This is a genomic window from Sphingobium sp. TomTYG75, from assembly GCF_054771635.1.
Map to the genome: position 1 here is coordinate 115343 of NZ_BSRE01000002.1, position 115343 is coordinate 230685.

Annotated in this window: 97 protein-coding genes and 2 pseudogenes (2 of these 99 running past the window's edge); 41 read left to right on the top strand and 58 right to left on the bottom strand. The window is 59.4% G+C overall.

What is annotated here, in order from left to right; all coding sequences use genetic code 11:
- The 6 genes in view from iolB to ACYU81_RS14320 are tightly spaced (at most 60 nt apart) and all read right to left on the bottom strand, a layout consistent with a single transcriptional unit that may run on beyond the window.
- Positions 1–243, bottom strand: partial view of a 5-deoxy-glucuronate isomerase gene (gene iolB, locus ACYU81_RS14295; protein ID WP_460988290.1) — the start only. It extends 582 nt beyond the left edge of the window; only the first 243 of its 825 coding nucleotides appear in the window; it begins with the start codon at positions 241–243; the stop codon falls past the left edge of the window.
- Positions 240–1133, bottom strand: coding sequence for a myo-inosose-2 dehydratase (gene iolE / locus ACYU81_RS14300; RefSeq protein WP_460988291.1), 894 nt, complete (start codon positions 1131–1133; stop codon positions 240–242). The genes iolB and iolE overlap by 4 nt, the downstream gene beginning before the upstream one ends.
- Positions 1130–2965, bottom strand: coding sequence for a 3D-(3,5/4)-trihydroxycyclohexane-1,2-dione acylhydrolase (decyclizing) (gene iolD, locus ACYU81_RS14305; RefSeq protein WP_460988292.1), 1836 nt, complete (start codon positions 2963–2965; stop codon positions 1130–1132). Before iolD ends, iolE begins: the two co-directional genes overlap by 4 nt.
- Complete coding sequence (locus ACYU81_RS14310; RefSeq protein WP_460988294.1) at positions 2962–4893, bottom strand: bifunctional 5-dehydro-2-deoxygluconokinase/5-dehydro-2-deoxyphosphogluconate aldolase; 1932 nt, start codon at positions 4891–4893, stop codon at positions 2962–2964. Before ACYU81_RS14310 ends, iolD begins: the two co-directional genes overlap by 4 nt.
- Complete coding sequence (locus ACYU81_RS14315; protein ID WP_460988295.1) at positions 4890–6230, bottom strand: serine hydrolase domain-containing protein; 1341 nt, start codon at positions 6228–6230, stop codon at positions 4890–4892. The genes ACYU81_RS14310 and ACYU81_RS14315 overlap by 4 nt, the downstream gene beginning before the upstream one ends.
- 60 nt (positions 6231–6290) lie before the next feature.
- Entirely contained in the window at positions 6291–7337 is a 1047-nt protein-coding gene (locus ACYU81_RS14320) for a MurR/RpiR family transcriptional regulator (protein ID WP_460988297.1), read from the bottom strand.
- Between the two features lie 334 nt (positions 7338–7671).
- On the opposite strand from ACYU81_RS14320, the gene ACYU81_RS14325 reads away from it, so the two are divergent.
- From ACYU81_RS14325 to ACYU81_RS14350, 6 genes and pseudogenes are all read left to right on the top strand, one after another.
- Positions 7672–7941, top strand: coding sequence for a hypothetical protein (locus tag ACYU81_RS14325; RefSeq protein WP_460988299.1), 270 nt, complete (start codon positions 7672–7674; stop codon positions 7939–7941).
- Positions 7942–7995: 54 nt separating this feature from the next.
- Positions 7996–8280, top strand: coding sequence for a hypothetical protein (locus ACYU81_RS14330; RefSeq protein ID WP_460988300.1), 285 nt, complete (start codon positions 7996–7998; stop codon positions 8278–8280).
- On the top strand, positions 8277–8438 hold the full coding sequence (tnpB, locus tag ACYU81_RS14335; protein WP_460988301.1) for an IS66 family insertion sequence element accessory protein TnpB: 162 nt from the start codon (positions 8277–8279) through the stop codon (positions 8436–8438). The genes ACYU81_RS14330 and tnpB (ACYU81_RS14335) overlap by 4 nt, the downstream gene beginning before the upstream one ends.
- 26 nt (positions 8439–8464) lie before the next feature.
- Positions 8465–8623, top strand: a complete 159-nt coding sequence (tnpB, locus tag ACYU81_RS14340; protein ID WP_460988302.1) for an IS66 family insertion sequence element accessory protein TnpB — start codon at positions 8465–8467, stop codon at positions 8621–8623.
- 58 nt (positions 8624–8681) lie between these two features.
- Positions 8682–8969, top strand: coding sequence for a transposase domain-containing protein (locus ACYU81_RS14345; protein ID WP_460988303.1), 288 nt, complete (start codon positions 8682–8684; stop codon positions 8967–8969).
- Between the two features lie 70 nt (positions 8970–9039).
- A pseudogene (locus tag ACYU81_RS14350) lies at positions 9040–9627 on the top strand (IS110 family RNA-guided transposase); the annotation flags it as partial.
- Here ACYU81_RS14350 and ACYU81_RS14355 read toward each other — a convergent pair.
- The 3 genes from ACYU81_RS14355 to ACYU81_RS14365 are packed head-to-tail and all read right to left on the bottom strand — an operon-like array spanning position 9559 to position 10305.
- On the bottom strand, positions 9559–9738 hold the full coding sequence (locus ACYU81_RS14355) for a hypothetical protein (protein ID WP_460989129.1): 180 nt from the start codon (positions 9736–9738) through the stop codon (positions 9559–9561). The pseudogene ACYU81_RS14350 and the gene ACYU81_RS14355 overlap by 69 nt on opposite strands.
- Positions 9739–9742: 4 nt before the next feature.
- Positions 9743–10030, bottom strand: coding sequence for a DUF2924 domain-containing protein (locus ACYU81_RS14360; RefSeq protein ID WP_460988304.1), 288 nt, complete (start codon positions 10028–10030; stop codon positions 9743–9745).
- A complete protein-coding gene (locus tag ACYU81_RS14365; protein ID WP_460988306.1) occupies positions 10030–10305 on the bottom strand; it encodes a DUF3489 domain-containing protein in 276 nt (91 codons plus the stop codon). Before ACYU81_RS14365 ends, ACYU81_RS14360 begins: the two co-directional genes overlap by 1 nt.
- A 154-nt stretch (positions 10306–10459) precedes the next feature.
- Here ACYU81_RS14365 and ACYU81_RS14370 point away from each other — a divergent pair, with 154 nt between their 5' ends.
- Positions 10460–11374 carry an SUMF1/EgtB/PvdO family nonheme iron enzyme gene (locus ACYU81_RS14370; protein WP_460989107.1) on the top strand — a complete coding sequence of 305 codons (915 nt, stop codon included), beginning with the start codon at positions 10460–10462 and terminating at the stop codon, positions 11372–11374.
- Positions 11375–11556: 182 nt separating this feature from the next.
- Here the strand turns inward: ACYU81_RS14370 and ACYU81_RS14375 are convergent, their stop codons facing one another.
- Entirely contained in the window at positions 11557–12789 is a 1233-nt protein-coding gene (locus tag ACYU81_RS14375) for a TetR/AcrR family transcriptional regulator (RefSeq protein ID WP_460988307.1), read from the bottom strand.
- A gap of 194 nt (positions 12790–12983) precedes the next feature.
- Between ACYU81_RS14375 and ACYU81_RS14380 the strand changes: the two genes are divergently transcribed.
- The 4 genes from ACYU81_RS14380 to ACYU81_RS14395 all read left to right on the top strand — a co-directional run bounded on the left by ACYU81_RS14380 (position 12984) and on the right by ACYU81_RS14395 (position 21912).
- Positions 12984–15356 (top strand): arylsulfatase, encoded by a 2373-nt coding sequence (locus tag ACYU81_RS14380; protein WP_460988308.1) that lies wholly within the window; start codon positions 12984–12986, stop codon positions 15354–15356.
- Positions 15357–15462: 106 nt separating this feature from the next.
- Complete coding sequence (locus ACYU81_RS14385) at positions 15463–17769, top strand: arylsulfatase (RefSeq protein WP_460988309.1); 2307 nt, start codon at positions 15463–15465, stop codon at positions 17767–17769.
- 42 nt (positions 17770–17811) lie between these two features.
- Entirely contained in the window at positions 17812–18795 is a 984-nt protein-coding gene (locus ACYU81_RS14390) for a LysR family transcriptional regulator (protein WP_460988310.1), read from the top strand.
- A gap of 651 nt (positions 18796–19446) precedes the next feature.
- Entirely contained in the window at positions 19447–21912 is a 2466-nt protein-coding gene (locus tag ACYU81_RS14395) for a TonB-dependent receptor (protein ID WP_460988311.1), read from the top strand.
- A 252-nt stretch (positions 21913–22164) separates the two neighbouring features.
- Here the strand turns inward: ACYU81_RS14395 and ACYU81_RS14400 are convergent, their stop codons facing one another.
- Positions 22165–22557 (bottom strand): hypothetical protein, encoded by a 393-nt coding sequence (locus ACYU81_RS14400; RefSeq protein WP_460989108.1) that lies wholly within the window; start codon positions 22555–22557, stop codon positions 22165–22167.
- 51 nt (positions 22558–22608) lie between these two features.
- Positions 22609–22777: pseudogene (locus tag ACYU81_RS14405) on the bottom strand (thiolase family protein); the annotation flags it as partial.
- Positions 22778–22917: 140 nt separating this feature from the next.
- Here ACYU81_RS14405 and ACYU81_RS14410 point away from each other — a divergent pair.
- On the top strand, positions 22918–23148 hold the full coding sequence (locus tag ACYU81_RS14410; RefSeq protein ID WP_460988312.1) for a hypothetical protein: 231 nt from the start codon (positions 22918–22920) through the stop codon (positions 23146–23148).
- 91 nt (positions 23149–23239) lie between these two features.
- On the opposite strand, the gene ACYU81_RS14415 is transcribed toward ACYU81_RS14410, so the two are convergent.
- From ACYU81_RS14415 to ACYU81_RS14460, 10 genes are all read right to left on the bottom strand, one after another.
- A complete protein-coding gene (locus ACYU81_RS14415) occupies positions 23240–23968 on the bottom strand; it encodes a polyamine aminopropyltransferase (protein ID WP_460988313.1) in 729 nt (242 codons plus the stop codon).
- 85 nt (positions 23969–24053) lie between these two features.
- On the bottom strand, positions 24054–24263 hold the full coding sequence (locus tag ACYU81_RS14420; RefSeq protein ID WP_460988315.1) for a hypothetical protein: 210 nt from the start codon (positions 24261–24263) through the stop codon (positions 24054–24056).
- A 423-nt stretch (positions 24264–24686) separates the two neighbouring features.
- Positions 24687–25022 carry a DUF6481 family protein gene (locus ACYU81_RS14425; protein ID WP_460988316.1) on the bottom strand — a complete coding sequence of 112 codons (336 nt, stop codon included), beginning with the start codon at positions 25020–25022 and terminating at the stop codon, positions 24687–24689.
- Positions 25023–25092: 70 nt separating this feature from the next.
- Positions 25093–25299 (bottom strand): cold-shock protein, encoded by a 207-nt coding sequence (locus ACYU81_RS14430; RefSeq protein WP_460988317.1) that lies wholly within the window; start codon positions 25297–25299, stop codon positions 25093–25095.
- Between the two features lie 267 nt (positions 25300–25566).
- The gene (locus tag ACYU81_RS14435) at positions 25567–25725 is read right to left on the bottom strand and encodes a hypothetical protein (RefSeq protein ID WP_460988318.1); all 159 of its coding nucleotides are present in this window, start codon (positions 25723–25725) and stop codon (positions 25567–25569) included.
- A gap of 40 nt (positions 25726–25765) precedes the next feature.
- Positions 25766–26044 carry a hypothetical protein gene (locus ACYU81_RS14440; protein WP_460988319.1) on the bottom strand — a complete coding sequence of 93 codons (279 nt, stop codon included), beginning with the start codon at positions 26042–26044 and terminating at the stop codon, positions 25766–25768.
- On the bottom strand, positions 26041–26259 hold the full coding sequence (locus ACYU81_RS14445) for a hypothetical protein (protein WP_460988320.1): 219 nt from the start codon (positions 26257–26259) through the stop codon (positions 26041–26043). Before ACYU81_RS14445 ends, ACYU81_RS14440 begins: the two co-directional genes overlap by 4 nt.
- 331 nt (positions 26260–26590) lie before the next feature.
- Positions 26591–27172: an IS5 family transposase gene (locus tag ACYU81_RS14450; protein WP_460989109.1), complete on the bottom strand. Its 582-nt coding sequence runs from the start codon at positions 27170–27172 to the stop codon at positions 26591–26593.
- Between the two features lie 171 nt (positions 27173–27343).
- Entirely contained in the window at positions 27344–28972 is a 1629-nt protein-coding gene (locus ACYU81_RS14455; RefSeq protein ID WP_460988321.1) for a long-chain fatty acid--CoA ligase, read from the bottom strand.
- Between the two features lie 563 nt (positions 28973–29535).
- Positions 29536–30864 carry an aspartate aminotransferase family protein gene (locus ACYU81_RS14460; RefSeq protein ID WP_460988322.1) on the bottom strand — a complete coding sequence of 443 codons (1329 nt, stop codon included), beginning with the start codon at positions 30862–30864 and terminating at the stop codon, positions 29536–29538.
- A gap of 199 nt (positions 30865–31063) precedes the next feature.
- On the opposite strand from ACYU81_RS14460, the gene ACYU81_RS14465 reads away from it, so the two are divergent.
- A complete protein-coding gene (locus ACYU81_RS14465) occupies positions 31064–31759 on the top strand; it encodes a TetR/AcrR family transcriptional regulator (RefSeq protein WP_460988323.1) in 696 nt (231 codons plus the stop codon).
- 207 nt (positions 31760–31966) lie between these two features.
- Here ACYU81_RS14465 and ACYU81_RS14470 read toward each other — a convergent pair whose 3' ends face one another.
- From ACYU81_RS14470 to ACYU81_RS14480, 3 genes are all read right to left on the bottom strand, one after another.
- Positions 31967–32974, bottom strand: a complete 1008-nt coding sequence (locus ACYU81_RS14470) for a beta-keto acid cleavage family enzyme (protein ID WP_196227329.1) — start codon at positions 32972–32974, stop codon at positions 31967–31969.
- Positions 32975–33044: 70 nt separating this feature from the next.
- A complete protein-coding gene (surE, locus tag ACYU81_RS14475) occupies positions 33045–33899 on the bottom strand; it encodes a 5'/3'-nucleotidase SurE (protein ID WP_460988324.1) in 855 nt (284 codons plus the stop codon).
- 135 nt (positions 33900–34034) lie between these two features.
- Positions 34035–34817, bottom strand: a complete 783-nt coding sequence (locus tag ACYU81_RS14480) for an AraC family transcriptional regulator (protein ID WP_460988325.1) — start codon at positions 34815–34817, stop codon at positions 34035–34037.
- 343 nt (positions 34818–35160) lie between these two features.
- Between ACYU81_RS14480 and ACYU81_RS14485 the strand changes: the two genes are divergently transcribed.
- The 3 genes from ACYU81_RS14485 (at position 35161) to ACYU81_RS14495 (ending at position 37560) form a co-directional block, all read left to right on the top strand.
- The gene (locus tag ACYU81_RS14485; RefSeq protein WP_460988326.1) at positions 35161–35865 is read left to right on the top strand and encodes a TetR/AcrR family transcriptional regulator; all 705 of its coding nucleotides are present in this window, start codon (positions 35161–35163) and stop codon (positions 35863–35865) included.
- Between the two features lie 79 nt (positions 35866–35944).
- Positions 35945–37207 (top strand): ethanolamine utilization protein EutH, encoded by a 1263-nt coding sequence (locus ACYU81_RS14490; RefSeq protein WP_460988327.1) that lies wholly within the window; start codon positions 35945–35947, stop codon positions 37205–37207.
- The gene (locus tag ACYU81_RS14495) at positions 37204–37560 is read left to right on the top strand and encodes a hypothetical protein (protein WP_460988328.1); all 357 of its coding nucleotides are present in this window, start codon (positions 37204–37206) and stop codon (positions 37558–37560) included. The genes ACYU81_RS14490 and ACYU81_RS14495 overlap by 4 nt, the downstream gene beginning before the upstream one ends.
- A gap of 48 nt (positions 37561–37608) precedes the next feature.
- Here ACYU81_RS14495 and ACYU81_RS14500 read toward each other — a convergent pair whose 3' ends face one another.
- Genes ACYU81_RS14500 through ACYU81_RS14535 form a run of 8 tightly spaced genes read right to left on the bottom strand, consistent with a single transcriptional unit; the run spans position 37609 to position 46350 of the window.
- On the bottom strand, positions 37609–38427 hold the full coding sequence (locus ACYU81_RS14500; protein WP_460988329.1) for an SDR family NAD(P)-dependent oxidoreductase: 819 nt from the start codon (positions 38425–38427) through the stop codon (positions 37609–37611).
- On the bottom strand, positions 38420–39292 hold the full coding sequence (gene surE, locus ACYU81_RS14505) for a 5'/3'-nucleotidase SurE (RefSeq protein WP_460988330.1): 873 nt from the start codon (positions 39290–39292) through the stop codon (positions 38420–38422). The genes ACYU81_RS14500 and surE (ACYU81_RS14505) overlap by 8 nt, the downstream gene beginning before the upstream one ends.
- Positions 39289–40446, bottom strand: coding sequence for an NAD(P)/FAD-dependent oxidoreductase (locus ACYU81_RS14510; RefSeq protein ID WP_460988331.1), 1158 nt, complete (start codon positions 40444–40446; stop codon positions 39289–39291). Before ACYU81_RS14510 ends, surE (ACYU81_RS14505) begins: the two co-directional genes overlap by 4 nt.
- Entirely contained in the window at positions 40443–41249 is an 807-nt protein-coding gene (locus ACYU81_RS14515; RefSeq protein ID WP_460988332.1) for an SDR family NAD(P)-dependent oxidoreductase, read from the bottom strand. The genes ACYU81_RS14510 and ACYU81_RS14515 overlap by 4 nt, the downstream gene beginning before the upstream one ends.
- On the bottom strand, positions 41246–42418 hold the full coding sequence (locus ACYU81_RS14520; RefSeq protein WP_460988334.1) for a saccharopine dehydrogenase family protein: 1173 nt from the start codon (positions 42416–42418) through the stop codon (positions 41246–41248). The genes ACYU81_RS14515 and ACYU81_RS14520 overlap by 4 nt, the downstream gene beginning before the upstream one ends.
- Positions 42408–43931 (bottom strand): class I adenylate-forming enzyme family protein, encoded by a 1524-nt coding sequence (locus ACYU81_RS14525; RefSeq protein WP_460988335.1) that lies wholly within the window; start codon positions 43929–43931, stop codon positions 42408–42410. The genes ACYU81_RS14520 and ACYU81_RS14525 overlap by 11 nt, the downstream gene beginning before the upstream one ends.
- A complete protein-coding gene (locus tag ACYU81_RS14530) occupies positions 43931–44926 on the bottom strand; it encodes a phosphotransferase (protein WP_460988336.1) in 996 nt (331 codons plus the stop codon). The genes ACYU81_RS14525 and ACYU81_RS14530 overlap by 1 nt, the downstream gene beginning before the upstream one ends.
- Positions 44923–46350 (bottom strand): aldehyde dehydrogenase family protein, encoded by a 1428-nt coding sequence (locus ACYU81_RS14535; RefSeq protein WP_460988337.1) that lies wholly within the window; start codon positions 46348–46350, stop codon positions 44923–44925. The genes ACYU81_RS14530 and ACYU81_RS14535 overlap by 4 nt, the downstream gene beginning before the upstream one ends.
- A 551-nt stretch (positions 46351–46901) precedes the next feature.
- Between ACYU81_RS14535 and ACYU81_RS14540 the strand changes: the two genes are divergently transcribed.
- Entirely contained in the window at positions 46902–49112 is a 2211-nt protein-coding gene (locus ACYU81_RS14540; protein WP_460988338.1) for a TonB-dependent receptor, read from the top strand.
- A gap of 279 nt (positions 49113–49391) precedes the next feature.
- Entirely contained in the window at positions 49392–49682 is a 291-nt protein-coding gene (locus ACYU81_RS14545; protein ID WP_460988339.1) for a PilZ domain-containing protein, read from the top strand.
- Positions 49683–49744: 62 nt separating this feature from the next.
- Here the strand turns inward: ACYU81_RS14545 and ACYU81_RS14550 are convergent, their stop codons facing one another.
- From ACYU81_RS14550 to ACYU81_RS14575, 6 genes are all read right to left on the bottom strand, one after another.
- Complete coding sequence (locus tag ACYU81_RS14550) at positions 49745–50497, bottom strand: SDR family NAD(P)-dependent oxidoreductase (protein ID WP_460988340.1); 753 nt, start codon at positions 50495–50497, stop codon at positions 49745–49747.
- 42 nt (positions 50498–50539) lie between these two features.
- Positions 50540–51808, bottom strand: coding sequence for an MFS transporter (locus tag ACYU81_RS14555; protein ID WP_460988341.1), 1269 nt, complete (start codon positions 51806–51808; stop codon positions 50540–50542).
- A gap of 142 nt (positions 51809–51950) precedes the next feature.
- Complete coding sequence (locus ACYU81_RS14560) at positions 51951–52736, bottom strand: acetoacetate decarboxylase family protein (RefSeq protein ID WP_460988342.1); 786 nt, start codon at positions 52734–52736, stop codon at positions 51951–51953.
- Positions 52737–52786: 50 nt separating this feature from the next.
- The gene (locus ACYU81_RS14565) at positions 52787–54301 is read right to left on the bottom strand and encodes an aldehyde dehydrogenase family protein (protein ID WP_460988343.1); all 1515 of its coding nucleotides are present in this window, start codon (positions 54299–54301) and stop codon (positions 52787–52789) included.
- 60 nt (positions 54302–54361) lie between these two features.
- A complete protein-coding gene (locus ACYU81_RS14570; RefSeq protein WP_460988344.1) occupies positions 54362–55165 on the bottom strand; it encodes an SDR family NAD(P)-dependent oxidoreductase in 804 nt (267 codons plus the stop codon).
- A gap of 254 nt (positions 55166–55419) precedes the next feature.
- Positions 55420–56445 carry a helix-turn-helix domain-containing protein gene (locus ACYU81_RS14575; protein ID WP_460988345.1) on the bottom strand — a complete coding sequence of 342 codons (1026 nt, stop codon included), beginning with the start codon at positions 56443–56445 and terminating at the stop codon, positions 55420–55422.
- A 203-nt stretch (positions 56446–56648) separates the two neighbouring features.
- Here ACYU81_RS14575 and ACYU81_RS14580 point away from each other — a divergent pair, with 203 nt between their 5' ends.
- The 3 genes from ACYU81_RS14580 (at position 56649) to ACYU81_RS14590 (ending at position 61272) form a co-directional block, all read left to right on the top strand.
- Positions 56649–57482 (top strand): acetoacetate decarboxylase family protein, encoded by an 834-nt coding sequence (locus ACYU81_RS14580; RefSeq protein WP_460988346.1) that lies wholly within the window; start codon positions 56649–56651, stop codon positions 57480–57482.
- Positions 57483–57534: 52 nt separating this feature from the next.
- Complete coding sequence (locus tag ACYU81_RS14585) at positions 57535–59787, top strand: TonB-dependent receptor (RefSeq protein ID WP_460988347.1); 2253 nt, start codon at positions 57535–57537, stop codon at positions 59785–59787.
- 171 nt (positions 59788–59958) lie between these two features.
- Positions 59959–61272, top strand: a complete 1314-nt coding sequence (locus ACYU81_RS14590; RefSeq protein WP_460988348.1) for an APC family permease — start codon at positions 59959–59961, stop codon at positions 61270–61272.
- 85 nt (positions 61273–61357) lie between these two features.
- On the opposite strand, the gene ACYU81_RS14595 is transcribed toward ACYU81_RS14590, so the two are convergent.
- On the bottom strand, positions 61358–63616 hold the full coding sequence (locus ACYU81_RS14595) for a TonB-dependent receptor (RefSeq protein ID WP_460988349.1): 2259 nt from the start codon (positions 63614–63616) through the stop codon (positions 61358–61360).
- A gap of 241 nt (positions 63617–63857) precedes the next feature.
- Positions 63858–65138 carry a DUF3422 domain-containing protein gene (locus ACYU81_RS14600; protein WP_460988350.1) on the bottom strand — a complete coding sequence of 427 codons (1281 nt, stop codon included), beginning with the start codon at positions 65136–65138 and terminating at the stop codon, positions 63858–63860.
- Positions 65139–65779: 641 nt separating this feature from the next.
- Between ACYU81_RS14600 and ACYU81_RS14605 the strand changes: the two genes are divergently transcribed.
- The 6 genes from ACYU81_RS14605 (at position 65780) to ACYU81_RS14630 (ending at position 73128) form a co-directional block, all read left to right on the top strand.
- The gene (locus tag ACYU81_RS14605; protein ID WP_460988351.1) at positions 65780–68230 is read left to right on the top strand and encodes a GcvT family protein; all 2451 of its coding nucleotides are present in this window, start codon (positions 65780–65782) and stop codon (positions 68228–68230) included.
- A gap of 73 nt (positions 68231–68303) precedes the next feature.
- Entirely contained in the window at positions 68304–69050 is a 747-nt protein-coding gene (locus ACYU81_RS14610) for an electron transfer flavoprotein subunit beta/FixA family protein (protein ID WP_460988352.1), read from the top strand.
- 1 nt (position 69051) lies between these two features.
- Positions 69052–69981, top strand: coding sequence for an electron transfer flavoprotein subunit alpha/FixB family protein (locus ACYU81_RS14615; protein ID WP_460988353.1), 930 nt, complete (start codon positions 69052–69054; stop codon positions 69979–69981).
- Between the two features lie 42 nt (positions 69982–70023).
- Entirely contained in the window at positions 70024–70908 is an 885-nt protein-coding gene (purU, locus tag ACYU81_RS14620) for a formyltetrahydrofolate deformylase (protein WP_449469167.1), read from the top strand.
- 51 nt (positions 70909–70959) lie between these two features.
- Positions 70960–71868: a bifunctional 5,10-methylenetetrahydrofolate dehydrogenase/5,10-methenyltetrahydrofolate cyclohydrolase gene (locus ACYU81_RS14625; protein WP_460988354.1), complete on the top strand. Its 909-nt coding sequence runs from the start codon at positions 70960–70962 to the stop codon at positions 71866–71868.
- A 360-nt stretch (positions 71869–72228) separates the two neighbouring features.
- The gene (locus tag ACYU81_RS14630) at positions 72229–73128 is read left to right on the top strand and encodes an IS630 family transposase (protein WP_460988355.1); all 900 of its coding nucleotides are present in this window, start codon (positions 72229–72231) and stop codon (positions 73126–73128) included.
- Positions 73129–73418: 290 nt separating this feature from the next.
- Here the strand turns inward: ACYU81_RS14630 and ACYU81_RS14635 are convergent, their stop codons facing one another.
- Positions 73419–75677, bottom strand: coding sequence for a glycoside hydrolase family 3 N-terminal domain-containing protein (locus ACYU81_RS14635; RefSeq protein WP_460988356.1), 2259 nt, complete (start codon positions 75675–75677; stop codon positions 73419–73421).
- A 300-nt stretch (positions 75678–75977) separates the two neighbouring features.
- Here ACYU81_RS14635 and ACYU81_RS14640 point away from each other — a divergent pair, with 300 nt between their 5' ends.
- The gene (locus ACYU81_RS14640) at positions 75978–76265 is read left to right on the top strand and encodes a hypothetical protein (protein ID WP_449469163.1); all 288 of its coding nucleotides are present in this window, start codon (positions 75978–75980) and stop codon (positions 76263–76265) included.
- 162 nt (positions 76266–76427) lie between these two features.
- Here ACYU81_RS14640 and ACYU81_RS14645 read toward each other — a convergent pair whose 3' ends face one another.
- The 7 genes from ACYU81_RS14645 to xylB form a co-directional block, all read right to left on the bottom strand.
- Positions 76428–77117, bottom strand: a complete 690-nt coding sequence (locus tag ACYU81_RS14645; RefSeq protein ID WP_460988357.1) for a TetR/AcrR family transcriptional regulator — start codon at positions 77115–77117, stop codon at positions 76428–76430.
- A gap of 94 nt (positions 77118–77211) precedes the next feature.
- Positions 77212–78672, bottom strand: a complete 1461-nt coding sequence (locus ACYU81_RS14650) for a GH39 family glycosyl hydrolase (RefSeq protein ID WP_460988358.1) — start codon at positions 78670–78672, stop codon at positions 77212–77214.
- Between the two features lie 109 nt (positions 78673–78781).
- The gene (locus tag ACYU81_RS14655) at positions 78782–81121 is read right to left on the bottom strand and encodes a glycoside hydrolase family 3 N-terminal domain-containing protein (RefSeq protein WP_460988359.1); all 2340 of its coding nucleotides are present in this window, start codon (positions 81119–81121) and stop codon (positions 78782–78784) included.
- 218 nt (positions 81122–81339) lie between these two features.
- Positions 81340–83727, bottom strand: a complete 2388-nt coding sequence (locus ACYU81_RS14660) for a TonB-dependent receptor (protein ID WP_460988360.1) — start codon at positions 83725–83727, stop codon at positions 81340–81342.
- Between the two features lie 412 nt (positions 83728–84139).
- Entirely contained in the window at positions 84140–85036 is an 897-nt protein-coding gene (locus ACYU81_RS14665) for an aldose 1-epimerase (protein WP_460988361.1), read from the bottom strand.
- Positions 85006–86319, bottom strand: a complete 1314-nt coding sequence (gene xylA, locus ACYU81_RS14670) for a xylose isomerase (protein WP_460988362.1) — start codon at positions 86317–86319, stop codon at positions 85006–85008. Before xylA ends, ACYU81_RS14665 begins: the two co-directional genes overlap by 31 nt.
- A gap of 10 nt (positions 86320–86329) precedes the next feature.
- Complete coding sequence (gene xylB / locus ACYU81_RS14675; RefSeq protein WP_449469154.1) at positions 86330–87772, bottom strand: xylulokinase; 1443 nt, start codon at positions 87770–87772, stop codon at positions 86330–86332.
- Positions 87773–87885: 113 nt separating this feature from the next.
- On the opposite strand from xylB, the gene ACYU81_RS14680 reads away from it, so the two are divergent.
- Both ACYU81_RS14680 and ACYU81_RS14685 read left to right on the top strand, forming a co-directional pair.
- The gene (locus tag ACYU81_RS14680) at positions 87886–88944 is read left to right on the top strand and encodes a LacI family DNA-binding transcriptional regulator (protein WP_460988363.1); all 1059 of its coding nucleotides are present in this window, start codon (positions 87886–87888) and stop codon (positions 88942–88944) included.
- A 51-nt stretch (positions 88945–88995) separates the two neighbouring features.
- Complete coding sequence (locus ACYU81_RS14685; RefSeq protein WP_460988364.1) at positions 88996–90399, top strand: sugar porter family MFS transporter; 1404 nt, start codon at positions 88996–88998, stop codon at positions 90397–90399.
- 380 nt (positions 90400–90779) lie between these two features.
- Here ACYU81_RS14685 and ACYU81_RS14690 read toward each other — a convergent pair whose 3' ends face one another.
- Positions 90780–92501: an FAD-binding protein gene (locus ACYU81_RS14690; protein ID WP_460988365.1), complete on the bottom strand. Its 1722-nt coding sequence runs from the start codon at positions 92499–92501 to the stop codon at positions 90780–90782.
- A 113-nt stretch (positions 92502–92614) separates the two neighbouring features.
- Between ACYU81_RS14690 and ACYU81_RS14695 the strand changes: the two genes are divergently transcribed.
- From ACYU81_RS14695 to ACYU81_RS14710, 4 genes are all read left to right on the top strand, one after another.
- The gene (locus ACYU81_RS14695) at positions 92615–94084 is read left to right on the top strand and encodes an NAD-dependent epimerase/dehydratase family protein (protein WP_460988366.1); all 1470 of its coding nucleotides are present in this window, start codon (positions 92615–92617) and stop codon (positions 94082–94084) included.
- Between the two features lie 8 nt (positions 94085–94092).
- A complete protein-coding gene (locus tag ACYU81_RS14700; protein WP_460988367.1) occupies positions 94093–94404 on the top strand; it encodes a hypothetical protein in 312 nt (103 codons plus the stop codon).
- Between the two features lie 56 nt (positions 94405–94460).
- Positions 94461–95114 carry a TetR/AcrR family transcriptional regulator gene (locus ACYU81_RS14705; protein ID WP_460988368.1) on the top strand — a complete coding sequence of 218 codons (654 nt, stop codon included), beginning with the start codon at positions 94461–94463 and terminating at the stop codon, positions 95112–95114.
- 368 nt (positions 95115–95482) lie between these two features.
- Positions 95483–96991, top strand: a complete 1509-nt coding sequence (locus ACYU81_RS14710) for a GH39 family glycosyl hydrolase (RefSeq protein ID WP_460988369.1) — start codon at positions 95483–95485, stop codon at positions 96989–96991.
- Here ACYU81_RS14710 and ACYU81_RS14715 read toward each other — a convergent pair.
- Positions 96975–100376, bottom strand: coding sequence for a glycosyl hydrolase (locus tag ACYU81_RS14715; RefSeq protein WP_460988371.1), 3402 nt, complete (start codon positions 100374–100376; stop codon positions 96975–96977). The genes ACYU81_RS14710 and ACYU81_RS14715 overlap by 17 nt on opposite strands.
- A gap of 288 nt (positions 100377–100664) precedes the next feature.
- Here ACYU81_RS14715 and ACYU81_RS14720 point away from each other — a divergent pair, with 288 nt between their 5' ends.
- Complete coding sequence (locus ACYU81_RS14720; protein WP_460988372.1) at positions 100665–102314, top strand: family 43 glycosylhydrolase; 1650 nt, start codon at positions 100665–100667, stop codon at positions 102312–102314.
- Positions 102315–102609: 295 nt separating this feature from the next.
- On the opposite strand, the gene ACYU81_RS14725 is transcribed toward ACYU81_RS14720, so the two are convergent.
- Positions 102610–103206 (bottom strand): TetR/AcrR family transcriptional regulator C-terminal domain-containing protein, encoded by a 597-nt coding sequence (locus ACYU81_RS14725; protein ID WP_460988373.1) that lies wholly within the window; start codon positions 103204–103206, stop codon positions 102610–102612.
- Positions 103207–103455: 249 nt separating this feature from the next.
- Here ACYU81_RS14725 and ACYU81_RS14730 point away from each other — a divergent pair, with 249 nt between their 5' ends.
- On the top strand, positions 103456–105243 hold the full coding sequence (locus ACYU81_RS14730) for an FAD-binding protein (RefSeq protein ID WP_460988375.1): 1788 nt from the start codon (positions 103456–103458) through the stop codon (positions 105241–105243).
- Positions 105244–105330: 87 nt separating this feature from the next.
- On the opposite strand, the gene ACYU81_RS14735 is transcribed toward ACYU81_RS14730, so the two are convergent.
- From ACYU81_RS14735 to ACYU81_RS14745, 3 genes are all read right to left on the bottom strand, one after another.
- A complete protein-coding gene (locus tag ACYU81_RS14735; protein WP_460988376.1) occupies positions 105331–106224 on the bottom strand; it encodes an amidohydrolase family protein in 894 nt (297 codons plus the stop codon).
- On the bottom strand, positions 106221–107390 hold the full coding sequence (locus tag ACYU81_RS14740; RefSeq protein WP_460988377.1) for an alpha-hydroxy acid oxidase: 1170 nt from the start codon (positions 107388–107390) through the stop codon (positions 106221–106223). Before ACYU81_RS14740 ends, ACYU81_RS14735 begins: the two co-directional genes overlap by 4 nt.
- Before the next feature lie 164 nt (positions 107391–107554).
- Positions 107555–108481 (bottom strand): LysR substrate-binding domain-containing protein, encoded by a 927-nt coding sequence (locus tag ACYU81_RS14745; protein WP_460988378.1) that lies wholly within the window; start codon positions 108479–108481, stop codon positions 107555–107557.
- A 111-nt stretch (positions 108482–108592) separates the two neighbouring features.
- Here ACYU81_RS14745 and ACYU81_RS14750 point away from each other — a divergent pair, with 111 nt between their 5' ends.
- From ACYU81_RS14750 to ACYU81_RS14765, 4 genes are all read left to right on the top strand, one after another.
- Positions 108593–109144: a hypothetical protein gene (locus tag ACYU81_RS14750; protein WP_460988379.1), complete on the top strand. Its 552-nt coding sequence runs from the start codon at positions 108593–108595 to the stop codon at positions 109142–109144.
- Positions 109132–109722 carry a thiamine pyrophosphate-dependent enzyme gene (locus tag ACYU81_RS14755; RefSeq protein ID WP_460988380.1) on the top strand — a complete coding sequence of 197 codons (591 nt, stop codon included), beginning with the start codon at positions 109132–109134 and terminating at the stop codon, positions 109720–109722. Before ACYU81_RS14750 ends, ACYU81_RS14755 begins: the two co-directional genes overlap by 13 nt.
- A 35-nt stretch (positions 109723–109757) precedes the next feature.
- Positions 109758–111248, top strand: coding sequence for an aldehyde dehydrogenase (locus ACYU81_RS14760; RefSeq protein ID WP_460988381.1), 1491 nt, complete (start codon positions 109758–109760; stop codon positions 111246–111248).
- A 138-nt stretch (positions 111249–111386) separates the two neighbouring features.
- Positions 111387–111596, top strand: coding sequence for a hypothetical protein (locus ACYU81_RS14765; RefSeq protein WP_449469122.1), 210 nt, complete (start codon positions 111387–111389; stop codon positions 111594–111596).
- A gap of 7 nt (positions 111597–111603) precedes the next feature.
- Here the strand turns inward: ACYU81_RS14765 and ACYU81_RS14770 are convergent, their stop codons facing one another.
- Genes ACYU81_RS14770 through ACYU81_RS14780 form a run of 3 tightly spaced genes read right to left on the bottom strand, consistent with a single transcriptional unit; the run spans position 111604 to position 114676 of the window.
- A complete protein-coding gene (locus ACYU81_RS14770) occupies positions 111604–112392 on the bottom strand; it encodes an HTD2 family dehydratase (protein WP_460988382.1) in 789 nt (262 codons plus the stop codon).
- Positions 112389–113510 carry a CaiB/BaiF CoA transferase family protein gene (locus ACYU81_RS14775; RefSeq protein WP_460988383.1) on the bottom strand — a complete coding sequence of 374 codons (1122 nt, stop codon included), beginning with the start codon at positions 113508–113510 and terminating at the stop codon, positions 112389–112391. The genes ACYU81_RS14770 and ACYU81_RS14775 overlap by 4 nt, the downstream gene beginning before the upstream one ends.
- A complete protein-coding gene (locus ACYU81_RS14780; RefSeq protein WP_460989110.1) occupies positions 113510–114676 on the bottom strand; it encodes an acyl-CoA dehydrogenase family protein in 1167 nt (388 codons plus the stop codon). Before ACYU81_RS14780 ends, ACYU81_RS14775 begins: the two co-directional genes overlap by 1 nt.
- 337 nt (positions 114677–115013) lie before the next feature.
- Here ACYU81_RS14780 and ACYU81_RS14785 point away from each other — a divergent pair, with 337 nt between their 5' ends.
- A protein-coding gene (locus tag ACYU81_RS14785; RefSeq protein ID WP_460988384.1) for a LysR family transcriptional regulator crosses the window boundary here: on the top strand, positions 115014–115343 show its start. It continues 564 nt past the right edge of the window; the window shows 330 of its 894 coding nt (coding positions 1–330); the start codon lies at positions 115014–115016; the stop codon falls past the right edge of the window.

Here is a 115343-nt window from a genome sequence, read left to right on the forward strand (position 1 = left end):
TCCTGCGAATACATCAGCCCGCCCACCAATCCGCTCGAAGCACTCCTCTCCGGCGGTCACATCAACGATGCCGGACAGGATGACCAGGCATGCTTCGCGGCCCTCTTCACCCCCATCATGGACTTGCCCTGCGGCGAGACGGACAATCTTGAAGCCAACATAGCGCCATCCAGCGCTTTCCGGCGTGATGTCGAGCACCACGCCCTGCGCATCGGGTTCGTGGCTGCGAACCTTGAGGCTCATGCCGCCAGCCCTACTTCAGCCGCAATATTCCGCAGCGTGCGAAGGCCAAGCTGCTGATAGGTATAGGGATTGGCGACGGCCGGATCCTGCTCAGCCTCGATGACGATCCAGCCATCATAGCCAACGCTAGCGAGAGCACCGAGGAACGGCTCATAATCATAAATGCCATCACCCGGTGCGGTGAACATGCCGCTGACCACGCCATCAAGGAAGCTCGCGCCGCCAGCCCGGAGGCGATTGTACCGGTTCCGCCGCACATCCTTGCAATGGACGTGGCTCACCCGCTCGGGCCGTTCGCTTATGACCTTCAGCGGATCGATGCCGCCGCAAAGAGAATGACCCGTGTCGAGCGTCAGGCCGACATGATCGCTCGTAACTTCGAAGAAGCGCCGCAATTCATCGCCTGTCTCCACCACCGTGCCCAGATGATGATGATAGGCAAAACGCAGCCCGCGCTCATTCACATAGGCGGCGACCGCGTTCAGCCGCGCTCCAAACTGTTCCCACGCCTGATCGTCGATCCGGGGATGGGCGTCCAGCGGCCGGGAGCGATCGCAGTGGATGGCGTTGGATGTTTCAGCGGCGATGAAAACCTGCGACCCCATCGCCTCCAGCAGGGCGAGGTGATCGGCCATCGCCTCGATCTCGGCTTCGGCGTCCCGGACCAGCAGATTGGTGGAATACCAGCCGCCGATGATGTCCAGCCCGTGGGAGGTCATGATGGGCTTAAGGGTGGCGGCATCCCGCGGGAACTTGCAGCCAAGTTCCACCCCCTCGAAACCGATCTGCCGCGCCTCGTTCAACAGCGTGTCCAGCGTGATGTCGCCCCCAAGTTCGGGCATGTCGTCATTCGCCCAGGCGATCGGGCTTACGCCCCAGCGTATCGTCATGGCATTTGCCTCTTCTTCATATCCTCATAGCGGGCACGCGCCTCAACGACTTCCGCTCGCGAAGACACCTGCGGCACCGCGACATCCCACCAGTGCCCCCCCGATTGCGTCGTGATTGCGGGGTCGGTTTCCAGCACGATGACATAGCTGCTGCTTGACGCGGCGGCGCGACCCAGCGCCTCTTCCAGCGCCGCGATCCCCGACACCTTTTCCGCCTGCGCGCCAAGGCTGCGGGCATGGGCGGCGAAATCGACAGGCGGCAGAACCTCTTGCCTGGAATCCGCGAGCAGGTTGTTGAACGGCCTGCCGCCAGTCGCCTGTTGCAAGCGGTTGATGCAGCCATAACCGCCATTGTCCAGCAGCACGACGGTGATCTTCATCCCCAGCATGACCGAAGTCGCGAGCTCGGAATTGAGCATCAAATAGCTGCCATCGCCAACGAGTACGAAGACCTCCCGGCTGGGATCGGCCATCTTGACGCCCAGGCCACCCGCAATCTCATAGCCCATGCAGGAAAAGCCATATTCGACATGATAGCCGCCCGGCTTGCGGACACGCCACAGCTTGTGCAGTTCACCCGGCAGGCCCCCGGCGGCGCAGACCACCACGGCGTTTTCGGAGGCATTGCGGGTAACCGCGCCGATGACCTGCGCATCGGAAGGCAGCGCGTCCGATGGCGCCATGACAGCATCCGCCGCATGGTTCCATTCGGCCCGCGCGGTTTCGTTAGCCTGCTCCCAAGCCTGTGGCACACGCCACTTGCCCAGCGATAATGCCAGCTCCTCTATCACTTCACGCGCATCACCCACGACGCTCTTGGCCCCATGCTTGTGCGCATCGTGCGCGGCCACATTGACCTGGAACAGTTGGGCCGGGAACAGCGTGCGCGATCCGGTGGTGAAATCCTGCAACCGGGTGCCAAGGCCAATCACGAGATCAGCGTCCCGCGCCGCGCGATTGGCGGCGCCGGTGCCGGTAACGCCGATCGATCCCAGCGCCTGAGCGTGGCTGGCGACCAGACTGCCCTTGCCCGCCTGAGTTTCCGCGACCGGAATGCCGGTGGCTTGCGCCAGCGCCGCCAGCGCCTCTTCAGCCCGGGAATAAAGAACACCGCCCCCCGCGACGATCAGCGGCCGCTGCGCCGCGCGGATTGCCTGCACCAGCGCACTGAACTCGCCCACGTCCGGATGAAGACGCCGCTGCCGCCACACGCGCGGCTCAAGGAAGCTGACCGGGCAGTCGAAAGCCTCCGCCTGAACATCCTGGCACAGCGACAGCGTGACGGGGCCGCACCGTGCCGGGTCCGTCATCACCGCCATGGCACGCGGCGCGGCGTCCAATATCTGTTCGGGCCGGGTGATGCGGTCGAAATAGCGGCTGACCGGGCGAAAGCAGTCGCTTGCGCTCGCCGTTCCGTCACCAAAATCCTCGATCTGCTGAAGCACCGGATCGGGCAGGCGACTGCCATAGACGTCACCGGGCAGGAACAGCACCGGCAGACGGTTCACATGCGCGAGCGCGGCGGCGGTCACCATATTCGTGGCGCCCGGCCCGATCGAAGTAGTGCACGCCATCACGCGCTGGCGGCGGTTGGCCTTGGCAAAGGCGATGGCGGCATGCGCCATCCCCTGCTCATTATGCGCGCGATAGGTGGGAAGGGCGTCGCCGATCTCCGCCAGCGCCTCTCCCACGCCCGCGACATTGCCATGTCCGAAGATCGCCCACACCCCTGCGAAGAAGGGTTGTTCTGTGCCCTCAATGTCGACGCGTTGCGCCGCCATCCACCGGACGAGCGCCTGCGCCATCGTCAGCCTGATGGTTTCTCCGCTCATGATGCTGGGTCCTGCCTTGCGTCGCGCCATGCCCGCGCCAGCACGCTGAAGCTGGCCGCCATCTCAGCAATGACCATGTCATCGTCAATCTCGTCCTTGAACCAACGCATGGCGGGCTCCACCCATATGGTGCGGCCAACGGCAAAGCCCTTGACCATCGGACTGTTGGCCGCTGCGGCAAAGCCGGCCAGCAGCGACTTTTCATCAGATGCCAGCCCCAGCAGCAATATGCCCCGGCAATAGGGGTCGTTCGCCGCTATGACCTTTTCAATCGCCGTCCAGGTGGCAGGATCGACCGCCGGTTCCAGCTTCCACCAATCGGGATAAACGCCCAAGCCGTAGATGTGTTCGATCACCCGCGCCAGGGTATCAGTGCCGACCGGGCCGTGCTTGGACGCAATGACTTCCAGCAACAGCTCATGACGGGTGGCCCGGCATGCTTCGAACAGGCTCAATATCTGCCGATCCTGTTCGGCGCAAAGGTCCGCCGGATCGTCGGGATGATAGAAGACCAGACATTTGACGACATGGTCGAGTGGCCAGTCGGCAAGGATCGTCGCGGCTTCCCGCCCACCTTCGAACCGCAGCGGCCTCGATCCCGGCAGCTCGATCGGACGGCCGATCCAGTAGCGGCCACCAGCGGCCTTCTCCAGCGCGGAGCGACCATAGCGCCCGTCAGCAAGCAGGCCGAAGCCGTCTTCGCCCTCCGCAACCTGAGCCATGGCGCGCAACGCCAGTTCCTTGAACTCGGTCACGCGATCCAGATTGTTGGTACCAAGCTCTTCGACTAGCTCATCGAACTGGGCGCGATGGTCGATCGCCAGCACAGTCAGCTTGTCATAGCCGGTCAGACGATTGGTCGCCCAATGGACATGTTCCAGCGCCGCGCTGTCGCGTAACCGCAGCGGCCAGTCATTGCGGGAGAGAAACACGCGCAGTTCCTCGGCGCTCGGCTGGGCCGGAGCGCAGCCATGGCGTGACACCACGATGGCGCCGCACGCATTGCCATAGGTGCAACACTGCTCAATGCTTTCGTCGCGCAGCCAGCCGCGAAGGAACCCAGCCATGAACGCGTCCCCCGCGCCCAATACGTTGAAAACCTCGATCGCAAAGCCCTTGCCGACAACACCTTGATCCAACTGATCGGGCACCGCCGCCGGGAAAGCGACGCATCCATCGGGACCTCGCTTGCACACCAGAAGAGCGCCGCTGTTCTCGCGGATCTTGCGCAGGGCGGCGACCGTGTCGGTCGTTCCGCCCAGGATATGGATTTCCTCTTCCGTTCCGACGATCAGATCGCACAACGGCAGGACTTTCTGAAGCTCCTGTGTGACCTGCTCGCTGGAAACGAAACGGTCCTCGCCATTGTCCTTCGTCGCCAGCCCCCACAGAACCGGGCGGTAATCAATGTCGAAGACGACGCGCCCGCCCGCATCCTTTATCGCCCGCACGGCCTTTAGCGTCGCGGCCCGGACATTGGGTTGCGACAGGTGGGTGCCGTTAATCAGCAACGCCCGGGCAGACGCCACATAGCCAGGATCGATATCCTCCTCACACAACGCCATGTCGGCGCAATTTTCACGATAGAAAATCAGCGGGAATCTTTCCGGATCGCGGATGCCCAGAATGACGAGCGCCGTCAGCCGTTCCGGATCATCGACGACGCCCGCAACGTCAACGCCCTCCGCCTCCAGCTGATGGCGGATGAAACGCCCCATATGATCCGAACCAACCCGGGTAATGATGCCGGTATTCAACCCCAGCCGCGCCGCGCCAATGGCGCTGTTCGTCGGACTGCCGCCCACATATTTGGCGAAAGAGCCCATATCCTCGAGCAGGCCGCCGACCTGCTCACCATACAGGTCCACCCCCGATCGGCCGAGAGTGATGAGCTCCAGAGCGCGCACGCTGTTCGCGGCGCGGTTCATTGCTCATCCCCGCTGTGGATCGCGTCATCTGGCAAACTATCCCGGGCGTCAATCCCCTCCAAAATATCAGCAACAATCCCGCGGCTGCGGAACTGAAGCGACAGGCGCTCCATATCGGTCAGCGACTGGATCATGGATACGAAAACAACGTCATTCTGCGGATCGATCCAGAACCAGGAACCGGCCGCACCGTCCCAGAAATATGTATCACGCCCGAGGCGCACGCCCGCCTTCTGCGGATCGGTGATCACGACGCCATTATAGGCATATTCATAGCCGGGACGCAGCAAGTGTGGCGCCGTACCGAACGCGCCCGTCAGCAAATGGGCGGGCGTATGACTGCGCATCATCAAAGCAGCGGCTTCGCGGCTTATGATCCGTTGCCCTTCCAGCGCACCCTGCCCCAGCAGCATGCGTCCAAAACGCAGATAGTCGGCCGCGGTGGACACCAAGCCCCCTCCCCCCGAAGCCATCAGGGGAATGCTGTCATAGGGCAGAACCACATCGCGCGGTGATAGACCTGCGATAGTGTCATATTCCAGCCGCTCGGCATTTCTGTCCAGCTCCACCAGCGTATCGCCCGCCAAGGAATAGAGCGTGGCCAGCCTATGCCGCTTTTCTTCCGGAACGATGAAATCGGTGTCGATCATCCCGAGCGGCTCGAAAATGCGCTGCCGCATGAAGTCGCGAAGGCTCATGCCACTCAGGCGTTCGACGATGATGCCCTGTATGTCCATCGACGCGCCGTAGCGCCAGCCAGCGCCGGGCTGAAATGCCAGCGGTACCCGCGCCAGCCGCGCCAGATACTCGTCTGTGCTTACATCATGCGGAATAGTCGGGACCTGCTCCGCGCGGAAAAGAATGTCGATTGGCTCGCTGGTAAACCCATAGGTGAAACCGGCCTGATGGGTCATCAGATGTTCCATCGTCGGCGGTGTAGCGGCGGGAACGAGAACAGGTGCGTCTGCGGTCGCACCATCCTCCAGAACCTGTAGATGGGCCAGTTCCGGAAGATGATCAGCAATCAGGTCGGATGGCGACCATTTGCCTTCGTCCCAAAGGATCATCATCGCAACCGCCGTCACCGGCTTGGTCATCGAGTAGATCCTGAAGATGCCGTCCGCCCGCATAATTTCACGTGCAGCCACATCCCGCCACCCTGTCGCGCTGGCGTGGGCGGCGGCACCGCGATGCCAGGCCGCCGTCACCCCACCACTTAGTAGGCTCCGTCCTACAGCGTTTTCAAAAAGGGTATCCACGGGCCGCCAATCCGCGATTTGGGCAGCTCCAACTTCCTCCGCAAAATCAGCGCCCGCGCCAACCGGCTGCCCCACCATACCTCTCCTATGGAAATTACATTCCACGGTATATCTGGTCAGAACATTTTGTGCAAGCACTCAAATCGATGGCGCAGAGCTTTTTGAAGGCTGTTGCGCGGAGGCGGCCTCATCGCGACGCGCGGCCGTACCGATGGCAAGTGATTGCGCGAGACACATGCATGCTGCCAGGGAACGAAATCCCCGCACCTCCGATTCGCGGACCTGGAGGATCAGGTCAGCGTCCTTGGCTATCGGACCAATGACGCTGTCGGTAATGGCCACCACCGGACATTTTCCCTTCGCTATCTCCACTAGGCTCAATGTCTCATGGCTATAGGGTGAAAAGCTGATAGCCAGCATCAGATCACCAGCACGAAGGCCGCCGACCTGCTGGATCTGCAAACCTGCCAGGCCGTCCACCAGCACTGTCCGTTTTCCCGCCTGTCCCAACATATAGGCAAGATAGGAGGCCACAGGAAAGGAACGGCGGAACCCGGCAATGAATATGGTCTCTGCTTCATGAAGCATTTTTATCGCTTCGGACAATTCGCGCGAACCAACCGCGTGATTGAGATTCTCCAAAGCCAGGATGTTGCCCTGCACGAACTCCGACAACAGCTCACGAGGTCCCTCCGGCTCGCCGGAAGCTGCATATCGATGCTGGCGGATGCGCTCGGCATAGCCAACCGAGCGATCTTCGCGCAGTAAGCCGTCGCGGACCAGGCGCTGCATTGGGCTGGCGCCGGAAAAGCCAAAAGCCTGGGCGAAGCGAACGATAGCAGATGGCTGCACGTTGCTGCGCTCCGCGACTACTGCGAGGGTTTCGAACGCGATGTCATTGGGCTCGTCCAGAATATGCCGGGCTATCCGCTGAAGACGGTCGCTCAGTTCATCATAGCGCGCTCGGATCGTTTCAAGAAACTCCTCCAACTCGCGTGGCTGTGCTATTTTTTCTGGCATAGATGCCCTTCCCCCTTGAGTGTCAGCATTGGACCGGCCTGGGGTGGCATATGGTTCAGTCCCCACTTTGATCCTCGTTTGGAATTTACATTCCTTGGCGTAAAAAACAATTCCAGCTTTTTTAACGGGCAGATACAGAGCAGCTTTAACGCTCCTGTATTTCATTAGGCACGATCCTGCCGCCGTTTCGTTCACGACGTGGGACATCTCGGCTCGGGTCGCCACAGGCGAATCGCATGGCTCACCGGAGATGAAAATCTGCTAATCTTAAAATGTGGAAATTCGTTGCTGGCAATGTGACATTTCAGATCTGATGCTCATTTGCCGGAAGCGCATATACTAAATTGAAATAGCAATATTTTTCCGTCCTCCGGACTGGATGATAAATTCTGGAAGACAGATACGGCGAATGGTATTTCCATAGTCTGGCTTTGCGCTATCATCATTCCAATGCCGAGACGTAGGCCAACAGCGATGGGCATCCAGGAGAGGAATGGGGATGAATAAAATCGGAGGATTTGCAGCGCTGGGTTTCCGGGCGGTGTTGCTGGCCACCTGTGCGGTATTGCCTGTTCAGGGCTTTGCTCAAACGAGTTCGGGAACGGGAACTGCTGGGCCAAACGGCTTGTCTGATATCGTCGTTACGGCGCGCAAGACAGAAGAACGCTTGCAATACGTTCCTGTCGCCATCACCGCTCTTAGCAACGAAGACCTGGAAAGCCGGTCCATGGCGGACCTGCGTGATGTCGGTCGGTTCACGCGATACTAAGGGCGGTGCGATGAGTCAGATCACGGTAATTTCGGGGCCGGAGCGGCGGCGGGTATGGAACGACCAGCAGAAGCACGAACTGGTCGCGGCGGTTTCGGCGCCCGGCGCGAACATGGCGGAGATTGTCCGCGTGCTGATCTTCGGCCGAACCAGATCTACAGGTGGCGGCGACAGATAGAGCAGGCAGCGCAGAGCTTTGCTGAGGTGCAGGTGCAAGCTGATCTGGTGCCAGTGACCGGATCGGCCATCACCGTGGAGTTTGCGCGGGCGATCGTGCGTATTCCCGCTGGCGCATCGCCTGGGCTGGCGTCAGCCGTGCTGCGGTCGGTCAAGCCGTGATCCCAGTTCCCACTGGCGTTCGGATATGGATCGCAACGGGGCATACGGACATGCGGCGCGGGATGCGCAGCTTGGCCCTGCAGGTGCAGCAGAGCTTTGGACGTGATCCGTTCGCGGGCGACCTCTATATTTTCAGAGGTCGTCGTGGCGACCTCTGAAAGATCATATGGCATGACGGCGTGGCATGTCGCTTTATGCCAAGCGCTTGGAGCGCGGGAAGTATATCTGGCCTTCGGTCGTGGACGGGGTGATTGCCATTTCTCCCTCACAGATGGCCTGCATGTTGGAGGCGATCGACTGGCGTAATCCGCAGGCCACATGGCGCCCGACATTGGCCGGATAAAAGGTCGATATTGCCTAAAAAGGTAGGGATTCCGGCGCTTTTCTGCATACGCTCCGGCATGGGGGACGAGGCGCAAGCACAGATCGATAGCCTTCGCGAGCGGCTCGCCGCTGCCGAGGCTGTTGCCGCTGAAGTCGCGCGGATCAAGTCGATCAACGCCGACCTGGAAGCCCGTAACGCCCTTCTGGAACTGCAGAATGAGAAGATGCGCCGCACCCTTTTCGGCCAGCGCTCCGAGCGCACGCGCCATCTGCTCGATCAGATGGAACTGGCTTTCGAGGAGTGCGAGACCGCTGCCAGCGAAGATGAGCTCCTGGCTGCGCTGGCAGCAGCGAAGTGGACTTGATGGGGTGGACGCCCCCCGAGGCATCGATGTGCCATAGTGGAGGTGTTGAACACCACTTGAGGAGGCGTCCATGTCGGAGATTAGCACGATCGGTTTGGATATCGCAAAGAATGTGTTCCATGCGCACGGGGCCGATGCGAACGGGCTTCAGGTTTTCAGTCGACGGGTTACGCGAGGTAAAGTGCTGTCGTTCTTTGCTGCTCAGCCAAAGTGCCTAGTGGCGCTGGAAGCTTGCGGCGGGGCACATCACTGGGCTCGGGAACTGATGCGTATGGGACATGATGTTTTTTGGTTGATTGCGCCAGCCTACGTGAAGCCGTTCGTAAAGCGACAAAAGAACGATGCCGCTGATGCCGAGGCCATTTGCGAAGCTGCGCAGCGCCCGAACATGCGGTTTGTGACGGTGAAGAGCGAGGAGCAGCAAGCCTCGGCACTGGTGTTCCGGACCCGCGATCTACTTGTCCGGCAACGCACGCAAACGATCAATGCGATTAGGGGGCACATGGCTGAGTATGGCTGGGTTGCTCCGAAAGGGCCGAGCGGGGTAGCGCAGCTTGGCGAGCTCATCGATGATGCGGTCACTGCGTCGCTACCCTCGGCTGCGCGAGAAATGTTCCGCGTCATGCTCGGCATACTTGAGGAGTTTGATCACCGGATAAGCCGAGCACGCCTCGCGCTGCACGTCCAGGCTGTTGAACGCCTGGTCGAGTCCTTCCTCCGTGGATTTGCGAGTGTAGATGGCGCAGCGCAGCCGCTTTTTTTTCGTCATTGCTTCACCCCGAAGAAGCGAGGCCCCGCCCCCATTCGCGCACCAGCTGTGTGCCCGGCGCCAAGGCGGGCGCGGAGGCGACGCGCGTCCCCCCTGCCCCGCTTAATCGCCGGCGCATCTTTGCCCTTGCCCCGCCTTGGGCCGCGCACTGCGCGTCAAAGGCGAGCGCACTAACGAGCAGGCTTGAAGCGATGGGCGGCGGCTCCTGCCCATGCACCCTCTCCCACTCGGCCTTGATCGCTGTCGGTTTCATCGCCTCGATTTCGGCGACGCGTGCCACTAGCCCCTGCATCAGGCCTGGCCTTCCAGATGATAGCAGGTCACCTCACCGCGCTTCCGCTTATCGGTCGCGTGACCCTTCTTGCGCGGGCCGGCTAGCGCGGCGCGGGTGGTATGTGGCAGCCTGCTGGTGGCGCTGGTCAGCTCATCGAGCGTGGCCCCGCTAGTCCGGCGGAGCATCTCGAGTACCAGGGCGGTCTTGGTGCGCGCGGCTGGCGCGGCGATGGCGGCCGGTGTGGGATTGGGAGCCGGTGCATCAGCTGCGGGCTGCTCAGTCTGAGGCGTCATGTCGTCGACCGTGGGTGCCAGATCACCCTTAGGCGTCTCACCGCCGCGAGCGGCAGAGTGATTTTGAAGGTGCAGCCACGAGCGCGAGTTCAAATTTGTAATGCCGTGCCCTCCTCGTTAGACAAGACATATGGATAAGGAAGTCTATTCCGAAATGCGTTTCATCCCTGCCGACAGTTTCCAGATGGGAGCCGACAACTGGTATCCTGAGGAGAAACCTGCTCGTCGGGTCCGGGTTGATGGCTTCTGGATCGATGAGACGCCAGTTACCAACGCCGCCTTCGCCGCTTTCATTAATGCTACGGGATATGTCACCCTCGCAGAAATCGCGCCTGATTGCAGGGATTATCCTGGTTTGCTGCCGGAACTGGCACAGCCGGGATCGGCGGTTTTTGAGATGAGCGCCGGGCCAGTCGACTTTGCGGCGCCCGATTGGTGGGAGTTCCGCATCGGCGCCAACTGGCGCGCGCCGCTCGGACCTGGCAGTTCGATTAAGGGGATCGAGGATCATCCCGTCGTTCACATCGCCTATGCGGACGCGGAAGCCTTTGCCGCCTGGGCGGGGAAGGCGCTGCCGACCGAGGCGGAGTGGGAATTCGCCGCCCGTGGCGGACTGGACGGCGCAGACTATGCCTGGGGTGACGAGCTAGCGCCCGGAGGGAAATTCATGGCCAATTATTGGCAAGGCGATTTCCCCGGCCACAACCAGCTTGACGATGGATATCTACGCACTTCGCCAGTGCGGACTTATGCCTGCAACGGCCACGGCCTTTATGACATGATCGGCAATGTGTGGGAATGGACCACCGACTGGTATGCCCAGCCCAAAATCGAACGCAAGCCAAGGGGCGCTTGCTGCATTCCGGCAAATCCGCGCGGCGGAACACGCGGCGGCAGCTTCGACAAGCGTGCGCTCGCGCGCATCCCGCGCAAGGTTATGAAGGGCGGCTCGCACCTCTGCGCGGAAAATTATTGCCAGCGTTACCGACCCGCCGCCCGGTACGCCCAGCCGATCGACACAACCACAAGCCATGTCGGCTTCCGCTGCGTGGTCCGGCCAGCGCGGTAAATAGGGGGGCAGCTGTCGCCGTAAGCGCCGCTTCTGCCATCGTGATCAAATCGCTTGCAATGACGCTGCGAATAGCCGCGCACCAGAGCAGCTGTCCCACCGAAGCGCCTAAATCGAAGAAGCGAGGCTTGGTTCGGATAGTCCTCCTATACCAACGGAATTAGATCACCTTTACGCAGGCTTCATCGCGAACGTTCACGAGTGCCGTTGAGAAAAAGCGTTGTCGCCTCGCGCGAAAGAGCGGCTCGCTGCGAGGAGTCGGGATTTTCGGCCGTCACCACGAACCGCACCCCGAACGTTGCCAAGGTGTAGAAGGTCCGACTTGCAAGGAGGGAAGGTACCGGCATGCCGAACTCAACCAATCGCTGGGTCAGAACTGAGGCTGCAGTGGCTACCTGGCGATCATACGCCCATCGGGCAATGTCAGGATAACGTTCGGCTTCGCATATAATAAGCCTTTGATACAAGAGATTACGCGGGTGAAGATGCCGATCCAGCAACCATCGGGCAAGCCGCTGGAGGGTGGCCCCGACCGTCGATTCTGCTCTGGGCGCGTCTGTAACATCACTTGGCCTGCCGAGGTGGATCAGCACTTGTTGGAAAAGGCCCCGTTTGTCGCCAAACTGGCGATAAATGGTCGCAGCGCCCACCCCCGACTTTTCAACGATATGATCAATCCTCGCGCCGCGAAATCCTTGATTGAGGAACTCATCACTGGCCGCATCCATCAAATCCTCGATGCGCTCGGGCGCTATTCTTCGCTTCTTCTGGATTTCGTCAAACCGGGGCTCCTCACTTAGGGGATCGTCCAGTGTCGCATCACTGAACTGAGCGGCTCTCCGGTAGCCGTTGAGGAGCAGATCAATCGAAGATCCGGCCTGATCATATTGCCGCTGCCGATGGATCGGGAATCCCATAAGGAAGCGGGTGCCTTGGGTCGCAACGCTCCCAAACCGGCGAGCCAATGCTGCGGGATCCCATTCCTGCAATAAGCCATCTTGCATAAGCGACGCCAGGTAATGAGCCAATGCGGGCGCGCCTTTGATCGTGCGGTTATGCAGTTCGGTCGAGAGATGCGGAAAACATCGGGTGGCGACCAGTTGCGCGCGCGTGAGGCCCATATTCTCGGGAGACAGAAAATGTGCGAGATAGCTCTTCATGACATCGCCGATCACCGTCGCCGGGTCGCCGCTCGCAATCGAAAGCTCTGAAGGTATTTCGGCTGAAATCGACGCAATCACGTCTCGCATGACCGCACCGAACAGATCGACCTTCGTCGGATAAAGTTCGTACATGCTCTGTTTGCTAACGCGCGCCTCACGAGCGATCAGATCAATCCCGGTCTCTTCAAAGCCGCTCCGCAGGAAAAGCTGACGGGCGACGGCCTTCAAACGTTCGTCGGCTGTATCAGCCATAAATTGCCCGCTCCAATAATTTGGACCGCTCGGTGCCACCTCTCGCGTCGGATCGCCAGCGCTGAAGACCAGCCATTGATATGTACGATAATTTCCAGTACAGCAAGACAGCATATTGCATAGGCATTTCCACACAGAAAAGCTGGGAAGCTATTTGGAACTGCGCGCGGCAGGATCACGGGGAGCAGACAAGCATGAAGAAATGGCTCAAGGCGGCGCTATCCGGGGCCCCTATTTTTACGTTGCCGTTTGTACCGGCTATTGCCCAGACGAGTGCGAGCAGCCCTGTCGCGCTGCCCGCCCCCCCTGCGCCCTTTGGCGGCGTTATCGGCACCAACTATTCCAATTCTGAACCGGCATTTCCCAAACCCGTCGCCGCGCCCGCAAACGCACCCAATGTGGTGATATTCATGACGGATGACGTGGGCTTTGGCGCCGCCAGCACCTTTGGCGGGCTGGTCCCCACGCCTAATCTCGACCGCCTGGCAAGCCAGGGCCTTCGGTATAACCGCTTTCACACGACGGCGATGTGTTCCCCCACCCGCGCAGCGTTGCTAACCGGGCGCAATCATCATGCGGTTGGTAATGGCATCGTGGCCAATCTGACGACAGGGTTCCCCGGCTACTGGTCGGAAATGCCACGCAGCGCGGCCACCATCGCCGAGACATTGCGGCTCAACGGCTTTAATACGGCCATGTTTGGCAAGCATCATATGGGTCCGGAAAGCGTCGTTTCAGCGGCTGGGCCGTTCGATAACTGGCCGACCCGCTTGGGCTTTGATTATTTTTATGGCTTCGTCGCCGCCGAGACCAACCAGTTCAAGCCTGCCCTCTATCGCGGAATAACGCCGATACCGACTTTGGAGGACGGTGTGCTGGACAAGGCCCTTGCTGATGATGCGATCAACTGGATCCGCAACCAGAATGCGGCCGCGCCGGACAAGCCATTCTTCCTCTATTATGCGACCGGATCGACCCACGCGCCGCTGCAGGCTCCGGCAGAATGGATCGCCAGGTTCCGCGGCAAATTTGACGCCGGTTGGGACGTACTGAGCAAGGAGATTCGGGCGCGGCAGGAAAAGCAGGGGCTGGTTCCCAAGGGTGCCAGATCGCAGCCGCGGCCTGCGGAGATCCCGGCCTGGTCAACTCTCTCGCCGTCACTAAAAAAGGTCAATGCGCGCGCCATGGAGGTGTATGCCGGGATGCTGGCCTATCAGGACGCACAGATAGGCCGCGTCCTGGACGAACTCGACCGCACCGGCGAGGGGAAAAACACGCTGATCTTCTTCATCGAGGGCGATAATGGCGCCGCTGCCGAAGGTGACGTGAATGGCGCCACCAACGCCTTGGCAGGTTTTAACGGGTTTCAGGAAACAAACGAACAGCTTCTGGCTGCCATTGACGACTTTGGTGGACCGAAAGCCAATCTTAGTCTTGGTTTTGGATGGGCCTGGCTGACGAGCACCCCTTTCCCCTTGTTCAAACAATATGCCTCGCATTTGGGCGGAACGCGCAATGGCCTGGTCGTGTCATGGCCAGGGCATATTCAGGGCGGCGGAACGCGATCGCAGTTCACTCACGTCACAGACATCGTGCCTACCATATTGGAAGAGGTCGGCCTCACCGCGCCCGCTACGGTTAATGGCGCTCCGCAGCAGCGAATGGACGGGATAAGTTTCGCCTACACGTTCGACCAGCCCAAAGCGCCGGAACGCAAGACAACGCAATATTTTGAAATGATGGGCAATCAGGCCATTTATCATGATGGGTGGTGGGCAAATACAACGCCTGGCCGACTCCCCTGGACATGGAACAAGAGCAGTGGACTTCCGAGCGATTATAAATGGGAACTGTACGACCTGAAGCGCGATTTTGCGCAGGCTGATAACCTGGCCACGAAACAACCGGACAAGCTACGCGAAATGCAGGCTATATTCGTTTCTGAGGCAAAGAAGAACAATGTGTTTCCGCTCGACGACAGGATGACCGCAGAGCGTTTCCTTGCGGCGCACAGCGCAAAACCACAACGTGATCGCTATACCTACTGGGGTTCGGGCGTATCCATTCCTTCAGGACAGGCCGCGCCCTTGTTCAACCGTTCCTTCACCTTGAGGGCCGATATCATTGTTCCGCAACAGCCTGTTTCCGGTTCCATCCTTGCTCTTGGCGGCGCGTTCGGCGGATGGGGTTTCTATCTCAAGGACAATCGGCCAGTCGCAATGGTGGCGGCATCGCAACATCGCGAAGATCAGTTCCGGGTCGCCGCGACGCAGGCGCTCCCGCCGGGGCGCGCTACGTTGACCTACAATTTTGATTATGATGGCGGCGTCAATGGCGGCGGTGAAATGCGTATTTCGCGCGATGGGCAGGAGATTATGCGCGGTCGTATAGACAAATCGATTTCCCGACTTGTCGAAATGACCGACACCTTGGACGTCGGCATGGACACCTCAACCCAGATGACTTCGGACTATCCCGAAGGTGGCGTATTCAATGGCGTCCAGCGCGTAGACATCTCACTCGGCGCGGTTGGACTTCAAAGTGAAGCGCCGCAATTGATGCGGTAATATTCTGTTTAACCTGAAGGCCCCACCACAATATTGCGGGCAAACTCAAGACCAGAGCAGATCTGGCATTTTTCGATCAAACGGATCGACAAAGGATGGATGCGAAATGAGCACGAAGAGCGGACGAATCCTCAGATTTTTGGCTTTGTCGGTCAGCGGTATCGCGGTGATGGCCCATGCTCAGGTCCCGGCGGCTTCTCCGGCACCTTCAACCACGTCCGCGGCCCCTGAATATGTGCGACAGGCTCCCAAGGGCGCCCCCAATATCGTCCTGGTGCTGCTCGACGATGTCGGCTTTGGAGCCCCCTCGACCTTCGGCGGTCCGGCGCAGACAACCACGCTCGACCGGCTTGCGCGCGATGGGCTGCGCTATAATCGCTTTCACACGACGGCCATCTGCTCGCCGACACGGGCGTCCCTGCTTACCGGGCGGAACCCCCATGCCGCAGGCATCGGCGCTGTCATGAACTCGTCGGATGCGCGGCCGGGTTACAGCGGGTTCCAGGGGAAGGACACCGCCACGATCGCCACGATCCTGCGCGAAAATGGCTATGCCACCGGGGCTTTTGGCAAATGGCATCAGACCCCTGACTGGGAACTGACGCAGGCTGGGCCGTTCGATCGCTGGCCGACGGGCGAAGGTTTCGACACCTTCTACGGCTTCCAGGGTGGGGAAACGGATCAGTTCAACCCCACATTATATCAAGGCACGGCCCCGGTGATGCGGCCCGCAGGCGACAATTATCACCTGACCGAAGATCTCGCCAACCGTGCGGTAAATTGGCTCCACACCGTGCGCACATCAGGCGCCCGGCGACCCTTCTTCCTCTACTTCGCGACCGGCGGCATCCACGCCCCGATCCAGGTTCCCAAGGAATGGATCGATAAATATCGCGGCAAGTTTGACCAGGGCTGGGACAAGTTACGCGAAGAAGTTTTCGCGCGTCAGAAGAAGCTGGGGGTGATCCCGGCCAACACCAAATTGACGCCTCGTCCGGCAGAGCTTCCGGCCTGGGACAGCCTGACGCCCGAACAAAAGCGTTTTTCCTCGCGCTTGATGGAATCCTACGCCGCATATCTTGCGCATACCGATGCCCAGGTCGGCAAATTGGTGGACGACCTCAAGGCGAACGGCGAATTTGACAACACACTCTTCATCTATGTGGTGGGCGACAATGGTGCCAGCGCTGAAGGCGGACTGGAAGGCAGCCTGGATTATATGGGCAGGCTAACCGGCATTTCTCCCGCGCCGGACGCAAAGGCCTTCGCTCGTGAGGACGAGATTGGCGGACCGTCAACTTATGCCCACGTCAACTCGACCTGGGCTTGGGCTTCAGACGCCCCCTTCCAGTGGACCAAGGCGGTCGCGTCCCATCTAGGGGGAACGCGCAATGCCATGGTGCTCAGCTGGCCGACCCGGATAAAGCGAGAGGGAGGCATGCGCAGCCAGTTCGGCCATGTGAACGACATCGTTCCGACAATATTGGAAGTCACCGGCATCCCCACCCCTGCAGAGGTGGACGGCGTGCCGCAAAAGCCAATGAATGGCGTCAGCCTCGCTTACACGTTCAACGACCCGAAAGCTCAGGAACGGCATTCGACGCAGTATTTCGAAGTCTTTGGTCACCGATCCATCTATCATGAAGGCTGGATGGCATCGGCCTTCCACAGCCGCTATCCTTGGACCGCGTTAGCGGACAATGAACGTCCTTTCGAAGAGGACAAATGGGAATTATATGATCTTCGGACTGACTTCTCGCAGTCCAGGGATCTTGCCGCGAAGAACCCGAAGAAGCTCGAGGAGTTGAAGGCGCTCTTCATGGCAGAAGCGTCTGCAAACCAGGTGCTGCCGTTGGGTGGTCAAGCCCCGGGCAAGGGCAATCTGCCGGACCCATCAGGAGGTCGCGAGTCAGTTGATTACCGCCAAGGCGATATCGGCGTGCCAGAGGTAGCTCTTCCCCGCATGTTCAGTCGTTCCTGGACGATGCGCGCGACGATCGATACGGCTGATCGGGCGCGTGGCGTCGTCGCGGCCTTGGGCGGCACGGACTCCGGGATGGCGTTGTATCTGGATGGCGATGGAAGGCCGAAATTCACGTATCGCCTGTTTGACGTCAAAACTGTCGATCTTGTGGGTCCAGGCCCACTGACACCGGGCAAACATTCCATTCAGGTGGACTTCGACTATGCGGGGGGAGGCTATGGGAAGGGCGGCATATTGAGGATGGCGGTGGACGATCAGCAGGTCTCCTCCGACAACATTCCTGCCACCCCTTATATGTTCAGCATACATGAAACTTTTGGTGTAGGCTTGGACACGGGAGCGCCGGTGGGTAGCTATCCCGCCGATGCGAGGCTTGGCTATCCGATCGAAGGCGCAAAAATCGGCCGCGTGACCATCCGCGTTCGCTAGAGCGTTTCCAAAGCGGGTGGTTTCGGGGCGGGAGGAGATATATTGCGCGATCTGTCAGGCTTGAGACTGTTCGTTCTTGCGGCACAGAATAAAAGCTTTGCAGCGGCCGCACGCCAAGCTCAGCTCTCCAACGCGTCTATGTCTCGGCAAATAAGTGCGCTCGAAAAAAGTTTGTCCGTCAGGCTCTTTAATCGGGGAGCGCGTGCTCTGACACTCACGGAGGCTGGCCAAATTCTACTGGCGCGTCTGCTTCCGCTGCTGGGTGAGATGGACGAGATATTCGACAGCGTTTCGCTGTTAGAAGCAGAACCGCGAGGTTTGCTCCGTGTTGCAATTCGCGGTTTAATTGCATCTCAACGGGTTATGCCCGCATTGCCAGCATTTTTGGAAGCGCATCCAGGCGTTCAGATCGACCTACAAATTTCCACCGATGAGAAGATGGACCTCGTTGCCGAGAATATCGATGTCGATATTCGCTTCGATCTTCCCGATAGCGGCGAGTTGGTTGCCCGGCGCCTAGGGCCGATGACTCAGTTGGTGCTTTTGGCTTCGCCAGCCTATCTTGCCAAACGACCCGCTCCGTCGGTGGTCAACGATTTATCCGACCACTCGGCGATCTTGTACGGCTCCAAGTCTGAAAAGACGGTTTGGGAGTTCGCTGGCCCTGACGGCACCACCGCGCGGGTTATGCCTTCGGGACAATTGAGCGTGAATGATGGAGGAATGAACCGCAGCGCGCTGCTTACGGGCGTCGGAATCGGAATCATGCCGCTGGAAGAGATTGAGCGAGAAATAGCAGACGGGAGCCTGATCCGCCTGTTGCCCAACCATAAGATTATCCAGCCCCGTACCGGCAACGAGGGCATATTCGCAGTTTACCAGCGGTCTGCTTACCAGACCGGCAAGCTGCGGAGCTTCCTTATGTTTCTCGATGCTACCTTTAAGATGTCGAGCGACCATCAAACAAAACCGCCTGAAGCCCACGATCTGGGCATTCCGCAGCTGTATTCGTTACGCAGAATGTAACAGTTCATTTCGTATTTGGGGGCTACCGAACGAGCGCGGCGGAAGCTATCAAATGCTGGTGCCGTAATCGGCATGAAAATCAGATGTCCGATGCAAAATTATTGGGTTTTCGCGTTGGCATGGTGTGAAATTTAAGAAGAAAATCTAGGCGGTGATAGGCATCGTCGCTGAAAATTAAAATTGATTTGGTGTTGGGGGGGCATTGTGCCGAGTCAGGTTGAGCAGGGATAAATTCTCCATGTCTTTCGTGGCGATGGCGTATGCGTCACGATTTATGAACAGGGAATTTTGACTATGCCAAAATTGGTCAGAAACACCACAAGAAATCTGTTTATGCGAAACGCTAGCTGTGAGGACACGGTAAAATAATTATACCGATCAATATAATGATCAGAGCCTATGAAATGGCACATACTAAATAATTATTGGGACTTTGCAAAAATTAGTTCGACGTCTTGACCGGATCAAAGGCGCCCAAATCGTTTTGGCAAGTCGACAAATTATATCGCGTCAATGAAAAACGACAGTCATTGATTCTTCATCAAGTAATGAACAACGGGGCATAATAAATGTCGGAATCACTACGCAGATGATTAATCAGAATATAAATCTATTTCATTCTACGAAAAAATTATGAACGGAGGGGATAAGATGCCTAAATTGTTTGCCAGAACTTTAATGGGGGGCGCCGCGATGATGGCCTTCGGTGGCGACGCGCTAGCGCAGGTACAACCACCTACTGCTTCGACGGGTGTGAATGGTACTGCAACTGCTGTCGAAGGCACAGGTCTTTCGGAGATTGTTGTCACGGCACGCCGCCGGGCTGAGCGACTGCAGCAGGTTCCGATTTCTGCCAGTGCATTCGATGCTAATTCGCTCGCGCAACGGAATATTTCGAACACGCAGGACCTGCTCGGACAAGTTCCGTCGCTCGTCGTGGGTGGGTCAGGGCAGCAGCGCAGCACCGAAAATATCACGATCCGCGGGCAAGGTGCGACCTTCAATGCCGCGCCGGGCGTGGTGCTGTATTCGGCCGAAGTTCCGCTTATTGCCGACCAGCGCAACAATGCGCAAAATGGCGGCGGCCTCAACTATTATGATCTTGCCAGCTTGCAGGTTCTGCGTGGGCCGCAAGGCACGCTGTTTGGTCGTAATACGACCGGCGGCGCTGTCCTTTTCGAACCTCAGCGTCCGACTGATCGGTTCGAGGGCTACGGCCAGATCCAGTACGGCAATTATGACTCTATTGAAATGCGCGGCGCGCTCAACGTGCCGATCGTGGAAGACACGCTGCTGCTGCGCGTCGCTGGCATGTATCAGAAGCGCGATGGCTTCACGCACGAGATCACCACGGACACCGATCTCGACAATCGCAACCGCTATTCCTTCCGCGCAGGCCTGACCTGGCGTCCAGCGCCAGGGATCGAGAATTACCTGCTCGCAACCGTCGGTCGCGTACAGGAACATGGCACCGGGACAGTGCTCAACGCGGTTCCAGCGGGGGTCAATCCGCAAAATGGTGTGCCCTACAGCGATTATCTGGAGGAGCAGATCGAGCGTGGTATCCGTTCAGTCGCGCTCAGCCCGCTGCTCTTTAGCGAGCGGACGCGTTATTTCTCCATAACGGACATCCTCTCGGCGGAACTTACGGACAACCTGACGTTCCGCAACATCGCCAATTATCAGCGTCTGAAGAACAGCGCTCCGTTCGACGGCGATGGGATTCCTGATGATCACCGTCCGCCATTGTCCACGGACGGTGGGGGCTCGATCGGCGCCCAAGAGATTGATCCGGGCGGCCTTCCCAATTACAATTACTACACCGATGTCCGTCAGTACTCGTTCGAGCCTCAGCTTCAGGGCAAGGTTGGTGGAGACGCGCTCAACTTCACCGTGGGTGCCTACTATGAAAGTGTTAAGCCGCTAGGACAACAGCTGGTTTCGGCAACCAATCAGACCCGCAGAGGCCAGAGATCAACCAGCCAGGCGCTGTATGCGCAGGGGACGCTGTCATTCGGCAGCTTTTCGAACAGCCTTGATGGGCTGCGGCTGACCGCTGGCTATCGCTATACATGGGACAGCCTGACGGCATTCTCCAACTTCGGATTGCCCGGTGCACCAGTCATCTCGGAGCGCGCCAAGTTCAAGGCGCCGAACTGGACGGTCGGTCTTGACTATGATGCCATGCAAAATGTGCTACTCTACGCCAAGATCAGTCGCGGCTATAAATCGGGAGGGATCGGCACTGCCACCCCAGCACCAGAACTACGATCCTTTCGGCCTGAATTTGTCACCTCCTATGAAGGCGGCATAAAGGCAGATTGGCATCTCGGCGGTGTGCCAATCCGAACCAATCTAAGTTATTACTATACGGACTATAAAGATCTGCAGAGGACCGGCGGAACCGCCTACATATTCAATGGTCAACCGGTCTTCGGCGCGCAAACCAGCAATGCTGGACGAGCGCACATCCAAGGCGTGGAGTTTGAAGGCGAGATACGACCCGCCAACTGGCTCACGCTATCGGGGACCTATTCCCACACTGCTGCCAAATATGATGAATATACTGCGCCCTCCCTGTTCCCCGCAGGCATTCCTGCTTTCGGCCTGCCGCCCGGCTTCGACTGCGGTTCAGGCGTTCCGTTCAACGGCGCAACGGGCCAATGTATCCTGACCGGGATACCGTTCCAAAATACGGCGAAGAACCAGTTCAGCCTTACCGGTCACATCGATTTGCCAGTCGATGAATCGTTCGGGAAGGTCGCCGTCTCCGCTACATATGCCTATATCAGCGCTCAATATCAGTCGGCATCCAAGGCACCTGTCGATGAGCCGTTTGCCTATAACGGCGGTAACTGTCCCCGCCTGCAGTCGGGACCCAATGTCGGTGCCGTTCAGTGCGGCCCGGGCGATGGCTATGGCTTGCTGAGCGCCAAAATACAGTGGCAAAATGTTGCAGGGTCGAATTTCGATCTCAGCGCATTCGCGACCAATCTGACTAACGAAGACTATATCATTAGCAGTAATGGGACCTCATACCAGAGCGGATTCAACTCCTACATTTATGGTGAGCCCAGAATGTACGGGATTTCTGTTCGATATCATTTCGGACACTGAGTGATCATGCGCCATCACGCCTTATCAAAGGGTGATGGCGCAATTTCGGAGCCAGAGATTGACCATATGATTGAATCTGGTCTGCCATCGGCCAATCCTATGATTGGACCTCACCGAAATCGAGCTTTTACAGAGAACTCGTCGTAGGAGAGTTGCTGGCCCAATCACTTCGATCCACCGATCATTATCATGCCTGAGCAGAGCACCGCCCTCGCCTTTGCGAGGCCCTTATTTGGCTGCGATTTATCATAATTATCTGACCACCGCGATCCGGGCAGTCCAATGCACAGGCTGGCGACGCCGCGCATCAGACCCCATGCCGCAGGCACCCATCAATGTCGCAAGAATGCGCGCGCCCGATGCGCCGATTGGATGTCCGAGCGCGGTCGCACCGCCGTTCACATTGAGCTTGTCCGCCGGAATGCCGAGATCATTAGCGGCGATCATCGCTACCACGGCGAAGGCTTCGTTGACTTCGAACAGATCGACGTCATCCACTGCCCAGCCCGCCTTCGCCAGCACCTTGCGCATCGCGGGCCCCGGCGCAGTGGTGAAGGCATCGGGCTTCTGGGCATGGGCGGCCGTTGCGACGACTCGGGCGATAATAGGAAGGCCGAGCCTGTCCGCAACGCTCCTCCCGGTCATGACGAGCGCCGCGGCGCCGTCGGAAATGGAGGATGCCTTAGCGGCGGTGATGGTGCCGTCCTTGTCAAAGGCGGGCTTCAGTGAGGAAATCATATGGGGCCGCCTTACCTGGCTGCTCATCGGTATCGACTATTATCTCGCCGCCCCTGCCGGGCACCGCAACCGGCGTGATTTCGCGGATGACGGCCCCGCTGGCAATGGCTTCATTGGCGCGGGACAAAGAACGAAGCGCATAGGGGAGCGATCATCGCCTATAACGCGCCCTTTGAGCGGCGGCATCCGCGATCTACGAGCTGTTCCCGGATTTAGCTGGCCCTCTCCAAGCGATGGCCGATCACCGCATTTTCAGCGTAGCCCGTGATGAAAAATCTTCAGGTCAGACCCTGGGACGCTGAAGCATTTCGTGCCCTGATGAAAAACAAACTAATTTCGGGCGAAGTCACCCGCTCGCCGTCGCATATCGCGCTGCAGCTCCCCCTTGCAAGCGGCGGAGGTAGGCCATGGATAGGATCAATCGCTCCAATCTCACAGAATTTCCGCGCTGAAACAGGCATCGGCATCATCTTGTTCCCAAAAGAGGAGCCGGTATGAAGAGCATTCCCATGCTCTGGGGAAAATCATCGATGTAATCCGTCGGGAAACGCGGGAGGCAGCCAAGCGACTTCGCCCCTGAAGGGCCGGGTTAAGGCCGCTTTGAAGCAAGCCACACAGTGTGGATAGTGTTTTCTCCGTCGACGACCGCCGCCACATCAACTTCATCAACATCGAAGCCGTTATTTTCGAGGCGCGCAACAAATGCATCGTCATTATAGGCCGACCAGATCGCCAGGATGCCCCCAGGCTTGAGCGCTGCATGAGCCGTGCGCAGGCCCCAATTGCAATAGAGGCGTTCGTTCGCAACATGGATCAACCCGTCAGGGCCATTATCGACGTCCAACATAATGGCGTCGAACCTGGCTTCGGCGTTTGCAATCACATCATGAACGTCGCCCAGTTCAAGAACGACACGGGGGTCCAAGAGATAATCATGGAAGAGATGGGCCAAAGGGCCTTTCGCCCAGTTCACGATCTCAGGGATGAGTTCTGCTACCTTGATCTCGGCCGTCGGTGGCAGTGACTGCAAGGCAGCGCCGAGCGTGAAGCCCATGCCCAAACCGCCAATGAGAACTTGAGCATTCCGTCCGGCCAAGCGCTGACATGTCAGGGTAGCGAGCGCTTCTTCCGAATGACGTACTTGGTTTCCCATTAGTTCGTTATCGCCGAACCTGATGGAGTAGTCCTCACCCCGGCGTAAGAGGCGCAGCCGGCCTCCATCGGGTAGTTCTGCCATGCCGATCAGTTCGATCGAAATCGTCGCGCATTCGTCAGGTGATGCCAACACGGCTTTTTCCTTTAGTGCTACGGCGCGCATATACAGGACGCCGACCGCGATCCTCCATCCTCAAGACGAAGGTAGTGTCAGGTCGAATTTTTGGTGCGCCATGGAGCCACGAGATTCACTTGGTGGCAAACTGCCCGGGCTGAGCCCTGAACACGAGGCGCGCATGGGTTCGGACTGAAGCCGCCGTCTTGAAACTCTCCTCCTGCAAGTGAGATGTCACGAGCGGATAGCCCTGCGAATTATACCGTGTTTCGCGGACCGTGAGCCGGAAATTTCCATCCTCGTCCTTCGTGATGAGGAAGGGGGCGACTTTTTCTCGGCTCATGATGTCTCCTTACGAGGTTGCGAAAGATCGGCAGCATGTCCGGCTGCCGTTATATGCACGTTCAGCCAAGCATCGCCGCAACGATCTGCTTTAGCTCACTAGTGGACAAAACCGCCGCCCGAACCTGGACGGATCGCGGCGCTAGTCCTTGGCTAAAGGGCAGATGGAGGGTGGTGCGTTTACTGGTCGGAAAGATACTATTCATTTATAACCTCGCGGCGTAGGCCGCATTATTCTTAGTTGGAGTTCGCGCGCAAGGGCCGCAGCGATGCTGAGCCTGAAGCGAGTAATGACAGATAGCTTGCAGCTGAACCGGCCAAATTAAGCGGCCCGATATGTTCGGTTACGGCAACGTCCGCATGCAGGAGGGCTCCAGAATTCATCTCCCGATGCCGCTTCACCATAGGTGCAGGCACGGCGTCGTCAGGATGATGCACGCTTCTTCCGCGCGAGATACCGCGCATCGCGTGCAGCCTTTTGTTCAGCTTCCGTGAGGATGGGCTTATGCCGTGGGGCATTCGCAGCGGTCGCTTCAAGCTCTTGCGCACGTTTCGCGGCCTTTTGTTGCTGGGCCATGAGCAGAGCCTTTTGGCGCTTTTCGCGGGCAGCGGCCTCTTTGGTCTGCCGGAGTTCCGCCTTCGCGGCCGCAGCGGTTTGGTCAACCGGCGGTTTGTTGTGCAGTTGCTGGAGACCCTCCGTCCGGGCACGCGCCGCTGAGGCGATACGCTCCTGGAAGGATGGCTCTTTATATCTTTTCATGCAGGGAAATGTCCTGTGCTAAAGCATTCGCCTGAAGCCGCCGGGCAGCGTCAACCGCCCGGCGCCATTTTCAGGCTACCTGGAGGTTGACGGCCGAGGTCTTGCCGCGGCGGTCCTGCTCCAGATCATAAGTGACGCGCTGATCCTTTTCGAGGGTGCGCATGCCTGCCTGTTCAACGGCAGAGATATGTACGAAAGCATCGCTGCTGCCATCTTCAGGGGCGATGAAGCCATAGCCCTTGTCGGCGTTGAAGAATTTGACTGTTCCGGTGATCATGCTCGGTCTCCTTGTCGCATGTCCTGGGAATGCGACCATTCGCTCATCCCGGCTTAAAAGAGGCAATGTGGGGACAAGGAGAGCCGAAGTGGCCCGATATCCGTCAAAACGCGACGTTCAGCAACATGTTGATAGCACAGCTTGAGGAAAATGCAAAATTGAGGCGGGCGGATCAATTGCACCATCTATCGAGATCTGCCACCGCGCTTCACTCTTACAATATTTGCGTCGTGCCAACGCGTTGGAAATGGCTACGGGCACCCCATTCTATTTACTTCGAGCGGTGGCTTCGTCCCGCTTCGCCTGCGCGACCGCATCGTTCAAAGTCGAGTACCGCCAATCCCGATAATGAAAACGATACACAGGCACCTTCGTGATGCAATAGCGAGCCATGAGTTCGGTGTCGTCTACAGGTTCCACAGTCATTTTCTCTCCGATCGTCACGAGCGAGGGTTGACTGACGAGATCACTGGCGGCCGCCGGCCGTGGGCTGGGCAAGGAGCTTAACTGCATTTTCAACCGTTGAGTATCCGGTCGGATCGGCGATCGCCAGATCGAGTGGCCTTGCGCCCAAAGATGCGTTGTGGGTGTTCAGAAAGCGGATTGCCTCCTTCTGACCGAGAAGTACGAATGCAAGGTGAGTGATCAAGCCTTGCCGCCTTGCCTGCTCAGGAGAGAGCTTCATCTCGCGGTTGACGAATACTCGCCTTCGTGGGCGTGCGGGCGCGGTTGCATCCACTGTCATGCGGGAACAGCCAGGCCTACTGCAGGGGCCAATTGACGGTTCCAGAACAGCCAATCCGCCGAGGCGGGAGCGTTCTTTGAAGAGAGTAAGTCGAAGATTTGACCGCCGACAACCCCGGCGGCACACAGATGTTTGCGCCGGGCCGACTCGCTATGTGCGTCAGCGGCACGCATCAGCGAAACCTGATGCTCGGAATAAAGTCGATTGAGATCCATGTGCGAATTCCCTGGTAAGCGGGAGCGCGATGGTCTCTCAGTCAAGAACGCCTACATTGCCTATGCCCTTGATAACATTCATATAGGAAATATATAGCAATTTACAAGAGTTCATGCGATCCAATATTAATAAATTATCGTCAAATATATCATTGCGAGACTGCTCTATGAAATAAGTAATACATCATATATTGCCAATTATATACTTTCTTCATATGTCAATTTGACTGTGTGATATCGGGAAAATTGGTATGGTCTATCTGTGATTTTCTCGTTCGCGTGACACCATTATGCGAGCATTTGATCCAAAGCAGCTAGGATCCAGACTCGTTCAGAGCCAGAAAGCGACGGCCGCGGCGAGGCTTACGGCGGATAGGAAGTTCCGGGCGAGCTTGTCGTAGCGGGTGGCAATCCGGCGAAAGTCCTTCAAACGGCAGAACATGGCCTCCAGCCGCCAGCGGTCTTTGTAGCGGCGTTCATCATACTGGATCGGGCGCTTGCGGTTGCGTCGGCCCGGGATCACGGGGATCGTGCCCTGCTCGCGCAAGGCAGCCCTGATGCGGTTGGCGTCATAGCCACGATCGGCGATCACCCCTTTCATTCCGGCCGTTTCGCCGATGAGCAGGTCGGCGCCCTTCACATCGGATGTGTTGCCGGGCGTCAGGACAAGGCGGAGCGGCCGATGCGTGTCCAGATGCCCCGGCGGCCCCCTGTTCGAGCGGTTGTAGACGGTCGTCGCGGGGCCGTATTCTCCCGGACAATCCGCCCAGCGGCCACCGCACTTGAGCATGTGAATGATGTCCGAGATCACTCGTCGGTCATCAACCCGCCGCGCGCCTGGCTGGTTCTTCGGCAGGTGGGGCTCAATTGCCGTCCATGCTTCATCCGACAGCCAGAACAACGAACGCGAAATCCAAGGACCTCCTGCTTCAGTGGAGGCTCTCTGAATCAATATGGCCGCAGATTTTCAAGACCCTGATTGGGTTTGGACCCTAAGCAATTGCTCGCGAGCTAAGCCTACCCTTGCCCACCGAACTACATCATGTGGAGACTGGTTCGCCTTGGTCTGACAGCACCGTCGGTTTCAGACCGGCCCTGAACCGGCTTCCACAGACGGGCTCTCCGTTCCGGCCTTTGCATAGGCTTCGCGCAGTCGCGCCTTGAAGACCTTGCCCGTCGCCTGCCTTGGGATGTTGTCCACCAATACGGCCTCCTCGGGAATCCACCATTTCGCGCACTTGCCTGCGAAATGGGCGAGAAGATCGGCCGGAGCCGGTCGACAGCCAGCGCGGGGAACTACGACCAACAGCGGCCTTTCGTCCCATCGCGGATGCGGGATGCCGATGACAGCCGCTTCCGCAACATCGGGATGAGACGCCGCGATATTTTCCAGCGCGATGGAACTGATCCATTCCCCGCCTGACTTGATGACGTCCTTTTCGCGATCCACAATCTCGACATAGCCCGCGGGATCAACGACGGCGATGTCGCCGGTCGGAAGCCACCCTTCGCGCGCAGCTTCGATGGGGGGAGCATCACCATTATAATAGCTGGACGTGACGCTGGGGCCACGAATCTGCAGGCTGCCGAACGTCTTCCCGTCCCAGGGAGCCTCCTCCCCGTCTGCATCGACGATGCGAATGCTGAATGGGTAGGGCGTGCGCCCCTGCTTTCCAAGCATGACGCGCCTGTCTTCATTGTCCAGATGATCCCAATCATGTGGAGCGTTGAAAAGGCCGCCAGCACTGGTTTCGGTCATTCCCCATCCATGGCAGGTCTGAACGCCGTATTTCTCTTCCAGCGTCTTGATCATGGAGGGCGTGGGAGCCGTCCCGCCGACAATAACGCGCTCAAGCGAGTCGATGCGTTCGTCCTGTTCCTCCATAAACTGGATCAGGTCGCTCCAGATCGTGGGCACCCCTGCGGCCAGCGTCACCTGTTCCGTGCTGATCAGTTCGAACAGGCTGCGTGAATCGAGAGCGCTGCCCGGAAGGACCAGCTTCGACCCGTTCATCGCTGCGGCAAAAGGCAGCGTCCACGCATTCACATGATACATGGGGACTATGGGAAGCAGGTTGTCCCGACGCCGAACCGCGAACCAGTCGATGCCCGAAATCACCAGCGATTGCAGCACGACCGAGCGATGGGAATAAAGGACGCCCTTGGGGGCACCGGTCGTGCCCGAGGTATAGCAGAGCGCCGACCCGGTTCGTTCGGCGATCACCGGAAAGTCGAAGACGGCGGACGCTGCTTCGACCAGTTCCTTATAAGGCAGAAGCCCCGCAACGTCCTCACCGCCTGACCCCATGACGATAATGTGGCGAACATTTTTCAGGCTTCCCCTGATCTGCTCGACAAGCGGAACGAATTGCGGCTCGACCAGCAGGACCTTGTCCTGCGCGTGATTGATGATGAATTCGACCTGTTCCGGGAACAGGCGAGGATTTACGGTATGGATGATCGCGCCCATGGCGGGGACGGCGAAATACACCTCCAGATGCCGCAAGGAGTTGGTGGCCAGCGTGGCGACCCGGTCTCCCGCGACGACACCCAGGCTGGTCAGCGCATTGCACAGCTGCCGGGAGCGGTTGAGAACCTGCGAATAGGAGCTACGAACGACGCTGCCGTCGGGCTGGCGCGACACGATTTCGCGATTCCCGTGAAACCGGTCCGCATGCAGCAGGATAGAGCCTATCGTCAGCTCAAAATCCATCATCGTCCCGATCATCTAAAGCTCACATTCTTCAATGCTGCGCGCAAACTACACCGCAGCGGTGCGCTCATTCCGATCATCGCCGATCTGATGTTTTATGCCAAGGAAAATGGTCTTGGCATTCCGCGTGAGGTTCCTGTCAAGGTCCTGTTCCGTCGTGTCCAGGAAGCGAGGCGGACAAATACGGCGGGTGCGGCTTCGTTGAGGTCGCCCAGGACAATGTTGGCGCCATATTCCAGTAGTTTTGACGTCGACACACGGCCCAACGCATGATCTCGACCGACTTTTCTAAAATTCAACCATATCTTCCTTGTGCATTGAAGTGCAGAGGCCGTGGGGGGGGCATCAGGGCTTGTAGTGACCACAGATTTTGTCGCTGCCATATCTACAATATGGGCGCACAATGTTTCCGCCGCGCCTTCATTAGGCCCCATCCGGCAGAGCATCGCACCCCGTTCGGCATGCCGCAGCGCGACTTCCCGCCCGATATCGCGCCGGTGACGAGCGGTGCTCTGGCGAAGCATCCGATGTTCCCTTCCGACGTTCATGTTTGAACATATGGGTCATTCCACGCTGCCAGGATGGGGAAGATGACGGAGGCATTCCTCTGTAGCCGCACAGAAATTGTCGATGTCCTCGTCAACCATGGCGGTGGAAAGGAACCCCATGCCCGCCCCCGACACATGGAAGCCCTTGAGCACGAGCAGCCGTTGCAGCACGACCATCGCAGCGCTTTCGGCGGGCGTGTGCTGCTGGCTCCTATAGTCATAGACAGGCCGCTGATGCGTGATGATCTTGAACATCGACCCGACGCCCGTCACCTGCCCTGGAAACCCTGACGAGGCGAAGGCTTGCGTCAACCGGGCGCGGACGCGATCGCCGAGCATGTTGATATGCGCGACCAACGCGGGGGTCAGGAGTTCCAGCGTCACCCTGCCCGCCGTCATGGTTATGGGATTGGCCGAGAAAGTCCCGCTCCAGGGCACCAACGGCCTGCCCGAATGATGATCGAAGACTTTCATCACCTCTTTCGATCCGACCAGTGCACCGACAGGAAAGCCGCCGCCGATGATCTTGCCGAGGACGGTGAGGTCCGGATTTATTCCAAATCGCTTCTGGGCTCCGCCATGGTCCAAGCGGAAGGATATGACTTCGTCGAGGATGAACACAGCGCCGATCTCGGTCGCCAGCTCCCGTAACGTCGCCGTGAACTCCGGCGTTACATGGGTGAAGCCGAGATAGCTGGGCGCGGCGTCAAGCAGGATCGCCCCGATGCGATCCTTATGCGCACGGATGATCTGGGCGGCAGTTTCAGGATCATTGAACGGGATGACATAGACATCTTCCAGAAGTTGGTCAGGTACGCCCGCAGCGTAGCCAACCGACTTTGGCGGCGTGGCGAACTCCTCTTTGGGCGTGTCCAGGCTGACTTCGGCATAGTCATAGGAGCCATGATAGCTGCCTTCGACTTTTACTATCGCGGGTCGGCCGGTGTACGCGCGTGCAGCCTTGATCGCGGACATCACCGCTTCCGAACCGCTATTGCTGAACCGGACATTTTCGGCCGTCTCTATACGGTCGCACAGCAGCTCAGCGAGTTCGATCTCAACCTCGGTCGGGTTGGTGTAGGCCGTTCCCAGCACCAACTGCCTGGAAACAGCATCTATGATGGCCGGATTGGCATGACCGTGAATGAGCGACGCGAAATTGTTGAGCAGATCGAGCCGCGAGGTGCCATCGACATCGGTGACATAGGCGCCCTTGCCGAACTTCGCATAGACCGGGAAAGGCTCAAGCCATGGAACTAGACGTGTAATTCCGCCCGGATAGACCTTGAGCCCGCGTTTGTAGAGCCGCTTCGATTGAGAGTCGCAATCAGGCCAGATCGCCATTTTAAACCCCGTCAGTATCTGGTCATTCCCGTCCAATTACGGAATACTATCGCATTTTCGCCTGTATCATAATAGCGAACATTTGTTAATGCAAGAGCGAGGTTGGAGTTGTGGGGAGGGATCAGGAGCCAAGCAACATCGCAGGAGGTTGCATCGATGGTTGCCATCGGGCTTCGGAGAGTATTAAGGAACCAGCAGAATGACTTCACCGACAAATCAGACGAAGGTCCTGCGAAAGCGCGCTGGATACGAGGCCAGGCTGGCCGAATCCGAAGAGCTGGCGATCGAGCGGGAGAACCGCGCCACGCGATCGGATACCCGGGCACGGCTGCTGGTCGCGGCGCTCGACCTGTTTTCGAAGAACGGCTTCGAAGCTTCGACGATGCGTGACCTGGCGCAGTTCGCAGGTATCAAGGCGCCCGCCATCTACAATCACTTCAAGTCGAAGGAAGCCTTGCTGGGCGAAGCCCTGCTATGGGCAATGGAGGACTTCAACGAGCGGGTCCTGGGTCCTCGCGACCCCCGCGAATCGAATGTAGAAGCGTTGGAAGGGATTTTGGAGCGGCACATCCGCTACCAATTGGACAACCCGGTCATCGCCAGGGCCTTCGACATTTTGATGGCACACAATCTGCTTCAGCGCGTCGGCGAAATAACATTCCAGCAGGCCATCCAGGACCGGCTGCGGCTATATTTGCGCGAGGTGACAAAGCTGGTGTCTCTGCTTGTCGAAGAGTCGTCGGTGAAGGCAGACTACAGGATCGTGTCGAGCGCCATATCGACCATGTATGATCAGGTCGGACGCTGGTACGTTTCCACCTCAAAGGCAGCTGACGACAATCTCGTCGCGACTTATTGGGACTTGGCAAAACGGATGCTTGGCATCGACAGGTAACACCGGGTTGCCTGATTCCTTGACGTCGATGCTCGTCAAGCACTGGCAAAAATGAGGCGGTGTCTCTCCGTGCCCATCAGAGCGGGTTGTCAATAGGTCGCCTCGAAGCCGACCACTACCGCCACTGAAGCGAACCCTATCATCGGCATAGGAACGGCCATGCTCCCGTCCACTGGAGCATGGCCGTCTCTTTAACTCCGCAGCCGGTTATCCCTGGGCGCAGGATCTCAGCATGTCGGTATATTCCTGACGCGTCGCGACCCGGCGGCCCAGAACCTCACCCAGCTTCGCGCCAAGTTCGAAGGTCTGCAGGTTCGACTGGATGCGATCATCGCGATGCGGCCAGAGCCAATAGGTATCTTCCATGCCCACGCGGATGTGCAGGCCCATCGCGGCTGCGAGCGTCGCGACATACATGGACGCGCGGCCAGCAGCACACACCATGATCACGCCGTCAGGATCGACGTCGCGGATCGTGGTGACGGTACGCATCAGGCCTTCGACCATCTGGCGTGGATTTTCCATGGGGCTGCAACCCGGCAAGGCGGGAAGGATCAGCCAGAAGGCCGGTCCCTTGATAAGGCCGCTCTTGATCAGGAAACGATCGGCATTGGCAACGTCGGCGTCGGTGTAGACGGCGATTTCAGGAATGCCGCCATTTTCCAAAATGAGGCGCACCTTTTCGATCATGACCGGCGCGGGCTTGCTGAACAGAGAATCGCCGATATAGGTCGTCGTGGTGTTGATCGGCGCACCGTCCAGCAGACCGGTCGCCAGCACCCGCTTCATTTCAGCCCACTCGCCTTCGAGCGCCGGGACAAGGCAGCCGTCGACCGACAAGTCGGGATAGTCCTTCTTCAGCGGCGCAACGACCTGTTCGAAGCGATCGAGCGAGAGAACATTATAGCCTTCATCGTCGCGAACATGGATGTGAACCGTGCTCGCCCCTGCCTCAAGGCATTCGCGGGCAGAATTGCGGATTTCTTCCGGCGTGTAAGGCTGGTTCGGGTTCTGCGATCGGCGGAAGAACGCGCCGGTAATGGCCACAGATACCGCCAGGGTTTCAGGGATATTCCACGGAACGGAGATCGGCGCATCGTGGAACGCGGAATGTTCCAGATCCAGAACGATAGGCGCGCCGTAGGGCCGCCAGATCATCCGCTCATTTTCGCGAGCGACACCTTTCCCAACTCTATCCCAATCAATCTTAACCATTTTTCACTCCTACGCTAAGTAATCCGTCCATCCGCAACGGCATGTGCCGCCGCAAATCTCACTCATTCATCTATCCGCAGCAGCCCGCAGAACTTGTGCCGTCCGTAGCGCCCAGCCGGGGATCGACCTGCTGGATGATGGACCGCGTCCATGCGCGCAGCTTCACCGCCGATCGGCCAATCCCACGATCGAAGCTGAGTGGCGTCACCGAGACATGGCCTTTGTCCAGCGCCCATGCGTCCGACCCCGGCTCTTTCGCGAAACGGGGGAGCCCATTGGCGTAGGGCTGCACCAGCCAGCTACCGTCAGATTCAGCGTCCGCCCGTTGGCAATCCAGCGGTTCCCAGATGCATTCACTGAAGGAGGTCAGCTTGATATGCCTGTCTGCCAGATGAGCCGGTACATTTATGTTCAGAACGCTGCGATCGGGCGGCGGCGAGGCGGCCAACCAGGCGGCAAGCTCCGCACCGACCGCGCTCGCCCATGCGAAGTCGGGGGTACTCCTGCTCCCGCAGCATGAGTGAGTCCCATGCGCCTGTTGCGAGATGGCCATGGCCGGATATCCCAGCATCCCGCCTTCCAGGGCGGCCCCCAATGTCGAGCTATTGCTTGCATCCTCTCCGACATTGGCTTCCTCGCCTATTCCAACCACGACGGCGGACACCTTGCTTGCAAGGCCCGACAGGATCGCGATGCGCACGCAATCGGGCGCAGTGCCGTGCACGCGATACAGCGGGTGACGATCATCACCGCCCGACCTCTCCACCAACACTGGCTCGCGCTCCGAAATCGCTTTTGAAAGCCAGACCTGCGGGGCTGCGGGCGCCACGGTCAGCACGTTGAAGCCGGACAGTATCAACGCGCTGCGCAGGGCAGCGATGCCCGGTGCGTCGTAACCTTCCGCGTTGGTCAACAGGATGTTCATCGACGTATCGCTTCCGCTTTTGCAAAGCCGAGGAGCGCTCGGACAGATATAATAATTAACGTTTGTTTCTGTTGGCAGCAACTGTTCGTTTATGATGGGTGGCCACTCGCCAACCCCCGTTTCAATCCAACGGCGTCATCTCTCCGGCCTCACTGCGAAACCGCTCCGTTCGGTGACAAAGGCGGTCGGCGTTGTTCCTATCAAGCGTTTGAACATCGCGGTGAAAGCGCTGGGCGTTTCGTATCCCAGCGACAAGGCCGTGCTCAGGATGGGCTCTCCGGCGATGAGTTTGGGCAGTGCCGCGACGATCCGCGCTTGCTGCCGCCAGACGGAAAGAGGACAACCCAATTCATCGCGGGCCAGACGCGACAATGTTCTCGCCGAAGCACCCGATGACCGTGCAAGCTCCTCGATATCAGGGCCACCAGGGCTATCGAGAATCTGCTCGCACGCGCGGACAAGGCGAGGATCGGACGGCATCGCCAGCGTCACGGCGTCCGCCGGTAGATCGTTCAGTTCGTCCAACAACAGCGCGTGCAGGCGAAGAGTGCGCGCCGAATCCCAGCTGGGAACGGCCTGGTCGATCGCTCGCAATATGAGTTCACGCACGAGCGGTGTGACGACGAATCCTCCCGCCCTTTCGCCCAGACGGGGCGGCGTCCGATCCGACGCGATATAGAGCGTACGCAGCAGAACAGGCGTTCGCGCCCGGAATTCATGTACGGTCCCGGGCGGGATCCATACGGCGCGTTGTGGCGGAACAACCCACAGTTTGTGATCCGCCCTGATTTCCATGACACCTGAAACAGCGTGAACGAACTGGCCGTTTGGATGCGAATGCGCCGAGATGACGTCGCCTTCGACGAAGTTGCGGGCAAGCACATGGACGGCGCTGGTATGTCTACTAGTGTCAACCAAGTGAATGCTCCTCCAACCCGTTGGAAGTCTCACCATCCTTAGAGCGTGCGCCCTGAGGGTCCACGCTTCCGAAGGAAAATTTCGGGGCCACGTCTGAAACTGCGAAGTGGCCGTGTTCCGTCCTTATGGCACAATGACGTCTGGCGCGAAGCGGGTTGATGGCCAACTTATACGCCTAATCGGCCAAAAAGCACGCGAGTGCTCGCCAGGCAGATGTCGCGCATCAACGTGGTCCGCGATCCGAGAGAAATAGTTTCCATTTGAACGGCGCCGTCCGACAGGGCATATGCATTAATATGAAAGACCGTTTGCATTTATACATTCGCGACTGGGGCATCGAAGCGTGTCAGTGAAGGATAGTAACGTTAAACCGCTGCAAACGAACTCCGCAAAGGTCGGCGATGCTACGGCGGCTCCGATCGTCTCGGCGCACCGCGTCCGGCCGAAAAGGACCCGTCGCAAATCGGGAATGCGGGAAGAGTTGCTGAAGGCTGCGGTGGAGCTGTTCGGTTCTCGCGGCTATGAAGCGGTGTCGTTGCGGGACATCACGGCGGAGGTTGGGCTGAAGCCGCCCGCCTTCTATAACCACTTTAAATCGAAGGATGAATTGCTCGTTTCGGCGGTTCTTGCTGCCCTCGACATGTTCAACAGCGAAGTGGTGGACAATGACGAAGAGGACATGCTGCCGGTCGAACGGATGAACGCACTCATCCGCCGTCATGTGCTGTATCAGATTTCCAACGCCGCCTTCGCCAAGGCGAACGACCGGCTGATAGATTCGGCGATGCTGGAAAGGATCGGAAGTCCTGGCGCAAAGCAGGAAATACGTTCACATATGCGCCGCTACCTCGACATCCTCACCCAGATTGTACGGGACATTTTGGCCGGACGATCCGATAACGCGCTGGATCCACGCATTTGCGCGCTGGCCATAGGCACGATGTGCGACAATGTTTTAATGTGGTATCGCCCGGGCGGGTCGGACAGCCCGGAAAAGGTGGCTCGACGTATGTCGGAACTTGCCCGTAACATGCTAAAGGTTGACTGACCCGAAGACACTTGACGAGATCGCAGGGCGGGTTAATATGAATGAACATTCGTATTAATGACGGCGGGAAGACTCGAAAATGAGCGGGTTGGGTCAATATGTGATCGGCGTCGTGATGCTGTTCGCGATGTGGGGCGCGATCGCCGCCGTTCGGGACGATAGCACAGGCATGGGCTGGGAATTCATGGAGGGGATCCGCACGACTGGAGTCCTCTTCCTTCCAGTTGGTGCCGTTCTCGCAGCCGCCCCCGTCCTGTCCGCAGCCATCACCCATGCGATTGCCCCCCTCTTTTCCTTTGTTGGGGCAGACAGGGCGATGGCGGCAACGACCCTGATTTCCGTCGATATGGGTGGCTATCAGATGGCCGACGCCATGGCTGCCAGCCGTGAGAACTGGATTATTGCATCGTTCAACGGATTTCTGTTGGGGCCGCATGTCGTCTTCACCATCCCTGTCGCGCTGGCGATGCTGCCCAAGAAAGACCATCGTTATCTGGCCCTGGGCATGATGGCGGGCCTTATCACCATACCGATCGCGCTGTTCGTGGGATTAAGCGTCGTCGCAATGACCCACCCGTTCATCCGGCCCACGGTCGCGACCGGCGGCCCGGCGACATTCCGCCTCGCCATTACATTTGGCCAGATACTGCACGATCTTTTCCCACTGACCATCATCGTTGGCGCTATCGTGGCGGGTCTGCGGTTCATCCCGGACCTAATGGTGCGCGGGTTCATGGGCTTCGGTCGCCTTGCCGATGCCGCGATAAAGCTGATCTTTGGCGCTTGTATCGTCCAGTATTTCACGGGAGTTTTCGGCCATCTGTTCGGCGGATGGCCGTTCGACCCATTGCTGGCCGACCCGGCCAATTCCATAAGAGGGCTGGAGATCGCCGGATATATCGGCATCATGCTGGCTGGCGCCTTTCCGATGGTCTACGCGCTGCGCCGTTATTGCGGCAAAGCCATCGAGAAGCTCGGCAAGCTGACCGGCTTCAGCGCGGTCGGAAGCGGCGGGCTGATAGCGACCACCGCCAACCCGCTGACGCTATTCAGACTGATCCCGGAAATGGATGCGCGCAATAAGGTGATGACGATCGCCTATGCGGTGTGCGGTTCCTGGATATTGGGTGACTCCCTGGCCTTTATCGCGAATTTCCAGCCTTCGCTGATCGTCCCTTTGATGTTCGGCAAGTTGGTGGGGGCTATCTGCGGCATTCTGGTCGCGCGCTGGCTGTCGGTGCCACGCGCCTTGCGCTTCGAGGAGGAGGATAAGGCAGCGGCCGAGGCGGCTGCGGCACCGTCCAATACAAAGCTGCATGCCCTTGAAGGAGCCATGCTGTGACCGCCGACATCCGCCTGTTCCGCCTGCAGGATACACCCATGTCGGATTATGGTGATGGTCAGGGTTCGGCCAGCATCGCTCAATTGATCGGGCCTGATAGCAGCCAGACGATGGGCGCTTATTTCGCGACGTTCGATGGCCGATCGGTGCCATGGACCGTGCGATATGACGAGATGATCCTGTGCCTGTCGGGCACGTTCCGCCTGCGTACTGGGGACGAGGTCCACGAACTGGGACCTGGGGACATGCTGTGGATCGGGAACGGCACTGAATTGCGTTATGAAGGGGAGCAGGCGACCGTCTTTATCGCGATCGCCCCCGTTGATTGGCGCGACCGTCAGCCGCACGCCTGACACCATCCCGGCGATCAATATGCCGGGATGTTCGTCACATTCTTCCTTTCACGCCTCGTCGCCGAGGCCAGCCGTCCACTCCGGCTCAAAGGGTGTCGAGCGATCCTGACGCGTCCATGCCGGTTGTCCGTAGATGGACTGCCCGCCATCGACCGACAAGTTGGCGCCGGTGATGAAGCCCGCCTTGTCGGAACACAGGAATGCGACAGCCTCCGCAATGTCGTCGGTCAGGCCCAGGCGGCCGATCGGCGTTTTCTGCAAAAGGTCGCGGCGGACACCGGGCTTTTCGACCATCCATTTGGTCATGGCCGTTTCTATAACGCCCGGCAGGATGGCATTCGCCCGGATGCGGTGGATGCCCAGCTCCGCCGCCATGGTCTGGACCAGCATCAACAGGGCAGACTTGGTCGCGCAATAGGCGCCGATCTGATCGGCATGCCTAAGCCCCAGCGAGGATGAGATGACCGCGATCGACCCACCCCTGCGGCCCTCCGCGATCAGCCGGGCGGCTGCTTGGCAAATGTGAAAGGTGCCGCTCAGGTTGATCGCGACATGCCGGTCCCAGACGGTCGGCTCCATCTCCAGAAAGCCGGTGAACTTGGCGTATCCGGCATTGGCGACAGCGACGTCGAGGCGGCCAAAATGGTCGCGCACCTCATCCATCGCCTGATCGATCGCACCTCGGTCGGTCTGGTCGGCCGCCAGGACAAGGCAATCGTCCGGCATGTCCTGCCGCAGGGCCGCAGCCGTGGCTTCGTCGCGTTCAAACAAGGCGAGCGCATGGCCAGCATCCGCCAGCCGCTGGCTGATGGCCCGACCCAGTTCGCCCCCTGCCCCGGTTACCAAGGCGACCGGCCGTTCATCCACAGCAGCCGCTCCCGCACTCGCCGTCGCTGGCGCCTAGGCGCGGATCGATAATCTCCACCGACTGCCGGAGCCAACGGCGCAGGCGACCGGCCGCGCGGACATCGCCAAAATCGAAGCTGACCGGCGTGACCGAAACATGACCTGCCGCGACGGCGCTGGCGTCGGACCCCGGCCGCATCGTGAACACGGGATCGCGATCGACATTGGTGAGGAAGGTGTACCAGCCGTGGCCAGTGTCCGTTTCCACCGCCTCATAATGGCCCGGATCCCAGACGCGATGGTCGAGCGCTGTGATCTTGAGGCGGCGGTCCTTCAACATGCCAGGCGCATTGACATTGAGGATGCTGCGCGGCGGGGGCGGGCTGGCGATCATCCACGCCGCCAGTTCAGCGCCGACCTCACTGCACCAGCCATAGTCATAATCGGTGAGATCTACCAAGCGGAAGCGCCCATCACGCGCCTGCTGCGAAATCGACAACGCAGGCAGGCCCAGCAACGCACCTTCCGCCGCAGAACCGAAGGTGGACGAATAGGTGGCGTCGTCGCCCAGATTGGCGCCTTCATTGATGCCGGACACCACCAGGCGCACATCCTTGGCCAAGCCGGACAGAATCGCGGCGCGCACGCAATCGACGGGTGTGCCGTCGGCGCGGTAGATGGGATTGCGATCATCGCCGCCATCGCGGGTCATCACCACCGGCTTGCGGAAAGAGGCCGACCGGGACGTGCCGCTGCGTGGCCCGTCAGGCGCCACAGACAGCACGTTGAGCCCCGCATTGATCATCGCGTCCCGGATGGCAGCCATGCCGCCCGCCTGATACCCGTCATCGTTCGTCAACAGAACGTCCATGATAACCTCGCTCATCGAAAGCTGCTCAAACTGGGGCGGTCGGGCCGAAGCGCCTCTACGCCGGGCACGGTCGCAGGCTTGCCGGATAGCGCCCATTCCGCCGCACACATGCCCAGGACCGAGCCAGACGTAACGCCAACACCGCCAAGCCCGCCGACCACCAGCACGGAAGGATCGGCTTCGAACGGACCGACCTGAAAACGATCGTCCATGCTGATGGGATAGAGGCCGAACCAGCCGTTGGAAAAGCCGAAATCATCCATGCCCATCCGTTCGGTCAGAAGAGTTGCGACAGTGATCAGATGATCGTCGCCAGACGGCGGGCTGAAGCTGTCGGGGTCGACATCGAGTCCGTCGATAGCTTCATAGGTGTGAAGCCCGGCGATCAGGCTGTCGGGACCATCCTGCCTGAAATAAAGACCCTCGCCCTCCTGCCCCGGCATATAGAGATTGACCATCGGAACGGTATAGCCAAGGTCCCGTGGCAATCGGACCAGAAAGACTTCATGTACTTGCGGCTTGATCGGCACCGCATGACCCAGCAGCTTGCCGACATTCCCCGCCCATGCGCCAGCCGCATTTATAACGATGTCGGCTTCGACCACGCCCTTGCTGGTTTCCAACCGATGCACCCCGCCCGCCTTGGAATGAGAAAGCACATCGGTCTGAACACTGACACGCGCGCCCTTCTCCTTGGCCTCTTCAAGCAGTGTCGTGCACAGAAGATAGCCATCGAGATGCCCGTCGGTAGGCCCAAGCAGACCGCCCGCCAGATCATCCACCCGCATGTCGGGCACCAATTGCCTAAGGCCCTCCCGATCGATCAGCCTGGAATCCATGCCGCCCAGTTCGCGCTGCACCTTAACCGCGGCGGCCAGCCGGTCCATCTGTTCGTCCGTATAGGCCACGCGAACATTGCCGATCTTGGCGAGCGGCAGCCCGCGCTCTCGTTCCAACCGCAAGAACAGTTCCTTCGCGCGGATGCGAATCTCGATGTCGAGCGGATTGAGCGTTTGATAATTATAGACGCCAGCGGAACGACCGGACGACCCGCTGGCGGGCGCCTCCCGCTCCAGGACGATGACGTCCGCGCCAAGTTCCGCGGCACGAAGGGCGGCGCCGCAACCGGCGGTGCCAGCGCCGATGATGGCGATTCGGGGACGGGTCACTGCTTATCCTCATCATTGGGAAGCGAACGGTGGACATGGATGTCCGCGAGGGTGCCGCCATCGACCACCAGGTCGGTGCCGGTTATGCCCGATGCGGCATCGCTGGCGAGGAAGGCGACCGCGCCTGCAACCTCATCGACGGTGACCATGCGCTTCATGGGTACGCGTCTGAAATCATGCAGCATGTGTTGCAGCATCGCGGGCCGAAGCGCTTCTTCCACCATCTTGGTGTGCACCCAGCCGGGACTGACGGAATTGACGCGAATGCCATATTCGGCCAGCTCGATCGCCGCGCTCATGGTCATGCCGCGCAGTCCGAACTTCGCGGCAACATAGCTGGCGAAGGGGCCATCCGCCGCATGCGCTTCGATCGACCCAATGTTGATGATGGCGCCGCCACCCCCCTGGCTGCGCATCTCCCGCGCTACCCTTTGGGTCATGAAGAAGACGCCGTTAAGGTTGACGTCGATCACCCGCCGCCATGCCGCCTCTTCGATGTCGAGGAACGCCGCTTCGTCGGCAACTCCCGCATTGTTGACCAGAATGTCCAGCCGCCCATGGGTTTCCAACGCGCCGGAAACGACATTTTCGACGTCGCTGGTCAACGAGACATCGCCCGGTTGCACGCTGGCGCTGCCGCCCATGCTCTCGATCGTCTTCGCGGTAGCCTGAAGATCAACGGGGTTGCGCCCGCTCAAGACGACCGCCGCTCCACGTTTTGCCAAGGTGAGGGCGATACCTTCGCCCAGTCCCCGGCCTCCGCCCGTGACCAGCGCGACCCTGCCTGCCAGATCCTCGCTCATGCAGCCTCCGATGTTCCAGCCATCAGGTCGCGAATACGCAGCCTTTCACCCTGGCATCCGTTTTCAAGACGATAGACGCCCAGCCCGCCGCCGCCCAGACTGACGCGCCGAAGAGTGGAGAAGAACTTTTCGGGCGACAGTGCTTCGGGCGCGAACACGCCGCCGCGCGGCGTATCACCTTCCGCCAGCATCAGCACCCCTGCGGCGGCTGGAACGCCAGTGGCTTCTTCCATGCTGGTGTCCGCGCCCGAAGCGTAGCGAAGCCCGTTGCCGTTGGTATGGACGTCGATCTGCAACCCGCTTCCGATCCGTTCCCCACCTTCGAAGCGGGCGAGGAATTGCTGGAACGCCTTGACCAGCATGTCGGTGCGTTCACCCGAGCTGCCGGGCTGCTGCTCATCCGCGACGGCGGCAAGGGCCGCTGCCACCGCATGCGCGTCGATCGGGGCGATCGCTCCATAGTTGACCGCTCGTTTGACGGGCAGGAAGCGGGGGACGGTAAGCGGTTCGGGATGGGCCAGCTTTACCACCGTCTGTCGGCCGACCGTTCCGGGGAAATCGACGACGCGCGAATGCATCTCGCCGGGAAGCGGAACGGGATGAACCGTCCCGTCGAAGTCGACAAGGTTGAAGCAATGCCAGAAATGCTTGGTCGCCGCCTCGGTCATGTCCTTGGCATCGACCACCCAGGCAATCTCGACATCGTCCGCGCCATTCAGATGATCGACCGCTAGACGGATGAGGATGTTCGACACGCCGGGCGTCGAACCCAGCCCGATGATCGCCGTAACGCCCGCCGCCTTGGCGGCTTCGTCGCGCGACAGGATCGGAACCGTGATGTCAGCGTCATCGCAGATATCGAGATAATCGGTTCCGGCCGCGATCGCTGCGTCCAGTACGGTAAAGCCCGTGCGGTAATAGGGGCCTGCCAGGTTTGCGACGATCGCCGTCGAACGCATCAGCGCGTCCAGCGTACCCGCGTCGGCCAGCGGGTCCTGTTCTCTCGTCTGCATGCCGAGCGCCTGCGTTGCAGCCAGCGTTTCGGACCGCCAGGCGCGATCGAGCGCGAGCCAGCGCGTGACATCGGTGCCCCGCGCGGCCGCCGCAAGCATGGCTTGCGCCTGGCGGCCGCCAGCCCCGATCACCACGACATCGAATTCACGTTTCATCAGTCTCTCCCGAATTTGGGCCTTGATCTTTCAGCATCGCGATGGCGGCATCGCGCACATTCCGGCGGTCCACTTTCCCGGACGCAATGCGCGGGAAGGGATCAAAAACCATGAAGTGGACCGGCATCGCATAGGCGGGCAGCCGCGCGGCTAGGAACGTACGCGCGCTATTTTCGTCGAACGTCCGGCCCGGCCGGATTTCAAGCGCCGCGACGGGTACTTCCTGCAACACCGGATCGGGGATGCCGATCACCACGCAATAGCCAATCTCTGGCAATTCCGCGAGCAGGCACTCCAGATGGGACGGCAATATCTTCTCGCCGCCACGGTTGATGACGTCGTCCCGCCGCCCGTCCAGAAATAGGCGGCCAGCATCATCGAACCGGCCAAGGTCGCCTGTCCGCAACCATTTGCCCGACAATTTTTCAGCATTAGCCTCGGGCCGCCGCCAATATTCCGTCATGCGAGTGGGCCCCGCGACCCAGACTTCGCCAGACTCCCCTTGCGCGACATCCCGCCCGTCTTCGCCTACCACCCGCAATTCTGCGAAGGGGGCGGCATAGCCGACGGATTCGCCAAAGTCGGTGATCATCGCGGGCGGCAGGAAGCTGCACGCGCAACCAAATTCCGTCAGCCCATAGCCATGGACAAGCTCAAGATGGGGCCAGCGTTCCAGCATCTCCCGCGACCAGGCAGAGGGCATTGGCGATCCGCCGAACAAGACGGTTCGGGCCGGGCCGAACACCGAGTCAGCATCGTCCAATATCATCAGCATGCGCAGAACGCTGGGCACGGCGGTGACAAAAGTCGCGGGCGCGGCCTTGAAGGCGGCGATCGCTTCCTTGCGGTGGAATTCCTCCACCAGCATCGTCTCGCCACCCGCTAGCAACATCTGGCCAAACTGGTCGATGAAGCCGGTATTGTGAAACATGGGGGCGATCACGACGGTGCTGTCGGCGCTGGTCGCGCGGAAGAATAGGCGAAAGACTTCCGATGCCATGCACAAGGCTCGGGTGCTGAGCAGCGCGCCCTTGGGCTCACCGGTCGTTCCGGAACTGAAGCTGATCAGCGCGGGCGCGTCCCCTGTCACGAAGTCGGGCAGATTCTCCTGCGCCGACATGGCCGTGGCCATTTCCAGCGGGAGCGTCAATATCGACGCCTGGGAAAGAAGCGATGCGTGGCGCTTGTCCGCAATCGCCACGCGCGCCTCAAGCAAGCTGACCAGGTCGGCCATCTGCAACGCACTGATGCGATTGTTCGCGGGCACGGCGATGGCGCCAAGGCGCATGACGGCGAGATAGGCGACGACCCATTCGATGATGTTGAGGCCGACGATGATCACCCGGTCCCCGCTCTGCACGCCGGTTGAGCGAAGGAAGCGCGCATAATCTTCCGCCTTGGCGGCGAGATCATGATATTCGACCGATCTTTCACCCTGACGCAGGGCGATACGTTCCGGCGTTTCATCCGCCCAGTGGCGAAGCGCATGCCAAATTGTTTCGAAAGGCGGCATCAGAAACGCGCCCCTTCCCGCACATGGGCCGCAGCTTTCAGCATCTCGGCAAAACTCCCCTTCTCCCAAGCCTTGCGCGCTTCGGTCAGGTTGGAACTTGCATAGCCCTGATAGGTCCAGCCATCGAGCGGCGTCGTATGGGCAGACAGGATCGGTTCGGCCATGGCCGCCCAGGCCGCCTCCCGGACCCCCGCGACCGCGCGCATCAGCCCAACACGGGCGCGCTGACTATCATCGAGCTGGGGATCGTACAGGCGCAGAAATATTTCCGTCTCTTCGTCCGTAAGGGTGGCCTGACAGGCGAAGCTCGCCATTTCGAATGCGACCCAGCCCATCCCGGCATAATCCCAGTCGATAAGGCGCAGCCGGTCGCCGACGATGAAATTCTGCGGCACGAGGTCGCTGTGACAAAATGCCCGCGGGGCATCGATACTGGCAAAAAGCTGCGCGATCTGCCTGACACGATCATACATGTCCGGAAACTCGGCGGGTCGCACCGCGCCTTCCGCATCGCCCAGCTTCACGAAATGCGCCGCGTCCTCAAAGGGCGAAAAAGCGCGCCCGGTGGTCGGCTGCGCATGGAGGCTGCGCAGCGTTTCCACGACATCGCCCAGCAGCCCCTCTTCCCGCATGCGCGTTGGCGTCATCACGCCGCCGTCCAGAAACGGGCACAGGAAATGCCCCTCCGGCAATATCGATGCCAGAATATTGGGCGCAAGGTCCGCTCGCGCCGCATCGCTCTGCGCCTGGATGGATGCAGCGCGGTCAACGCCCCAACGCTCCGGTTCGGGTGCGCAGACGCGCAGTGCGAGCGCGTGGCGTGATCCTTCCAGCTTCAGATTGACGTTGCTGCCACCCCCGCTCATCGCGCTGACCTGATAATCGTCGGCAAGATCAGGGAGCGTCCACTGGGACAGGATGCCAGTCACCTGCTCCTGCAGCGCCGGACCAATTCCCGGCGCGAAGCCAAGCTTCATGCCAGACGCGACCGTCACAGCTGATATCCATGGCTGATGGCGACATGCTTGAGCGCCGTATGCTCCTCGATCGCATGGATCGACATGTCGCGGCCGATGCCCGACAGCTTGAAACCGCCGAAGGGCATTTCCGCCGCAGTCGGGCCATGATCGTTGATCCAGACCGTCCCGGCTTCGATCAACGCGGCGCATTTGACGGCACGGTTGATGTCCCGCGTCCAGATCGACGCCGCCAGGCCGTAGGCAACGTCATTGGCCTTTGCGATCGCGTCATCTTCGTCATCGAAGGTGCTGACGACCAGTACGGGGCCAAACAATTCCTCCTGGACGATGGCGGAACGCTGGTCGGCCCCTGTGACGATCGTGGGCGTGTAGAAGGCGCCGCTACCCTCGCCGCCGGTGACGATCCGGGCGCCCTCGCCCACCGCCCTTTCCACCTGCCGCGCGATGCTGTCACGATGGCGCTGGGACACCACCGGCCCCATCTGGACCGCCGGGTCGAGGAAGCCGTTGCCGACGGTCAGTCCTTCCGCCATCTGCACGAGCCGTTCGGTCACTTCGCCGAATAGCGCCTTCGACACATAGACGCGGGTTGCCGCCGTGCAGTCCTGACCGGAGTTGCGAAACGCAGCGCCCCGCATCGTCGCCACGAACTTGTCGAGATCGGCATCGTCGAACAGCAGCACGGGCGCCTTGCCGCCCAGTTCCAGATGGACCTTCTTCACCATGTCGGCGGCGTCGCGCATGATGGTCTTGCCAGTGCTGGTGCCGCCGGTCAGCGAAACCATGGCAACGTCGGGATGCCGCACCAGCGCCTTGCCGACACTGTCGCCACCACCCGTCACGACATTCAGGACGCCAGCCGGGAATATCTCCGCAGCGATGCGGCCGAGCAGAAGGGATGTCAGCGGCGTTTCGTTCGTCGGCTTGAGAACCACGGTATTGCCCGCCATCAGTGCCGGGCCAATCTTCCAACTCGTCAGCCCCATGGGATAATTCCAGGGCGCGATCGCGGCAACGATGCCCAGGGGTTCGCGCCGCACCAGGCTCGTGATGCCCGGCTTATATTCATCGCATACAGGCGCGGTCAGCGCCCTGCCCGCACCCGCGAAGAACCGATACTTATCGGCTGCGGAGAACATTTCCGCCCGCGCGTCGGCCAAAGGCTTGCCCACGTCGCGCGCTTCCAGTTCCGCGAACTGATCGGCATTCGCTTCAAGCGCGTCGGCCAGGCGCAACAGCATCGCCGCGCGATCCTTCGGCGTGGTGGCCGCCCATGATCGACGCGCATCCTTGGCCGCGCCTACAGCCGCATCCACCCCGGCTTCGCCGACATCGACCATTTCGGCGATCTGATCCCCGGTCGCAGGCTCAATAACCGCTTCCACCTTGCCTTCACGCCATTCGCGGTTCGCGATCGTGGGAAAGAAATCCAATGACATCGCTCCAGTCCTCTCGAGTCAGTTACAGGCGATCTTGCCGGGCCATCCCGAACAGCGCCATGGGCCGTCTGCCTTGATGAAATTCCGAGACGCTTCGCTCGCGTCGATCAATCCCAATTCTCGGGGGTTCGCCAGAAACCTCGGCCTGCGCGCGGCTGCGGCATCAAAGCTTCTGCGCATCCTCACCAAACGATCCCCTACCCAGTTCCGATACAAGCTCCACTCCATGGAGCGGCAACCTAAAATTCGCGAGTTAATACGAATATGCATTCATGCTAATCGGATTCGAGGCGAATTGTCAATCGGTGGATTTGGCCCAGAGATCACTTCGGATTTGCCTAATATACGCCTCATTCGCACAGAATCCAATGCGGTAACATCGCATATTGACAGATTGGGTTTTAGATACGAACATACGTTCACAATAAGAGATGCAGGAGTCGAACCTGCGCTTGTTGATATCTGCTCGATCAACAAAGGGAGCGAAGGGTATGTCAAAGTTGAAAAACCGATTGTGCAGGCATGGCAGCTCCAGTCTGGGAGCGCTTGCCATGGTAATGGCCTTCCCAGCCGTGGCGCTGGCACAGCAAACCGAAGAACCGGCGGCAGCACCTGCTCCCGCTCAGGGCATCCAGGAAATCGTAGTCACCGCGCAGCGTCGCGAGGAAAATCTTCAAAAGGTGCCGGTGTCGGTCACCGCATTGTCGGGATCGGATCTGCAAGCCAGGGCGATCGTGGACAGCACGGACATCGTCAAGCTTGTTCCCGCTCTCAAATATAATGCCTATAGTCCTTCCACGACCGTCTATAATCTTCGTGGCGTATCGCAGAACGACTATTCCGATCAGCTGGAACCACCTGTCGCAGTATATCAGGACGACTCCTATCTAAGTTCCATGGCGACAGCGGGCTTCCCCCTGTTCGATATTGAACGCGTAGAAGTCCTGCGCGGCCCTCAAGGGACGCTTTTCGGCCGCAACGCAACCGGTGGCGCCATCCAGTATATCTCGCGCAAGCCCACCAACGATTTTTCCCTCAATGCTTCAGCCACATGGTTCAGCGACGGCGGCTACGCGACGGAGATAGGCGCTGGCGGCGCTGTTTCGGACACGCTTGCGGCCCGTTTCGCCATTGCGCGAGTGCAGAGAGATGGCTTCGTCAAAAGCAACAATCCGGCGATCGGCGACAGCGGCGAAACCGATCAGTTTGCGGGCCGTGTCCAGCTTCTCTGGAAACCCACGCCCAGCCTGAAAATACTGCTGCGCGCCATGCGATCGCGCGATGACAATTCAATCGCGGGCGGCACCTACACCTACACGCCCGCCGTCCCCGCCGATCATGGCCGCGGCGTGACACAGTCGCCTACCGATGATTTCTGGGGCACCGGCCCCGGCGTCGATCCGAACGGCTATGTGAAGCCGGCAAACTACGGCCTGTATGAAAACAACAACAATATCCCGTCCGTCTTTAGCCGAACGATCCAGGCCTATACCGGCCGGATCGACTGGTCCGTTGGAGACGTGACGATTATCTCGATCACCGATTATCAGCGGATGCGAAAATTCTATCAGGAGGATTGCGACGGCACGCCACTCAACGGCTGTGTATTCGCCCCACGGACCAATCTTCACCAGTTTTCGCAGGAAATACGCGCCGAAGGTGACACCGGAAAACTCCGTTGGGTCGCGGGCGTCAACTACATCGACATTGACGGGCATTACCAGTCACATGCCGAATATAATCTGATCGGGCTAGATTATTTTTCGACCGGCAATTCCGACTATTCGATCCGTACCAAATCGCCGTCGATATTCGCGCAAGGTACATATGCGCTGACCGAAAAGCTGAAGTTGACGGCCGGTGCACGCTATACCCGCGACAAGAAGACCGACGACTACCGTCTCGACTTCACATCGACCAGTGGTGGCGTGACCGACAATCAGATCATCGAGTTCAACCCGACGCTCAATCCCGATGAGGCACGCAAGCGCTACAATCTCTATTCGGGCAAGTTGCAGCTGGATTATTCGCCAACGGATGACATCTTGCTGTTCGCAGGTGTTACGCGCGGCACGAAGTCAGGGAATTTTTCGGCACCGGTTTCCGCGCCGGTAGTGGTGTCGCGCCTACCGCATGGGCCGGAAGTGCTGTGGTCCTATGAAACCGGCTTAAAGTCCAAATTCCTGGACAATCGCCTGCGGATCAACGCTTCCGCCTTCTATTATGACTATCATAACTACCAGGCCTTTTCGCTGATCGACCTCGTTCAGACGATCAGCAACCATGACGCCTGGGTTTATGGCGGCGAACTGGAGATAACGGCGGTGCCGGTCGAGGGCCTCAACATTTCGGGCGGCCTTTCCTATCTCAAGAGCAAGGTCAAGGGTATCGGCCTGCCCGACGGCACAACCACCGACAGCCGCTTGCCCCAGGCGCCCCGCTTGTCCGGCAATGCCAGCATCAGCTACACTCTGCCGGTGGGCAGCGGAGACCTGACCGCCCGCCTGGATGGCACATTCACCAGCGGCTTCTGCTTCAGCGTCGTGTGCGCCCCGGTGGAGCGCGAAAAGGCGTATCAGACGCTGGATGCGAGCCTGAGCTACAAGTTCGATCCTTTCACGCTGACCGCGTTTGCGAAGAACGTGACGGCGGAGAAATACCGCACCTACGCGCTTGATGTTTCGAGCCTGGGCTTCCTGGAAAGCATCTATACGCGTCCTCGCTACTATGGCGTGACGTTGTCGGTGAATTACGGGAGGTAAGAGAAAGGGGGATAGCTGTTAAGGCTATCCCCCTTCTTCGTTCGAACGGCACTGCCAGAGCAAATGCACCGCTCGTTATGATAGCGCTGGTAAGCAGGTTCATGCCCTGCCCCCGTAAGCCCGCTAGCCCTTTCCGCTACTTCAACTCTTCGCCTGAAATCATCCGGCCTGTGTGGTGATATGGGCGCTCCGAAGTGCGCGCTTACCATGATTGGAAAGCGCGTGTTCATTCTTGCCGATCAGTGTCGCCTTGAGCCGGGGGGAAACCGGAGAAAAAACATGAGGATCGCACTGAGGCAATGCGAAGAACGCGTTGAACTGCGTCACGAGGCGAACATCCCCGCCACACTGTTCCATGATGGTGTCGGCGTGCCGGCAACAATCAAGAACATATCAAGCTACGGCGCGATGCTGTCGGTTCAGTACGCTCCACCGCTTGGATCGCAGGTCTCGATCATCACAGACCGGCGCGAACTCCTGGCAACCATCATATGGGCGCGCGATGATAAATGCGGTGTGCTACTCAACTACTCTGTCGACCCAGCCGATTGGCTGGTCTCCGATAGGTAAAAACACCTTATCTCGGTGCCACCAATCCGGCAGCAGACCATATCTAGCGATCGACCCAGTGATCACACTGGCGCGAAAGGCCCGGCAGAGCCTCCGCCGTCGATCGGGATGAGAGCCCCATTGATGTATCCGCCAAGTTCTGACGATACGAAATCGACAAGATTGGCGACGTCATTCACCTTCGCGAAACGGGCCAACGGCACCGCCTTTTCTGCATCATCGAACGGCCAACCAATTTCCGCCAGCAACTGATCGAGCATCGGCGTTTCAACATAACCGGGGCAAATGGCGTTGCAGCGAACGCCCTTCGGGCCGTGGTCCAGGGCCATGCTCTTTACAAGTCCTGCGACGGCATGCTTCGACGCGCAATAGGCGGCATAGCCCTGGAAGCCATTCAGGCCAGCGTCCGACGCGATGGCGGTGAAAGTCCCACCCCCATTCTCTAGGAACGGGATGATTGCTTTCGCGAAGAGGAACACGCCTGTAAGATTGACATCGATCATCTTCCGAAACAGCTCGGCCGACGTATCTACAACCGTGCCCGTCGCAGCGATGCCCGCACAGGCGACCGCAGTCGAGGGCCGTCCGAAATCCTTCGCGACGCTTTGGATGAAACCGGCAAGTTGATTTTCGTCAGTCACATCAACAGTCGCGGCTATGCCCTGTCCGCCAGCGCGTTCGATCTGCTCAAGCGTCTCCCTGACTCCATCGGCATTTCGGTCGGCCAGAGCAATAAAGCTCCCGCGTGCGGCGAGCTTCATGGCGACGCCAGCGCCGATGCCTGAGCCTGCCCCGGTGACTACTGAAATTTCCATCGAGGCCCTTCCTTTTACTCGTGGGAGGTCAAGAATCCCGCGCTACACAGCTGACTGGACAGGCGTACCATGATCCGCGCCCTGACTGGATCGAACAACATCGCGCCCGAACAGAACTGCGATAAAATTGAATATCAGAAGAGACGCGGCGGCCGAAACAAAGCCAAGCGTGTAAAGACCCGTTTGATCGCGAACATATCCCAGGACGAGGGGGTAGATAACGCCCCCGAATATCAATCCGGTGCCCATGATACAGCCCGTCGCCATTCCGGCCATTTCCAGCCCGACGGCATCAGCCGCAAGACAATAAGCCAGCGGTAACCCGCCATAGGCGAACAATCCGCCCAGCGGCAGCGTCATCGCCAACAAATCATATCGATGCTGATCGACCGCCATCGCCGCGCCCATGAAGGAGAAGACCATCCCTATACCGGAAATCAGCATCAGCGGTTTCCGATACCCAAGGCGATCTGACAGCAGGCCAAAGGTCACGGCCGAAACGACGCCGGCAAACGGATAGAGCGCACCGGCAAACCCGGCAGCGGCTTCGGACCAATGGCCTTCCTCGATCAGAAGCGTGGGAACCCAATAGACAGCGATCGAATATGTGCCCCACACTCCGGTGAGAAAGAGCGCGGCCACTCGCACATTGGTTTGGCGCAGCACGGAGAGATATTGAGCAAGCTGAGAAGGTTTGTCCACCCGCGCCGAAGGATCGGCCCGCGCGGTGGACTCCGGCTCGCGCAGAAGCAGCCAGACCAGACCAGCGATAATCAGAAGCGCCGCCGCTCCCCACAGCGATCCGATGCGCCAGCCCCAGGTTTCGAGGACGTGCGAATAGGCATATCCGGCAAACACTGTGCCAATACCATCGGTGGAAAGCATGATGCCCATGAAGACGCCAAGCCTCTTGGAATGCTCCGCCCAATGCATGGCGATGGTATAAGGTCCGACAAAAAGCAGCGGAATGGCGGCACCCTGAAGAATGCGCACGGCAAACATCATTTGATAGGTTGAGGCGAATGAGAATAAACACTGCCCGAGAGCGGACAAGACAAGTCCTGCGACGCAGACATTCTTGGCCCCCCAACGGTTGAAAAGCCCTCCGGCCGAATAAACGACGATGCCGCCCGACAGGGCCGTCCCCGATGCCAGGGCGCCGGCCATGGTATAGTCCATGGAAAGATCGCTCATCATTGTCGCGATCTGGGTCGAATAGCCCACATAGGGAAGAAAGATAATGACCGTCGCTACGAAGCAGAGGGCCAGAGCCACCCATGCGCGGAAGTCTGGCTGCTTTTTCTCTGTCACCTGATCACTCCGTTCGACGTCCGTCAGCGCGGGGAGCCTAGAGCGGGCTGCATCAAATCAGACGCAGCCCGCCATGCCAATTTTGTCTCGGCCCGCGCAAAACCGGCGGCCACTTTTGCGCGAGTCCAAGGTGCCTTCATTCTTACCTCGTGAAGCGGCGAGCCTTGTTGAACAACCGGAAATCGTCATATTTCTGGCCGTAGATATACGGACGATAGTCATGACCGTCATCCAGTTCTTCCCAGAAAGGTATGGTCCAGCAGGAGGCGCCTTCTCCATAGGAAACGCCGCCCACTTCGACCACTGGTATGGTGTCGAGCGGATCGACCGCGGTGCCGGCGAGCTTGAGCGTGCCCGTGCCCTGCCGCGTGACACGGAAGTCCTCCGCGGTATCAAGGCAGCTCAACACCACCTTGTTCTGGAAGCCCTTGCCGGTCGTGTGCGGCTGCGCCTTCAGCTCGAAATCCTTGACGTTGTTTTGCGCCGGGCCGAGGTCAGGACCGAGTTCGGCCTGAATTTCTATCAGGCGCACACTGTTGCGTTCAGCATAAGCGTAGACTTCATGACCATCGACATACAGGCGGGCATTACCAGTCTTCTTGCCTTCGCCCCACATCTCACGTCCGATGGTGACGGGCATGTCGCCACTGACGAACAAGGTCAGCATGGTGGTGCCAGCTTCACCCTTATATTTGCACGACAGATAAATGATGCCGCAGTCGAATTCACCGCAAAGCGCCGACTGCCAGTGCGAAACGTTGGCGTAGGCGATCGGCTCGTCGGGAAGGTCGAAGCAGGGCGGGAGGACCTTGCGCAGAAATTCCTGCGTGGTCTTGAACTCAATCGTCAGGGATTCGGTTGTAAACTGCCCTTTCGACAGCAAACCCTCAATTTCTGCGACTTCCTGGTCTGTTTTGACGAAGCTCATTGACTAGCCTTTCTGTAATTTCTTTCATGAATTTAAAATAAAACTGGATTTCACTTCTCGCCGCCAAACGCTTCCGCATCTGCATAGGGGAACCACCAGAAATCATGAGACGAGCAGCTCGGATCGATCATCACCATCTTCGAATGCCGGAACTGGTCCAGGCCCTCCGCGCCTAGCTGACTACCCATGCCGGAGATCTTGCGGCCACCGAAAGGCGCGGCGTTATTGTCCATCAGCGGGGCATTGATCCAGGTCATGCCGCTTTCAAGCTCTTCGATGGCGCGGTGCGTTTCACCAAGGTCCGTGGTGTAGACCGTCGATCCCAGGCCATAGTCCGACCGATTGGCGAGCGTGAGAGCTTCATCGAAATCAGCGACGCGGCAGATGGACATCACCGGGCCAAAGCTTTCGACATTCAGGATTTCCGCGTCCGGTTGGACGTCCGTCAAGACCGTGGGTTCGACGAAGTAGCCAGCGTTGAGGTGAGACGGGCGGGCGCCGCCGGTCGCCACTCGGGCTCCCGCCTCGATCGCGCGTGAGACCAGTCCTTCGTAGCGGCTCCGTTCGCGCTCCGACACCATCGGACCCATATCGACCTTGTCCAGACCGTTGCCGATACGAATCTTCCGCGTCAGTCCGACCACCTTGTCGATGAAGGCATCGTGGATGTCCTGATGGATATAAAAGCGCTCACCCGACGTGCAGACCTGACCCGCATTGAGATTGGCGGCAAAGACGGCGGCGCGCGCGGCAATGTCGAGATTAGCCGACGGCATGACGATGAACGGGTCGTTGCCCGAAGTCTCGATCAGAGCCTTTTTGAAATTTTCCGCACATCCCTTCGCAACGGCCCGGCCCGCGCCCACGCTACCAGTGAAGGCGATGCCATGAATGTCCTTGTGCGCCACCATCGCGGTGCCGACACGAACGCCGCCCGTGATCATACCGATCAGGCCAGCCGGGAGGTGCGGCATCATCGCCTTGAGGAACAGAATTGACGAGACCGACGTGTGATCGGACGGCTTCAGGATCACGGCGTTCCCGGCACCCAGCGCCGCCGCTGCTTCCCAGGAATAGAGGCAGTAGGGGAAATTGAACGCCATGATGATGCCAACGACGCCGAGCGGATGCTTGGTGACCAGGTTCATATGGCCGCCCACGACCGGCCCGACGACCCGGCCATGATCATGGCGGGACACTTCTGCATAATAGCGGAACGCCCATACGGACCATGTGACCTCGTCGAAGGCTTCCTTGTACGGCTTGCCCATTTCGCGGGTCATCGATTCAGCCAGCAACGGCCGGTTGTCCTCAATCGCCTGCGCGACCTTATGAAGCGCTTCGGTACGTTCCAGCGCCGAAAGCTTGAGCCATGCGCGTTGCGCCTGCTTCGCGCTCGCGACCGCCTGATCGAGTTCAGCGTCAGTCGCGTCCGATACGCTCGCAACCACCTGTTCCGTGGCGGGATCAATTACATCAAGCGCGGTCGTCGAAGCACTTCGCCGCAGTTCTCCGTTCACCAGAATATGGTTGCTATAGTCGGCAAATGGCTTGAACCCGGACATCAAAATGCTCCCAGAAAGACTATGGTAAAGTTCAGTTGCGCTTCGCTCCCACGCGCACGATCACGCACCGAGCCAGCCCCCATCGACGGCATAGGTGTAGCCCGTGCAATATGATGAAGCTTCGGACGCCAGGAAAAGAGCTGCGCCCCGCAGTTCCTGCGGCTTGGCGTAGCGCTTCATCGGCGTGCGAGCTAACAGTTCGGCCTGGAGGCGGCGCACTTCTGGATCGGGATGATCCAGCTGCTCGCCTTCGCTCAATCCTGTGGCAACATAACCGGGGGCTATCGAATTTACCCGGATACCCTCGGGAGCCAGCATGGCCCCCAACTGGCGCGTAAGCTGCACGACCCCGCCTTTCGCCGCCGCGTAGCCGATGCAGCCCCATTGCGAGTCCGCAGTCACACCGACGATGGACGCGATGTTGATGATGGACCCTCCGCCACGACCCTTCATGGCCTTGGCCGCCGCCATGTCGGTGAAGAAGACGCCCGACAAATTGACATCGATCAGCCGACGCCAGAGATCAGCCGTGTAATCCTCCCACGATATAGGAAGATTCGGTTCAGCGATGCCTGCGTTGGCGATACACACATCAAGGCGTCCGTGCCGTTTCATGACGACATCAACCATGCTGGCGACCGACGCCTCCTGAGACACGTCCACCTGTATTCCATGGGCGGCGCAATCGCCATCCGCGGCAATCCGTTCAGCCGCCTCTTCAGCGCCCGCGCCATCGATATCGGCACAGTAAACAATCGCGCCGGCGTGCGAAAGGGCCGTAGCCAGCTCAAAGCCGATACCGCGCGCGCCACCCGTTACGAGAGCCACTCTCCCATCGAGCTTGAACAAATCGATCGTGTTCACGCGCCGCCTGATCCTCTAACTTCCAAAGTTATGAAAACTCTGTTCTTTTTTAAGATTGCGCGCCTTCAAGGCCGCGAAATTGCTATAGCTGCTGGAAGGCCGACTTCCATTTGCGACTAGAAGACGACCATAGCTTATTCGTCCGATGGTGCCGGTGGCGGCGTTGATCGGCAATACCTCTGCGAGGGTATCACCGAAGCCCTGCCCTTCGGCAAAGGCAGCGAGTCACGGGACCAAGCACCTCGGTCTTTTTCTTACTTGGACACCCTCCCTCTCTCCGCGTTGCCGAGACGGCCGATCAGGCGGCCTTTGGTAGCGGAAGGAAGCTCGTGGAAATGACGCCGATACTGCTGGGAAAAGCGGCTCGGATGGTGGAACCCCCATTTATACGCAAGATCGAGCACGTCAGCCGCAGCGCCTGTTCCCAGGATATCTGAACGTACACGGTTCAACCTTTGCGTCAGAATATATCGTTTCGGACTTAAAGCCGTGATATCGGCAAAGCTATATTCCAAGGTGCGCTGACTGACGCGCAGCGCTTCACAAAGCTCTGCGACGCTGAAGTCCTCGGTAATCTTGTCCAGGATATATTCACGCGCTTTTCGAAAGAGATAGGTTCGTGTGTCGAGCGAGGGCCTGCTGCTCGCCTGAATGTCCAGGGCAGCCACGACGGCTCCAGCCGCGAGCGCCACATTTTCACCTCGGTCCACCAGTTCAGCATTGCGCGGATCATCCGATAAACATTTCAGAAGATCAAAAACGGCGGCGTCCAGCATGGCTGTGCGCTCCGCTGACACCGAAATCCATTTTCTGACCCTGAAATATGTCCGCCAGTCAAAATCGGCCAGCAAAACGTCGAGCAAATCCTGGTCGATCGCTACATAGAAGCCGGAATAATCGCCGCGCACCAGAAAGTGGAGTAACGCCTCATCCGCGCATATCAGTCCGAATTCTCCATTCAGCGCCTGCCCTTCACAAAATGCCTCGCCATTGGAGCGCGCCCGGAAATAGAAGAATTTGCCGGGGGGTGCGCAAAACATCTCCTCCATCGGCAGGTTATATTCTTCCAACCCTACCGTTACGCCAGCCATTTCCATGTCAAAGAGCGCCCCCTCAAAAAGGCCGGGCAACAGCTGCACATATTGCGTGCGCCAGTTCATCTCCTTGATTTCGGCATGTTCGTCAGGGAAGGATGTAGGACGCCGGGGCAACGGCAAAGGCAGATCGCGTCCCCTTGCAGGACGGATGTGAGGCCAGCCGATGCTATCCAATTCGTCCATTTACGCGCTTCAATTCGCAGACGGTGCGCAGTGGCGCACCCCTATCCCAATTGCATTAGGCTGGCACATTCGCACCCGGCCCGCAACAGCTTGCGGAAAACGGCTAACGGCATCCTCAAAGCTGTGACAGCTTTTCAAGCCAACGCACCTTCTGGAGATTCGAGGTGCGGGAAATCCAGTGATGCTATCGAGGAAATATTTCAATGTCATATGTGTGGTCGGAAGAGCAGGTTCGCAATTTCCTGGATATTTTTCATAGCGAAAACACCCACACCCACAGCTGCTTCGTAAATGTCGAGTTTGAAACAACATCAAAGTTCGCGCGCTCCGTTCTCCCACCATGTCTCGACGTTCCTGAAAATCCCACGATCACCATCAGCGTCGGATTGATGCGCGAATCGTTCAAAGGTCGCCTGCAACAAGGGAATGAGATTCGCGCGGAGGAGGAAATCGGCTGGATCGTGATCAAGGCCGTCCATGAGGGTCGTGAGGGGATATATTCCCTTCAGGAGATCGTCAGCGGCGACTATGAAGTATCATCAGGCCGCGAATTCTGGGGCAATCCCAAGAAGCGCGGATCGGCCCAAATATACAGCGACAGCAAAACGGTTTACGCGTGGGCTGAGCGCCACGGTACGCGAGTTATCGAGATTGAGGCTAGCCTCGGCAAGGACTTGCCCACCACCACAGACGAACGTTCCCGCTACTTCACCATTAAATACGACTTCGCGCCCGACGGCTCGGGATTCGCGAGTGATCCTTCACTGGTCACGCTCAACAATGGATGGGACACGCTCTATGGGAAGGAGTTAAACGACGTGCGCGTCGCGCTGCGGCCCAATGGCTTCGACCCGGTGGATACGCTTGAACTGGGGAAAATGATCAGCGCTACAATGACCTATGGGGGTGGCGGATATCTGGTCGAACGTGTCGACAGGCTTGAGGGCGGAAAGACATATCTTCCTTATGTCCTGGGCCGGATTTTCGATGAGGCGACCCGCGAGCCGACAAACAAGGGTGCACGGATCTTCACCTGATCCACGCTGGGACGCGGGGAGATTAGGGTTTTTGAAAAATGGGGAGGTCCTGATGGGCCAGGTAAAATATTTCCGGCTGTCGAGCAGCCTTTTTGCGCTCGCAGCACTGACCGCCACTGAGGCCGTGAACGCGCAGGAGGCCCCGGCGTCTTCGGCCTCGACGGGAGGGCAGTTGGAAGAGATCATCGTGACCGCCCAAAAACGGCGGGAAAAGATGCAGGATCTACCCGTTTCGGTGACGTCGCTTTCCGGCAGCGCATTGCAGAACCTGAAGCTGACTGACGCCTCTCAACTCGCGGTCCAGGTTCCGAACCTGACCGTTCAAACGCCCTTCGGTGAAGTACAGCCGATATTCGCCATGCGCGGTGTCTCGCTGGTCGATTATTCTCAGCATCAGCAAGGCCCGATCGGGATGTATGTTGATGAGGACTATAAGGGGGCGGGCGTTTTCCGCGCCCAGCAACTCTACGACATTGACCGGGTCGAGGTGTTGCGCGGACCGCAAGGAACGCTCTTTGGCCGCAACACCACCGGCGGCGCGGTCAATATCTATACCGTTCAGCCCGACCTCGATGGCGCGGAAGGCTTCGTCACCGCCGGGGTCGGCAACTACGGGCTGCGGGAATTGACCGCCGCCGTCGAGTTTACGCCGGTGCAAGACGTCTTCGGCATTCGTGCCGCATTCGATGGCCGCAAGTCCGACGGCTATCTCCACGCGGTTCAGCCGGGACTCAAGAATTTCGCCAACGACGACAGCTATGCGTTCCGGGTCAACACCGCTTTCCGTCCCAGCCCCGATCTCCGCTTCAATCTGGGCTACAGCCGCAGCCGTTCCGACACGCGGCCTGCTGGCTACACCGTGACCAACGTCGGCCCCGAAGGGTTGGGATTTGCCGGCATCTTCAATCAGGGCCTTGGCTTCTACGATGTGAATGCGGGCGATCAGGGATATCTCAAGGTCGATAACGACAGCGTCATCCTGCGCGCCGAGTGGGACATGAGTCCCGACGTCGGGATGACGTCAGTGACGACCTACGACAAAGGCCGCTTCCGCGCCTATAGCGATGACGACAGCCGCCCCGAAGGCATCCTCGCGGATGGCAGCGACGCCAAGGCCCGTGTCTGGTCGCAGGAACTTCGTCTGGCTTCGCGCGGCTCAGGACCATTCACCTGGCTCCTGGGAGCCGCCGCGTCTGATGAGAAAATCAGCAGCGCAACCCGCTACGATTCCTACGCTTCCTTTTCCGAGGACGTTGGCGGCACGCCGATCTGCCTGATCGATAATGTGACGGGATGCGTTTATACCAATCAGTTCAGGATGAAGCGCCGCAGTCTTTCCGCATTTGGCCATACGACCTACAAGTTCGACAATGGAATAGAAGTTCAGATTGGCCTCAGATATTCCAACGATCGCACGGACATCAATGAATATAAGGCCTATCTGGGCTATTTCGATCCGGCGACCGGCGCCCCGGTTTATGGCGTCAGCACCTTCATCGAGGGACCGCCGCAAGATCGCTTCACCAACCGCAATCTCAGCGGCAAGGCGGCGCTGCGCTACAGGTTTACGAACAACGCCAGCGTGTATGCCAGCTTCAGCCGAGGCTATCGATCGGGCACATTCAATGGCTACGCCTATTTCGATCCCGCCGAGATCACGATCGTCAAGCCCGAGATCCTTGACGCTTTCGAAATCGGAGCCAAGAGCGAGTTGTTCGGCAGAAAGCTCCGGCTGAATGGCGCAGTCTATTATTATAAATATAGGAACCAGCAATTCCTTGACGTGACAGATCAGGGACTGGAGATTCTGGTGAACGCGCCGCGCAGCCGTATATGGGGCGCGGAACTGGAGGCGGCGGCCGCACCCACCAGGAGCCTGACGCTCAGCGCGGGGATTGGGTACACCAACGGCAAATTCCAGGATTTGACGTTGAGCGGGGTCGTACTCGACGGCAACAGGCTGACTTCGGCGCCGCGATGGACGCTGAACGGCGCTGTGGACTGGAAGTTGTTTCAGGACACCGACGCAGCGTTCGCGATCCATATGGACGCCCGATATTCAAGCCTTCAATATTTCGACGCCTTCAACACAGCCGATATATCACAACCTGGCTACTGGCTGGTCAACGGTCGGCTCACCAAGCCCATCGGAAATACCGGCCTGGAAATTGGGCTATGGGTCAAGAACCTTCTGAAGAAACGCTACTATGCTTATCTCGTCGACTACAAATCGTTCATGAACGCCAACCTGGCCACATCGGGCGCCCCCCGGACATATGGCGCCGATATTTCGTTCCGCTTCTGATATCCGCGTTGATTTCGCAGTCAGGAAAAACAAGACGAGTGGGAGGGTTCGATCCGATGCGATCAGCCTTTGGGATATAAACGGGATCCAGCATTGACAACATCCACGCAAGACACTGCCACCTCCGGCGCTCTATCTCCCTTAAAGGCGGTAGCTCTTGGATTTGCAGCAATGCAGGTCGGGCCATGTCTGGCGAGCGTACCGACGCTGCTGCTTCAGTTCGGAGGCGCTGGCTCGTGGATCAGTGCACTGATGACGCTGGGCGTCGCGCTCCTCATCGGGCGCGCGATCACGACCTTCGCCAGCCGGTATGTCGTCAGCGGATCACTTGTCTCCTACGCCGAAATCGCTTTTGGCGATTGGGGGCAAAGGGTGGTCGGTATATCGCTGATGCTCGGTTATCTCGGCGTGATCGCGATGATCGTAAATGACGAGATATATTATCTGACGAGCCTGCTGTCCGAGACCGGATTTCCCCAGGCGACGAGTTTACCCTGGCAATGCGCCTTAAGTCTCGTCGCTTCCGCCTTCTCGGCATTTTTCGCTTATCGCGGCCCTGATTTGTCCGCTCGCGTCGCAGGATTGCTCGCCCTGATCAGCTTGCCGGTCATCATGGTGGTAATGCTCCTCGCCTTCTCCAACCATCCAGCCGGATTCTTCGATCAGTTCAACACGAGCAAATTCGATGACGGAGGAATACTCGCGGGGGCGGTATGGGGCATGGCGATCTATGTCGGTTTCGACGGCCTGACTTCGGTCGCATCGGATACGGTGAATCCTCGGAAAAATGTTCCGCGCATCCTGACCTACACCCTACTTTTATGCGGGGTGACATGGTCGCTGGGATCCTTGCTTCAATATTCGGTTTTGGCGCCGCATATGAACGACATTCTCGCAGGCAGAACGGCCATATCTGTCCTTGCCGCGCAGGCGGGCCTGCCTGGCTTGACGGCCGAGTTCGACCTTGTGGTCGGCGCTTCGGTCGTGGCATCGACGATCGCGTTCTTCAATTTCGCCGCACGCATCGTGGCGACGGCCGCCCAGGATTCGATGCTGCCAGCATCGCTGGGGATCATCGACCCTGAAAGCCATGCCCCCCGCCACGCAATTTTGCTGGTAGGCATTATCGGCGCGATCGTGCCGATGCTGATACGGCTGAGCGGAGCCGAAAGCCCTATCGAGGCCATCACCACACTGGCAAGCATCGTGATCAATTTCTGGCTGCTGCCCTATTTCCTGATCAGCTTGGGCGCGATCCTGATCCTGCGCCGGGAATCCGTCGCCAGCTTCGCACATTTGGCGCCACCGGCTGCCGGAGCGCTGCTTCTCATTTTCGTGGTCGCTCAAAACTTTATCGCGCGAGAGGGAAAGTGGCACATGCCCGTGATTGCGGCCACTATCCTCGCGATCGCGTTGGGGCTGCTCAAACTTGCTGACCGGACCCGGCAGTCGCAAGACCTGCGAATGCATCCCAGTCCAGAATAACATGTGGCGCCAGATGCGCAGCCAAAGAAAAACGGCCCTTCCGAATGAGTCCGGAAGGGCCGCCAATCAGAGAGGAGATGAAACGTCAGAAATCTTTGCGAAGCTCAATGCCATAACGACGCGGAGGGATGTATGTGACAATTCTGGTTCCGAACAGCGCGATATAATCGAACGCGGATACCTGCTTCGCCGCATTGGTAAAGTTCTTCACAAAGGCGGCGATTTCGAAGCCATTGCGCGAATAACTTATGCGAGCGTTATGCAGCGTAGCGGCGGGAAGCAGGTTCATCGCATTGTTGTCGACCGATGAGTAACGCTTCGACTGATAGCTGAAATCATATACGAAGGCGAGCTGGCCGCTACCAATGTCGAAAGACTTGCGAGCCAGGCCATTGACGGTCCATTTGGGCGCGTTAACAGCACCCTGGTCAATAACGCCGCTGTAGCTGGTGTTCACATCGTAAACCTTCGTATGAAGATTTGCTACACCAAATTGAAGATCAAGGCCTCGCATAGGTGTAATAGACAGTTCCATTTCACCACCATACATGTAGGCATCATTGTTGGTAACGAACGATGTCAGACCTTGGAGCTGAAACGCCTGGAAGTCGGAATAATCATAATAGAATGTACTGAGATTCAGGCGAACGGCACGATCAAATAGCTTCAGTTTCGATCCCGCTTCGTAGGCGATCATTGTTTCAGCGCCAAAGGGCGTCTGCGCGAGAGATGTGGTTCCGCCCGCGTTGCTATTGAAACCGCTGCCCTTCACGCCTCGCGAGACGCTGGCATAGAGCAGCGCGTCATCACTGGCGGTGTAATCGAGTTGAAGGCGACCGCTCCACAGCCATTCTTTCTTCTTCGCGGCGCGACCGACAGTCGCCTCCGAAAAATCATATCCGAGCAGCGGAGGATTGTAGACGGTGTTGGTGACCCCGTCTCCCAACTCATTATAATATACCTGCGAAGAAAAGCTCTTGGTGTCATGAAGCACTCGCCCGCCGACGGTCAGTTTCAGGCGATCGGTAAGCGCATAGTCACCCTGTGCGAATGCCGAATAGGAACGGACATGCTGGTCGAAGACGTTGCTGATATCAAACGCGAACTCCGTGCCAGCATATGCGGGGAATGAATAATTCTGATAATTAGACTGTTTTATATCCAGGAAATATACGCCACCGGTGAAGTTAAATCTGTCGCCCACTTTCGACACGCGAAGCTCTTCGGACCATTGGTTCAAATTTTGGCCGCTGGGAAAATAGCAGGCATTGAGGGGCGTGCCATCGCAATCCTCTGCATAGGCGAATTTGAAATGTGTGTAGTTGGTAAGAGAAATCAGACTAATTTCGTCAGAGGCGTTCCATTCAAGGCGCAAGGTCGGTGAAATACGCTCTTTCTTCAAATAGCCGACGGCGTTGAACGCCGTCTTGCGCGCGTCTGGATAGGGATCGCGATATCCGGTGGCGTCGTTCCCCGGGCCGGTGCCATATGCATCGACATCGGCGGGGAGGAGTTCCGGCGTGCCATTCACCAAATAGGCTGGCTGGGAGTCATAGGTCCCGATCCTTGCACGCGGATTGCGATCATAGGAGATTGCGAAATAAGCTTTGAAATTGTCGCTCAGGTCCCGCTGGATCTGTCCGCGCACGCCAAAGAATTTCTGCGCATTCGTGTCTGGACCGGCCGCGTTCTTCCACCAGCCATCCGAATAGTCGAGCATGCCCGAAATACGAAACTGCGTCTTGTCATCCAGCGGGCCACCAACTGCGGCCTCCAGGCGCTTCTGATCATAGTTGCCGATCGTGGCCGACACGAACCCTTCAAACTGCTCTGTCGGCTTCTTGGTGATGAAGTTGGCGAGGCCGCCAGTGGAATTTCGACCGAACAGCGTCCCCTGCGGGCCACGCAGAATTTCTACACGCTCCAGATCATAGACCGGGAAGTTGGTTTCATAAGGCGAGCTGACATAGATATCGTCGAAATAGATGGCGTTGGGCGATTCCTGATTGGTCGAAAAGTCGGTCGCCGCGACGCCCCGCATCGTCAGATTGCCGTTCAGCCCTGAACCGCCGCTCGATTCAAGCACGACGCCGGGAACTTTGGAAGCCAGTTCAGTGGCCGACTGGACCCCCATCGCCTGCATCTGGTCGGACGAGAAGGCAGAGATCGAAAGGCCGACCTTGTCCAGCCGCTGCTCACGGCGCTGCGCGGTCACCACGATATCGCCGCCCAAGCCATCGGGCTGGGGAGCGCTCGCGTTGGCGCCCTGTCCACCCTGTTGAGCCAGAGCATGAGTAGGAACCATGCCGATACCGATCGCCAGCGCTGCTATCGAAGCCCGCATCGCGCGCGCGCCGCATGTCTGGAAAAGATCTTGCCCTTTATTCAAGGATTGCAAAGCATAGAAGCTGTTGTGATAAGCCATTGGATAAACCCCCGGATCGTTGTTGGGCGCGGTCCCGGTCGCCAAATTTAAGACGGCCTGAAGATCAGGCGGAAGAAACTATCATACAATACCCTGCGAAGGGTAGCTATGCTTGCCTGAACAGTGCTCGCTTGCCGTCGGGAAACGGATAGCTCTTTTATTACCGCGGCTTCCGCTCCAGTTGCTCTGGATTGCTTCCCGCTCCTGACTGCCTCAGCAGCGCTTTGCGGAGGCGGTGCAAGCAAAACCAGGTCCCGGTCAATATGAGCGGTGTCGCGACGGACACGATCGCCGAAGCGTGAAGAGCAGGCGCGAAGGGCTCGATTCCCTCAAGCATATGCCCCAGCAGCGACACGCCATAATAGCTGATGGCGACCACGGACAATCCCTCCACCAACTGCTGAAGTCTCAGGGTCATGCTGGTGTTTTGTTCGAGCGAGGCCAGAAGTCTTGCGTTCTGATTTTCGATCCGCGTTTCGATCCGGGTCCTCAGCAAACTGGAAAGATGGGCCGCCAGATTGGCGATCTGCCGCGACCTTTTGGTGAAACTCGCACATGTGCGCACCGCTGGAAGAAAGCGGCGTTGCGTGAAATCAGTGAGCGACTGGCATCCCCTTATCGGCCGGGGAGCCAGTTCGGCCAGCCGCTCATCAACCAGCTGAGCGTATGCTGCGGTCGCACTCATTCTATAGTTTGTTGCGCCAGCGAGGGCGCCGATCTCCAATGAGAGCTGACACAGCTCGCTCAGTAGATCGTCGTCGCGGACTTCTGGATGACTCAGCAGTTGACCAAGGTCCCCCAGCTTCGCCTCTGCTTCATGCAGCAATCGCGATTGCGCCTGGGCCACCGGCAAACCCATAAGGGCCAGATTGCGGTAATTTCCTAGTTCCTGAAACCGCTGCACGGTACGCGTGAGGTCGCCGTCACTGGCGCCATTTGCGGCTACCAGAAGCCTGCCATAGCCTTCGGGGCCGATACGAAAATCGGACCAGATGCGAATACCGTCGCCCACATGGCAGGATATCAATTCATCGCCGACGAACGCCATATCCTCCAAGCGGGCCTGAGCATTCTCCTCGTCTTCGACGATCTTGATCCTGGTTGCGCGTATCGCGGCGCCCGGCAATTTTTCCATTTTCGAAACAGCGTGGTACGCCGATTCCGACTGGCCGGAGTCTATAAAAAGAGTGACGGTGCTTGCTTCGCTGTGACGCTCCCAAGTGTAGGCTATCCCGCTATGCAGCGTTCCCGAAACATGGCTGGCGCCGGTTAGGCAAGCCGGATTCCCGCTGAATTGGGCGACAAAATCGCGTTCCCGCGCCCGATCGCCTTCATCCAGAATGTTGAGTATCTGCACGATCTCCATCGGCGCTGAAAGCCTTGGCCAGCGCCGCAAATGCATTTCTTCGACGACCCGCTTGCGGAGATCATGTTCTCTCATGCTCCTCGTCCCCTCATTTGCCCATCCTACCAACGCCTTTCTCGCAACGGCGCATCCGCAGATTTGTGCTGTTCATCCAATTAGATGGAAAGGTGCTGGGCTTGATCCGCATCCCAAATCAGTTCTGGGTACAAAAGCCCGCCATCGGTTCACCATGACGAATATATAGCTGGTGAGTGCTGGCCATGCTCCTACCCTCATCGGAGTAGTTGCCGGATTACAGTCGCAGACTTTACCTTCTGCCATTGCTGCCCTTGAGATATGCGGCGTGCGAGAAGTAGGGTTACGAGAGACGGATGCCACACGTCTAACTGACGGTGGCCCAAAGCAGCCGCATTTCCCGTTCGCGCGGCCTTTAAATGGCCCATGCCCCCCTAGCCGGCCTGCACAGATACTACCCCGAGCGGGGTATTGTTACACCAGTCCATCATCAGCATTATGCCATCTATACAATAGATTTCTTCCTGATGGGCGCGTCGTTCCAATGGCGGATAAACAGTTTGCCGGACGATCAAACGCTCCGATTAAAATTTACAAACCTGGTGCCGGGCGATGACTTGTAGAGACCGGCGTACCTCTTCACATGCGCATGTGAATACCTCTGCGCACTCGCCATATCGCAGACATCTGGAGTGTTTTTCGTGACGTCATATCCGAGTTCCGCCGAAGTCGTAATCGTAGGTGGCGGCATCGCAGGATGCTCCATAGCTTACCATTTGACCAAGCTGGGCATTTCCGACGTTGTGCTATGCGAGCGCAAGCAACTGACCTGTGGCACAACCTGGCATGCCGCCGGACTGGTGACCCAGCTCCGCGCAAACCGGCGGATGACAGAGCTTGCCTATTATACGGGGCAGCTGTTCGGACAGCTGGAAGCCGAGACGGGCATGGCAACCGGTTATATGCAGCGGGGTTCGCTGCGCCTCGCCAAGACGCCGGAGCGGCTTGAAGAGCTTGCCCGCGGGGCATCAATGGGACGGAATTTCGGCTTGCCTGTCGAACCTGTTACGCCCGGCCAGATCAAGGAGCGCTGGTCGCCGGTAAACATCGACGGCATCGTCGGCGGTTTCTGGTTCCCCAATGACGGTCAGGTCAATCCCATCGACGTAACGATGGCTTATGCAAAGGGCGCGCGCATGGGCGGCGCCAAGATCCTTGAACAATGCCTCGTCAAGAACATCATCGTCGAAGGCGGCAAGGCCGTCGGCGTCATGACCGAGCAAGGCGAAATCCGGGCGAAGAAGGTCGTCATCACCGGCGGCATGTGGTCGCGCGATCTGGCGGCGCAAATCGGCGTAAGCCTGCCCCTGCATGCCGCAGAGCATTTCTACATCGTCACCGAGGCTATCCCGGAACTTCCGCGCAACCTGCCTGTCATGTTCGTCACTGACGAGCACGCCTATTATAAGGAGGATGCAGGGAAGCTCCTGCTCGGCTGCTTTGAGCCGAACGCCAAGCCTTGGGGCATGAACGGCATCTCGCCCGATTTCTGTTTCGATACGCTGCCCGAAGATTTCGACCATTTCGAGCCGATCCTGGAACTGGCAGTGAACCGTGTGCCGTTGCTGGCCAATGCGGGTATCCAGCTGTTTTTCAACGGGCCTGAAAGCTTTACCCCCGACGACCGCTACCTGCTGGGCGAAACGCCAGAGGTGCGCGGCCTGTTCACCGCTTGCGGCTTCAACTCTGTGGGCATCCTGTCTTCGGGCGGCGTCGGCAAGGTTCTTGCGGACTGGATCAACGACGGCATGCCCCCCGTGGAGTTGGTCGATGTCGATGTCCGTCGCACGGTCTCGTTCCAGACCAACAAGAAATATCTTCACGACCGGACGACGGAAACGCTCGGCGCAATGTACAACATGCATTGGCCCAACCTGCAGATGGAGACCGCCCGCAACGTCCGCCGCAGCCCCTTCCACGATCGCCTGATCGCCAAGGGCGCCTGGATGACCGAAATGAATGGGTATGAGCGACCCGGCTTCTTCAGCATCGCAGGAACGACACCGAAGGTAGAATATTCCTATCATAAGCCGAGCTGGTTCGACGACACTGCTGCCGAATGCCGCAACACGGCGGAGAATGTGTCAGTCTTCGACCTCAGCTGCTATGTGAAATATCTCATGGAGGGCCGCGACGCGCTCAAGGTGCTCAACAAGCTTTCCGCCAATGAAATCGACGTCCCGGTCGGTAAGCTGGTCTATACCCAGTGGCTCAATCCCAAGGGCGGCATCGAGGCCGACGTCACAATCACGCGCCTGTCCGAAACATCCTTCATGATCGTCACGATCGCTGCGTCGCAGCGCCGCGACATGGCCTGGCTGAAGCGGCATATCCCGGATGACGCGCATGCCCATGTGGTCGACATCACGTCTGGAATGCCGATGCTGGCCGTGATGGGACCCAAGTCGCGCGAACTGCTGCAGAAGATTTCGCCCGCCGACTTCTCCAACGAAGCATTTCCTTTCGGCACCAGCCAGGAAATCGACCTTGGCTACGCGAAGGTCCGCGCCAGCCGCGTCACCTTTGTGGGTGAACTGGGTTGGGAACTCTACATGCCGGCTGAGTTCGCCCAGCATGTGTACGATGTCCTTGTCGAAGCGGGAACGGAGTTCGGACTTCGCGACGCTGGCTTTTTCGCCCTCAACTCCCTCCGCATGGAAAAGGGCTATCGCCACTGGGCGCACGACATCGGCGAGGAGGATACGCCGCTGGAGGGCGGCCTGGGTTTCGCGGTCGCGCTGGACAAGCCGGGCGGCTTCATCGGCCGCGATGCACTCCTGCGTCAGAAGGAAGCAGGCAAGCTCACCAAACGCCTCATCCAGTTCAAGCTGAAGGATCCCGACGCCCCGTTCGTCTTCCACAACGAACCGCTGTGGATCGGTGACCGGATAGTCGGCGACATCTCTTCGGGAGCTTATGGCCATCGCATAGGGGCTTCGCTGGGGATGGGTTATGTCCATCACGAGGGTGGCGTCGACAAGGCGTTTCTGGAAGCGAGTAGCTTCGAGGTCGAGATTGCATGGAAGCGGCATGAGGTGGAGGCGCAGTTAGGCCCCTGGTATGATCCAAAGGGCCTGCGCATCAAGGCGTGAGCCGCTCAAGCCAGCATTCTCGCAACAACAGCTACACCCATTGAAGGCGCTTTAGCGTCGCCGGGAGGATATCATGCGCATTCTCGTTCCCGTGAAGCGAGTCATAGATTTCAATGTAAGGCCCAGGGTCAAGGCGGACGGAAGCGGCGTTGACCTTGCCAACGTCAAGATGGCCATGAACCCCTTCGACGAAATCGCCCTTGAGGAAGCGATCCGCCTCAAGGAATCGGGTCAGGCGGCCGAGGTCATCGCCGTTTCCATCGGCCCCGCCAAGGCGCAGGACACGCTGCGCACAGCGCTGGCCATGGGGGCGGACCGCGCGATCCTTGTCGAGACGGACTCGGACGTCGAGCCACTCGCGATCGCTAAGATTCTGAAAGAGATCGTAGCGGAGACCGATCCTGGTCTCGTCATCCTCGGAAAACAGGCGATCGACGACGATGCAAACCAGACCGGACAGATGCTAGCGGGCCTGCTCAACCGGCCGCAGGGCGCCTTTGCGAGCCAGATCAGCGTCGATGGCGACGCAATTGAGGTGACGCGGGAGATCGACGGTGGCCAGGAAACAGTAAGGCTGGCCCTTCCCGCGATCATCACTGCCGACCTAAGGCTGAACGATCCGCGCTACGCCTCGCTGCCCAACATCATGAAGGCGAAAAAGCAGCCGGTCGCGATAAAGAGTCCGGCAGATTACGGGGTGGATTGCACCCCGCGCATCAAGACCCTGAAGCTGGCCGAGCCGCCTGCCCGCTCCGCCGGTATCAAAGTCACCGATACGGACGCTCTGGCCGTCAAAATCAAGGAAATGGGAGTTGCCTGAGATGAGAACTCTCCTTTTGGTCGAGCATGACAATGGCGCGGTTAAGGACGCCACCCTGCCCGCCGTCACGGCCGCAGCCAAACTCGGCCCCGTCGACCTGCTGGTGGCCGGACTTGCATGCCGTGGCGTGGCAGAGGCGGCTGCACGGATCACGGGCGTCGATAAAGTCCTTCTGGCCGATCACGCCTGTTACGAGCACGCGTTGCCGGAGAATGTCGCGCCGCTGGTGGCGGCCCTCATGACCGACCACGACGCATTTCTCGCCCCAGCGACAAGCATGGGGAAGGGTGTGGCGCCACGCGTCGCCGCGCTGCTCGATGTCATGCAGATTTCGGAGATCCTCTCCGTGGAAGGAGAAAGAATCTTCACCCGCGCGATCTACGCCGGAAATGTCATCGCGACCGTCGAATCCACAGATTCCAAGCTGGTGATCACCGTGCGGGGTTCGGCCTTTCCCATGGCACCCACGACAGGCGGTTCCGCCGCCATCGAGGAGGTTTCCATCGGGGCGGACGCCGGTCTGTCCACTTTTGTGGCTGCGGAAATCGCAAAGCTGGAACGCCCTGAACTCACCTCCGCCAAGATAGTGGTTTCCGGCGGTCGCGCGCTCAAGGATGCGGAAACGTTCGAGCAGATCATCATGCCATTGGCCGACAAGCTCGGCGCGGGCGTAGGCGCCAGCCGCGCCGCCGTCGACGCGGGTTATGCGCCCAACGACTACCAGGTGGGGCAAACGGGCAAGATCGTTGCTCCCGAACTTTATATCGCGGTCGGCATATCGGGCGCGATACAGCATCTGGCTGGCATGAAGGACAGCAAGACCATCATCGCCATCAATCAGGATGTGGACGCGCCGATTTTTCAGGTCGCCGATATCGGGCTCGTCGCCGATCTTTTCACCGCCGTCCCTGAACTGACCGCAAAGCTGTGAAGCCCACGCCGCGCAACTGGGCATAGAATTTTGGAGAAGAATGTGACGACCGATATCCTCACCGTATCCTGTCCGTCAAAGCGCGGGATCGTGGCCGCCATTTCCAGCTACCTGGCAAGCCAGGGGTGCAGCATCTCGGATTCCTCGCAATTCGATGATGTGGAAACCGGCACCTTCTTCATGCGGGTCAGCTTCATCTCCGAAGAAGGGAAGGCGCTTTCGGAGATCGCGGAGGGCTTCACGCCGATCGGCGCAGAATGGAATATGAATTTCGAGTTTCATGATTCCACAGTCAGGATGAAGGTCATCCTGATGGTGTCCCGCTTTGGACATTGCCTGAATGACATTCTGTATCGATGGAAGATCGGCATGCTGCCGATCGACATCGTGGGCGTCATCTCCAACCATTTCGATTATCAGCATCTTGTGCTGAGTCACGACCTGCCGTTTCACCATATCAAGGTGACCAAGGATAATAAGGCTGAAGCCGAAGCCGAACTGATGGCAATCGTCGAGCGCACGCAAGCCGATCTCATCGTCCTTGCCCGCTATATGCAGGTGCTTTCCGACGAACTATGCCGCAGGATGCCGGGCCGGGTCATCAACATCCATCACAGCTTCCTGCCCGGATTCAAGGGGGCGAAGCCCTATCACCAGGCCCACAAGCGCGGCGTGAAACTCATCGGCGCCACCGCCCATTACGTTACCGCGGAACTGGATGAAGGCCCGATCATCGAGCAGGAAACGATAGCCGTTACACATGCCCAGAGCGCCGACGATTATGTATCCATTGGACGGGATGTGGAGAGCCGCACATTGGCCCGCGCGATCCACGCGCACATACATCATCGCGTATTTGTAAATGGCGACCGGACGATCGTTTTTCCCGCCAGTCCAGGCAGCTACGCCGCCGATCGCGTGGGCTGAAATCACCGACGGCACCCGGCCGTCCACAACACCCGAATGACAAGGCTGACCATGGCGAAGATCATTGACGGCAAAATGATGGCCGAGGGCATTCTGGAGACCGTTCGCCACGATGTGGACGCCTTTCGGACGCGCTGCGGCATCGCGCCCACCTTGGCGGTCATTCTGGTCGGTGATGATCCGGCGAGCCATGTCTATGTCTCGCGCAAGTTGAAGGCCTCCAAGCGGGTCGGCATAGCGTCGATCGAGCGGCGCCTGCCGAGCGAAACGGCCCAGGACGCCCTTCTGGCGGAGATCGATGCGCTGAACATCGATCCCTCCGTGCATGGCATATTGGTCCAGCTACCGCTGCCGCAGCACATTGACGCAAGCGTGGTGCTGGACCGCATTTGCCCGTCGAAGGATGTAGACGGTTTCCACCCCGTGAACGTCGGTCGGCTCTCTACGGGCACTCAGGGACTGATCCCCTGCACGCCGCTCGGTTGTCTTCTTCTGCTTGAAAGCGTGGTGCAAGACTTTTGCGGCCTCAAGGCAGTCGTCATCGGAAAGTCCAACATCGTCGGCAAGCCTGTCGCCCTGCTTTTGCTGGAAAGAGAATGCACCGTCACCGTCACGCACATCAACACGCGTAATCTGCCGTCCATCGTCTCAACCGCCGACATCGTGATCGTGGCCGCAGGCAGTCCCGGCCTGGTGCGCGGCGGCTGGGTCAAACCCGGAGCGATCGTGATAGATATCGGCATCAACAAGATTATCGACAAGGATGGCCGGAGCATCATCGTGGGTGATGCGGTGACTTCCGAGCTGGATCACGCCGCGGCCGTCACCCCTGTGCCCGGCGGCGTCGGACCCATGACCATCGCATGTCTCCTGTCGAATACCGTCCGCGCAGCCAATATGATGACGGCTGGCTCCTCACCGGACGTTCAACGGACCATATCCGTCCCTCGCGTGGCTTAGTGGCCGCACGAGCAGTCAGGGCAAGTCAGTTGCTGCGGGGCACCTGCCCATATTGAAGCAACGGATCGGCATCCAGGCCGACATTCACTTCCCCAACCACGTCGATGAACAGCGAAAACAGCTCCAGCGCGCTTCCCCTTGTGCTTTATCCAGCGCGCATCTTCCTTGTTGTTGCCCCCTAGTCACCTGGAACTGAAGTAAGCATCATTGTATGGTGCCTATGTCGATCAGGCGGCGGAGGCATGAGAGATGGTGGGTAGGCAAGCGGATTTGGTGGTTTTGAGCGCGGCGGACGGGTCCTTTCTCGAAGGTCAGGTCCGGCGTCGCAAAGCACCGCTTTCCCTATCCGACCGGTGCCGAATGGTTCTGCTCTGTGCGGAGGGGCTGCAGAGCAAGGAGGTGGCCGCACGCCTCAATGTCCATGAGCATACGGTGGGCAAGTGGCGGCGTCGGTTCGTGCAGGATGGCATTGAGGGGCTGGCCGATGAGTACCGGGCGGGTCGACCGCGTTCAGTATCGGATGGACCGGTGGCTGGGGTGATCGAGCGCACGCTGAACACCATGCCGAAGGATGCCACCCACTGGTCATCCGCTCCATGGCAGCCGATTCTGGGTTGTCGCACACCACCATCCGCCGAATCTGGAGTGCATTTGGCCTGCAGCCACACCGGTCAGAGACATTCAGCTGTCGATCCGCTGTTCGTCGACAAGGTGCAGGACATAGTTGGCCTGTACATGTCGCCACCGCACCGGGCGGCCGTGCTGTGCGTGGATGAAAAGTCGCAGATCCAGGCGCTGGATCGCGAGCAGCCGGTCTTGCCCATGGCGCCCGGCGTGCCTGAGCAGCGCACTCATACTTACATCCGCAACGGTACGACATCATTGTTCGCAGCGCTCGATATCGCCACCGGCGCGGTGATCGGCAAGTGCTACAAACGACACCGCGCAACCGAGTTCCTCGACTTCCTCAAGCGGATCGATGCCGAGATGCCCAAGGGACCAGACGTGCACCTTGTGATGGACAACTATGCCACTCACAAGACACCGAAGATCAAGGCCTGGCTAGCGCGTCGTCCCCATTGGCATGTCCATTTTACACCAACATCGGCCTCTTGGATCAATCAGGTTGAGCGTTGGTTCGCCGAATTGACGCGCAAGCAGTTGCAGCGCGGTGTCCACCGGTCGACGGCAGAACTCGAAGCTGACATCATGCATTCATTGCGGCTCACAAGGAAAACCCCAAGCCCTACAAATGGGTGAAGTCAGCCGACGAAATCCTCGCCTCGGTCAAACGCTTCTGCCAAAAAATAATGAACCGAACTTCGGATTCAGGTGACTAGGGGGCCGATACATTATGTCGCAACCATATGCGGATGGAAGCGAGTTGGACTGAGGCGAGGAAGTTGTTGTCGCGCTTGTCGTATCGGGTGGCACCGCTGGGCTTGATGTTGGCCCATACGCCGCGCGCGACCATCTCGGTCCTGAGCGCGGCCGTTACAAGTCCAGAAAGGATTCCATCTGCTCAAAAACGCCCTAGGTGCGCCGTCAGATCAAGCGACCTCAAACTCTTCCGCCAGCCCTGCCGCCTCAGCGGACTGCGCAATCCATAATTTGAACCGGCCAGCCTCGATCAAGGGCTTCAGATCGACGCCGATGAAGGCAAGGTCTGCGGCCCGCAAATCCAGCGTCACCTGTTGCGATTGGCCCGGCGCAAGTTCGACATGCCGGTAGGCCTTCAGCTCACGGATCGGCTGGGTGACGGTTGCGACGACATCCTGTACGTAGAGCTGCACCAATTCCCGGGCAGCATATTGCCCATGGTTGCTGACCGTCACCGTGACGCGCAGCTGGCCGTCCATCCCGATTTTCTTGGAGGAAAGGACGAGATCGGAATAGCTGATCTTTCCATAGGTCAGGCCATGGCCGAATGGAAAGCGCGCCTCATATTTCGACGTGATATAGCGCGTGTTGTTTGGGCGGCCCGGCCGCCGGTGCGCATAATAGTAGGGCACCTGCCCTGCCGAGATGGGGAAGCTGACTGGCAGGCGGCCGGATGGGCCAGTCGCGCCGAACAGGATATCGGCAGTGGCGTTGCCCGTTTCGGAACCCAGAAACCAGGTGACCAGAATCGCCGGAGCATCAAGGATCGCCCCTTCCAATGCCAGTGCCCTTCCATTCCGCAAGGCGACTATCATCGGCTTGCCGACTGCGGCGACCGCCTCTGCAAGGGCCTGTTGCGCGGGGGGCACGACAATCAGATCGCGCGATGCGGCTTCGCCCGACATCGCTTCGCGTTCTCCCACTGCAAGGATGACGATGTCAGCGGCACGGGCAGCTGCGACGGCGGCGTCGATACCGCCTTCAATGGGGCTGGTAATATCGCTGCCCTTTACGATGCTGACCATCGAGGCGTCGGCAACGGCCGTCCGCACCGCGCTAGCCAGATCGACTGCTTCCTTGTTGTCCGCGAACAGCGTCCAGGGACCGTGCAAGTTGCTCGGCCCCTCGGCAAACGGCCCGATGATGGCGATGCGCTTGCCCTTGCGTGGCAGGGGCAGCAAATCTCCCTCATTCTTCAACATGACGATCGATCGCCTGGCTGCCTCGCGCGCGAGCGACAGCGCAGGCTTCGTGCGCATGCGCGTCTGCTGGCGTTTCAGGTCCATGCGCCGGAACGGATCCTCGAACAGGCCAAGCTGTTCCTTCAGCGCGAGGACGCGGCCGACCGCCTCATCGACCCGTTCCATCGGCACTTCGCCCGCCTGCACCAGCGAGGGCAGATGGTCGCGATAGATGCCACTCGCCATGCTCATGTCGAGTCCGGCCATGATTGCGATCCGCGCGGCGTCGCGGGCGTCGGCGGCCAAACCACGGGCCGCGATCTCCACATCGCCGTTATAGTCGCCAACGACCAGTCCATCGAACCCCATCTCGCCGCGCAATATGTCGGTCAGATATTCGCGGCCACCATGAATGGGACGCCCCGCGATATCCTCAAACGCGGCCATGACGGTGGCGCAGCCCGCGTCGATGGCTGCCTGAAACGGCGGAAGATAGACCTCGCGCAGCGTCCGCTCCGAAATGTCGGCTGTATTATAATCCAGCCCACTTTCCGCAGCGCCATAAGCGACGAAATGCTTCATGCACGCAGCAACCGATGCATCGTTCGAGAGCGAACGGCCCTGAAATCCCCGCGTCCGGGCGCGGGCCATGTCCATGGACAGAAGCACATCTTCGCCAGCGCCTTCGACTGTCCGGCCCCAACGGGCATCGCGGCCCACATCGACCATCGGTGCGAAGACCCAGTCGAACCCGGTTGCCGCCATCTCCTCCGCTGCTGCACGGGCAGTGCGCTCGGCAAGGTCGGGGTCGAAACTCGCCGCCTCAGCCAGTGGAACCGGGAAAACCGTGCGATAGCCGTGAATGACATCGCCCGCGAAGATCATGGGGATGCCGAGCCGTCCCTTCATCGCGGCAGCCTGCAACTTGCGATGCGCATCCACGCCAAAGCCGTTGAAAACGCCGCCCAATCGTCCCGCCTGCGCGTCGCTAACAAGATTTTCGACATTCTTGACTGCGGCAGCGGGGTTGATCTTGGCTGCGGCGGCGGAGGTCCAGGGGGTTGGCATCAGCGTCAGCTGCCCCGCCTTCTCTTCGATCGTCATCTGCGCGATCAGCGATTTCACGCGGCTCGACAGCGGGCGGCGTACAGCCCCCATCGCCGCGGGGATGCCCGATGCCTGCCATGCGAAAAGGCATGCGGAGCTGATCAGGACAGATCGGCGGCTGATGGTGGTATCGCGGAACATCTCGGGCAAACTCCAATAAAAAAGGCAGGTGTGGCGAGCGCTCTTTACGAGCTGATTTCCTTGCCGTCGGCGCAGCGCGGTCCTTTCAGCCAGCCGCCCAAGCGATCGCGCCAGCGATCATATCGGGATGCTTCGGCTCCTACCCTTAGCCATCATCGCCTCGGCCGTCTCTCCCCCACGAGATTAGTGTCGTTCAGCAGCGAGCAAGGCATACTCATACATTTACATGCAAGTAAACAGTCTCGTTGCATTTTTTCGAGTTTCTGTTAGATGTACCGCCGTTCGTTGATGGAGAGTTGGATGATGAAGAAATTGATTTTAGCCGCGACAGTCCTGGCTATGGCCCCCCTCCCCGCTTTCGCTCAAACGGCTTATTCAAGCTCGACGACGGAAATCGGCACGCTGCTGGACGATCCTGCGGCAAAGGCTATTCTGGAAAGGCATGTTCCTGGCATGACCACCAACGACCAGGTCGATATGGCCCGGTCGATGACGCTGAAGGATATCCAACAATATTCGCCCGATCAGATCACCGACAAGGTGCTTACGGAAATCGACGCAGACCTTGCCAAGCTGAAGGCTAAGTAAGGCTGGAGCGTTTTCGAAGCAGATGAAGTCGTCTGCTGGCTCGGAGGACGCCGAAAGAAAAAGATAAATAGAGCATAATCCGATTCAATGTGATCGGATTATGCTATATTCGGCGGGCCGGGGATGAATATCCGGCCAGTCCTGCTCATGCCGTTTATGGCATCACCAACTTTCCCTGCCGCGCAGCAGAACGTCTACGGCTTGTGAAGCAAATTCCGCTGCTTCGGCTGGACTGATGGTCCGTACCGTTTCCTCGGTCCTGCGCCACCCCTGTATCATGCTCAACAATTGTATAGCCGTTCGCCTGGGGTCCTTTGGAGGTACAGGATCGTTCCGCGTACCTCTTATTATTTCCTCGGTCAGAAATTCGACTTCGTAGTTATAGCCTACCTGATAGAATGTTTCAGCAATTTCAGGAAATCGGTGCGCTGTTGTTGCAATTAACTGGCTAAATTTCTGAACTTCAGGACTGGCGAGCATATGGATAAAGGTTTGCGCGTGTCGCCGCAGACTTTCCGGAAACTCTTCTGGTATGTCACTGTTACGTCTGCTGGCTTCGTCAGACCATGTACGGACACGATCTTCGACGACTGCCCTCATCAGTGCATCCTTGGTCGAATGCCGAATATATAGGGTTCTTTTTGAAACCCCCGCAGCTTGTGCCACGGCTTCCATCGAGGTGGTTTCGTAACCGACCGAAAGGAATAATTCCTTCGCTGCCGATAAAATAGCCTCTTCGATCTCGCCCGCCTTTTTATTCGGTGGGCGTCCCATGCGTCTAACGGGCGCGCTTCCGGAATTAGATTCTGCGCCTCTCCCTGAACCGCATTTCTTCGCTTCCTTCACCCGCATGTCCCGTTTTCGTTAGGCGTATCCACTTATGAACATATCGCTTGAGCAGCAAGCCGTCCAAGGTCGATGGACGGCCTGCATTCAACAAAGCAGATCAGGCCGTCAATTCGATCAGGGCCAAACCTTCAGGCGGCAGATCCAGCGTCAGGACGCCCTGCCCATCCAGGCGCCGCGTTTCCGGCGGAGCGAGTTCGGCCGCTCGCCGAATCTGCTCGATCTGGTCCTTTTTGGGATATTGCGGCGAACCCAGCTCGCGCCATTTGGGAAGAGGCGAACCCCGCTCCTGATCGACATAGCTGACTTGCACGCTCTTGCCCGGAGCGGCTCCCTTGAGTTTGACCTCGATTTTTTTACGCTCTCCCGTGACGATCCGCTGGTTGCTCATGCCTGGGATGCCCGCAGGCTGCTTCACCTCGGCCAGGTTCCACACCAAAGCCGCTGCCCCGTTTCGCGTCTTGCTCGCCAGAGTCGGCCCCGTCGCTGATAGTCGGCGCTGGCCGAGCCGGTGCAACAATTTGTAGCTATTGAAAGCCGGTCGCGCGATGCCGCGTTGGGCCAGCATGCCCCATCCACCATCACCTTCCTTAAGGATGAAGTTGGGGAAGTTGATTTCCTCAAACACATTGCTGATGCACCATTGCGCCATGGCATGGCAGTAGGGCAGGCAATTGCTGATGATATGCGCAATCATCGCCGGGCTGTCTGACGACCATTCTGACAGCCATAGTTCGGCGCCCTTGTATCGCGTCGCGTCGATCTGGCTTCTGACCTTGGCCATGGCCGCCGGAATCACGTCCTTGTGAGGATAGCGATTGACCTCGCCGAACAGCTCCTTCTGATCGTCCCCGGCATAGATGTGCGTTGACACGAAATCGACAGGCAGATTTTCCTGCGCACAGAAGCCCAGGAACTCGGGAATCCACTGCGCCGCCGCAGAAGATGGCCCGCCGACGCGCAGCTTGGGATCAACTTCCTTGATTGCCCGTGCTGCGGCTTTGTACATGGCGAAATAGTCAGCCTGCGTGCCGCTGAAGAACCAGTTGAGATTGGGCTCGTTCCAGACCTCGAAATACCATTGGCGCACCGCAGAGGCCCCGTAACGGTCCAGCAAGTGACGCACGAAAACCTGAATGAAGGCGCCCCACGCCTCTGGAGAGGTCGGTGGACTGATGTTGGCATCATAGGTGAAATTGAGCTTCTTATTCGCGCTGGCGAGCTTCTTGGGCATGAAGCTCAATTCGACAAAGGGCTGGACACCTCTTGCCAGCACGCCGTCATAGACATCGTCGACATTCTGGAAGTTGGGGTCCTTGCCGTTCATGCCGCCAGGCCAGACACCCAGATCATCGTTGAAGATGCCGTGGAAACGTACGCGCTCAAGCCCCGTTTCATTATGGAAGCGCTCGAGATCGTGGCGCCAGCTTTCGCGCAGCGTTACGGACGCACGATCCGATCCGGCGCAACGGGACCAGATATGATCAAGCGGACCCGCGTCGCGGCGCAGATCGATCTCGACATGTTCGGTAGCAATTTGCCCAAACGCTGGCCTGGCCACAGCAGAAGCTGCCAAAGCTGCCGCACCGGCCCCAATTATTTCTCGGCGGTCCCACATCACTTTTACTCCTCAGGCAGCCGCGTTACGGCGCCCTCTCCAACTTCGCCGATCAAACGACCGTGAGCTTTACCGATTTCAGGCTAGCTGAACTGGACCCCGCGTGGATGGTGAAAGTTCCCGGTTCGACGACATAAGCCATATCGATGTTCCAGAATGCCAGGCTATCGGGATCAAGACTGAACTTTACCGTGCGTTTCTCGCCGGGCTTCAATGTCACACGTTCAAACCCCCGCAGTTCCAAAACCGGGCGCGGCACGGAACTTACATCGTCACGAACATAGAGCTGGACGACCTCATCGCCTGTTCTGGGACCGCTGTTAGTGACATCCACTTCCACTATGGCCGTTTCCCCGATTGCGATCGTGGATTTCGCGAGGCGAGGCGCGGAAATGTCGAATGTCGTGTAGCTGAGGCCATAGCCGAAGGGGAAGAGCGGCGTTATTTTGTTCTCAACATAGCGCTTGCCCGTCTTGGCCGATGGATGCTGATTGTAGAACATCGGCAGGTCACCGACCGAGCGCGGGAAAGTGACCGGCAGCTTCCCGCCCGGGTTGATCTTCCCAAACAGCACATCGGCGAACGCGTTCCCGCCTTCCTGTCCAAGGTACCAGCCCTCGATCAAAGCATTGGCCTTCTCAGCCAAGCGATTGACCGAAAGAGGGCGTCCATTGATCAACAAGGCGATTATGGGTTTCCCCGTCGCGATCATGGCTTCGACCAGCGCATCCTGATCGCCGAAGAGGTTGAGGGTGTTGCGATCGCCCGGCGCACCTCCGTGAATCGCTTCTCGCGTGATTTCCGGAACGTCGCCAACGACGAGCAGTATTACATCCGCCCGCTTTGCAACCTCCACTGCCTGAATGATGCGCGCGGCGTTCTCAGCAGGATCGGGATACCGGGCAGCCCGAGCCGGCAAATGCTGGCCGGTTGGGTCAGGCTTGATGATCTGAACACCTTCAGCATGGTCGACGGTTACCGCCGGACCAGCAGCCGCTTTCACACCTTCCAAAATCCCCACGGCTTGAGCGTTCACCGAGGAATATCCACCAAACAACGGCTCGACCGCATTGGGTCCGATCACCGCAATCCTTTGCGGCCTGGCGGTATTGATCGGCAATATGCCGTCATTCTTGAGGAGCACTATCGATTTCTGCGCGACTTTGCGGGCAAGCGCCTTGCTCGTCGGCGCATTGACCTGGCGCAGCGCGCGCGGTTTGCTGACATAGGGATTTTCGAACAGACCGGCTTCAAATTTCAGCGCCAGAATGCGGGAAACAGCTACATCCAGACTCGCTTCGGGGATGCGCCCGGAACGCACCAGTTCGGGTAAACGGGCGTAGGCTTGGCCCTCAGGCAATTCAGCATCGACGCCCGCATGTACCGCCATCACCGCGGCCTCATCATCATTCGCTGCCATATAATGTTGGGTGACGAGATTGGTGATGCCGCCATAGTCGCTGAAATAGGCGCCGCGAAAACCCAGTCGCTCTCGGCCCGTGCGCTGGAGCAGTTCATAACTGGCATGTGAGGGAACGCCCTCAAGCTCGTTATAGGACGGCATGATGACGGCCGGGTCGGTTTTCTTGATCACCTGGGCAAAGGGCACGAGGAAATTTTCGCGCAGCGTCCGCTCGCTCATGTCGGCGGGCGCGGTATTAAGCCCACCCTCGGGCGCCCCGTGTATGAAATGCTTGAGCGTCACGAATACCTTGTCCGCCGCTAAGGGGCGTGTCCCCTGCTGGCCACGCACGGACGCGATACCCATTTGACTCACCAGATAGGGATCTTCGCTGAAAAACTCCTCCACCCGGCCGAATCGTGGATCACGGGCCAGGTCGAGGACGGGGCTAAGCGCAACCGTTGCGCCCCGCATCCGAGCCTCGCGCCCCGCAAGTTCGTAAGCCTGCTCAACCAAAGCTGGGTCCCATGTACTGCCCAGGCCCAGCGGAATTGGGAAGATCGTCGCGTCCCTCGCCTTAAGACCATGAGCCGTCTCCTCATGGAACAGTGCGGGAATGCCCAGACGCGTATTTTCGACCAGATGTCGTTGAATGGCGTTGACGAGGTCGATCGTCTCTCCAGGTGAACGGTAATTGTCCTTGGCGACACGCGCCGTTCCGTTGGTATCACTCGGGTTACCGATCTGACCGACGCCGTTCACGAAGACCTGCTTGGCCTTCTCCGGCGAAAATAGGTCGCCCTCTAGAAACAGCGATTTTGTGTAGGCGATCGACCGCATCTGCGCGGCTTTTTCTTCCAAAGTCATCCGGCTCAACAAATCGCGTACGCGCTCTTCGATGGGAGCTTTCGCGTCGCGATATCGGGGCTTGCCCGCAACGTCGGCCATGGCCGTAACTGGCATCGCCAGAGCGGTTGAAGCGATGAACATGCGCCGCGTAAGGGCGAGCCGATCAGCCAAGGAATCCTCCGTTCAAAAAGTCATAGGCGTCCCGCAACGTAGTGGGCGGATCGTCATATGAAAATCTTACAACAGGAAGAGGGGAAAAGTAAACAGGGCCGTACCATTATATCCTTGCGCCAACGATTTTTCCAGCGTCGGAGCACGAAAAGGCCCGCCAGCGCATAACGCTGGCGGGAGTGGAGAGTTTAGAAACGGAACGACCCGGAGATACCGAACTCCCGTGGATTGGTGAGGTTCACAGAGCGATATCCTGAATCGAAGATCACACCAGGACCGCCCAGGACGTTGTTCCCGGTGATAGTCGCATTGTTGATGCTGATGTTAGTGACCTTGTTCTGATTCAGCAGGTTGCGGACAAAAGCCGATACTTCCCACTTGTTCGTATCTCCACCTCGCAAACCGACGAACAGGTTGATGAGTTCGCGATGAGGATAACGGTACTGCTGATTCTGAGAATAGACGCTCGGGCGATAGGTGATCAGGCCACGAATGAACGGCTGGATCGGCCCAGTTCCGAAGCGGTATTCGCTGTTCGCAGTGAGGCTGAAATCAGGCACGTCCGCAAGACGCGAGTTGCGCTGACAATAGCTAACATTGTTGACTCCGCCGAATGCCGGATTGGGAACAACGATGGACTGATTGGTCACCGGATCCACCGTGTTGCACGGCAGGAGCGCATTTTTATAACGCGCCTTCACGTACGACATGCTGACTGACACGTCCCAATTGTCTGTCGGCCGACCTGCGAGGGTCGCCTCAATGCCCTTAACTGTGGCTTTGCCATTATAATTATAATCGGCGTTCGTATCCACGGTGCCGTCCGGCGGGCCGAAATATACGCCATCCGGAACGCCATCACCCGTAACGTCGATATTGGTGCCCTGATCGGTCGCAATCCCAGTGAAGCGGGAGATGAAGTTATCGAACTTCTGGTAGAAGGCTGCAACGTCGAGCGACAGGCGACGATCAAAAAAGGCTGACTTGAAGCCCACTTCAAAAGTATCGGCATGCTCCGCTTTGCTGATTGCCAGATCCTGACTGACATTCTGCGGTACGCCGACGCCTGCCGTCGGGGCACGGAATGAACGCCCATATGCTCCGTAAACGGTGAGATCCGGGGTAGCTTTGTAAGTCAGCGTGGCGGATCCAGTGAATGGATGCGATTTCTTCTCGAAATCTACGATCGGGAATGTTCCAGCGCCCGGAATGGAGATGGTTGCGAACTGCTTTCCGCTGATAACTGAATAACGGCCCGCCGCTTCAAAGGTCAGCTTGTCAGTAGGCTGGAGCCGAACGCTGCCGGCCACAGAGTAGCTTTCACCACTAACAGGTATGTTGATCACGCCGGGGACAGGAAAAATGGGAGCCACAGGAACGGGGACACCGGGTACGCTGGGAATGTAATCCAACGGTTTATCGACTGTCACATTGCCGGTATTCTTGCTGTAAGTACCGCCGATCGTCCAGTTGAAGAAGCCATCATTGTTGGACATCAACCGCAGTTCACCAGAGTCGACATTGTAGGGCGTACGCGTGATCTGGGTTGGCGCATAGTTGTGGATCGCATTCCCCGCGTCAAACTCCCCATATTGGGTGAGTTTGGTCTCCTGATGTCCGCCGACGAATGACAGGGTGACGGGACCCAGATCATATTTCGCATCCAGGGTGAGCAGATGGCTATTATTAATGAAGCGGCTGCGCCCTTCTGCCAAGGTATAGCGATCATCCAATCCGACCGGCGGATTGCCAATTACAGGATTGCCTGGACCAAAGACCTGCGGGTACAGAATATTATCAGCATTCAAATACTGATACATCACGTTGATGTCGAAGCCGTCCGTCGGCTGAAACGCAACCGACAGCCGGGCGCTTTCGGTTCGACTTTGCGAACGGTCGCCACGAACGATATTGCGCACCTGGTTCAAACGGTTGCCATCGACCAGCATCGAGGCGCGTATGGCAAGCTTGTCCTCGATTACCGGCAGCGATACGCCGCCCTGCACGTTGTAGCCGGCATCTTCGGTCGCGCTGCCCTGCACATAGCCCTCGATCTTATTGAGGTTTGCACGGCGGGTCCGAATGGTAATCGCACCCGATGGAGCCGTACGGCCGCGCAGGCCGCCCTGCGGTCCGCGCAAAACTTCGATCTGATCGATGTCGTAAATAGCAGTGAAAGCCGTTTGCGCATCGATTGGAACTTCATTGAAGTAAAGATCAACTGCCGGTCCGGTCCCCTGGTCAGGGTCGAAGTTTACGCCACGCAGAGTTGCGGAGTTCGCACGACCATTGTCGTTGCGCAGCTCAAGGCCCGGAGCAAGCTGCTGCACATCCTTGACATCGAAAATTTTAAGGCGTTCGATCTGCTCGCCTGTCGCGACATTGATGCTCATCGGAACATTCTGCAACGACTCGGCCCGGCGTGTCGCGGTCACGACGATTTCGGCGCTGGATTGATTAGCCCCTGTCGAGACGTTGCCATTCGCTTCCTGAGCCCAGACGGGCGCCGACAGGCCGCAAGCTGCGCTGGTTGCGAGCAATAGCGACAATGTGTGTGTACGCAAATTCCTTTGCATCATCCTCTCCCCATAGATTGTTCAAACTTAACATTTCACGTCTGGCTGGACTTTGCCGAAAGCACCGCTTTTCAGCTTCACCCAAAAAGCGCAAACTTAACCAATACTGCTGTGTCGCCGCACATGACCTGAGAAACCGCTGTCGCTTGACGTGCCTAAGCGCGCTTTGCACTTGACACCTACGCCTCTTAGGACAGGCTTTGGTAGCGCTATCTTTATAATCGAAGCGTAACGGTAGCCTCTCGTTGATTCCCCTTTTTTTGTGTGACGGAAGAATCCTGACGCAACCAAGTGCAAAAGTAAACTGGGCCGGAGATTTTTTTCTGGGTGTTGCTATTTGCCAACAAAAGCAGTGGCTCGACGAGCCCTTAACCATTTCCGCTCACCCATGCAGTTTGCCTAGCGCCGAAACCTAAGAATAGGGCTTGCTTCCGTTCCTAGTGGCGCGAAACGACGTCACTGCCGCAAAGCTTTCCCCCGGCTTTAGCCATTTGACGTCATCAGGTGAAGAGTTGAGAGCGTTAGTTGCATGGCTAACTGGCTCGACGCAGATAAAATTTTGTCCCTCCGGCGTGTAGACTACCGTATGAGGCAGCGCATCTCCTGGTTGGATTACGAGCGACAAATTACGGGAAGGCCATGCAACTGACAAAATCCCCTGCCGGTTCGTGTAAACTGTATCCACTCGGCGCTCTTCCACGTTGCGGCCGTCCCACCAATCAATTGCCCGCTCTTTAAGATCCAAGTCTTGCGGGAGACAGTCTCCATCATTTCGCCACTCGCCATGATGCAGCCCATAATAGACCGTGTTGCAATCCCGAGGGAAATAAGGATGAAGTCCCAGTCCTGCGGGCATCAGGCTTTGACCATGATTTATTATTTGCAGCCCGATCGTTAGCCCTTCCTCCGTTAGTTCAAACTGCTGCTCGGCATAATATGGCCAGGGCCATTCCCCTTCCAAATAATGATGGCCAAGCGTCACGCTGTTCACATCAGAGTGTTCGACAGTCCAAGACGCCAGCCATCCAAATCCATGCAGTGTATGCGGATGGTCTGAACCGGGGAAGTTCGGTCTCAGCTGCACTTCGCGCCCATTGGCCTGGAAGCGGCCAAAGGCGATCCGGTTTGAAAAGGGCACTAATGGAAAACAGGCAACGTCCAATATTGTAGGACCGCAGGCGGGGCGAAGCAACGCTTCACCCTGCCACTCGAACGCCAAGATCGAGCCGCCACGTTCCGGCTCCAACAAAAGGCGGTAATCGCCTGCTCGGATCTCCATCAGAAGCGGTTCACCATATTTTCCAGCCACTCCTGGCGACCCGATCGCAACTGCGGCGCCAGATCGCGGGAAACCGCAATGTCGGCGATCGAAGCGAGCGTCGCATTATTGGAATGAACGGCCTGCCCCAATTCTTCCTTCCAGCCAGAATAGCGTTCCGCACGGAACGCATCGACGCGCCCGTCCTCGATGATCGCCGCCGCTTTGATAAGCGCATGCGCGACCGTGTCGATCCCGCCAATGTGGCCGTGGAAAAGATCGACCGCGTCTACGCTCTGCCTCCGCACCTTTGCGTCGAAATTGAAGCCCCCGTCATTGAAGCCTCCGGCGCGGATAATCTCCAGCATGGCCAGGGTCAACTCCTCGACCGAATTGGGAAATTGGTCCGTGTCCCATCCATTTTGGTGATCACCGCGGTTTGCATCGATCGATCCAAAGAGGCCAAGCGCCCGTGCCATGGCGATTTCATGCTCAAATGTGTGGCCTGATAAAGTGGCGTGGTTCGCCTCAATGTTCACGCGAACTTCGCCTTCCAGGCCGAAGCGCTTCAAGAAGCCGTAAACGGTCTGAGTATCGAAATCATATTGATGCTTGGTCGGCTCGTGCGGCTTGGGCTCAATCAGGATCGTTCCTTTGAAGCCAATGCGATGTTTATGATCGACGACCAGGCTCAAGAAACGGCCGAAATTTTCCTGCTCAATGCCGATTTCCGTATTGAGGATCGTATCATAACCTTCGCGACCGCCCCACAATACATAGTTGGCTCCGCCCAAACGATGGGTGGCTTCCAACGCGTCTCGAACCTGGCTCGCGGCCCAGGCGTATACTTCGGGATCCGGATTGGTTGCCGCGCCCGCCATATAGCGGGGATGGCTGAACAGGTTAGCCGTGCCCCACAACAGCTTGCGGCCATGCTGGGCCTGCAGTTGCTCCAGATGATCAACCGCCTCGGCAAAACTTTTGCGAAAATCGCCGATCGTGTCGGCATCGGCCATCACATCGACATCGTGGAAGCAGTAGAAAGGCACGTCGAGCTTTTCGATGAAAGAGAGCGCTGCCTCTCGCTTCGATCGCGCCGCCGACGCGTCGTTGGCACCTGCATGCCAGGGGCGCCGGAAGGTGCCGCCGCCGAAAACATCGCTCCCCGGCCAGCAGAAGCTGTGCCAGAAGCACACGGCGAAGCGCAGATGGTCTTCCATGCGCTTGCCCAATATGACGCGATCCTTGTCGTACCAGCGGTAGGCAAGGTCATTGGCGCTTTCCGGCCCTTCATAGCCGATGGTCGGGAATTCAGCGAAATAACTGGCGGACACGAATTTCTCCTTACAAAGACTTGAGGGCCGAATAGGCCGCTCTGAAACGGGCAAGCCGCGGCGCGAGACGGTCGGCGAGCGCCGCATCGGGTTCTATGACGTCCGAAATTGATGGGCGGGTACAAGCTTCAGCGGCGCTTGCTCCGGTCACGGCCATGAGGGCAAGCTTAGCCGCCCCCAGCGCAGGCCCCACTTCTCCACCTTCCAAATAGGCAAGGCGCACGTTCAATGCGGCTGAGATGATCGAACCCCAATAGCGCGATCGCGCGCCGCCGCCGATGACCGCAAGCTCCTCGATCGTCGTACCCGCCTGGCGCAGTACGGCAATACCGTCTGCATGCGCGAAGGCCACGCCTTCCAGAACGGCCGCTGCGATGCGCTTTCGATCCGTTTCATTGTCGATACCCAGCACAGCGCCGCGAATATGCGAGTCATTGTGTGGCGTACGCTCGCCCGAAAGATACGGTAAAAACAGTTCAGGCCCCACTCCGCTGCCAGCCTCTTGCGCCAACGCAAAGAAATCCGCGGGGCCGTCCGCCCCTACCGCCTTCACGCCCCAGTCGATGCAGGACGCGGCGGACAAATGTACGCTCATCTGGTGCCACATCGCTGGCAGGCAGTGGCAGAAGGCATGTACCGCTCCATCGGGGTTCGGCCGAAACGCGCTTGTAGCGACGAAAATCACGCCTGAAGTGCCAAGCGACAACAGTGCGTCCCCTTCGTTGACCACTCCAATGCCAGCGGCGCCCGCTGCGTTGTCACCACCCCCAGCCGCCACGGGCACGGCAGCCATGCCCCACCGCGCGGCCACTTCGGGACGCAACACGCCCGTGATCCCATTGCCCTCGAAAAGGACAGGCATATGCTGCCGCGAAAGCCCGGTGGCGGCCAGCATAACGTCGCTCCAGTCGCGTGCCCCCACATCAAGCCACAATGTCCCGGCGCTATCCGAAAGATCGGACGCCATCTCGCCGGTCATGCAAAGGCGCACATAATCCTTGGGCAGCAGCACCTTGTGGACCCGATCGAAAACTTCAGGCTCATGCTCCCTCACCCACATCAACTTTGGCGCGGTGAAGCCTGGCATGGCAAGATTCCCCGTAATCGCGCGCGATTCCGGAATCTCCTCCTCTAGCTTTCGGCATAATTGGAAGCTGCGTCCATCATTCCACAGGATGGCGGGGCGAAGCGGCTTATGGTCCGCCCCCAGCAGCGTCGCGCCATGCATTTGCCCGGCGAGTCCGATGCCCTGCACCCCTGCGCGTAAGTCATCAGGCAGCGCAAGAATGGCGGCTTCGGTTGCCTGCCACCAGTCCTGGGGATCTTGCTCAGACCATAAAGGGAAAGGCCGTGATACATTTAACGGCGCGTTCCCAGTCGCCAGCACTTTGCCATCCTGCGCGGCTATCACGGCTTTAACGCCCGATGTGCCAATATCTATGCCGAGAAACATCTCGCTACACCCTCTCCTAACCTGCGTAGGTAGCGCTAACATCCGTCATCATGCAAGAGGCTTGCTCAACCTCTCCCTTCGGAATAGGCGATGCAAAAGGGGAAATGCAGAAGATGGTCGCCAAAAGAGGTTCGCGCCGCAGAACCGAAGGACCCACAGTTGCCGATGTCGCGCACGCGGCGGGCGTGTCCCCAATGACCGTGTCCCGCGTTATCAACCATGATCAGCGGGTGACAGACGCGACTCGCAAAAAGGTCGAAGTGGCCGTTGCCGCCTTGGGTTATGTCCCGAACGCTGCAGCACGCGCTTTGGCGGGGGCACGGCAATGCCGCATCGTCTTGCTATACGGCAATCCCAGCGCCGCCTATCTAAGCGAATTTCTTCTCGGAAGCCTCAGCTCTGCCCGAGAGAATGATGTCGAACTGATCGTCGATAAAATTGACCCGCTGGAAAAGCCCGTCATGCTCGCTGCCAGACTTGTCGCACACAGGGTCGATGCGGTGTTATTGCCGCCGCCGCTCTGCGACGACACAGAACTGCTCAGCGCTCTGCAAAAATGCGGTCTCGCGGCCGCTCAGGTTGCATCCGGACAGCCAGCGCCTTCCTCTCATGCCGTGCTCATAGATGATGAGGAAGCGGCGTTCACAATGACTCAGCATATCCTGGCGCGCGGACATCGCCGTATCGGGTTCGTCGCAGGCGACCCCAACCAAACCGCCAGTCATCTTCGGCGACAAGGCTATGAACGCGCTTTGCATTTGGCGGGGATCAAGCCGGACAAGAAGTTGGTCGCGCAGGGAAATTTCACCTACCGAGGCGGGCTTTCCGGAGCAGCCACGCTACTCGACATCACATCGCCGCCCAGCGCCATCTTCGCAGCCAATGACGACATGGCGGCGGGCGTGGTGAGCGCCGCGCACCAGCGCGGATTGGATGTGCCCAGCGATCTCACCGTTTGCGGGTTCGACGATACCGCCATCGCCACGACAATATGGCCCGAACTCACCACGATACGCCAACCGATTTCGGCTATGGCCAGCGTTGCGATCGAAATTCTTGCCCAGGCCGTGCGATCCAACCGCCCCTTGGCGCGCGCTCAGCCTCAACATGTAAAACTTGATTACGAACTGGTCGTCCGCGGATCTGATGCAGCGCCTCAGCTAAAGACTTGACCACGTCCACAACTTTGCCATGGTAGCGCTCACAATAGGAGAGGTTCAGCTATGCATCGGGTTGCACAGGAGCGGGTCAATCTGGCTTTGATCGGCCGTATAGTCGCGGTTGCCACGATCGGCGGCTTCATGTTCGGATATGACTCCGGGGCAATCAACGGCACGCAAGAGGGGCTTCGCCACACCTTCGGACTTGATGAGGCTCAGCTTGGCCTGACGGTCAGCGCTTTGTTGCCAGGCTGTGCATTAGGCGCCTTCCTCGCGGGCCGCTTCGCGGATATCTGGGGCCGTCGTACCGTCATGATCGTCGCGGCGATCCTCTTCATCATCAGCGCCGTCGCCTCCGGCGGAGCATTCAGCGCAACAGTCCTCGCCATCGCCCGCTTCTTCGCTGGAATGGCAGTGGGCGCGGCAAGCGTCCTTTCCCCCGCCTACATCAGCGAAGTTACGCCCGCGCATATACGCGGAAGGCTGTCCAGCATGCAGCAGGTAATGATCATCTCGGGTCTGACCGGAGCCTTTTTCGCCAATTATTATCTCGCAGGCATCGCGGGATCCTCGCTTGGAACGGCTTGGGCCGGGCAGCCTGCCTGGAGATGGATGTTCTGGGTTCAAGCCGTACCGGCCCTATTGTTCCTGGTGGCGCTATTCGGCATCCCGGAAAGCCCCCGCTTCCTAATCGCCAAGGGGCGACTGCAACAGGCCAGGCTGGTTCTGGATCGCCTGCTCGGCCCACAAGCCGCAGCCGAGAAAATGAACGAAATTAGCGCATCGCTTTCTCACGATCACCAGCCCAGCCTGGCCGATATTCGCAAGCCGGGCGGCGGTTGGCGCAAGATCGTCTGGGTCGGCATTGGCCTGGCCGTGTTCCAGCAACTCGTCGGGATCAATGTCGTCTTCTATTACGGCGCGGTACTCTGGCAGGCCGTGGGTTTCACAGAAAGCGACGCTCTGAAGATCAATATCGCGTCTGGGGCCGTATCGATCCTCGCATGCCTCGTATCGATCCTGCTCATCGACCGGATCGGGCGGCGGCCGCTTTTGCTGATCGGCTCCGCAGGCATGACAGCCACGCTCGCAACGCTGGCCTGGTGCTTTGGCAATGCGGCCATGGTCGACGGCGCCCTTCGCTTGCCGGCAGGGCTCGGCCTCGTCGCGCTGCTCGCCGCCAACATCTACGTGATATTCTTCAACCTCAGTTGGGGTCCGGTCATGTGGGTCATGCTTGGCGAAATGTTTCCCAACCAGATGCGCGGGTCGGCCCTCGCCGTGGCAGGCGCTGCGCAGTGGCTCGCGAACTTTCTTGTCAGTTCAAGCTTCCCTTGGCTGGCGAAGAATATCGGGCTGCCCGTCACCTATGGCGCATATACCACCTTTGCCCTGCTATCCCTGCTGTTCGTCTTTATGACGGTCCAGGAAACCAAGGGGATAGAGTTGGAGGCGATGCAGGGATAGCGGGTTGCCCAAAGCCTGGCGACCTCTGGATCGCCAGGCCGCTACCGCCAACCGTCATGGCGACGCCTTTTATCGGTCATCGGAGCAAGTGCGTATAGATGGCCGCGCTGTATAAATGTGCTTAACTGCATATTTTACAACACAGCCAACTTGCTGATGCGGGCAAATGCGATCGCAAGGCAATGCGCTCTGGGCCGCCGTGCAGTTCGGCCCAGAGCGCAGCACCGATGCGGCGAGAGTCCCTCAATCCGCACGGCAAACATGATCCAAATAGTGGTCATCTCGATTCGACCGATGCTCAACATAAGCAATCCGGCAATTAAGTAAACGCTCTGGTAGCATTAGCGCGTTGCTCCGGCGTGCTATCAAACCCAACGGCTTTAGTCCGACCTCGCCAGCGACCGGGCGGCACGGCGTCCGGAGAAGACGCAATCCGCAACCGACAAGCCGCTGACATAGATATTGGAGCAGATGCCGACAGCATTCCGGCCGGCCGCATAAAGTCCGCGGATCGGCTCACCCTCTTCGTTCAAGACTGCGCCACTATGCTCCTGCACCTTGAGGCCTCCCAGCGTCAGAACGGGGAGGAAACCCAATTTGGCGTCGATGGACATGTTGATGGCGTGAAAAGGCGCTTTGACGATCGGCACGATATCCTCGGAGGCTTTCCCCAGTGGGTCGACCACCCCTGTTTCGGCGAGCCGATTATAGTCGGCGACCGCTGCTTCAAGACCTTCCGGCGTGATCCCGCACTTTCCGGCCAAGCTCTTGATCGAGCCTGCCTTTTTCGACCCCAGGAGCATGGCGGCTAGTGCGGGGTAACGCTGAAAGCCCAGGATGGCCTTGCTCTTCGACTGGAGCTTGGCCCTTCGATAGCCATCATCGTCCAGGATGATCCAGCACACACCCTCATGATCTTCCACCATCGGCATACCGATAGACGCGCCATAGAGCATCTCGTTGACATATCGCTGGCCCTGCCGGTTTACGACCATGCCCTGCGCCCAGGCGATGGGCGGGTTGATGAAACGCCAAGCGCTGACATGTTGAAGGCGCGATACATCGCCGCCCGCGCTCTGCCCGAGCCGAATACCGCTTCCATCATCGCCGGGAGTGCCAAGCGGCATGCCCTTGAGATACTTGGGCGCATAATGCTCAACCATCTTTCGATTGAAAATGAAGCCGCCCGCCGCAAGGCATACGCCGCGACGCGCACGAATCACGCGCTTAACACCCGCCTTACGCTCCAAAGCCGCCGCTTTTTTAAACAGCCGTGACGCCAGTTGCGCGATGATGGGCGCGCCCGGCATCGAGGGCGGCAGGCGAAGTACCATAGCCGTCGCGCGACGCATCAAGGCGTCATAGCGCTTCCCCTCGGCGGTGCCGGGCTGCATCTGGATGGCAACCACGCCGACCACGCGACCATCGTGATCCATCACGAGCTGCCTCACCTTGGTGGAGGGCAAGGACTTGATCCCCAAACGCTCCGCTGACTTCCGCAGCGGATCATAAAGACCTTTCCCGTATCCCATCGGTGCATCCAGCTTGTCGACCAGGGCGCGATGCCCTCTCGGGGCAGGTTTCGCCACGGCCTTGTAGTTGGGCGCAAGGCTGTTGTCGGAATGATAGAGGGAATAGTCGGTGTGCGGATAGCTTGTCTTTTTCTCATAGACGCGCCCCGCGAAACGGACGCCATGTCCGGCCAGCCAACGCGCCGTATCTGCGCTCTCTTCGCAGAAGATCCGGAGCGTTTGGTCGCTGACAACGCCTTGGGTCTCCAAACGAAGATAGCTGAACATGTCTTCAACGCTGTCCTCGACACCTGCATCCAACTGAGCCGGCGTGCCGCCGCCTCCGTAGAATATGCCTCCGTTGATGCGCGTCGCGCCTCCGCCATCCGCACGATCGATGGCCAGGACCGACATGCCCTCTTCATGCGCCTGGATCGCTGCCGCGACGCCCGCGCCGCCATAGCCCACGATGATCACATCTTCTGCGCCGTCCCATTCGAAGGCGTCAGCATCCTCGATGACAAGCGGCGCTTCGACGTCGCTGTTCCAATGGGGGTCGCCAGGGCGAGGTTCACCGTGCGGACGAGTCATAATTGATCTCCTGAATCTCCCTCCCCTATAAATGGACATTAATGTATATTTCAATTGGCATTCACAAATCCCGGGGCTAAGTCGCATTTCGTAGAACGGCGAAAGGAACTAAAATGGCAGCAACTGGAAAGCTGGTCCTGGTGACGGGCGCGACAGGCAATATGGGCAGAGCCGTTGTCCATGCACTTTCGCAGATGCCCGCATTGACCGTCCGCGTACTCGTGCGTCCAGAAGAGAAATCTCATCCCGTTATTCGCCGCCTGCAAAAGCAGCATAGCGTGGATTTTGCATGGGGCGACCTCACCGACGCAGCCTCCGTGGACCGGGCAGTCGCTGGCGTGGACATGGTCCTGCACATGGGCGCTCTCGTGTCCCCTCTCGCCGACGAACTCCCGCCCGCTGTCGTTGAAAAGGTAAATGTCGGCGGTACGCAAAATGTCGTGAACGCCATCCGAAGCCAGCCCAATGCTGATCAGATCCGCTTGGTCTACATCGGCACGGTGGCGCAGACCGGCAGCCGCAATCCTCCGGTCCACTGGGGACGTACCGGCGATCCGATATGCATTGGCTATAACGGGCATTATGCTGGCACCAAGGCCCGTGCAGAGGCCGTCGTAGCCGAGTCCGGCCTTAAATATTGGGTATCGATCCGCCAGACCGGTATGGCCCATTACGACATGTGGAAGACCCAGGGGCCGATCATGTTCCATAACCCTCCTAACGGAGTCATGGAGTGGTCAACCGTGGAGGACTCGGCGCGCTTGATGGCAGCGTTGTGCGGCGATGACGTTCCAGAGAATTTCTGGCGTCACTTCTATAATATTGGCGGCGGAGAATCCGCGCGGCTCGTCAACCATCAGTTGATGGTCAAGATGATGGCCGCGATGGGCGTCAAGGATTTCCGGCGCATTCTCAATCCAAAATGGCTGGCAACGCGAAACTTCCATGGACAGTGGTATCTCGATTCCGATCGTTTGGAAGAGCTCGTGCCCTATCGGCGCTTTTCGATCGACGACTTTTTCACCGAACTACCCTGTCGCATTCCCTGGATGATCCGCACCATAATGCGCTTGTTCCCGGGCCTTGCCCGCAAGCAGATTCGTGCGGTTGCGGAGGGCTCTGGGGGGCCTGCCAGCTGGATCCGCACCAATGACAGGGAACATATCAACGCCTATTTCGGATCGCGCGAGGCATGGGAACAAATTCCCGATGACTGGGATGACTTCCCATTGGCGCAGCCTTCGCAAGACCCGATAGCGCTCGATCATGGCTATGACGATTCCAAGCCGAAGAGCCAATGGGCAGCCGAGGATCTTCGCTGCGCCGCTGACTTCCGCGGGGCCAAATGCCATGCAAGCAAGGTTGATGACCCATTCTCCCCCGTAGATTGGGAATGCAGTCTTGGCCACCGCTTCACCATGTCGCCCAACCTCTATCTGGCAGGCGGCCATTGGTGTCCCACCTGCCAGACCGATATCGGCAGTTATCCGCTAGTTGCCGCGTCGAATCCATTTTTCGCTCAAATCTGGCCGGGTCCATCCGCTCAGACAACGGCTGCAAACACGCCCGCCCATCTCGACTGAAAGACCCCATGAAGAAAAATGTTCTTCTTTTCGCGGCCCTCACCGCCCTCTCTGCAACCTCTTTGGCGGCAATCCCTGCGCGCAAGAACGCGCCGGCTATCGCACCGCGCTACAGTAGCTCGAGTACGCCCATCGGCACGCTGCTGGATGATCCTCGCACACGCGCCATCGTGGACAGGCATATCCCCAACACATCGACCGACAGCAGGATCTTCCTCGCACGCGGCCTGACGCTGAAAGGAATCCAGCGCTTCTCCCAGGGCAAGATCAGCGACAGGCAGCTGGCTGCAATTGATAAGGATCTCGCCAAATTTAGATAACGGGTCGATTTCAGCATCTCATTGCCATGGCGATGCTCCTATATCAGAAGGCACTGATGACCCGTCGAACCGCCACTCCTGCAAAGCTTGCCCTCAAGAGAGGGCGTCCCTCGTCAACGGAGGTGGCGCTGATCGAGCAAGCCATACTTGGCACCGCCCGAGGCATGTTTCTGGTCGATGGGTTCGATGGCGTTTCTATGGAGAAGATTGCCGCGGCGACCGGCATAACCCGCACCACACTTTACGCCCGCTACGCGACCAAGGCGGATCTTTTCCGTGCGGTCGTGAGGGAAACGCTGGCCCGCTGGTATGCGGTTTCCCGAGTCAAATCCACCCATGGCGTTACCGATCTGAGAGAGGTTCTGCACCTACGCGTTGCCGACATGGCGTCTCTGTTGGTCGATCCCCTCTTCCGCGGACTTCATTCATTAATTCTTCTCAATCGCCATCGCTTTCCAGATCTCGCGCCACTGATGCACGAACTGGGTTATCTCAACGCAGTTCGGCTGCTGGCGGAGGATATTCGCGCCGCTGCGCACAGGGACGCGATCCCCGTGGAGCGACCAGAGGCGGTCGCGGAGCACATTCTCACATCGGTATATGGCTGGTTTTTACAGTATGACCTCGTTCGCAAGCTCTCCGCAAAAGATATCGAGACACATGGGAAGAAGATAGTGGATCTCATATTGTTCGCCCGCGAACAATGGTGATCCTGTCCCTCCGACTGGTTCGAACTGCTTCCATGATACAGGCGCTTTGATCCTATTCGCGTTAAAGGCTTTATGGCAACGCGAGCCCTCCATCCTCACATTAAGCCGCGGCATATCCGCAGCAGCGGCGCTCACGTAAAGCAGCACGAAAGCTCGATCAGAGCGCAGCATATGCTCTCCCCTGGAGGGGCGCTTGTCATTCGTTCGTAAGGCAAATTTGAAAAGGCACGCGGCGGCCAAGGTCCTCCCCATGGCTCAAAAAGTAAACAATAACGTTGCATTTAATAGAGCGAAGATCCATGGTCGGCTCATCAATTTCGGGGAAATTGCCCGTCAAGATGGGCTTGGCTTGCGAGTGGTGAAAATCTATGGATGACAAGATGTGGACGCGCCGTGAATTCTCCGCGATGGGGGGCGCGATGGGCGTGGCGGCTCTGACTTCTCCGGCCTGGGGCCGCACGCCCGACAATTTCATCGATATCGATATCCGAAAAGACGCCGGTCCTCTCGATCATATTTGGTCGCGCTGCATGGGCTCAGATCGCGCTGCCATCACTCTTCGGGAGCCATGGCGCAAGGACTTGGCGCGGTTCAAGAATGAGGCCGGTCTGCAACGCATCCGTTTTCACGGCATCTTCAATGACGAGATGGGGGTCGGCGCAAATGGTAATTTCCAGAACGTCGATGCCGTATATGATGGCCTGCTAGAACGTGGCGTCCAGCCGTTCGTCGAACTCAGTTTTATGCCCCGCTCGTTGGCAAGCGGAGCGAAGGAATTTGGCTTTTACCGCGCCAATGTAACTCCACCCTCATCGTTGGACAAATGGGCGGAACTCGTCGGAAAGTTCGTCCGCCATCTCGTTCAGCGCTATGGCGCCGAGGAAGTGCGACAATGGTATTTTGAGGTCTGGAACGAACCAAATCTGAAATCCTGGTTTTGGACTGGAACGCAGGAGGAATATTTCGCGCTTTATAAGGCAGCTGCTCAGGCAGTGAAGGCGGTCGATCCTTCTTTGAAGGTGGGGGGGCCTGCAACATCAGCAATACAGTGGATTCCGCAGTTCCTCCAATTCTGTGCACAGAATAATCTGCCGGTCGATTTCGTTTCGACCCATGTCTATCCCGGAGACGATCAGGCCTTGATTTTCGGGAAAGCAGGTCTGCATAAGGAGTATGATGTCGTGCCTGCCGCAGCCGCGCTGGCCCGGAAACAGATCGATGCCACCCGCTATAAGGGGACGGCATTGTGGATCAATGAATGGTCATCCGATAGTCCGGCCATGATCGCCCACGCCATCAAAGAGAGCCTCCCCCACTGCCAGGCTATGTGCCAGTGGCAGATCAGCGGCGAGTATGAAGAGAATATGGTTGCCAACTGGATCTTCAAGGAAGGTCAGAACGGTTGGGGCATGCTCGCCCGGGGGAGCGTGGCCAAGCCGGAATTCAACACTTACAAGCTGCTACATCGGCTTGGCGACCGCAGATTGGCTGCGAAGGGTCCTGCGCTGGCGTCGCGCACGCGGGACGGCGGGTGCGCGGCTTTGGTCTGGAACCTCGCAGACGTCCAGCAGGCCCCGGGCATCCCAGGCGCCAGCAGGGAGCGCCGGATCATCGGTGACCGCAAGACGCTAACCGTTCGGCTGCAGGGCGCCGCAGCCGCCCAAGCTGTCCAGGTCAGCTATGTCGATCAGGATCGCGGATCTCCTTATCCAGCTTGGCGCGCCATGGGATCGCCGCAATATCCCACCCGCGAGCAGTTAGATACCATTCGCAGGGCAGCGGAACTGGCGGCCCCCGAGAGGATGACGCTAGATGAGCATGCTCAGCTTACGCTCGACTTGCCGCCGGAGGGTGTAGCACTTATCGAGCTTGTCTGAGAGCCTGGGGCATCTGACGCTCCAGCCGTACTGGGCCTATCAACCCCGATGGCGGCACTGGCGTAGAGGCGGTATAGGGTGTGGCGCCGAAGGGCGTTCCGCCCGGCCCTACGGTGTCGAACACGCTGCGCGGCTGCTTGATGCCTAGGCTTGCCGCGTCCTCATGCGTGAAGGCGATCCGTTTCGTCACGCCGGGTTGACGGTCACCAACGACGCGATTGACCCACAAGTTGCTGACCCGAACCTCAATCTTGTTGCGCCCGGTCTTCAGCAGGTTGGTAACATCAACGCGGTATGGCGCCGTCCACACAATGCCCGCCGAACGGCCGTTGACCAGCACTTCGGCGACCACCTCAACCGTGCCGAGATCGAGTTGCAAGCGCCCGCCATCCTGCATCCAGGACCGCGGCACCCGAAGCGTCCGGCTATAGTTGGCAGTACCGGAAAAATACTTCACCCCAGGGTCAACGTCCTTGCTCAGGTCGCGCAACCGGCCGAGTTCGAGCTTTGCCGGTGCGCCTCGGTCGGGCGGGAACGCGATCGACCATTTATCAGACACATCAGCCAGCGGCTGAACGGTTGGGACTGGAAGCTGCTGGCTTTCCGGACCACCGTTGCGGAACATCACAAAGGTTGAGCCGAACGGGGCAAGCGGGATATCAACCAGAGTGCGGCCCTTCTCATACCGATAGCTTGCAGGTCGTGCCTGGCCGCTTACAGGATCCCAAATCTCTGCGGTCTTGCCCGTCACCCGGAAGGCGGCCACCACCGACTGCGCTTTGTTCTGGCTATTCGAGACGAAATAGATGTCGCGGTCAGGTGTCTGGCGATGCCTGAAACGGATTGCGCCGTCCGCCTGTCCGCCCACGATTTCGAAATCGGCCGTTACCCCTTCCGCTGCCAACGGAGCGGCAAGGCTATTCGTTGCGTAAACCTTACCCGCCCCTACCTTGTGAGCGCCAGATGCCATCGGCCAAAGCTCAGTTATGATGGCGCGGACCTGCTCCGGGTCGTCGCTGAGGCTTGGTGAGCCCTGGGGCCTGTCACCCACGAGGATCGCGCCGTCACGGACAAGAGCGCGCAGGCGTTCAAGCGTTGGCAAGGTGAGCCACCGCGTTTGGCCACTCATGTAAAGAAGCCGCCAGGACATGTCGTCCGGCGTAACGAGACGTCCGTCCTTCACCGCGATGCGAGTTTTGAGCGCATCGGCGTTCACATAATCATATTGCAACCCGTCCGGCACGGCAGGTGGATTTTCGCCGAAAAGCCCGGTGATCGAGGCGCCCTCGCCGTAGAAGATCGCCACGTCGTTCACCGCATGCCCCTGTTGCAACAGGTACGAGGCGCGACCCAGATAGCTGATCCAGGGGCCTGCCTGTTCCGCCCAGGTATCGTTGCGGTTGAACCAGTGGCCGAAGGGACCGAGCACCAGCCCCGGCGCCTTGCCGATCAGTGGCTGATGCACCGAACTGTGCAGGATGAACCGGTTGATGCCCGCAACCATCATCAGGTCGGCGTCCGGCTTCAACATGCGCGGCGCGATCGACCAGGGCGAGCCGCTGGCGGTCAGCGCTTCGGCGGCGACGATGTTCTGGCCCCAGATATTGGCGACGGAGGCGGATTCGCGGATGTCCGCGAAAGGGCCAGGCTGGAAGACACCGGGCGTCCGCTTGTGCCAGAATGCCGCCATCGGCACGTCCGCCGACGCCTTCATCTCCATCCCGTCACCCATGGCGGCGGGGCGGCCTTCATGCGATTCGCCGTAGCGGATCATGCCGACCTTGTGCAGTTGGGTAGTCAGGGTGTCGTAATGCTCGGTCTTCAGCAGGTCCTGCAGCGTGCGGCGGAAATCCCACAGGAAACGGTCGCTCCTTTCGGCGCTGTCCACCACATAGCCTGCCAACACCGGCAGAAACGGCGTGGCGTCGTAGCCACGCAGGCGCTGGAATTTTTCCAGAATGGCGGGCGTCCAGTTCGCTTCCCCCGCTTCCCAGCTGTCGAAGATCATGTTGGTGACGCCGCCAGCGCCCAACCGCCCGCCGCTCGCCTGACGATAGCGGTCAAGATATTGGGTAATGTAGCTGGTCACGTCCGCGCCGCTGAGCTTGTCCACCTCCAGCCCGGAACCGGAAGGCTGAGCCGGAGCGTTGCGTTGGCCGGTCAGGGAGTAGCCGATGCGCAGGACAGTCCATTCGCCCTTTGGCGGAGTCCAGTCCAAGGTGCCGTCGGGGCGCATGCGTGATGTGAGGTCGACGACCTCCCGCCCGCGGATCGCGCCCTGCCCGCCCGGGGTGGCCAGGGAGTAATAGTCGGACGACAGCGCGAAACCGGCCTTGGTTTCCCATGCGTTGACCATCGGGGCACCGCGCAGAACCAGCTCCGATACCAGCAGCTTGCCGCCGGGAGGCCCCGCCATGCTCGCGCCGCCAATCTTGGCTTTGGGACCCGCTCCTGCCGGAACCAGTACCCGGAACCAGCGGGCGGTCGTCGTCGGCACGGTCGCGGTCCGTTGCGGGCCTGCCGTTTCGATCATCCCGACCTGATTCCAGCTGCGGCCGTCATTGCTTGCTTCCAGCCGTGCACCCGACCCAAGGCCCGCACCGCCGCGACCTCCGAAATGGGCGTAGCCGCCGGTTGCGGTCGTGACCGCACGGACGGTGACGGCGCGACCATAGTCAAATCGCAGCCAGGCATCGCCATCGGGGCCGGGGGTCAGCTCCGTGCTTTTCACGACATCGCCGTCGCTCAACATCTGCGCGGTGAAGTTTCCACCGCTGGCGCTGACCGTGGGGGTGGGCAGCTTCGCGCCATTGGACGTGCGGAACGCCACCAGTTTCGCATCGCGGTAGAACGTCTTTACGCCAAGCCCGCTGGCATTGTTCTGAAACAGTCCTGCGGAACCCGGCGGTTGGACGAGCTGGCCGGTGAAGCGTCGTCCCCCGGTGACCTGGGTCTCGCTCCACACATATTTCTTCATGCCCTGTTCGGGTTTGACCCAAGGGCCGCCGCTCTCGCTCCAACCGGGCGAACCGGCGATCCCGATGTCGAAGCCTTTACGAATGCTTCGCTCCACGGCTTCGCCGAACATCGCCTTCCAGCCATCGCTCATGTAGGGAAGCGGCGTTTCCACCACGCGCGGGGCGCCCAAGTCCACGTCGAAAGCCTGATACCCGCCCAGGCCGATGCGCTCCATCCAGTCGAGGTCGGCGGCGATGCCGGCGGAACTGATCTGCCCACTGTTCCAGTGCCACCACACCCTGGGCTTGGCCGCTAGCGGCGGAGCGCGGAAACCATCAAGCAAGGTGTCCGACGCCATGGCCGCGTGAGATGTGGTGAAATACAGTGCCGCAGCGCAGGCAAGCTTCAACGCCTCTGAATTTGCCATCTTATTCTCCCTGCATCCTTAGCCGCGCACGCTCGCATTACTGCGCTGCCTCGCCAGATATTTCCAGAAGCAGGCCATACTCCACCGCCGGATTAATGCAACGTATCTGTATACTTATTTGCCAGCCTAGCCTATGTCACGGCGTATCTGACGTATCAGTGGGGTAGTCTTGTGGGAAGTTCAGTACGAAACGGGGCGGTATATAAGGCTCTGCACTGGGTAACGGCGAGCCTGTCCGTTATGGCGTTGGTCCCGTTCGTCCCGGCAGAGGCAGCAGGCAGGTCGCGCATGGCGACCTATGCAAATCCTGTTGATCTACCCTATCGTTACCAGACGCCCGTCAAGATCCCGCAAATCCAGCTCAAGCTCGGCGAAGCCTATCGGGAAGCGGCCGATCCCACGATCATCACATATAAAGGCCTGTACTACCTCTTCGCATCGCATTCGAAGGGCTATTGGCATTCGCCAGACCTCCAGCACTGGACTTTCGTGGAAGCGAGCGGCTACGCCGTGGACAAGTTCGCTCCGACCGTCGTCGTGATCCGGGACCGGATGTATTTGGCCACAAGCGAAAGTACGCGCCGCATCTGGACGACCGACGATCCAAAGTCCGGGCGCTGGTATGAAGCCGCCGTCATCGAACAGCGTTATGAGGACCCGGACATGTTCCTCGACGATGATGGCCGCCTGTACATGTACAGCGGTCTGGCATCGAAGGGCCCGCTGCGCGTGGATGAGCTCGATACCAGCACGTTCCTCGTCATCAGGACTGCGTACATCCCGCAGTCCCGCGACAAGGATGGCCGCGGGTGGGAGGTGCCGGGCGACAATAATGAAAAGCCCGGCGCGCCATCCTTCGTCGAAGGATCGTGGATGACCAAGCATGACGGCCGCTATTATCTGGAATATTCGGCGCCCGGCACCGAGTTCAAGACATATGCCAACGGCGTCCTGGTCGCCGACGATCCGATGGGGCCGTTCGTCTATCAGGACTATAGCCCCTTTGCCGTGAAGCCCACCGGCTTCATTACCGGCGCGGGGCATGGCAACACCTTCAAGGATGCGACGGGACGGTGGTGGCACGCAGGCACCATGACTATCTCGCAGCGCCATATTTTCGAACGGCGGCTGGGACTGTTCCCGGCCCGTTTTACACGGACGGGCGAAGTTCTGTCGGATACCTATCTGGGGGATTATCCACGTTACTTCAGCGGCAATCGTGACCTGACGGGATGGATGCTTCTTTCGCGCGGCAAGGCTGCCACCGCGTCCTCCACACTGGACGGTTTTCCGGTTGAAAACGCCGTCGATGAGGATTCGAGGACATTGTGGTCGGCGCGATCGGGCGGTGAAGAATGGTTCCAGATCGATCTGGGATCGAAAAAGCGCATCGAAGCGATTCAGATCAACTTTGCCGATCAGGGCAGCCAGGGCCGCGGGATCAGCCGGGATAGCTACCGCTATGTGCTAGAGCTGTCGGATGATGGCCAACGCTGGCGCACAGCTATCGACCACGCCCACGATGGACGTGACGCGCCGCATGACTATCAGGTGCTGCCCCAAGCGCAGAACGCCCGTTTCGTGCGGCTCCGCAATGTACAGGCGCCGGACGGCGGCAACTTCTCTCTCTACGACCTGCGCGTGTTCGGTAAAGGAACAGGCCGACGCCCTGGGCGCGTATCCGCAGTGAAGGCGAGCCGAAGCGCAGCGGACCCCCGGCGCGTGACGGTTACTTGGCAGGCGGCCCCCGGCGCCGAATTTCATATCGTTCGCGTCGGGCGTCGCCCCGATCTGATGAACCAAAATTTTCAGGTCTACGACGGGTTGACGTCGCTGGAGATTGGCAGCCTGAACCTTGGGAAGGGTTATTGCGTCGCCGTCGACGCGGTAAACGAAGTCGGCATTGCGCGCTCGACCTCTACTCGCTGTTTCGACTGACGTTACTGCGCGATGCAGGCGCTGCAGCAACCTGTGGCCAGCGAGGATCGGAAACGCATAATCTGGTCGCCGATTGGATCGCGTGGACGAACGGAATCCTACGTTCGCCGGACCTCTGCCGATCCAACTATGCCGGTTTTAGCAGCACGGCTTGGACGATCGCTTGTGGCCGTCAAGACCTTCAAATCGAGCAAGCCATTTGTCCAATCGCATGCGTCTGGACTTGATGGGGTGGTCATCTTCTGGCTCAATCAGTGAGTCCTGATCTTAATAAAGCAGTCTGGCAGTAGACACCCTATTTCTCACGTTCCGCCTTCTGCCGGGCGACCCGCGCGCCTTCAAGGAACAGGTCCACGGCATCAACGGCCCAGTCGCGCCGCTCCTGGCTATCAAGACCGCCCTCCCCCAGGGTCGCAGCACGAAGGGGGGTGCCGAGGACCATATCCTGGAGCATCAGCATGGCCCGTCGCGGGTCACTGCAGGCAAGTTCCCCAGCGCTCACGGCGTCGGCAATCAGCACGAACATCATTTCGCGTCCGGGAAAGCTGGCATCGTTGTCGGCCAGACGGGCGAGTTCGGGAAAACGCTTTGCCTCCCCCATGATGATCGCGGTCATCATCACCATCTTCGGGTCGAGCATCGCATCCAGCGCCTGTATGGCTACCGCGATCAGGCTGTTGCGCAGTGACAATCCTTTTGGAGCGGGCGTCGAGAAACGTTCGCGTAGCAATGCGTCGCTGACTGCGATGAACAATCGTTCCTTACTGCCAAAGCGCGCATGGACCGTTTGCTTGCTCGTTCCTGCCGCCGCCGCGATTGCCGCGATACTGGTCTTGCTAAAGCCCTGCTTGAGGAACGCAGCCTCAGCGGCGGCGAGGATCGCCTTGGTCAAACGCGCCGCCTCTGCGATGCCGGGTCGGCCTCCCCTACGAGCTGTGGGCTTTATGCCCGGCAAAGCTGAATTTGACCGGCTCATCTGATCGCCAATGGCATAAATAACGCGGGCCGGTAAAGCGGGCATGTCGCCCCGGACATGGGCAACTGGTGATTTACTTGACCATCGGACAAGTTTATCTTTATGGCCATGTTTGACTGTCATCACCAATCAGGTGCGGCAGCGCCCAGAGGATGGAGGCGAAAGATGGCAAGCCCGATGAACCCCGAAGCGGCCGGATTTATCCCGCCGGACCCTTGGGGGCTTCGCGCGCCCGCGCCGGTGCCGACGTCCGGCGGCGCGATCACCGATTGGGGACTTGCCATTGATGCCCCCCTCCAGATCGACGAACCCGACACGCATGCGTGGCAGGGCGAAGCCGATATGATTGTTGTCGGGCTGGGCGGAGCTGGAGTTGCGGCCGCGTTGGAAGGCCTTGAGCAGGGTCTCTCCGTAATCGCGCTCGACCTGTATGAGGGCGGCGGTTCGACCGCGGCCAATGGTGGTGTCTATTACGCTGGCGGTGGCACGTCCATACAGCAGGAGGCGGGCGTCGAGGACGACGCAAAGCTTATGGAGGATTATCTCCGGTTCGAGGTCGGCAATGTCGTCGCGCCCGATACGCTGCGCGATTTTTGCGAGACAAGCGCCGAGACATTCGAGTGGCTGCGCCGACATGGCGCGCCGTTCAGCGCCGCCCTATACTCTAAAAAGACATCCTATCCGCCGCTCGACAAGTTTCTCTACCACCCCGATAGCAGCCTTGCTGGACCGTTCCGCGATTTTACCCGACCGGCGGCGCGCGGGCATCGCACGGTGCATCGCAACGGCAAGAACCCCTTCGGTCTTGGCGTAGGCGTTTACGGGCCACTCAAAGCGGCGGCACTTGCGCGCGGGCTGGAATTCCATACTCACGCCGATGTGCGCCAGCTCGCGCTGGACAGGGCGGGCCGCGTCATCGGCGTTCGCGTCGAGCGGCTGGCCGATCCTGCCATCCGCGAACGACATTCGAAACTTGTGGCCAAGGCCAACAAATGGCTCTCCATGCTCCCATCGACGCTGCCGGGGGCACAGGTGACGGTGTCGATCGGCTACAGGCTCCTCCGTAAGGCGGATGCATTGGCGTCTGCTGCGCGAAGCAGCGTATGGCTGCGTGCCCGCAAGGGCGTGGTGCTGAGTGCAGGCGGCTTTATCTGCAACAAGGCGATGGTGCAGCATTTCGCCCCTCATGTCGCAGCGGCACTGCCGAACGGCACGCTCGGTGACAATGGCAGCGGCATCATGCTGGGCGTATCGGCAGGCGGGGAAACCGGGCTGATGGAGCGTGTGTCTGCCTGGCGCTTCCTCTCACCGCCGCAGGCGTGGGGGCGGGCCATGGTCGTCGATGGTGAAGGACGCCGCTATGTGAACGAGACATGGTATGGCGCGCGCATCGGCGACGGGATGGTCGAGCGACATGGCGGGCGCGCCTACATCATCATGGATCGCAAGCTATGGCGGCAGTCGCTCAAGGACGCATTCGGTGAAGGTGTGCTGACGTTCCAGCGAGATATCACCCTCATCAACGGCCTGTTCGGCGCGAGAAAGGGCGCGACGCCGGAGGCCTTGGCCAAAAAAATGGGCTTTTCACCGGCCCGCTTCGCGGAATCGTTGGCGGCCTATAACAGCGCCGCGCGCGGCGAGACCCCGGATGCGTTTCACAAGGCGCCCGAGGAAATGGCCGAACTGGCCACAGGCCCGTTCTATGCGGTAGACGCCTCGACCGACGCGCGGCTGTTTCCCTTGTCCTGCATGACGGTGGGCGGTCTGCGGGTGGATGAGGCCAGCGGCGCGGTGAAGGCATTGGCGGGCGGGGTCGTACCGGGGCTGTATGCCGCCGGGCGCACCGCCATCGGTATCTGCTCCAATCTTTATGTGAGCGGACTCAGCTTCGCCGATTGCATATATTCCGGTCGTCGGGCAGCGCGCGCCATCGCCGAAGATCACAGTAGCTAGAGTAACGAGGTGGCTGCGCCTATGCCAGCGCTTGCTCCAGTGATCACCGCAGTTTTGCCGCTCAGGCGTGCCATTCTCGCAACCTTTTCAGAAGTTGTAGAAACGTGCCGGATTGTCCACCAGGATGCGGTTGCGCACCGTTTCGTCCGGCACCCACTCGGCGAGCAGATCGAGCAGCCCGGATACCGTGGGCATCGGCCGCCATTGCGCGACGTGGGGCCAGTCCGAGCCCCAGACGCAACGATCGGGGGCAGCGAAGACCAGCGCCTGTGCGAAGGGGATGGAATCGCGATAGTCCGGCTGTTCCGACATGCGGAATGCGTCGGAAATCTTGACCCATCCGCCGTCGGCGACGAGTTGGACCAGCGTCTGGAAACCCGGATGATCGATGCCCGCTGTGTAAGGGATGTGCCCCATATGATCGATGATCCAGGGGCAGCGAAGACGGGCGATGCGCGGGGCGAGTTCTACAAGCTCGCAGCCGTCGAGCAGGAGCTGGAGATGCCAGCCCATCTTACAGGCTAGCGCATCGAACCGCTCCAGATCTTTGAACCCGATACCTCCGCCGTAGAGCCCCCCGCCATCGCGAATGAAATCATTGAGGCGCAGGCCGCGCACACCCGCCTCATGCGCCTCGGCATAGGCCCGTTCGGGCAGGTCGGCGGGCATCACGGCGACCCCGCGCAGCCGCTCGCGATGCGCGGCCAGCGTGTCGAAGAGCAGGCGGTTGTCCGTGCCATGCACACTGACCTGAATGAGGACGCCCTTGGCGAAACCCACGGCATCCAGCATCGCAAGATACGTCTCTGCGCTGGCGGGCGGCGGGGTGTAGGACCGCTCCGGCACCAGCGGATATTCGGGCGGCGCGCCGATGACATGGCAATGCGTGTCGATCGCGCCTGCGGGCATCACGAAGCAGGTTGGCGGACTCTGCTCAGATGGCGGGCCAGGGCAAGGACGCCGCTGGTTGATATCTGTCATATGGCTGCTCCATTCGTACGGTGGAGATAGTCCGGCCCAAGCTCATCGAGCGAGTTGGTGCCGAGCATCGCCATGTTCCGGTCGATCTCCGCACGGAGCAGCCCGATGGCGTGGCGCACCCCCGCTTCCCCATGAACCGCCGCGGCATAGAGGAAGGGACGGCCGATCAGCACCATGCGCGCACCGAGCGCAATGGCCTTCAATATGTCGCTGCCGCGCCGGAAGCCGCTGTCGATCAGGACGGGCATGTCACCTGCGGCGGCGACGGCGGCGGGCAAGGCGTCGAGCGTGCCGATGGCGCCATCGAGCTGCCGCCCGCCATGGTTCGACAGGATGATCGCGTCCGCGCCAACGCTGCGGGCCAGCCTTGCATCTTCGGCGTGAAGCAGCCCCTTTATGACCAGATTGCCGCGCCAGCGGTCCCGAATATATCTGATGCCGTCCCAGGTCAGCCGGTCGCGCTGTCCGAAACTGCGCTCGGCATTGCGGGCGATCACGGGCGCGCCGCGTGTCGCGCTGGAATTTTCGAACGCTGGCATGCCGTGGCGGATCAAGGTCGGTGCAAAGGTCCCGAGCAGCCAACGTGGGTGCAACAGGCCATCCAGCGCCAGCCGAAGCGAGGGTTTGATCGGCGTGGAGAAACGTTCGCGGATCAAATTTTCGCGATTGCCCAGCACCGGCACATCGACGGAAATGACGAGCGTTCCGAAACCTGCCGCCGCAACCCGGTCGATCACGCCGTCGATCCAGTCGCGGTCAGCAGGAAGATAGGCCTGGAACCAGCAGGAGGGCGAAACGGCGCGCACCTCCTCAAGCCGGATGAGCGATGTTGCGCTGAGCAGCATCGGCACATTTTCGGCATGGGCGGCACGTGCGAGAGCAATGTCTCCGCGCATGGCGACCAGCGCGGACAGCCCCATCGGAGCTATGCCGAACGGGGAAGACCAGTTCTCACCGAACAAGGAGGCGTGCTGGCTGCGGCCCGCCATGTCCCGCAAAGCGCGCGGGACGAAAGTGACGCGGCGCATCGCTTCCCGATTGGCCGATACGGTCAGATTATCCTCACATGCCCCCGCGACATAGCCGAACAACGGGCGTGGCAGATGCGCGTACGCAAGGGCTTCATAGTCGCCAAGCGAAAGGACGCCTGCTGCCTTTCGCTTCATCCGGGCCGATGGCTCGGCTTGCCGCCTATTCAACCCTGATCCTCCCCATATTCTCATGTTCCTGCGTCGCGGCAAAATAGCTCCACAGTGGCGTTCATAGTCATAGAACAGCTATCGCCACCTATGCCGGATCGATATGTCCGAACCGCGCTGGCACCAGAAAATCAATATTGCAGCTGCGCCTTCCAGACGCCGCTATCCACCAGATGCTTGATCTCTTCGCGCACCAGCCGAACGATGATTTGCGTTGAACGGGTCAACTGCTCCTCTCGGGGCATGCCGAGCACCAGCTGGCGAACAACGGGCGGATTACCGATCGGTGCGTAGCGCAGGATGCCAGCGTCGACTTCCCGGTTCAAGGATGAGAGCGGCAACACAGTGTAGCCGAGACCAAACTCAACCAGCTCTTTGAGCACCAGGAACGAGTCTGCTTCAAATCGAACATTGAGTGGCACGCCGACCTTGCGCGCCGCGGCCTCCACGATCAGGCGAAGGCCGTGCGACTGGCTAGGCAGCACGATGGGGAGCTTGACGAGTTCCTGTACAGGGATTCGCGTCGCGGGATCGAGGTCGGAGGAAGACGGGCCTACGAGCACCAACTCCTCATACAGCATTTCCGCGACGTTCATCTGGAAATCCGAAGCCGGGCCGTACAGAAGCGCGACGTCGATCTCCCCCCGTTGCAGCCAGTCGATGAGGTGCCCTGCATAGCCCTCGACGATCCGCAGCGATATATTGGGCGCCTGCTCCGCGACACGGCGGGCAAGCCGCCCGGCCAGAATATAGCTGACCGTAGGCGGAACGCCGAGGGCGATCTGGCCGCCCCCCTCCGCCGATCGGTTCCGTATATCGTCAAAGGCCTGCCGGACCTGCCGCACCGGCCCCGCGATATGCTGGCGCAATTCCTCACCGGCCGGGGTGAGCTGCATGCCCCGGCGGTGGCGGTAGAAAAGCGGCGTGCCAGCCTCTTCCTCCAGGATGCGCATCTGGCGGCTGAGGGCAGGCTGGGCAATCCGCATCCTGTCAGCTGCCCGGCTGAGTGATCCGAGTTCAGCGATTTTCAGGAAATGTTCAAGCCGCCGGAAGTCCACCTGCTCACACCCTTTTTATCATGCCTAACCGACATAGCTGGACGCGTAGATTGTTCCTATTGGTTTAGCAAATCCGGCAATAGGCTTTGCGAAATCCACTTCGAGGACCGCATGTCAGCCATTAGCGAGACGGAAACAGGGGCGCACGCCGACTCCCCCTGGGCACCCATAATCTTCGACGCCTTGCAGCAGGCGAATGTTCGGCAGGTCAGTTATGTTCCGGACGCAGGCCATGCGCGCCTGATCCGCATGTGCAGCGCCTCCGAAACCATGAAGACCATCGTACTCACCACCGAGGAAGAGGGCATCGCTCTTTGCACCGGGGCCTGGCTGGGCGGGGAGCGCAGCGCTCTCCTCATGCAGTCGAGCGGCGTTGGCAACTGCATCAACATGCTCTCGCTGCTGGCGAGCTGCCGTGTGCCGTTCCTGACCATCGTCACGATGCGCGGCGAGTTTCAGGAGTTCAATCCGTGGCAGGTCTCGATGGGCCGGGCGACACCGGCCGCGCTAGAGATCATGGGCGTCACCACCATCCGCATCGACCGGCTGGAAGACCTCGCGCCCATGATGGCTTCCGCCGCTACCATGGCGTTTGAAAGCGATCAGCCGATCGCGATCCTGTTGTCGCAAAGCATGCTGGGAGCCAAGAAATGGCTGAAGTGAACCGTCTCCACCGCCGCCCGGCGGTCGCGGCCTTGCTCTTCGATCGCAAGGATATGCTGGTCGTCACGGGCCTAGGTTCGCCGACCTACGATGTCTTTGCAGCGGGCGACCATCCCGGCAACTTCTACCTCTGGGGTGCCATGGGGGGCGCGGCGCTGACCGGGCTAGGCCTGGCTCTCGCGCAACCCGACCGCCCGGTGACGGTGGTCACAGGCGACGGCGAGCAGTTGATGGGCATTGGCGGCCTTGCCACCATCGCTGTGCAGCGTCCAAAGAACCTGTCGATCGTCGTGCTGGACAACGGCCATTATGGCGAGACGGGCGGCCAGATGAGCCATGCGGGCGCAGGCATCAACCTGGCCGAACTGGCGCGCGTCTGCGGCTTCACCGAATGTTTCGAGATCACGGACGAGGCTGGCATTGCCCGGGCGCGTGAAGCGATCGGCACCATCGGCGAAGGGCCGCGCTTGATCGTCATCCGCATTGTCCATGAAGAAACGCCGCGTGCCCTGCCCGCGCGCGACGGTGTATGGCTGAAGGCGCGCATGCGGGAGCATCTAGGCTTTGGGCCAAACTGAAGCAGCAGCCCACGTCGGCTTGGGGAGAATATGTGATGGCTGATGATCTGGTCCGGTTCCGCAATCTGCTGGCGGGTAGCGTGCGCGACGCAACGGGCGGCGAATGGCTTGAGAGCCTTGATCCTGCGACGGGTGAGGCATGGGCGCTTATCCCCCGTTGCACCTCTGCCGACGTCGATTCAGCGGTGGAGGCGGCACGCACCGCCTTCCGTTCGCCCGAGTGGCGCGGCCTCACCGCAACCGCGCGCGGCGCCCTGCTCTACCGCTTTGCCGACAGACTGGCTGAAGAAACCGAGCGGCTGGCGCAGCTCGAAACGCACGACAATGGCAAGCTGATCGCGGAAATGCGCGCGCAGCTTGGCTATCTCCCCGCCTACTACCGCTATTTTGCTGGCCTGGCGGACAAGATTGAGGGCCATGTCCTGCCCATCGACAAGCCGTCGATGCATGCCTTCACCCGCCGCGAGCCGCTAGGCGTGATCGCCTGCATCACGCCGTGGAACTCACCGCTTTTGCTGCTTGCGTGGAAGCTGGCGCCGTTGCTGGCGGCAGGCAATACGGCTGTCATCAAGCCGTCCGAACATGCCTCCTGCTCCACCCTCGCCTTTGTCGAGCTGTTCGAACGCGCGGGGTTCCCGGCGGGCGTGGTCAATACCGTGACCGGCCTGCCCCAGGAGTGCGGCGAGCCCTTGGTCAAGCATCCCGACATTGCCAAGATCGCCTTCACCGGAGGCGAGCCCGGCGGCATTGCGGTCTATCGCTCCGCTGCCGAAAACCTGAAGAAGGTTACGCTGGAACTGGGCGGCAAGTCGCCCAACATCATCTTCGGCGATGCGGACCTTGAACGCGCAGTCTATGGCGCGGTGTCCGGCATATTCGCGGCGTCGGGCCAAACCTGCATCGCGGGATCGCGCCTGCTCGTGCAGCGCGACGTCCATGACGAGGTGGTGGAGCGCCTGATCGCCTTGGCAGGCACGGCCCGTATCGGCGATCCGAAGCTTGCCGATACGCAGGTCGGGCCGGTGACGACCCTCGCCCAGCGAGGCAAGGTGCTCGATCATATCGCAAGCGCGCGCCAGTCAGGCGCCGAATGCGTGCTGGGCGGCGGCCAACCCACCGTTGCAGGCTTGGAGGGTGGCTGGTTCGTGCAGCCCACCATCTTCACCGGCGTCACCAACCAGATGCCGATCGCGCGCGAGGAAGTGTTCGGGCCGGTTCTCGCCATCATCCCGTTCGATCATGAAGAAGAGGCGCTGTCGATCGCGAATGACAGCCCTTATGGCCTCGCCGCTGGTGTATGGACGCAAGATATTGGCCGCGCCATCCGCATGTCGGAACGGGTCGAAGCAGGCACCGTCTGGGTCAACACCTATCGCGCCGTCAGTTTCATGGCGCCCTTCGGCGGCATGAAGCGCAGCGGCATCGGGCGCGAAAACGGGCAGGAGGCGATGGACGAATATCTCCAGACCAAGAGCGTGTGGATCGACCTTGGCTCGCCCGTGTCAAACCCCTTCGTCATCCGCTGAGATGATGAAAATCACGGAAGCCTTGGCGAACTTTTGTGCCACCGTTTCGATTTCTTCCCTCCCGCCAGAAGTTGTCGAGCGCACCCCCCTCCTCCTGCTCGACCTCATCGGTGGCATCGCGCGCGCGATGAGGCGGCAGTGGCTCCACCTTTGCTCGCAACGGTGGCCGCAATGGGCATGAGCAATGGCACCGCGCGAGTGTTTGGTGATGCGGCGGGCTATGCTCCGGCGGGCGCAGCGTTGCTCAATGGCGCACTCGGGAACGACAAGGCGGACGCGCTCGCCACGGCTGCACTTGATCTCGCCTCTCTGCCGGACGTTGGAAAGCTCACGACTCTGACGGCATAAGGTGAGGCTAGCGGGTTTCCACTCGCGCCTGCATCGCCAGCCCACCCGCATGATCAACAGCGGCCAAGTCGCGCCCCGACAACCCCAGCGTGAACGGCTCGCCCGCGAAGATCGGCCGCTGCGCACGGAAGGAGAAGCTTGCAACCTGCGCGGCTGGAGCGTGGCGGAGGAAATGGTCCATCAGCAAGGTCGCAATGAAGGGGCCATGGACGACCAGCCCCGGATAGCCTTCGACATCCCGAGTGTAGGGCAGGTCATAATGAATGCGGTGCGCATTGAAGGTGAGAGCGGAGAAGCGGAAAAGCTGCACAGGATCGATCGTGACAACACGCGTTACGGGCGGCGCAGGAGTCACCGTTTCGGGCGGAAGAGGAGCCCCATTCCGCCCGGCTTCGCGATAAACGATGTCCTGCTCTTCCTCGACGCAGACTTGGCCGTCCACCTTTAACAGGTGACGCAAGGTGGCGAAGCGCATCCGCCCCGATCGCCCTTGCTTGTCGTTGACCGCAATCGGGCTGGTCTCCCGCTCCACTTCTCTGCCGAGCAAGATCGGCGCAAGGAAGCGGACACGGCTGCCCGCCCACATCCGGCGCGGCAGGCCATCATCCTCCCGCAGCGGATGACCGTCCGGCCCGATACCGGACTGCCGCGTATCAGGCGGAAACAGCAGCCAATGGGCGAGCGGCGGCAATTCTCCCGCCCGCCACGGCGGCGTCTCATGATCGAGCAGCGCGGCAAGCAAATGTGCCTGACGGGCGGCGGCTACGTCCCTGCGATGTTCCACCACTTCGCTCACAGGAACTCCGCGCGGATCGCTTCATCATCGCCACCCAATGCCGGAACCGGCAGCGCCACCGCTTCCTCCCCATCCCATCTTATGGGCGAGGCTGGCAAGGCGACTGGCCCCGTCGGCGTTTCGGCGGTAACGCGGCGAAGCTGGCTGTGCCGCGACAGGCCGTCGACGCCGTTCAACCGCGCCCACGCGGTGCCAGCCGCTTCCAGCCGGGCGATCAGCGCGTCGGGCATTTCGGCTGCAAAAACACGGCCGACCAGCGCATCCAGCTCAGGGCGATTGGCGCAGCGCAGCGTGTTGGACGCATAGCGCGGGTCAGTCGCAAGGCTCGCGTCGCCGAGTACCGTGGCGCAGAATTTCGCCCATTCCCGCTCATTCTGGATCGACACGACAATCTGCGATCCGTCCGCCGTCGCAAAGGCGCCATAGGGAGCAATCGAGGGATGCTTCAGCCCGGCGCGAGATGGTGCCTTGCCGCCATAATCATAGTGCAGCAGCGGCACCGTCATCCAGTCGGCCAGCCCGTCGAACAGCGATACGGCTATGCCACGCCCCTTGCCCGTCTGCCCCCGTTCGATCAGCGCCTGAAGGATCGCGGCATGCGCGTTCATCCCGCAGGCGATATCGGCGACGGAAACCCCCACGCGCGCGGGATCGTCGGCCGTGCCGGTGATGCTCGCCAGCCCGGCTTCGCACTGGATCAGGAAGTCATAGGCCTTCATCCCCGCCGCTTCGCCGCTCTCGCCATAGCCGGTGATGTCGCAAGTGATGAGGCGCGGATAGCGGGCGCGCAGATCAGCCGATCCGAACCCCGACCGTGCCGCCGCACCGGGCGCAAGATTCTGGACGAACACGTCCGCCTTCGACAGCATCCGTTCCACCAGCGCCGCGTCGGCCGGGTCTTTCAGGTCGATGCAAAGCGATTGTTTGCCGCGATTGAGCCAGACGAAATAGGCGCTTTCGCCATGGACGACGGAATCGTAGCCGCGTGCGAAATCACCCTCCGCCCGCTCCAGCTTGATGACCCGCGCTCCCGCTTCGGCAAGACGGCTGGTGCATAGCGGCGCGGCCACCGCCTGCTCGAGCGAGACGACCAACAGGCCTTCGAGCACCTTTCCCATCAGAAGCTCTTCGGCAGGCCCAGCACATGCGTCGCCACATGGCTGAGGATCAGGTTCGTCGAGATCGGCGCGACCTGATAAAGGCGCGTTTCGCGGAACTTGCGTTCAATGTCATATTCTTCCGCGAAGCCGAATCCGCCATGGGTCTGGACGCACATGTCGGCGGCAAACCAGGATGCTTCGGACGCCAGCATCTTAGCCATGTTCGCCTCCGTGCCCGGCTGCACGCCCGCATCGAACAGCGCTGCCGCTTTATCCACCACGGCAGCGGCGGCGGTCGTCTGCACATAGGCGCGCGCGATGGGAAACTGGATACCCTGGTTCTGGCCGATGGGACGACCAAACACCGACCTGTCCTTCGCATAAGCGCTGGCGCGATCGATAAAGAAGCGCGCGTCGCCGATACATTCGGACGCGATCAGGATGCGTTCGGCGTTCATGCCCGACAGGATGTAGCGGAAGCCCTTTCCTTCCTCGCCGATCAAATTCTCCGCTGGCACCCGCAGATCGTCGAAGAACAGCTCCGTAGTCGCATGGTTCAGCATCGTCCGGATCGGCCGGATGGTGAGGCCATTGCCCACCGCCTCGCGCATGTCGACCAGCAGCACGCTGATCCCGTCGGTGGGTTTGGCGCATTCCTCGCGCGGCGTCGTGCGCACCAGCAGGACCATGAGATCGGAATGTTCAGCGCGGCTGATCCAGATCTTCTGCCCGTTGACGACATAGTCATCGCCGTCTCGCTTGGCGAATGTCCGAATGCGGGTGGTATCAGTGCCGCTCGTCGGCTCGGTGACGCCGAATGCCTGTAGGCGCAGTTCCCCCGACGCGATCTTGGGCAAATAGCGCGCCTTCTGCTCCTCCGACCCATGCCGCAGGACGGTGCCCATCGTGTACATTTGCGCGTGCGCCGCACCGCCATTGCAGCCTGAGCGATGCACCTCTTCCAGTACCGCCGTCGCCGCAGCCAGCCCAAGCCCCGAGCCGCCATATTCTTCCGGGATGAGGACAGATAGCCAACCCTCGCTGGCCAGCGCGGTCACGAACTCCGTGGGATAGCGCCGCTCAGCATCCAGCTCCTGCCAATAGGCTCCGGGGAACCGCGCACAAAGACGGCGGATGCCATCACGAATGTCTGAAAACGTCTCTTCCTGTGCGGCAGTGCCCATTTCAATCCCGATAAATGCGATTTTGTAAGACACTATCTGCCATCGGCCTACGCCGAAAAGTACAGAAATCGCACTGAGCTATGCAAAGCCTGTATGCGAAAGCGGATAAACGACGACCAACTTACGGAAGCCACCTTGGCTAAAGCCGTCCCCGGCCAAGGCCTCGCCAAACGGGGAAGGTCGATTACCAAAGCGGGAGTGGCAACGCCATTCCACATCCTGCTATTGAGCGGTCAAATTTCTGATCGCAACGATTTCAAGCCACAAACCAAGGAGCGCCGACTTTGGCAAAACCATTATTAAGGTGCCGGAATGGTAGGGCGAGAGGCAAAAGTCGATGAAACTTCATCAATTGCGCGCGCTAGCGGAGGTTGCCAGGGCCGGAAGCATCCAGCGTGCAGCGCGCGCCATGCATGTTTCGCAGCCCGCACTGAGTAAATCGATCCGCGAATTGGAGCGCCAGCTCGGCGTATCGCTAGTTGTCCGCAATGTGCAGGGTGCCACCTTGACACCTTTTGGTGCAATCCTGGCAAAACGCCATGACAGCATTCAGAAGGAGCTGGATAAAGCCCATGAGGAAGTCGACTGGCTGAAGGGTACGCTGGGAGGGCGGTTGCTGATCGGCATTTCACCGCCGATTGCAGGCACGAATATCGCGGACGTATTT

What these genes read in the sequence shown, in the direction of transcription:
- iolE (WP_460988291.1), bottom strand. Translation starts at nt 1,133, where the DNA reads ATGACGATACGCTGGGGCGTAAGCCCGATCGCCTGGGCGAATGACGAC.
- iolD (WP_460988292.1), bottom strand. Translation starts at nt 2,965, where the DNA reads ATGAGCGGAGAAACCATCAGGCTGACGATGGCGCAGGCGCTCGTCCGG.
- ACYU81_RS14310 (WP_460988294.1), bottom strand. Translation starts at nt 4,893, where the DNA reads ATGAACCGCGCCGCGAACAGCGTGCGCGCTCTGGAGCTCATCACTCTC.
- ACYU81_RS14315 (WP_460988295.1), bottom strand. Translation starts at nt 6,230, where the DNA reads ATGGTGGGGCAGCCGGTTGGCGCGGGCGCTGATTTTGCGGAGGAAGTT.
- ACYU81_RS14320 (WP_460988297.1), bottom strand. Translation starts at nt 7,337, where the DNA reads ATGAAATACAGGAGCGTTAAAGCTGCTCTGTATCTGCCCGTTAAAAAA.
- ACYU81_RS14325 (WP_460988299.1), top strand. Translation starts at nt 7,672, where the DNA reads ATGAATAAAATCGGAGGATTTGCAGCGCTGGGTTTCCGGGCGGTGTTG.
- ACYU81_RS14330 (WP_460988300.1), top strand. Translation starts at nt 7,996, where the DNA reads ATGGAACGACCAGCAGAAGCACGAACTGGTCGCGGCGGTTTCGGCGCC.
- tnpB (WP_460988302.1), top strand. Translation starts at nt 8,465, where the DNA reads ATGTCGCTTTATGCCAAGCGCTTGGAGCGCGGGAAGTATATCTGGCCT.
- ACYU81_RS14345 (WP_460988303.1), top strand. Translation starts at nt 8,682, where the DNA reads ATGGGGGACGAGGCGCAAGCACAGATCGATAGCCTTCGCGAGCGGCTC.
- ACYU81_RS14355 (WP_460989129.1), bottom strand. Translation starts at nt 9,738, where the DNA reads ATGACGAAAAAAAAGCGGCTGCGCTGCGCCATCTACACTCGCAAATCC.
- ACYU81_RS14360 (WP_460988304.1), bottom strand. Translation starts at nt 10,030, where the DNA reads ATGCAGGGGCTAGTGGCACGCGTCGCCGAAATCGAGGCGATGAAACCG.
- ACYU81_RS14365 (WP_460988306.1), bottom strand. Translation starts at nt 10,305, where the DNA reads ATGACGCCTCAGACTGAGCAGCCCGCAGCTGATGCACCGGCTCCCAAT.
- ACYU81_RS14370 (WP_460989107.1), top strand. Translation starts at nt 10,460, where the DNA reads ATGCGTTTCATCCCTGCCGACAGTTTCCAGATGGGAGCCGACAACTGG.
- ACYU81_RS14375 (WP_460988307.1), bottom strand. Translation starts at nt 12,789, where the DNA reads ATGGCTGATACAGCCGACGAACGTTTGAAGGCCGTCGCCCGTCAGCTT.
- ACYU81_RS14380 (WP_460988308.1), top strand. Translation starts at nt 12,984, where the DNA reads ATGAAGAAATGGCTCAAGGCGGCGCTATCCGGGGCCCCTATTTTTACG.
- ACYU81_RS14385 (WP_460988309.1), top strand. Translation starts at nt 15,463, where the DNA reads ATGAGCACGAAGAGCGGACGAATCCTCAGATTTTTGGCTTTGTCGGTC.
- ACYU81_RS14395 (WP_460988311.1), top strand. Translation starts at nt 19,447, where the DNA reads ATGCCTAAATTGTTTGCCAGAACTTTAATGGGGGGCGCCGCGATGATG.
- ACYU81_RS14400 (WP_460989108.1), bottom strand. Translation starts at nt 22,557, where the DNA reads ATGACCGGGAGGAGCGTTGCGGACAGGCTCGGCCTTCCTATTATCGCC.
- ACYU81_RS14410 (WP_460988312.1), top strand. Translation starts at nt 22,918, where the DNA reads ATGAAAAATCTTCAGGTCAGACCCTGGGACGCTGAAGCATTTCGTGCC.
- ACYU81_RS14415 (WP_460988313.1), bottom strand. Translation starts at nt 23,968, where the DNA reads ATGCGCGCCGTAGCACTAAAGGAAAAAGCCGTGTTGGCATCACCTGAC.
- ACYU81_RS14420 (WP_460988315.1), bottom strand. Translation starts at nt 24,263, where the DNA reads ATGAGCCGAGAAAAAGTCGCCCCCTTCCTCATCACGAAGGACGAGGAT.
- ACYU81_RS14425 (WP_460988316.1), bottom strand. Translation starts at nt 25,022, where the DNA reads ATGAAAAGATATAAAGAGCCATCCTTCCAGGAGCGTATCGCCTCAGCG.
- ACYU81_RS14430 (WP_460988317.1), bottom strand. Translation starts at nt 25,299, where the DNA reads ATGATCACCGGAACAGTCAAATTCTTCAACGCCGACAAGGGCTATGGC.
- ACYU81_RS14435 (WP_460988318.1), bottom strand. Translation starts at nt 25,725, where the DNA reads ATGACTGTGGAACCTGTAGACGACACCGAACTCATGGCTCGCTATTGC.
- ACYU81_RS14440 (WP_460988319.1), bottom strand. Translation starts at nt 26,044, where the DNA reads ATGACAGTGGATGCAACCGCGCCCGCACGCCCACGAAGGCGAGTATTC.
- ACYU81_RS14445 (WP_460988320.1), bottom strand. Translation starts at nt 26,259, where the DNA reads ATGGATCTCAATCGACTTTATTCCGAGCATCAGGTTTCGCTGATGCGT.
- ACYU81_RS14455 (WP_460988321.1), bottom strand. Translation starts at nt 28,972, where the DNA reads ATGGATTTTGAGCTGACGATAGGCTCTATCCTGCTGCATGCGGACCGG.
- ACYU81_RS14460 (WP_460988322.1), bottom strand. Translation starts at nt 30,864, where the DNA reads ATGGCGATCTGGCCTGATTGCGACTCTCAATCGAAGCGGCTCTACAAA.
- ACYU81_RS14465 (WP_460988323.1), top strand. Translation starts at nt 31,064, where the DNA reads ATGACTTCACCGACAAATCAGACGAAGGTCCTGCGAAAGCGCGCTGGA.
- ACYU81_RS14470 (WP_196227329.1), bottom strand. Translation starts at nt 32,974, where the DNA reads ATGGTTAAGATTGATTGGGATAGAGTTGGGAAAGGTGTCGCTCGCGAA.
- surE (WP_460988324.1), bottom strand. Translation starts at nt 33,899, where the DNA reads ATGAACATCCTGTTGACCAACGCGGAAGGTTACGACGCACCGGGCATC.
- ACYU81_RS14490 (WP_460988327.1), top strand. Translation starts at nt 35,945, where the DNA reads ATGAGCGGGTTGGGTCAATATGTGATCGGCGTCGTGATGCTGTTCGCG.
- surE (WP_460988330.1), bottom strand. Translation starts at nt 39,292, where the DNA reads ATGAGCGAGGTTATCATGGACGTTCTGTTGACGAACGATGACGGGTAT.
- ACYU81_RS14515 (WP_460988332.1), bottom strand. Translation starts at nt 41,249, where the DNA reads ATGAGCGAGGATCTGGCAGGCAGGGTCGCGCTGGTCACGGGCGGAGGC.
- ACYU81_RS14520 (WP_460988334.1), bottom strand. Translation starts at nt 42,418, where the DNA reads ATGAAACGTGAATTCGATGTCGTGGTGATCGGGGCTGGCGGCCGCCAG.
- ACYU81_RS14525 (WP_460988335.1), bottom strand. Translation starts at nt 43,931, where the DNA reads ATGCCGCCTTTCGAAACAATTTGGCATGCGCTTCGCCACTGGGCGGAT.
- ACYU81_RS14535 (WP_460988337.1), bottom strand. Translation starts at nt 46,350, where the DNA reads ATGTCATTGGATTTCTTTCCCACGATCGCGAACCGCGAATGGCGTGAA.
- ACYU81_RS14540 (WP_460988338.1), top strand. Translation starts at nt 46,902, where the DNA reads ATGGTAATGGCCTTCCCAGCCGTGGCGCTGGCACAGCAAACCGAAGAA.
- ACYU81_RS14545 (WP_460988339.1), top strand. Translation starts at nt 49,392, where the DNA reads ATGAGGATCGCACTGAGGCAATGCGAAGAACGCGTTGAACTGCGTCAC.
- ACYU81_RS14550 (WP_460988340.1), bottom strand. Translation starts at nt 50,497, where the DNA reads ATGGAAATTTCAGTAGTCACCGGGGCAGGCTCAGGCATCGGCGCTGGC.
- ACYU81_RS14560 (WP_460988342.1), bottom strand. Translation starts at nt 52,736, where the DNA reads ATGAGCTTCGTCAAAACAGACCAGGAAGTCGCAGAAATTGAGGGTTTG.
- ACYU81_RS14565 (WP_460988343.1), bottom strand. Translation starts at nt 54,301, where the DNA reads ATGTCCGGGTTCAAGCCATTTGCCGACTATAGCAACCATATTCTGGTG.
- ACYU81_RS14575 (WP_460988345.1), bottom strand. Translation starts at nt 56,445, where the DNA reads ATGGACGAATTGGATAGCATCGGCTGGCCTCACATCCGTCCTGCAAGG.
- ACYU81_RS14580 (WP_460988346.1), top strand. Translation starts at nt 56,649, where the DNA reads ATGTCATATGTGTGGTCGGAAGAGCAGGTTCGCAATTTCCTGGATATT.
- ACYU81_RS14585 (WP_460988347.1), top strand. Translation starts at nt 57,535, where the DNA reads ATGGGCCAGGTAAAATATTTCCGGCTGTCGAGCAGCCTTTTTGCGCTC.
- ACYU81_RS14590 (WP_460988348.1), top strand. Translation starts at nt 59,959, where the DNA reads ATGCAGGTCGGGCCATGTCTGGCGAGCGTACCGACGCTGCTGCTTCAG.
- ACYU81_RS14595 (WP_460988349.1), bottom strand. Translation starts at nt 63,616, where the DNA reads ATGCGGGCTTCGATAGCAGCGCTGGCGATCGGTATCGGCATGGTTCCT.
- ACYU81_RS14600 (WP_460988350.1), bottom strand. Translation starts at nt 65,138, where the DNA reads ATGAGAGAACATGATCTCCGCAAGCGGGTCGTCGAAGAAATGCATTTG.
- ACYU81_RS14610 (WP_460988352.1), top strand. Translation starts at nt 68,304, where the DNA reads ATGCGCATTCTCGTTCCCGTGAAGCGAGTCATAGATTTCAATGTAAGG.
- ACYU81_RS14615 (WP_460988353.1), top strand. Translation starts at nt 69,052, where the DNA reads ATGAGAACTCTCCTTTTGGTCGAGCATGACAATGGCGCGGTTAAGGAC.
- ACYU81_RS14625 (WP_460988354.1), top strand. Translation starts at nt 70,960, where the DNA reads ATGGCGAAGATCATTGACGGCAAAATGATGGCCGAGGGCATTCTGGAG.
- ACYU81_RS14630 (WP_460988355.1), top strand. Translation starts at nt 72,229, where the DNA reads ATGGTTCTGCTCTGTGCGGAGGGGCTGCAGAGCAAGGAGGTGGCCGCA.
- ACYU81_RS14635 (WP_460988356.1), bottom strand. Translation starts at nt 75,677, where the DNA reads ATGTTCCGCGATACCACCATCAGCCGCCGATCTGTCCTGATCAGCTCC.
- ACYU81_RS14640 (WP_449469163.1), top strand. Translation starts at nt 75,978, where the DNA reads ATGATGAAGAAATTGATTTTAGCCGCGACAGTCCTGGCTATGGCCCCC.
- ACYU81_RS14645 (WP_460988357.1), bottom strand. Translation starts at nt 77,117, where the DNA reads ATGCGGGTGAAGGAAGCGAAGAAATGCGGTTCAGGGAGAGGCGCAGAA.
- ACYU81_RS14655 (WP_460988359.1), bottom strand. Translation starts at nt 81,121, where the DNA reads ATGTTCATCGCTTCAACCGCTCTGGCGATGCCAGTTACGGCCATGGCC.
- ACYU81_RS14660 (WP_460988360.1), bottom strand. Translation starts at nt 83,727, where the DNA reads ATGCAAAGGAATTTGCGTACACACACATTGTCGCTATTGCTCGCAACC.
- xylB (WP_449469154.1), bottom strand. Translation starts at nt 87,772, where the DNA reads ATGTTTCTCGGCATAGATATTGGCACATCGGGCGTTAAAGCCGTGATA.
- ACYU81_RS14680 (WP_460988363.1), top strand. Translation starts at nt 87,886, where the DNA reads ATGGTCGCCAAAAGAGGTTCGCGCCGCAGAACCGAAGGACCCACAGTT.
- ACYU81_RS14685 (WP_460988364.1), top strand. Translation starts at nt 88,996, where the DNA reads ATGCATCGGGTTGCACAGGAGCGGGTCAATCTGGCTTTGATCGGCCGT.
- ACYU81_RS14690 (WP_460988365.1), bottom strand. Translation starts at nt 92,501, where the DNA reads ATGACTCGTCCGCACGGTGAACCTCGCCCTGGCGACCCCCATTGGAAC.
- ACYU81_RS14695 (WP_460988366.1), top strand. Translation starts at nt 92,615, where the DNA reads ATGGCAGCAACTGGAAAGCTGGTCCTGGTGACGGGCGCGACAGGCAAT.
- ACYU81_RS14700 (WP_460988367.1), top strand. Translation starts at nt 94,093, where the DNA reads ATGAAGAAAAATGTTCTTCTTTTCGCGGCCCTCACCGCCCTCTCTGCA.
- ACYU81_RS14705 (WP_460988368.1), top strand. Translation starts at nt 94,461, where the DNA reads ATGACCCGTCGAACCGCCACTCCTGCAAAGCTTGCCCTCAAGAGAGGG.
- ACYU81_RS14710 (WP_460988369.1), top strand. Translation starts at nt 95,483, where the DNA reads ATGGATGACAAGATGTGGACGCGCCGTGAATTCTCCGCGATGGGGGGC.
- ACYU81_RS14715 (WP_460988371.1), bottom strand. Translation starts at nt 100,376, where the DNA reads ATGGCAAATTCAGAGGCGTTGAAGCTTGCCTGCGCTGCGGCACTGTAT.
- ACYU81_RS14720 (WP_460988372.1), top strand. Translation starts at nt 100,665, where the DNA reads ATGGCGACCTATGCAAATCCTGTTGATCTACCCTATCGTTACCAGACG.
- ACYU81_RS14730 (WP_460988375.1), top strand. Translation starts at nt 103,456, where the DNA reads ATGGCAAGCCCGATGAACCCCGAAGCGGCCGGATTTATCCCGCCGGAC.
- ACYU81_RS14735 (WP_460988376.1), bottom strand. Translation starts at nt 106,224, where the DNA reads ATGACAGATATCAACCAGCGGCGTCCTTGCCCTGGCCCGCCATCTGAG.
- ACYU81_RS14740 (WP_460988377.1), bottom strand. Translation starts at nt 107,390, where the DNA reads ATGAAGCGAAAGGCAGCAGGCGTCCTTTCGCTTGGCGACTATGAAGCC.
- ACYU81_RS14750 (WP_460988379.1), top strand. Translation starts at nt 108,593, where the DNA reads ATGTCAGCCATTAGCGAGACGGAAACAGGGGCGCACGCCGACTCCCCC.
- ACYU81_RS14755 (WP_460988380.1), top strand. Translation starts at nt 109,132, where the DNA reads ATGGCTGAAGTGAACCGTCTCCACCGCCGCCCGGCGGTCGCGGCCTTG.
- ACYU81_RS14760 (WP_460988381.1), top strand. Translation starts at nt 109,758, where the DNA reads ATGGCTGATGATCTGGTCCGGTTCCGCAATCTGCTGGCGGGTAGCGTG.
- ACYU81_RS14775 (WP_460988383.1), bottom strand. Translation starts at nt 113,510, where the DNA reads ATGGGAAAGGTGCTCGAAGGCCTGTTGGTCGTCTCGCTCGAGCAGGCG.
- ACYU81_RS14780 (WP_460989110.1), bottom strand. Translation starts at nt 114,676, where the DNA reads ATGGGCACTGCCGCACAGGAAGAGACGTTTTCAGACATTCGTGATGGC.